Source organism: Phenylobacterium sp., from assembly GCF_036677185.1.
Taxonomy (GTDB): Bacteria; Pseudomonadota; Alphaproteobacteria; order Caulobacterales; family Caulobacteraceae; genus Phenylobacterium.
Window position 1 is genome coordinate 54498 of the sequence record NZ_JAKFEN010000044.1, and the last position, 107210, is coordinate 161707.

Annotated in this window: 123 protein-coding genes, 1 tRNA gene and 1 riboswitch (1 of these 125 only partly in view); of the genes, 59 read left to right on the forward strand and 65 right to left on the reverse strand. The window is 69.2% G+C overall.

Translation table 11 applies throughout. The annotated features are described in order from the left end of the window. From V6M51_RS23200 to V6M51_RS23210, 3 genes are all read right to left on the reverse strand, one after another. Positions 1 to 33: the start of a thioredoxin domain-containing protein gene (locus V6M51_RS23200; protein ID WP_332770601.1), read on the reverse strand. 588 nt of this gene lie to the left of the window's left edge; the window shows 33 of its 621 coding nt (coding positions 1–33); its start codon is at positions 31 to 33; the stop codon falls past the left edge of the window. Between the two features lie 8 nt (positions 34 to 41). Continuing rightward, positions 42 to 653 carry a DsbA family protein gene (locus V6M51_RS23205; RefSeq protein WP_332770602.1) on the reverse strand — a complete coding sequence of 204 codons (612 nt, stop codon included), beginning with the start codon at positions 651 to 653 and terminating at the stop codon, positions 42 to 44. 73 nt (positions 654 to 726) lie between these two features. Beyond that, the gene (locus tag V6M51_RS23210; RefSeq protein WP_332770603.1) at positions 727 to 1269 is read right to left on the reverse strand and encodes a DUF721 domain-containing protein; all 543 of its coding nucleotides are present in this window, start codon (positions 1267 to 1269) and stop codon (positions 727 to 729) included. A 58-nt stretch (positions 1270 to 1327) separates the two neighbouring features. Between V6M51_RS23210 and mutY the strand changes: the two genes are divergently transcribed. Next, a complete protein-coding gene (mutY, locus tag V6M51_RS23215; RefSeq protein WP_332770604.1) occupies positions 1328 to 2374 on the forward strand; it encodes an A/G-specific adenine glycosylase in 1047 nt (348 codons plus the stop codon). A 745-nt stretch (positions 2375 to 3119) separates the two neighbouring features. Here mutY and V6M51_RS23220 read toward each other — a convergent pair. The 4 genes from V6M51_RS23220 to V6M51_RS23235 form a co-directional block, all read right to left on the reverse strand. Continuing rightward, entirely contained in the window at positions 3120 to 4202 is a 1083-nt protein-coding gene (locus V6M51_RS23220) for a site-specific DNA-methyltransferase (protein WP_332770719.1), read from the reverse strand. Positions 4203 to 4296: 94 nt separating this feature from the next. Beyond that, the gene (locus V6M51_RS23225; RefSeq protein WP_332770605.1) at positions 4297 to 5352 is read right to left on the reverse strand and encodes a DUF2332 domain-containing protein; all 1056 of its coding nucleotides are present in this window, start codon (positions 5350 to 5352) and stop codon (positions 4297 to 4299) included. Between the two features lie 50 nt (positions 5353 to 5402). Continuing rightward, the gene (locus V6M51_RS23230) at positions 5403 to 6020 is read right to left on the reverse strand and encodes a ribonuclease HII (RefSeq protein ID WP_332770606.1); all 618 of its coding nucleotides are present in this window, start codon (positions 6018 to 6020) and stop codon (positions 5403 to 5405) included. Next, positions 6020 to 6613, reverse strand: coding sequence for a DNA-3-methyladenine glycosylase I (locus V6M51_RS23235; RefSeq protein WP_332770607.1), 594 nt, complete (start codon positions 6611 to 6613; stop codon positions 6020 to 6022). Before V6M51_RS23235 ends, V6M51_RS23230 begins: the two co-directional genes overlap by 1 nt. Before the next feature lie 52 nt (positions 6614 to 6665). On the opposite strand from V6M51_RS23235, the gene V6M51_RS23240 reads away from it, so the two are divergent. Continuing rightward, positions 6666 to 7535, forward strand: coding sequence for an alpha/beta fold hydrolase (locus tag V6M51_RS23240; protein ID WP_332770608.1), 870 nt, complete (start codon positions 6666 to 6668; stop codon positions 7533 to 7535). A 156-nt stretch (positions 7536 to 7691) separates the two neighbouring features. On the opposite strand, the gene ygfZ is transcribed toward V6M51_RS23240, so the two are convergent. Beyond that, positions 7692 to 8486 (reverse strand): CAF17-like 4Fe-4S cluster assembly/insertion protein YgfZ, encoded by a 795-nt coding sequence (gene ygfZ / locus V6M51_RS23245; RefSeq protein WP_332770609.1) that lies wholly within the window; start codon positions 8484 to 8486, stop codon positions 7692 to 7694. On the opposite strand from ygfZ, the gene V6M51_RS23250 reads away from it, so the two are divergent. The 8 genes from V6M51_RS23250 to V6M51_RS23285 all read left to right on the forward strand — a co-directional run bounded on the left by V6M51_RS23250 (position 8485) and on the right by V6M51_RS23285 (position 17502). Further along, a complete protein-coding gene (locus tag V6M51_RS23250) occupies positions 8485 to 9519 on the forward strand; it encodes a glycosyltransferase family 9 protein (protein ID WP_332770610.1) in 1035 nt (344 codons plus the stop codon). The genes ygfZ and V6M51_RS23250 overlap by 2 nt on opposite strands. A gap of 8 nt (positions 9520 to 9527) precedes the next feature. After that, positions 9528 to 10862: a dihydroorotase gene (locus tag V6M51_RS23255; RefSeq protein ID WP_332770611.1), complete on the forward strand. Its 1335-nt coding sequence runs from the start codon at positions 9528 to 9530 to the stop codon at positions 10860 to 10862. A gap of 38 nt (positions 10863 to 10900) precedes the next feature. Then, positions 10901 to 12679 (forward strand): feruloyl-CoA synthase, encoded by a 1779-nt coding sequence (locus tag V6M51_RS23260; protein WP_332770612.1) that lies wholly within the window; start codon positions 10901 to 10903, stop codon positions 12677 to 12679. A 53-nt stretch (positions 12680 to 12732) separates the two neighbouring features. Beyond that, on the forward strand, positions 12733 to 14271 hold the full coding sequence (locus tag V6M51_RS23265; protein ID WP_332770613.1) for an acyl-CoA synthetase: 1539 nt from the start codon (positions 12733 to 12735) through the stop codon (positions 14269 to 14271). Positions 14272 to 14482: 211 nt separating this feature from the next. Beyond that, complete coding sequence (locus V6M51_RS23270; protein ID WP_332770614.1) at positions 14483 to 16024, forward strand: acetolactate synthase large subunit; 1542 nt, start codon at positions 14483 to 14485, stop codon at positions 16022 to 16024. A gap of 62 nt (positions 16025 to 16086) precedes the next feature. Then, the gene (locus tag V6M51_RS23275) at positions 16087 to 16362 is read left to right on the forward strand and encodes a DUF2277 domain-containing protein (RefSeq protein ID WP_332770615.1); all 276 of its coding nucleotides are present in this window, start codon (positions 16087 to 16089) and stop codon (positions 16360 to 16362) included. A gap of 65 nt (positions 16363 to 16427) precedes the next feature. Continuing rightward, complete coding sequence (locus tag V6M51_RS23280; protein WP_332770616.1) at positions 16428 to 16841, forward strand: helix-turn-helix transcriptional regulator; 414 nt, start codon at positions 16428 to 16430, stop codon at positions 16839 to 16841. 121 nt (positions 16842 to 16962) lie between these two features. After that, positions 16963 to 17502, forward strand: coding sequence for a DUF4199 domain-containing protein (locus tag V6M51_RS23285; RefSeq protein ID WP_332770617.1), 540 nt, complete (start codon positions 16963 to 16965; stop codon positions 17500 to 17502). 285 nt (positions 17503 to 17787) lie between these two features. Here the strand turns inward: V6M51_RS23285 and V6M51_RS23290 are convergent, their stop codons facing one another. Continuing rightward, on the reverse strand, positions 17788 to 19107 hold the full coding sequence (locus tag V6M51_RS23290; RefSeq protein ID WP_332770618.1) for a hypothetical protein: 1320 nt from the start codon (positions 19105 to 19107) through the stop codon (positions 17788 to 17790). A gap of 176 nt (positions 19108 to 19283) precedes the next feature. Between V6M51_RS23290 and V6M51_RS23295 the strand changes: the two genes are divergently transcribed. Genes V6M51_RS23295 through V6M51_RS23310 form a run of 4 tightly spaced genes read left to right on the forward strand, consistent with a single transcriptional unit; the run spans position 19284 to position 22989 of the window. Continuing rightward, a complete protein-coding gene (locus tag V6M51_RS23295) occupies positions 19284 to 20351 on the forward strand; it encodes an MBL fold metallo-hydrolase (protein ID WP_332770619.1) in 1068 nt (355 codons plus the stop codon). Between the two features lie 33 nt (positions 20352 to 20384). Beyond that, the gene (locus V6M51_RS23300; RefSeq protein WP_332770620.1) at positions 20385 to 21176 is read left to right on the forward strand and encodes an enoyl-CoA hydratase-related protein; all 792 of its coding nucleotides are present in this window, start codon (positions 20385 to 20387) and stop codon (positions 21174 to 21176) included. Next, positions 21176 to 22135 (forward strand): oxidoreductase, encoded by a 960-nt coding sequence (locus V6M51_RS23305; protein ID WP_332770621.1) that lies wholly within the window; start codon positions 21176 to 21178, stop codon positions 22133 to 22135. Before V6M51_RS23300 ends, V6M51_RS23305 begins: the two co-directional genes overlap by 1 nt. After that, on the forward strand, positions 22132 to 22989 hold the full coding sequence (locus tag V6M51_RS23310; RefSeq protein ID WP_332770622.1) for an SDR family oxidoreductase: 858 nt from the start codon (positions 22132 to 22134) through the stop codon (positions 22987 to 22989). Before V6M51_RS23305 ends, V6M51_RS23310 begins: the two co-directional genes overlap by 4 nt. Before the next feature lie 130 nt (positions 22990 to 23119). Here V6M51_RS23310 and V6M51_RS23315 read toward each other — a convergent pair whose 3' ends face one another. Further along, on the reverse strand, positions 23120 to 23470 hold the full coding sequence (locus tag V6M51_RS23315) for a TfoX/Sxy family protein (RefSeq protein WP_332770720.1): 351 nt from the start codon (positions 23468 to 23470) through the stop codon (positions 23120 to 23122). A gap of 44 nt (positions 23471 to 23514) precedes the next feature. On the opposite strand from V6M51_RS23315, the gene V6M51_RS23320 reads away from it, so the two are divergent. Then, entirely contained in the window at positions 23515 to 23994 is a 480-nt protein-coding gene (locus V6M51_RS23320) for a GNAT family N-acetyltransferase (protein WP_332770623.1), read from the forward strand. A gap of 9 nt (positions 23995 to 24003) precedes the next feature. Continuing rightward, positions 24004 to 24600: a GNAT family N-acetyltransferase gene (locus V6M51_RS23325; protein WP_332770624.1), complete on the forward strand. Its 597-nt coding sequence runs from the start codon at positions 24004 to 24006 to the stop codon at positions 24598 to 24600. 134 nt (positions 24601 to 24734) lie between these two features. Here the strand turns inward: V6M51_RS23325 and V6M51_RS23330 are convergent, their stop codons facing one another. Next, the gene (locus V6M51_RS23330) at positions 24735 to 25667 is read right to left on the reverse strand and encodes an SDR family NAD(P)-dependent oxidoreductase (RefSeq protein ID WP_332770625.1); all 933 of its coding nucleotides are present in this window, start codon (positions 25665 to 25667) and stop codon (positions 24735 to 24737) included. Between the two features lie 32 nt (positions 25668 to 25699). Continuing rightward, a complete protein-coding gene (locus V6M51_RS23335) occupies positions 25700 to 26962 on the reverse strand; it encodes an MFS transporter (protein ID WP_332770626.1) in 1263 nt (420 codons plus the stop codon). A 400-nt stretch (positions 26963 to 27362) separates the two neighbouring features. On the opposite strand from V6M51_RS23335, the gene V6M51_RS23340 reads away from it, so the two are divergent. The 7 genes from V6M51_RS23340 (at position 27363) to V6M51_RS23370 (ending at position 32270) form a co-directional block, all read left to right on the forward strand. Further along, positions 27363 to 27866 carry a hypothetical protein gene (locus V6M51_RS23340; protein ID WP_332770627.1) on the forward strand — a complete coding sequence of 168 codons (504 nt, stop codon included), beginning with the start codon at positions 27363 to 27365 and terminating at the stop codon, positions 27864 to 27866. Positions 27867 to 28131: 265 nt separating this feature from the next. Further along, the gene (locus V6M51_RS23345) at positions 28132 to 28626 is read left to right on the forward strand and encodes a GNAT family N-acetyltransferase (protein WP_332770628.1); all 495 of its coding nucleotides are present in this window, start codon (positions 28132 to 28134) and stop codon (positions 28624 to 28626) included. Positions 28627 to 28843: 217 nt separating this feature from the next. After that, positions 28844 to 29416 (forward strand): DUF1285 domain-containing protein, encoded by a 573-nt coding sequence (locus V6M51_RS23350; RefSeq protein WP_332770629.1) that lies wholly within the window; start codon positions 28844 to 28846, stop codon positions 29414 to 29416. After that, positions 29413 to 30054, forward strand: a complete 642-nt coding sequence (locus V6M51_RS23355; protein WP_332770630.1) for a CoA pyrophosphatase — start codon at positions 29413 to 29415, stop codon at positions 30052 to 30054. Before V6M51_RS23350 ends, V6M51_RS23355 begins: the two co-directional genes overlap by 4 nt. Beyond that, positions 30047 to 30322 (forward strand): DUF6111 family protein, encoded by a 276-nt coding sequence (locus V6M51_RS23360; protein WP_332770631.1) that lies wholly within the window; start codon positions 30047 to 30049, stop codon positions 30320 to 30322. Before V6M51_RS23355 ends, V6M51_RS23360 begins: the two co-directional genes overlap by 8 nt. A gap of 26 nt (positions 30323 to 30348) precedes the next feature. Further along, a complete protein-coding gene (locus tag V6M51_RS23365; RefSeq protein WP_332770632.1) occupies positions 30349 to 31563 on the forward strand; it encodes a CCA tRNA nucleotidyltransferase in 1215 nt (404 codons plus the stop codon). Next, positions 31560 to 32270 carry a type 1 glutamine amidotransferase gene (locus tag V6M51_RS23370; RefSeq protein WP_332770633.1) on the forward strand — a complete coding sequence of 237 codons (711 nt, stop codon included), beginning with the start codon at positions 31560 to 31562 and terminating at the stop codon, positions 32268 to 32270. Before V6M51_RS23365 ends, V6M51_RS23370 begins: the two co-directional genes overlap by 4 nt. Here V6M51_RS23370 and V6M51_RS23375 read toward each other — a convergent pair. The 4 genes from V6M51_RS23375 to V6M51_RS23390 all read right to left on the reverse strand — a co-directional run bounded on the left by V6M51_RS23375 (position 32267) and on the right by V6M51_RS23390 (position 35158). Then, the gene (locus V6M51_RS23375) at positions 32267 to 32875 is read right to left on the reverse strand and encodes a GNAT family N-acetyltransferase (RefSeq protein ID WP_332770634.1); all 609 of its coding nucleotides are present in this window, start codon (positions 32873 to 32875) and stop codon (positions 32267 to 32269) included. The genes V6M51_RS23370 and V6M51_RS23375 overlap by 4 nt on opposite strands. Before the next feature lies 1 nt (position 32876). Beyond that, positions 32877 to 33710, reverse strand: coding sequence for a ChbG/HpnK family deacetylase (locus tag V6M51_RS23380; RefSeq protein ID WP_332770635.1), 834 nt, complete (start codon positions 33708 to 33710; stop codon positions 32877 to 32879). Positions 33711 to 33821: 111 nt separating this feature from the next. Then, entirely contained in the window at positions 33822 to 34700 is an 879-nt protein-coding gene (gene hemF / locus V6M51_RS23385) for an oxygen-dependent coproporphyrinogen oxidase (RefSeq protein ID WP_332770636.1), read from the reverse strand. A 5-nt stretch (positions 34701 to 34705) separates the two neighbouring features. After that, positions 34706 to 35158: a tRNA (cytidine(34)-2'-O)-methyltransferase gene (locus V6M51_RS23390; protein WP_332770637.1), complete on the reverse strand. Its 453-nt coding sequence runs from the start codon at positions 35156 to 35158 to the stop codon at positions 34706 to 34708. Between the two features lie 231 nt (positions 35159 to 35389). Here V6M51_RS23390 and petA point away from each other — a divergent pair, with 231 nt between their 5' ends. The 3 genes from petA to V6M51_RS23405 are packed head-to-tail and all read left to right on the forward strand — an operon-like array spanning position 35390 to position 38128. Further along, a complete protein-coding gene (petA, locus tag V6M51_RS23395) occupies positions 35390 to 35944 on the forward strand; it encodes a ubiquinol-cytochrome c reductase iron-sulfur subunit (RefSeq protein WP_332770638.1) in 555 nt (184 codons plus the stop codon). Positions 35945 to 35949: 5 nt separating this feature from the next. Beyond that, entirely contained in the window at positions 35950 to 37269 is a 1320-nt protein-coding gene (locus tag V6M51_RS23400; RefSeq protein ID WP_332770639.1) for a cytochrome b, read from the forward strand. A gap of 7 nt (positions 37270 to 37276) precedes the next feature. Continuing rightward, the gene (locus V6M51_RS23405; protein ID WP_332770640.1) at positions 37277 to 38128 is read left to right on the forward strand and encodes a cytochrome c1; all 852 of its coding nucleotides are present in this window, start codon (positions 37277 to 37279) and stop codon (positions 38126 to 38128) included. 51 nt (positions 38129 to 38179) lie between these two features. Here the strand turns inward: V6M51_RS23405 and V6M51_RS23410 are convergent, their stop codons facing one another. Beyond that, on the reverse strand, positions 38180 to 38965 hold the full coding sequence (locus tag V6M51_RS23410; RefSeq protein WP_332770641.1) for a hypothetical protein: 786 nt from the start codon (positions 38963 to 38965) through the stop codon (positions 38180 to 38182). A gap of 133 nt (positions 38966 to 39098) precedes the next feature. Between V6M51_RS23410 and V6M51_RS23415 the strand changes: the two genes are divergently transcribed. Further along, positions 39099 to 39536: a hypothetical protein gene (locus V6M51_RS23415; protein ID WP_332770642.1), complete on the forward strand. Its 438-nt coding sequence runs from the start codon at positions 39099 to 39101 to the stop codon at positions 39534 to 39536. On the opposite strand, the gene V6M51_RS23420 is transcribed toward V6M51_RS23415, so the two are convergent. The 11 genes from V6M51_RS23420 to lgt form a co-directional block, all read right to left on the reverse strand. Beyond that, positions 39533 to 40021, reverse strand: coding sequence for a GNAT family N-acetyltransferase (locus V6M51_RS23420; RefSeq protein ID WP_332770643.1), 489 nt, complete (start codon positions 40019 to 40021; stop codon positions 39533 to 39535). The genes V6M51_RS23415 and V6M51_RS23420 overlap by 4 nt on opposite strands. 1 nt (position 40022) lies before the next feature. Then, positions 40023 to 40703, reverse strand: coding sequence for a dienelactone hydrolase family protein (locus V6M51_RS23425; RefSeq protein WP_332770644.1), 681 nt, complete (start codon positions 40701 to 40703; stop codon positions 40023 to 40025). 2 nt (positions 40704 to 40705) lie between these two features. Beyond that, positions 40706 to 41374 (reverse strand): dienelactone hydrolase family protein, encoded by a 669-nt coding sequence (locus tag V6M51_RS23430; RefSeq protein WP_332770645.1) that lies wholly within the window; start codon positions 41372 to 41374, stop codon positions 40706 to 40708. A gap of 349 nt (positions 41375 to 41723) precedes the next feature. Further along, the gene (ychF, locus tag V6M51_RS23435) at positions 41724 to 42821 is read right to left on the reverse strand and encodes a redox-regulated ATPase YchF (RefSeq protein ID WP_332770646.1); all 1098 of its coding nucleotides are present in this window, start codon (positions 42819 to 42821) and stop codon (positions 41724 to 41726) included. A gap of 62 nt (positions 42822 to 42883) precedes the next feature. Continuing rightward, positions 42884 to 43504 (reverse strand): aminoacyl-tRNA hydrolase, encoded by a 621-nt coding sequence (gene pth, locus V6M51_RS23440; RefSeq protein WP_332770647.1) that lies wholly within the window; start codon positions 43502 to 43504, stop codon positions 42884 to 42886. A 32-nt stretch (positions 43505 to 43536) separates the two neighbouring features. After that, the gene (locus V6M51_RS23445) at positions 43537 to 44160 is read right to left on the reverse strand and encodes a 50S ribosomal protein L25/general stress protein Ctc (protein ID WP_332770648.1); all 624 of its coding nucleotides are present in this window, start codon (positions 44158 to 44160) and stop codon (positions 43537 to 43539) included. A gap of 128 nt (positions 44161 to 44288) precedes the next feature. Continuing rightward, the gene (locus V6M51_RS23450; RefSeq protein ID WP_332770649.1) at positions 44289 to 45320 is read right to left on the reverse strand and encodes a hypothetical protein; all 1032 of its coding nucleotides are present in this window, start codon (positions 45318 to 45320) and stop codon (positions 44289 to 44291) included. 118 nt (positions 45321 to 45438) lie between these two features. Further along, complete coding sequence (locus tag V6M51_RS23455) at positions 45439 to 46374, reverse strand: ribose-phosphate pyrophosphokinase (protein WP_332770650.1); 936 nt, start codon at positions 46372 to 46374, stop codon at positions 45439 to 45441. Positions 46375 to 46445: 71 nt separating this feature from the next. After that, on the reverse strand, positions 46446 to 47213 hold the full coding sequence (gene pgeF, locus V6M51_RS23460) for a peptidoglycan editing factor PgeF (RefSeq protein ID WP_332770651.1): 768 nt from the start codon (positions 47211 to 47213) through the stop codon (positions 46446 to 46448). Beyond that, positions 47210 to 48262 carry a class I SAM-dependent methyltransferase gene (locus V6M51_RS23465; protein WP_332770652.1) on the reverse strand — a complete coding sequence of 351 codons (1053 nt, stop codon included), beginning with the start codon at positions 48260 to 48262 and terminating at the stop codon, positions 47210 to 47212. Before V6M51_RS23465 ends, pgeF begins: the two co-directional genes overlap by 4 nt. Next, positions 48259 to 49125, reverse strand: coding sequence for a prolipoprotein diacylglyceryl transferase (lgt, locus tag V6M51_RS23470; protein ID WP_332770653.1), 867 nt, complete (start codon positions 49123 to 49125; stop codon positions 48259 to 48261). The genes V6M51_RS23465 and lgt overlap by 4 nt, the downstream gene beginning before the upstream one ends. An 82-nt stretch (positions 49126 to 49207) precedes the next feature. Between lgt and V6M51_RS23475 the strand changes: the two genes are divergently transcribed. From V6M51_RS23475 to proC, 3 genes are all read left to right on the forward strand, one after another. Beyond that, positions 49208 to 49453, forward strand: coding sequence for an accessory factor UbiK family protein (locus tag V6M51_RS23475; RefSeq protein WP_305675664.1), 246 nt, complete (start codon positions 49208 to 49210; stop codon positions 49451 to 49453). A 152-nt stretch (positions 49454 to 49605) separates the two neighbouring features. Then, positions 49606 to 50109 carry a YbjN domain-containing protein gene (locus tag V6M51_RS23480; protein WP_332770654.1) on the forward strand — a complete coding sequence of 168 codons (504 nt, stop codon included), beginning with the start codon at positions 49606 to 49608 and terminating at the stop codon, positions 50107 to 50109. Between the two features lie 10 nt (positions 50110 to 50119). Beyond that, complete coding sequence (proC, locus tag V6M51_RS23485; RefSeq protein WP_332770655.1) at positions 50120 to 50914, forward strand: pyrroline-5-carboxylate reductase; 795 nt, start codon at positions 50120 to 50122, stop codon at positions 50912 to 50914. A 25-nt stretch (positions 50915 to 50939) separates the two neighbouring features. Here proC and V6M51_RS23490 read toward each other — a convergent pair whose 3' ends face one another. The 6 genes from V6M51_RS23490 to V6M51_RS23515 form a co-directional block, all read right to left on the reverse strand. Beyond that, on the reverse strand, positions 50940 to 53525 hold the full coding sequence (locus V6M51_RS23490) for a beta strand repeat-containing protein (RefSeq protein ID WP_332770656.1): 2586 nt from the start codon (positions 53523 to 53525) through the stop codon (positions 50940 to 50942). A gap of 80 nt (positions 53526 to 53605) precedes the next feature. Continuing rightward, entirely contained in the window at positions 53606 to 54445 is an 840-nt protein-coding gene (locus V6M51_RS23495; RefSeq protein ID WP_332770657.1) for a PEPxxWA-CTERM sorting domain-containing protein, read from the reverse strand. Between the two features lie 135 nt (positions 54446 to 54580). After that, entirely contained in the window at positions 54581 to 55009 is a 429-nt protein-coding gene (locus tag V6M51_RS23500) for a DUF2147 domain-containing protein (RefSeq protein ID WP_332770658.1), read from the reverse strand. A 62-nt stretch (positions 55010 to 55071) separates the two neighbouring features. Further along, positions 55072 to 56421: an ATP-binding protein gene (locus V6M51_RS23505; protein ID WP_332770659.1), complete on the reverse strand. Its 1350-nt coding sequence runs from the start codon at positions 56419 to 56421 to the stop codon at positions 55072 to 55074. 220 nt (positions 56422 to 56641) lie between these two features. Beyond that, positions 56642 to 57349, reverse strand: a complete 708-nt coding sequence (locus V6M51_RS23510) for a response regulator transcription factor (protein WP_332770660.1) — start codon at positions 57347 to 57349, stop codon at positions 56642 to 56644. Further along, positions 57349 to 57828: a MarR family winged helix-turn-helix transcriptional regulator gene (locus tag V6M51_RS23515; RefSeq protein ID WP_332770721.1), complete on the reverse strand. Its 480-nt coding sequence runs from the start codon at positions 57826 to 57828 to the stop codon at positions 57349 to 57351. Before V6M51_RS23515 ends, V6M51_RS23510 begins: the two co-directional genes overlap by 1 nt. An 80-nt stretch (positions 57829 to 57908) precedes the next feature. Here V6M51_RS23515 and V6M51_RS23520 point away from each other — a divergent pair, with 80 nt between their 5' ends. Further along, positions 57909 to 58796, forward strand: coding sequence for a branched-chain amino acid aminotransferase (locus tag V6M51_RS23520; RefSeq protein ID WP_332770661.1), 888 nt, complete (start codon positions 57909 to 57911; stop codon positions 58794 to 58796). 62 nt (positions 58797 to 58858) lie between these two features. Here V6M51_RS23520 and V6M51_RS23525 read toward each other — a convergent pair whose 3' ends face one another. From V6M51_RS23525 to V6M51_RS23545, 5 genes are all read right to left on the reverse strand, one after another. Further along, entirely contained in the window at positions 58859 to 59257 is a 399-nt protein-coding gene (locus V6M51_RS23525) for a DUF4870 family protein (protein ID WP_332770662.1), read from the reverse strand. A 71-nt stretch (positions 59258 to 59328) separates the two neighbouring features. Next, a complete protein-coding gene (locus tag V6M51_RS23530; RefSeq protein WP_332770663.1) occupies positions 59329 to 59799 on the reverse strand; it encodes a hypothetical protein in 471 nt (156 codons plus the stop codon). Between the two features lie 4 nt (positions 59800 to 59803). Further along, positions 59804 to 60217, reverse strand: coding sequence for a dihydroneopterin aldolase (folB, locus tag V6M51_RS23535; protein ID WP_332770664.1), 414 nt, complete (start codon positions 60215 to 60217; stop codon positions 59804 to 59806). Between the two features lie 11 nt (positions 60218 to 60228). After that, positions 60229 to 60957, reverse strand: coding sequence for an SDR family oxidoreductase (locus V6M51_RS23540; protein ID WP_332770722.1), 729 nt, complete (start codon positions 60955 to 60957; stop codon positions 60229 to 60231). Between the two features lie 27 nt (positions 60958 to 60984). Then, complete coding sequence (locus tag V6M51_RS23545) at positions 60985 to 61185, reverse strand: hypothetical protein (RefSeq protein WP_332770665.1); 201 nt, start codon at positions 61183 to 61185, stop codon at positions 60985 to 60987. A gap of 14 nt (positions 61186 to 61199) precedes the next feature. On the opposite strand from V6M51_RS23545, the gene V6M51_RS23550 reads away from it, so the two are divergent. The 3 genes from V6M51_RS23550 (at position 61200) to V6M51_RS23560 (ending at position 64410) form a co-directional block, all read left to right on the forward strand. Further along, complete coding sequence (locus V6M51_RS23550) at positions 61200 to 61784, forward strand: YdcF family protein (RefSeq protein ID WP_332770666.1); 585 nt, start codon at positions 61200 to 61202, stop codon at positions 61782 to 61784. A gap of 64 nt (positions 61785 to 61848) precedes the next feature. After that, the gene (locus V6M51_RS23555; protein WP_332770667.1) at positions 61849 to 62784 is read left to right on the forward strand and encodes an SMP-30/gluconolactonase/LRE family protein; all 936 of its coding nucleotides are present in this window, start codon (positions 61849 to 61851) and stop codon (positions 62782 to 62784) included. A 186-nt stretch (positions 62785 to 62970) separates the two neighbouring features. Beyond that, positions 62971 to 64410 carry an aldehyde dehydrogenase family protein gene (locus V6M51_RS23560; protein WP_305674013.1) on the forward strand — a complete coding sequence of 480 codons (1440 nt, stop codon included), beginning with the start codon at positions 62971 to 62973 and terminating at the stop codon, positions 64408 to 64410. Between the two features lie 88 nt (positions 64411 to 64498). Here V6M51_RS23560 and V6M51_RS23565 read toward each other — a convergent pair whose 3' ends face one another. Next, entirely contained in the window at positions 64499 to 64954 is a 456-nt protein-coding gene (locus V6M51_RS23565) for a tautomerase family protein (RefSeq protein ID WP_332770668.1), read from the reverse strand. A 96-nt stretch (positions 64955 to 65050) separates the two neighbouring features. Here V6M51_RS23565 and V6M51_RS23570 point away from each other — a divergent pair, with 96 nt between their 5' ends. The 5 genes from V6M51_RS23570 (at position 65051) to V6M51_RS23590 (ending at position 70012) form a co-directional block, all read left to right on the forward strand. Continuing rightward, positions 65051 to 65980 (forward strand): GlxA family transcriptional regulator, encoded by a 930-nt coding sequence (locus V6M51_RS23570; protein WP_332770669.1) that lies wholly within the window; start codon positions 65051 to 65053, stop codon positions 65978 to 65980. A gap of 115 nt (positions 65981 to 66095) precedes the next feature. Then, on the forward strand, positions 66096 to 67649 hold the full coding sequence (locus V6M51_RS23575; RefSeq protein ID WP_332770670.1) for a long-chain-fatty-acid--CoA ligase: 1554 nt from the start codon (positions 66096 to 66098) through the stop codon (positions 67647 to 67649). 25 nt (positions 67650 to 67674) lie between these two features. Beyond that, on the forward strand, positions 67675 to 68610 hold the full coding sequence (locus V6M51_RS23580) for an alpha/beta hydrolase (RefSeq protein WP_332770671.1): 936 nt from the start codon (positions 67675 to 67677) through the stop codon (positions 68608 to 68610). A gap of 17 nt (positions 68611 to 68627) precedes the next feature. Next, on the forward strand, positions 68628 to 69419 hold the full coding sequence (locus V6M51_RS23585; RefSeq protein ID WP_332770672.1) for an AraC family transcriptional regulator: 792 nt from the start codon (positions 68628 to 68630) through the stop codon (positions 69417 to 69419). A gap of 77 nt (positions 69420 to 69496) precedes the next feature. Further along, positions 69497 to 70012, forward strand: a complete 516-nt coding sequence (locus V6M51_RS23590) for a GNAT family N-acetyltransferase (RefSeq protein ID WP_332770673.1) — start codon at positions 69497 to 69499, stop codon at positions 70010 to 70012. On the opposite strand, the gene V6M51_RS23595 is transcribed toward V6M51_RS23590, so the two are convergent. Next, positions 70009 to 71298: an adenosylmethionine--8-amino-7-oxononanoate transaminase gene (locus tag V6M51_RS23595; protein WP_332770674.1), complete on the reverse strand. Its 1290-nt coding sequence runs from the start codon at positions 71296 to 71298 to the stop codon at positions 70009 to 70011. The two genes, V6M51_RS23590 and V6M51_RS23595, sit on opposite strands and share 4 nt — an antisense overlap. Positions 71299 to 71371: 73 nt before the next feature. On the opposite strand from V6M51_RS23595, the gene bioF reads away from it, so the two are divergent. Both bioF and bioD read left to right on the forward strand, forming a co-directional pair. Next, on the forward strand, positions 71372 to 72523 hold the full coding sequence (gene bioF, locus V6M51_RS23600; protein ID WP_332770675.1) for an 8-amino-7-oxononanoate synthase: 1152 nt from the start codon (positions 71372 to 71374) through the stop codon (positions 72521 to 72523). A gap of 2 nt (positions 72524 to 72525) precedes the next feature. Next, complete coding sequence (gene bioD / locus V6M51_RS23605) at positions 72526 to 73182, forward strand: dethiobiotin synthase (RefSeq protein WP_332770676.1); 657 nt, start codon at positions 72526 to 72528, stop codon at positions 73180 to 73182. Here the strand turns inward: bioD and nhaA are convergent. Further along, positions 73179 to 74363: a Na+/H+ antiporter NhaA gene (gene nhaA, locus V6M51_RS23610; protein WP_332770677.1), complete on the reverse strand. Its 1185-nt coding sequence runs from the start codon at positions 74361 to 74363 to the stop codon at positions 73179 to 73181. The genes bioD and nhaA overlap by 4 nt on opposite strands. Positions 74364 to 74488: 125 nt before the next feature. Here nhaA and V6M51_RS23615 point away from each other — a divergent pair, with 125 nt between their 5' ends. Then, the gene (locus tag V6M51_RS23615) at positions 74489 to 75904 is read left to right on the forward strand and encodes a protein adenylyltransferase SelO (RefSeq protein ID WP_332770678.1); all 1416 of its coding nucleotides are present in this window, start codon (positions 74489 to 74491) and stop codon (positions 75902 to 75904) included. Here the strand turns inward: V6M51_RS23615 and V6M51_RS23620 are convergent. Genes V6M51_RS23620 through V6M51_RS23630 form a run of 3 tightly spaced genes read right to left on the reverse strand, consistent with a single transcriptional unit; the run spans position 75901 to position 78271 of the window. After that, entirely contained in the window at positions 75901 to 76800 is a 900-nt protein-coding gene (locus V6M51_RS23620) for a DMT family transporter (protein WP_332770679.1), read from the reverse strand. The genes V6M51_RS23615 and V6M51_RS23620 overlap by 4 nt on opposite strands. Continuing rightward, positions 76793 to 77632 (reverse strand): tRNA glutamyl-Q(34) synthetase GluQRS, encoded by an 840-nt coding sequence (gene gluQRS, locus V6M51_RS23625; RefSeq protein WP_332770680.1) that lies wholly within the window; start codon positions 77630 to 77632, stop codon positions 76793 to 76795. The genes V6M51_RS23620 and gluQRS overlap by 8 nt, the downstream gene beginning before the upstream one ends. A 9-nt stretch (positions 77633 to 77641) precedes the next feature. Continuing rightward, a complete protein-coding gene (locus tag V6M51_RS23630; RefSeq protein ID WP_332770681.1) occupies positions 77642 to 78271 on the reverse strand; it encodes a TetR/AcrR family transcriptional regulator in 630 nt (209 codons plus the stop codon). A gap of 781 nt (positions 78272 to 79052) precedes the next feature. Between V6M51_RS23630 and V6M51_RS23635 the strand changes: the two genes are divergently transcribed. Then, complete coding sequence (locus tag V6M51_RS23635) at positions 79053 to 79613, forward strand: HNH endonuclease (RefSeq protein WP_332770682.1); 561 nt, start codon at positions 79053 to 79055, stop codon at positions 79611 to 79613. On the opposite strand, the gene V6M51_RS23640 is transcribed toward V6M51_RS23635, so the two are convergent. From V6M51_RS23640 to V6M51_RS23660, 5 genes are read right to left on the reverse strand one after another with little or no spacing between them, the layout of a single operon-like run. Further along, positions 79610 to 79876, reverse strand: a complete 267-nt coding sequence (locus V6M51_RS23640; RefSeq protein ID WP_332770683.1) for a DUF1294 domain-containing protein — start codon at positions 79874 to 79876, stop codon at positions 79610 to 79612. The genes V6M51_RS23635 and V6M51_RS23640 overlap by 4 nt on opposite strands. Beyond that, complete coding sequence (locus V6M51_RS23645; protein ID WP_332770684.1) at positions 79873 to 80505, reverse strand: GNAT family N-acetyltransferase; 633 nt, start codon at positions 80503 to 80505, stop codon at positions 79873 to 79875. The genes V6M51_RS23640 and V6M51_RS23645 overlap by 4 nt, the downstream gene beginning before the upstream one ends. Beyond that, positions 80502 to 81065: a demethoxyubiquinone hydroxylase family protein gene (locus tag V6M51_RS23650; RefSeq protein ID WP_332770685.1), complete on the reverse strand. Its 564-nt coding sequence runs from the start codon at positions 81063 to 81065 to the stop codon at positions 80502 to 80504. Before V6M51_RS23650 ends, V6M51_RS23645 begins: the two co-directional genes overlap by 4 nt. Beyond that, positions 81062 to 81577, reverse strand: a complete 516-nt coding sequence (locus tag V6M51_RS23655) for a disulfide bond formation protein B (protein ID WP_332770686.1) — start codon at positions 81575 to 81577, stop codon at positions 81062 to 81064. The genes V6M51_RS23650 and V6M51_RS23655 overlap by 4 nt, the downstream gene beginning before the upstream one ends. Positions 81578 to 81611: 34 nt before the next feature. Continuing rightward, positions 81612 to 82187 carry a YqaA family protein gene (locus tag V6M51_RS23660; protein WP_332770687.1) on the reverse strand — a complete coding sequence of 192 codons (576 nt, stop codon included), beginning with the start codon at positions 82185 to 82187 and terminating at the stop codon, positions 81612 to 81614. Between the two features lie 114 nt (positions 82188 to 82301). Here V6M51_RS23660 and hppD point away from each other — a divergent pair, with 114 nt between their 5' ends. The 7 genes from hppD to V6M51_RS23695 all read left to right on the forward strand — a co-directional run bounded on the left by hppD (position 82302) and on the right by V6M51_RS23695 (position 87851). Continuing rightward, positions 82302 to 83411 (forward strand): 4-hydroxyphenylpyruvate dioxygenase, encoded by a 1110-nt coding sequence (hppD, locus tag V6M51_RS23665; protein WP_332770688.1) that lies wholly within the window; start codon positions 82302 to 82304, stop codon positions 83409 to 83411. A gap of 3 nt (positions 83412 to 83414) precedes the next feature. Continuing rightward, the gene (locus tag V6M51_RS23670; RefSeq protein ID WP_332770689.1) at positions 83415 to 84398 is read left to right on the forward strand and encodes an isoaspartyl peptidase/L-asparaginase family protein; all 984 of its coding nucleotides are present in this window, start codon (positions 83415 to 83417) and stop codon (positions 84396 to 84398) included. Next, positions 84398 to 85531, forward strand: a complete 1134-nt coding sequence (locus V6M51_RS23675) for a homogentisate 1,2-dioxygenase (protein ID WP_332770690.1) — start codon at positions 84398 to 84400, stop codon at positions 85529 to 85531. Before V6M51_RS23670 ends, V6M51_RS23675 begins: the two co-directional genes overlap by 1 nt. A 14-nt stretch (positions 85532 to 85545) precedes the next feature. After that, positions 85546 to 85824 carry a hypothetical protein gene (locus V6M51_RS23680; protein ID WP_332770691.1) on the forward strand — a complete coding sequence of 93 codons (279 nt, stop codon included), beginning with the start codon at positions 85546 to 85548 and terminating at the stop codon, positions 85822 to 85824. A gap of 1 nt (position 85825) precedes the next feature. Continuing rightward, positions 85826 to 86833, forward strand: a complete 1008-nt coding sequence (locus V6M51_RS23685) for a fumarylacetoacetate hydrolase family protein (RefSeq protein WP_332770692.1) — start codon at positions 85826 to 85828, stop codon at positions 86831 to 86833. Further along, positions 86830 to 87321: a MarR family winged helix-turn-helix transcriptional regulator gene (locus V6M51_RS23690; protein ID WP_332770693.1), complete on the forward strand. Its 492-nt coding sequence runs from the start codon at positions 86830 to 86832 to the stop codon at positions 87319 to 87321. The genes V6M51_RS23685 and V6M51_RS23690 overlap by 4 nt, the downstream gene beginning before the upstream one ends. A gap of 206 nt (positions 87322 to 87527) precedes the next feature. Then, positions 87528 to 87851 (forward strand): DUF6968 family protein, encoded by a 324-nt coding sequence (locus tag V6M51_RS23695; RefSeq protein ID WP_332770694.1) that lies wholly within the window; start codon positions 87528 to 87530, stop codon positions 87849 to 87851. Positions 87852 to 88004: 153 nt separating this feature from the next. Here V6M51_RS23695 and V6M51_RS23700 read toward each other — a convergent pair whose 3' ends face one another. The 6 genes from V6M51_RS23700 to V6M51_RS23725 all read right to left on the reverse strand — a co-directional run bounded on the left by V6M51_RS23700 (position 88005) and on the right by V6M51_RS23725 (position 92598). Further along, positions 88005 to 88325: a hypothetical protein gene (locus tag V6M51_RS23700; RefSeq protein ID WP_332770695.1), complete on the reverse strand. Its 321-nt coding sequence runs from the start codon at positions 88323 to 88325 to the stop codon at positions 88005 to 88007. Positions 88326 to 88423: 98 nt separating this feature from the next. Beyond that, positions 88424 to 90301: a ferrous iron transporter B gene (feoB, locus tag V6M51_RS23705; protein WP_332770696.1), complete on the reverse strand. Its 1878-nt coding sequence runs from the start codon at positions 90299 to 90301 to the stop codon at positions 88424 to 88426. Further along, on the reverse strand, positions 90298 to 90624 hold the full coding sequence (locus tag V6M51_RS23710) for a FeoA family protein (RefSeq protein ID WP_332770697.1): 327 nt from the start codon (positions 90622 to 90624) through the stop codon (positions 90298 to 90300). The genes feoB and V6M51_RS23710 overlap by 4 nt, the downstream gene beginning before the upstream one ends. A gap of 102 nt (positions 90625 to 90726) precedes the next feature. Then, the gene (locus tag V6M51_RS23715) at positions 90727 to 91932 is read right to left on the reverse strand and encodes an acyl-CoA dehydrogenase family protein (RefSeq protein WP_332770698.1); all 1206 of its coding nucleotides are present in this window, start codon (positions 91930 to 91932) and stop codon (positions 90727 to 90729) included. A gap of 118 nt (positions 91933 to 92050) precedes the next feature. Then, positions 92051 to 92135: transfer RNA gene (locus V6M51_RS23720), tRNA-Leu, on the reverse strand. 91 nt (positions 92136 to 92226) lie between these two features. Then, positions 92227 to 92598 carry a YciI family protein gene (locus V6M51_RS23725; RefSeq protein ID WP_332770699.1) on the reverse strand — a complete coding sequence of 124 codons (372 nt, stop codon included), beginning with the start codon at positions 92596 to 92598 and terminating at the stop codon, positions 92227 to 92229. A gap of 121 nt (positions 92599 to 92719) precedes the next feature. Here V6M51_RS23725 and V6M51_RS23730 point away from each other — a divergent pair, with 121 nt between their 5' ends. Continuing rightward, a complete protein-coding gene (locus V6M51_RS23730; RefSeq protein WP_332770700.1) occupies positions 92720 to 93436 on the forward strand; it encodes a dienelactone hydrolase family protein in 717 nt (238 codons plus the stop codon). Here V6M51_RS23730 and V6M51_RS23735 read toward each other — a convergent pair whose 3' ends face one another. Both V6M51_RS23735 and V6M51_RS23740 read right to left on the reverse strand, forming a co-directional pair. Next, the gene (locus V6M51_RS23735) at positions 93437 to 93922 is read right to left on the reverse strand and encodes a cytochrome P460 family protein (RefSeq protein WP_332770701.1); all 486 of its coding nucleotides are present in this window, start codon (positions 93920 to 93922) and stop codon (positions 93437 to 93439) included. An 87-nt stretch (positions 93923 to 94009) separates the two neighbouring features. Continuing rightward, positions 94010 to 94768 (reverse strand): AraC family transcriptional regulator, encoded by a 759-nt coding sequence (locus V6M51_RS23740; RefSeq protein ID WP_332770702.1) that lies wholly within the window; start codon positions 94766 to 94768, stop codon positions 94010 to 94012. An 87-nt stretch (positions 94769 to 94855) separates the two neighbouring features. Between V6M51_RS23740 and V6M51_RS23745 the strand changes: the two genes are divergently transcribed. Beyond that, positions 94856 to 95233: a DUF4345 family protein gene (locus V6M51_RS23745; RefSeq protein ID WP_332770703.1), complete on the forward strand. Its 378-nt coding sequence runs from the start codon at positions 94856 to 94858 to the stop codon at positions 95231 to 95233. Next, positions 95233 to 95709: a nuclear transport factor 2 family protein gene (locus V6M51_RS23750; RefSeq protein WP_332770704.1), complete on the forward strand. Its 477-nt coding sequence runs from the start codon at positions 95233 to 95235 to the stop codon at positions 95707 to 95709. The genes V6M51_RS23745 and V6M51_RS23750 overlap by 1 nt, the downstream gene beginning before the upstream one ends. A gap of 148 nt (positions 95710 to 95857) precedes the next feature. On the opposite strand, the gene V6M51_RS23755 is transcribed toward V6M51_RS23750, so the two are convergent. Next, positions 95858 to 96253: an MAPEG family protein gene (locus V6M51_RS23755; protein ID WP_332770705.1), complete on the reverse strand. Its 396-nt coding sequence runs from the start codon at positions 96251 to 96253 to the stop codon at positions 95858 to 95860. 165 nt (positions 96254 to 96418) lie between these two features. On the opposite strand from V6M51_RS23755, the gene V6M51_RS23760 reads away from it, so the two are divergent. From V6M51_RS23760 to ypfJ, 4 genes are all read left to right on the forward strand, one after another. After that, positions 96419 to 97321 (forward strand): DMT family transporter, encoded by a 903-nt coding sequence (locus V6M51_RS23760; protein WP_332770706.1) that lies wholly within the window; start codon positions 96419 to 96421, stop codon positions 97319 to 97321. A 162-nt stretch (positions 97322 to 97483) separates the two neighbouring features. Next, the gene (locus V6M51_RS23765) at positions 97484 to 98041 is read left to right on the forward strand and encodes a tetratricopeptide repeat protein (protein ID WP_332770707.1); all 558 of its coding nucleotides are present in this window, start codon (positions 97484 to 97486) and stop codon (positions 98039 to 98041) included. 33 nt (positions 98042 to 98074) lie between these two features. Beyond that, positions 98075 to 98425, forward strand: coding sequence for a hypothetical protein (locus tag V6M51_RS23770; RefSeq protein ID WP_332770708.1), 351 nt, complete (start codon positions 98075 to 98077; stop codon positions 98423 to 98425). A 73-nt stretch (positions 98426 to 98498) separates the two neighbouring features. Further along, the gene (gene ypfJ, locus V6M51_RS23775; RefSeq protein ID WP_332770709.1) at positions 98499 to 99350 is read left to right on the forward strand and encodes a KPN_02809 family neutral zinc metallopeptidase; all 852 of its coding nucleotides are present in this window, start codon (positions 98499 to 98501) and stop codon (positions 99348 to 99350) included. On the opposite strand, the gene V6M51_RS23780 is transcribed toward ypfJ, so the two are convergent. From V6M51_RS23780 to V6M51_RS23790, 3 genes are all read right to left on the reverse strand, one after another. Next, positions 99347 to 100039 carry an aspartate/glutamate racemase family protein gene (locus tag V6M51_RS23780; RefSeq protein WP_332770710.1) on the reverse strand — a complete coding sequence of 231 codons (693 nt, stop codon included), beginning with the start codon at positions 100037 to 100039 and terminating at the stop codon, positions 99347 to 99349. The two genes, ypfJ and V6M51_RS23780, sit on opposite strands and share 4 nt — an antisense overlap. After that, positions 100036 to 101040, reverse strand: coding sequence for a D-cysteine desulfhydrase (locus tag V6M51_RS23785; RefSeq protein ID WP_332770711.1), 1005 nt, complete (start codon positions 101038 to 101040; stop codon positions 100036 to 100038). Before V6M51_RS23785 ends, V6M51_RS23780 begins: the two co-directional genes overlap by 4 nt. Positions 101041 to 101106: 66 nt before the next feature. Continuing rightward, positions 101107 to 101502 (reverse strand): hypothetical protein, encoded by a 396-nt coding sequence (locus V6M51_RS23790; protein ID WP_332770712.1) that lies wholly within the window; start codon positions 101500 to 101502, stop codon positions 101107 to 101109. A gap of 82 nt (positions 101503 to 101584) precedes the next feature. Then, a riboswitch (TPP riboswitch) is annotated at positions 101585 to 101693 on the forward strand. A 36-nt stretch (positions 101694 to 101729) separates the two neighbouring features. On the opposite strand from V6M51_RS23790, the gene thiC reads away from it, so the two are divergent. Together thiC and V6M51_RS23800 are read left to right on the forward strand one after the other, a co-directional pair. After that, positions 101730 to 103562 carry a phosphomethylpyrimidine synthase ThiC gene (gene thiC, locus V6M51_RS23795; RefSeq protein ID WP_332770713.1) on the forward strand — a complete coding sequence of 611 codons (1833 nt, stop codon included), beginning with the start codon at positions 101730 to 101732 and terminating at the stop codon, positions 103560 to 103562. Positions 103563 to 103635: 73 nt separating this feature from the next. Then, a complete protein-coding gene (locus tag V6M51_RS23800) occupies positions 103636 to 104376 on the forward strand; it encodes a pentapeptide repeat-containing protein (protein WP_332770714.1) in 741 nt (246 codons plus the stop codon). Here V6M51_RS23800 and V6M51_RS23805 read toward each other — a convergent pair whose 3' ends face one another. From V6M51_RS23805 to V6M51_RS23815, 3 genes are all read right to left on the reverse strand, one after another. After that, complete coding sequence (locus V6M51_RS23805) at positions 104377 to 104589, reverse strand: hypothetical protein (RefSeq protein WP_305673948.1); 213 nt, start codon at positions 104587 to 104589, stop codon at positions 104377 to 104379. Positions 104590 to 104685: 96 nt separating this feature from the next. Next, positions 104686 to 106704 (reverse strand): hybrid sensor histidine kinase/response regulator, encoded by a 2019-nt coding sequence (locus tag V6M51_RS23810; protein ID WP_332770715.1) that lies wholly within the window; start codon positions 106702 to 106704, stop codon positions 104686 to 104688. A gap of 187 nt (positions 106705 to 106891) precedes the next feature. Further along, on the reverse strand, positions 106892 to 107210 hold a 319-nt coding region (locus V6M51_RS23815), incomplete at its 5' end, for a ChbG/HpnK family deacetylase (RefSeq protein ID WP_332770716.1).

The window sequence follows — 107210 nt, forward strand, 5'->3', positions numbered from 1 at the left end:
GGCGATCAGGGTGCGGCGGGCGGGCGTGTTCATCCGGGCTCCTACTTCGAGGCCGCCGCGACGGCGGCGTCCAGCTCGGCCAGGCTCATCTCGCCTTCCTTCACCACCTTGCCGTTGACGACGAAGGTGGGGGTGGCGCTGATCTTCTGCTCGCGGGCGGACTTGGTGACCCGGTCGTCCAGGGCCTTCAGCGCCGCCTCGTCCGAGACGCAGGCGTTGAACTGCTGCTCGTTCATGCCGGCCGACTGGGCCACGCGCAGCAGGCTGCCGCGCATGTCGCCGGTGGTGAACATCTCCTGCTGGGCGGCGAACACCGAGTCGACGACGCCGAAATACTTATCCTTGCCGGCGCAGCGGGCCATCAGGAAGCCGGCGGCGGCCACCTCGGCGGGCGGGGTCAGGAACTCCTTGAAGGTGTAGTGGACCTTGCCGGTGTCGATGTACTTCTTCTTGAATTCGGGGAAGACCTCGGCGTTGAACTTGGCGCAGTGGCTGCAGGTCAGGGAAGCGTATTCGACCAGCTTCACCGGGGCCTTGGGATCGCCCAGGGTCATGTCGTCGGTGCTCGCGGTTCCGGCGGGCTTGGAGCAGCCGGCCAGGGCCAGCGCTCCCAGCGCGGCGACGACGAGCAGACGACGGTTCAAGTTCAGCATGAGACCCTCAGAATTCCGAATGAGTGAGTAAAGCGCGATTCCCGCCGGCAGGAACGTTTGCAAGCGTCCAAAGTCAACCGGTGCGACGACGCAGCACGCCGCGACCCAAGCTGAGCAATGCGGCTTTCAGAGGGCCATCGGGAGCCGCGGCGAGGCTGGCGGCCAGCTCGGCCTCCTCGGCGGCGTCCAGCGGGGCCGAGCGGCGGCGGACGGGCTTGCCGGTCTCGGCGGTCGCCCGCAAGGGTCCCTGGACGATCCGCAGCTTGTTCACCGCCGCCTCGCCGAGGAACAGGTTCACCCGCGCTACGATCTCCGGCGCCTGATGCTGGATGAGCGCCGCCGAGGCGCCGGCCACCCGGATCTCCAGGGCGGCTGGGCCGCCGGTGCGCGGCTTGGTCAGCTTCACCGGCTCGGTGCGCCGGGCGATCTCGGCCCCGACGATCTCGCGCCAGCGGGCCTGTAGCGCGCCGGATCCCTGGCCGTACTTGGCGTCCAGTTCCTTCAGCAGCCGGTTCAGGCTGCGGCCGGCCACGGGCGGCGGCCGGCGCTGGGGCCGCGTGCGCTTGCGCGCCAGGATCGCGGCGGCCTCGGCGGCGGTGGGGAGGTCTCGGGCCATCGGCCCGATCCTACATCAAGGCTCCCCCGAGAGGCGAGGATCGGGTAGCGAGGAGGCGATGACCGCCCCGGCCCTCCGATCAGCCCTGCTCGCCTGGTACGACGTGGGCGCCCGCGACCTGGCTTGGCGCGTGGGCCCCTCCGACGGGCGCGAGGGCGTACGGGCCGATCCCTACCGGGTCTGGCTTTCGGAGGTGATGCTGCAGCAGACCACCGTGCCGCACGCCACGCCCTATTTCCTGAAGTTCACCGCCCGCTGGCCGACCGTGTCCGACCTCGCCGCCGAGGAGGACGGGGAGGTGATGGCCGCCTGGGCGGGGCTCGGCTACTACGCCCGCGCTCGCAACCTGCTGGCCTGCGCCAGGGCGGTGGCGCGTGACCATGGCGGGATCTTCCCGGACACCGAGGAGGGGCTGCGGGCCCTGCCGGGGCTCGGGCCCTATACGGCCGCGGCGGTGGCGGCGATCGCCTTCGACCGGCCGACCAACGTGGTGGACGGCAATGTGGAGCGGGTCATGGCGCGGCTGTTCGCCGTCGAGACCCCGCTGCCCGAGGCCAAGCCGGAGCTGAAGCGGCTCGCCGAGGCCCTGGTCCGCGACCACCGCCCCGGCGACTGGGCCCAGGCCCTGATGGACCTCGGCGCGACGGTCTGCCGTCCGAAGGGGCCTCTGTGCGATCGCTGCCCGGTGGCGGCCTTCTGCGCGGGCCTGGCCGGCGGCGAGCCGGAGACCTATCCGCGCCGGGCCGCCAAGGCCGTCCGGCCGCATCGCCACGGGGTGGCCTACATCCTGACCCGCGGGAACGAGGTGGCCCTGGTCCGCCGCCCGCCCAAGGGCCTGCTAGGAGGCATGCTGGCCCTGCCGACCAGCGACTGGCGCGGCGTGGGCTGGAGCGACGAGGAGGCCCGCCACGCCGCCCCGGTCGGCGCCGACTGGCGCGCGGCAGGCGAGGTGGAACACGGCTTCACCCACTTCACCCTGACCCTGCGCCTGCTGCGCGCCGAGGGCGACGCGGAGGGCCTGATCTGGACGCCGCGCTCAGGCTTGGACGCCCTGCCGAGCGTGTTCCTGAAGGCCGCGCGGGCGGGGCTGGGCAACCTGCTGTAGCTGGTCGAGCGCGCAGGTTGTGCGCTTAGCCGACTATGGCGCTAAAGCGGAGGCTTCGACTGTCCGACCTGGGTGGGTGGGAAGCGGCATTAGACTTTGCGCCCGAGAGCGGACCTCCCTCATCCGCCACTGTCCGGACGCAGCCGGCGTCGGCAATGGGTGGGTTGCGAACCTTCGCTTAGCCCAGGAGCCGGGGACCCGTTGCCAGCAGGGGCTGCCATACACGTTCAAGGTCGCCAGCGGCGTCCTCGTTGGTGGCCGAAGCAGCGGAGACCGATGCTTCCAGAGCCTCGACGAACGTCCGTCCGGTGAGTCCGCCGACTGCTCTCCCCTCTCGGGTGAAGTGCCAGACCCAGCCCGCCCCCTTGCTTGAAAGGCGCGCATCGACCCATATCCAGCGATCCTCCCAAATGAAGATGCGTAGTCTGGCGCGCCGCGCGCCGATCTCGCACGCGATCTCAAGCTTCTCACGGTCGGCTGCCGATGCGCGTTCGACGATCTTTTCCGTCGTCAGAGACGGAACTCGGTACCGGATTGCGCGCCGACGCCTTCGCAGCGCCTCGAGAACTCCCAAGAGGAAATCGTCGCGCGGTGGATCGGACAACGTCTGAGGGGGCACGTTGAAGATTGCAGTTGGTTCGCGAATGTCCGCAAGGGTCGAAAGCGGACACTAGCCGTGCGCCCAGGGGAGGATCTCAGGGTCGCTGCGAGCAAGACTCACCCGTCGACCCTAGGGGCCCACCCCCTACGCCGCCGGCATCGCCGAGCGGATCTTGGACCTCAGCACGTCGATGGGGGCCAGGCCCTTGTCCGACTTGAAGTGCCAGTAGGTCCAGCCGTTGCAGGCCGGGGCCGACTGCACCATGGCGCCGACCTTGTGGATCGAGCCCGACAGGTCGCCGATCACCAGGCTGCCGTCGGCGCGCACGCGGGCGACGCGTTCGCCCTTGGGGCAGTACAGGGTGTCGCCGGGGCTGAGCAGGCCCGCCTCCAGCACCTGGCCGAAGGGCACGCGTGGCTCGGACTTCTTGGAGCCGGTGACCTCAAGGTCGCCGGGCGCCATGGGAATGACGCGCGCGATCCGCTCGCGGGCGAGCTTCACGTACGTCTCGTCCTGCTCCAGGCCGATGAACTTGCGGCCCAGGCGGCGCGCCGCCGCGCCGGTGGTGCCGGTGCCGAAGAACGGGTCGAGGATGATGTCGCCGGGCTTGGTCGAGGCCAGGATCACCCGGTGCAGCAGGGCCTCGGGCTTCTGGGTCGGGTGCGCCTTGACCCCGTTCTCGTCCTTCAACCGCTCCTCGCCGGTGCACAGCGGGAAGGTCCAGTCGGAGCGCATCTGCACGTCGTCATTGGCCATCTTCATGGCGTCGTAGTTGAAGGTGTAGCGGCGCGAGCCGCGGCCCTTGGCCGCCCAGATCAGGGTCTCGTGGGCGTTGGTGAAGCGCGTGCCCTTGAAGTTCGGCATCGGGTTGGCCTTGCGCCAGACGATGTCGTTCAGCAGCCAGAAGCCCAGGTCCTGCAGCGTCGCGCCGACCCGGAAGATGTTGTGATAGCTGCCGATCACCCAGAGCGCGCCGTCGTCCTTCAGCACGCGGCGGCACTCGGTCAGCCACTCGCGGGTGAACTTGTCGTAGGCGGCGAAGCTCTCGAACTGGTCCCAATGGTCGTCGACGGCGTCGACCTTGGAATTGTCCGGCCGCAGCAGGTCGCCGCCGAGCTGGAGGTTGTAGGGCGGATCGGCGAACACCAGGTCGACCGACTTCTCGGGCAGCTTCTTCAGCTCCGCGATGCAGTCGCCGTGGATGATGGTGTCGGGAGAAACGCCCATGTCACTGACCTCGATGTCCGGAGTCAGAATCATGAGTCATCGTGGTGAAGGCCGCGTTGAAGAACGTGGTGAACAAACCGTAAATCGTTCGCGGTCAGGCCGACCAGCGCACCCAGGCCCCGTGCGGGTGGACCTCGGCCAGCCGCCTGTCCTCGCCGCCCGGCCAGAGGGTGAGGCGCACTTCCATCCCGGCCGGGTTGTCCGCGGGCGGTTCCATGCGCAGCCAGGCGAAGGGCGCCTCGGAGGTCGCAGCCGCGCCGTGGGCCTCGATGACCTGGCGCAGGGCGGCCTGGCTCTCGGCCGGCATGTATTGCCAGAAGACGGAATGGTAGAGGACCATCGCGGCTCCGGGCCTGGGCGCGGCCACGCGGGCGGTCCAGCCCACCGCGTCAGCGGCCTCGACGGTGACGCCTAGCTCGCGGGCGAGGTCGATGGCCGCGGCGATGCGGTCCAGCCGCTCGAACTGGTCGGGCCAGATATAGGCCAGCAGGCGGCGGCGCTGGACGGGATCGGCGAGATCGCCCGGCCGCCGATCGCAGGCCGCGCGTTCGATCACCTCGATCCTGGCCTCGACCGCCGGAGTGGGACCCGTCCACTCGGTGTCCATCGAGACAGGGCTCTCCGGATCACCCCACGCTGTCGGACCAAATTGGTAGGCGTAGCGGTCCCAGTTCAGGTTGAGGCCCCCGCTCGCAGCCACCTCGAAGGCGCGGATAGGCAAGTTCGTTTGTTCCGCGATCTCCAGGAAGCCCGGCGCCAGGCAGACCGAGCGGCGGACCTCGTTGGTCTGCGGCTCGTGGGTCATGAAAGCGGCCAGGCGGTCCTGGTGGCGGATCATGGCGGCGCGGGCGGCGACCCAGGCGGAGTCCGCGTCGGCTTCACGGCCGCGCTTGGGATAGGTCGCCGCCAGGGCCGGATCGTCGCCGCTCAGCACCAGGTCGTGCAGGGCGCCCAGCAGCCGCAGGGGCACGGCGTCGGCGAAAAGCTCGCGCAGGCCCTTTCCCGCCCAGGGCGCGAGCAGGGCGGCGGTGGGGCCGCCGGCCGCGAGATCGGCGGCGGCCAGGTGGAGCAGGGCGGCGTGGAAAGGCGAGCCCAGCAGGTCGCAGCCGCGGGCCTGGGTGCTGAGGCACTGTGCGAGATTGTCGGTCATGCCTCCGCGATCCCGCGACGGCCGCGAAGCGTCAATCTTGATTCAATCGATCAATCGAGAACGAACTCGCCGCGTTCGATGAGGGCCAGCCGCACCGGCTCCCAGCCGCGGCGGTGGATCTCGCAGGGACCGAGGGTCCGCAGGGCCGTCACGTGGACCTCGGCGTGATAGCCCTTGTGCGAGGCGAAGCCGTAGCCGGGATAGAGCCCGTCCATCTCCACCATCAGCCGGTCGCGGGCGGTCTTGGCCAGGATCGAGGCTGCGGCGATGGAGCAGCTGATGGAGTCGCCCTTGACCACCGTCTTCACCTCGCAAGGCAGCTTGAAGCGATAATTGCCGTCCACCAGGGCGTAGACCGGGGTCACGCTGAGCGCCTCGATGGCGCGGCGCATGGCCAGGCCCGCGGCGTGCAGGATGTTGAGCTCGGCGATCTCCTCGACCGAGGCGAAGCCGACGCCCCAGGCGATGGCGTGCTGCTTGATCTCGATCTCCAGGGCCTCGCGGGCCTTGGCGGTGAGCTTCTTGGAATCGTCCAGGCCTGGAGGCACCCGCGCCGGGTCGAGGATCACGGCGCCAGCCGAAACTGGCCCGGCCCACGGTCCGCGCCCGGCCTCATCGACGCCGCAGACCGGACCCGGACAGGCCATTTCCAGCAGCATGTCCGGCATCAGGAGGGACTCATCCGGCGGACCTGGGCGTGCCGGTGGCAGCAGGTCAGGTGGTCGTTGACGAAGCCGGTGGCCTGCATGAAGGCGTAGACGATCACCGGGCCCACGAACTTGTAGCCCTTGGCCTTCAGCGCCTTGGACATCTCCTCGGCCACCCGGGTTTGGGCGGGAACCTGGTCGATGCGCTCCCAGCTGTTCTGGATCACCGTGCCGTTGGTGAAGCTCCACAGGAACTGGGAGAAGTCCTCGCCCTTGTCGCGCATGTCGAGATAGATCCGCGCGCCGCCGATCGCCGCGTCGATCTTGCCGTTGGAGCGGACGATGCCGGCGTCGGCCATCAGCCGGGCGCGGTCGGCCTCGCCGAACCGGGCGACCTTCTCCGGATCGAAGTCGGCGAAGGCCGCGCGGAAGGCGTCGCGCTTGCGCAGGATGGTGATCCAGGCGAGCCCGGCCTGGAACCCGTCCAGCACCAGCTTTTCCCACAGGGCGCGGGAATCGTATTCCGGCACGCCCCATTCCGTGTCGTGATAGGCCTCATAAAGCGGGTCGCCGGCCATGCCGCGCCAGCCGCATCGAATCGGGTCGGAGGTCATGGCCGCCAGTTTTGGCGGTGGCGGGCCGACCTATCAAGCGGAGCCTGCAGGCATGGCGTTCGAGAGCTTCCAACTGTCGCGGGTGGATGTGGGCGAGGCGACCCTGCGGGTGCGCCGTGGCGGCTCGGGTCCGCCGCTGTTGCTGCTGCACGGCTATCCCGAGACCCACATGATGTGGGGCAAGATCGCTGACGACCTGGCCAAGGATTTCACGGTGGTGGCGCCTGACCTGCGCGGCTATGGCGAGAGCTCCAAACCCGCCGCCAATGACGGCCACGAGAGCTATTCCAAACGCGCCATGGCCCGCGACGCCGTGGCCCTGATGGAGCATTTCGGCTTCGCGCGGTTCGACCTGGCCGGCCACGACCGGGGCGGGCGGGTCGGCTATCGCCTGGCGCTGGACTATCCGCAGGCGGTGCGGAAGCTCTCGATCCTCGACATCATCCCCACCGCCGAGGTCTGGAAGCGCGCCGACAAGCGCTTCGCGCTCGCCTACTGGCACTGGAGCTTCCTGGCCCAGCCGGCGCCGTTTCCCGAGACCCTGATCGGCCACGACCCCGACACCTTCTTCGGCAGCATGTTGCGTGGGGGCAAGGGGCCTTTCGCCGCCGACGCCTATGCCGACTATCGCAAGGCCATCGCCGATCCGGCGGTGATCCACGCCATGTGCGAGGACTACCGCGCCGGCGCGTCCTACGACATCGCCGCCGACGAGGCCGATCGCGGCAAGACCAAGATCGCCGCCCCGGTCCAGGTGCTGTGGGGCGCGCGTGGCGCGCTCGCCGCCTGGTACGACGTGCTCGCGGTCTGGCGGGAATGGGCCCACGACGTCCAGGGCCACGCCATCGACAGCGGGCACTTCATCCCGGAGGAACGGCCCGACGAGACCCTGGCGGCGCTGCGGGGGTTCTTTCTGGGGTAGCGAAAAGCCATCCCAAAGCTGTCATCCCGGTTTGCGAAGCAAGACCGGGACCCATAGACGCCGAGCCCATCCAGATGGCGAAGCGGACCCGCGTCCTGTTCCATCCGGTGTTCATGGGTCCCGGTCTTCGGCTGCGCCGAAACCGGGATGACATTGTTAGAGCGCGAACCACGCCGGCGTCTCGGCTCGCACCTTCCGCCCATCCGCCGTCAGCTCGCCGCCGATGCGGTCGAGGCGCACCAGGGCCATGGCCCGGCCCTGCGCGCCCGATAGCACCTCGCCGGCGCGCAGCTCGCCGTTCAGCACCTCGGAGCCTAAGGCCGGCGCGCCGCCCTCGAAGGCCAGGGGCAGCATGCGGCTCTTGATCTGGCCCCGGCGCTTCATGCGCGAGGTGGTCTCCTGGCCGACGAAACAGCCCTTCTTGAAGTCGATCCCGTTCAGCAGATCGAAATTGGCCTCGATGGGATAGGTGGTCTCGCCCGCCCAGTCGGCCGGGCCGGGCACGCCCAGGGCCAGGCGCTGGGCGTCGTAGGCGGCTTCGTCCGCGTTCGCCGCGGCCTCGACGCCATAGCCGCGCCAACCCAGAGCCGCCAGCCGCGGGTCAGGCAGCCAGCCCGCGCCGGGGTCATCGCCGAAGGCCGCGAAGATCGGGGCTTCGTCCACCTCGATCTTCACCTTGGCCCGCAGGCGGTACATGGAGAGCCGCAGGATCAGGGCCTCGCGCCCAGCCGCCTCCACGTCCAGCCAGGCGCCGTCCGGGCGCCCGACCAGGAACATGTCGTACATCAGCCGGCCCTGCGGGGTGAGCAGGGCGCCGAACCGCAGCTCGCCCGGCGCCAAGCTTTCGACATCCTGGGTGATCAGACCCTGCAGGAAGGTCCGCCAATCCTCGCCCGAGACCGCGATCAGGGCTCGGCTGTTCAAGCGTGCGATGGAGGTTGGTTTCGTCATGGTGTCGCAGTTAGGGGCTCGCCGGGTGGAGCGCCAGCGCCAGGGCCCTTATACAGTCCCGATGCCCAACGGGTCCTTCCCGATTCTGTTCATAACGGCGACGCGCATCGGCGACGCCGTGCTGTCGTCCGGGCTGATCCGCAAGCTGGTGGACGAGGTGCCGCACGCGCGCTTCACCATCGTGGCGGGGCCGGCGGCCGCGCCGCTGTTCCTCGACACCCCGCACCTGGACGAGATCATCGTCTTCGAGAAGTCCAAGAGCGGCGGACACTGGCTGGACCTTTGGAACCGGGTGCGGCGAAGGAAATGGGGCCTGATTGTCGACCTGCGCGGCTCGGCCATCTCCCAACTGCTCAAGCGCGACCGCCGGGCGGTGTTCAAGCGCAGCTTCGGGCCGGTGACGCACAAGGTGGTCGAGGCCTCGCGCCTGCTGAAGATCGAAGACGACCCGGCCGCGCCCTACCTCTTCACCACCGAGGCCACCGAGGCCTATGCCGAGGAGCTGACCGCCGGCCGCGGGCCGATCCTGGCCTTGGCCCCGGCCGCCAATTGGGTGGGCAAGACCTGGCCGGCCGAGCGCTTCGCCCAGGTGGCCAACCAGCTGGTCGGCGGCCATGGCCCGATGGCGGGCGGGCGGCTGATGCTGTTGGGTGGGCCCGACGACGCCCAGGCCGTGGCCGCCCTGCGCCATGTCCTGCCCCGCGAGCGCACCCTGGACCTGGCCGGCAAGGTCGACCTGCTCACCGCCTATGCCTGCCTCAAGCGGGCACGGCTGTTCATCGGCAACGACTCCGGCCTGATGCACCTGGCGGCGGCGGCGGGAATCCCCACGGTCGGCCTGTTCGGGCCATCGGACGAGCGCATGTACGCCCCGTGGGGTCCCGACACCCGGGTGGTCCGCGGGACCCGGAGCTTCGAGCAGATCCGCGCGGTTGACCCTGGCTTTCAGCAGGCGCTCTGTCACATGATGGACCTGCCGGTCAGCGACGTGACCGCCGCCGCCAAGGACCTGTTGGCGCAAACTCAACAATAGGACGTCCCATGCCGCAGACCTTCGACCTCATCGTCAAGGGCGGGGAGGTGGTGAACCACTCCGGCCGCGGTCTGGCCGATGTGGGCGTGCGGGACGGCAAGATCGTCGAGATCGGCGACCTCTCCCAGGCCTCGGCCGGCAAGGTGTTCGACGCCAGGGGCCTGACCGTCCTGCCGGGCGTCATCGACACCCAGGTCCACTTCCGCGAACCCGGCCTGGAGTGGAAGGAAGACCTGGAGAGCGGTTCGCGCGGGGCGGTGCTGGGCGGTGTGGTGGCCGTCTTCGAGATGCCCAATACCGAGCCCACCACCACCGACGCCGATGCGCTGGCCGACAAGCTCGCCCGCGCCAAGGGGCGGATGCATTGCGACCACGCCTTCTATGTGGGCGGAACCCACGAGAACGCCCAGTTCCTGGGGGAGCTGGAGCGGCTGCCGGGCTGCTGCGGGGTCAAGGTGTTCATGGGCGCCTCGACCGGCACCCTGCTGGTGCAGGACGACGAGGGGGTGGAGCAGGTGCTGCGCCACGTGCATCGCCGCGCCGCCTTCCACTCCGAGGACGAGTATCGCCTGGCCGAGCGGCGGCCGCTCGCACGCACCGGCGACTGGACCAGCCACGAGGAGGTGCGCGACGCCGCCTCGGCGCTGGAATCCACCCACCGCCTGGTGCGCATCGCCAAGGCGCTGGGCAAGCGCATCCACGTCCTGCACGTCACCACCGCCGAGGAGATGACGTTCCTTTCGGCCCACAAGGACGTGGCCAGCGTCGAGGTCACCCCCCAGCACCTGACCCTCACGGCGCCGGAGGCCTATGAGCGGCTGAAGGGCTACGCCCAGATGAATCCGCCGATCCGCAACGCCTATCACCAGGCCGGCCTCTGGCACGGGATCGCCGCCGGGGTGGCCGACGTGCTGGGCTCCGACCACGCCCCACACACCAAGGACGAGAAGGCCCGGCCCTATCCCGCCTCGCCGTCGGGCATGCCCGGGGTGCAGACCCTGGTGCCCCTGATGCTGACCCATGTGGCGGAGGGCCGGCTGTCGCTGGAACGCTTCGTCGACTTGACCAGCCACGGCGCCAACCGGCTGTTCGGCATGGCGGACAAGGGGCGGCTGGCGGTGGGCTACGACGCCGACATCACCATCGTCGACCTCAAGGCCCGCCGCGTGATCACCCACGAGATGATGGCCACCCGCGCCGGCTGGACGCCCTTCGACGGCTTCGAGGCCAAGGGCTGGCCGAAAGCCACCATCATCCGCGGCGAGGTGGTCATGCGCGACGACGAGGTGGTCGCCGAGGGCCGCGGCGAGCCGGTGCGCTTCGCCGAGACCCTGATGGGCTAGGGCTGGCGAGCCTCGCCTCGGGCGGCTAAGCCTAGGGGATGGACGCCGCCCTCGACCTTTCCACCGCCCCGTTCCGTGACGCCCGCTATGCGCCGCGGGCCCTTGCCGTGGAGGCTCGGCCGAACGGCGAGCTGATCCTGACCAACCCGACGCCCTACGCCACCGCCTTCACGACCATGACCCAGCCCCTGGAGGCCTGGGCCGCCAAGACCCCGTCTCGGACCTGGCTGGCCGAACGCTCGGGCGAGGGCTGGCGCGAGCTCAGCTACACCGAGGCCGCCCAGTCCGTGGCGGCCCTGGCGGGCGGGCTGCGCGAGCTGGGCGTTGTCGGGACCCGGCCGCTGCTGATCCTGGCGCGCAACGGTATCGACCACGCCCTGATGAAGTACGCCGCCATGAGCCAGGGGATGCCCGTGGCCCCGGTCTCGCCGCAGTACGGCCTGCCAGGCGCGAACCTGGCGCGGCTGGCCCACGCGGTGGAGGTGCTGAACCCGGCCGCGGTCTATGCCGAGGACGCGCTGCTGTTCCGCGAGGCCCTGGAGGCGCCGTTCCTGGCCGGCCTGCCGGTGATCGCGGGCGCCAACCCCCGGCTCGGCGACACCCCCTTCGAGCGGTTGCTGAAATCGGCGCCTGCCGCCGCCAGCGCCCGCCCCGACGACCACGCCAAATACCTGCTGACCTCGGGATCGACCGGCCTGCCGAAGGCGGTGATCTGCCTGCACCGCGGCATCGCCACCAACGCGGCGCAGATCACCGCCTGTTTCGACGACGACGAGCCGCCAGTGATGGTCAACGGCGCGCCCTGGAGCCACAGCCTGGGCGCCAACGCGATCCTGCACATGTCCCTGCATCGCGGCGGGACGGTCTACATCGACGCGGGCCAGCCGACCTCCGGCCGCTTCGGCGAGACGGTGCGGAACCTGAAGGAGATCTCGACCACCTACCAGAACATGGTGCCCGCCGGCTGGATGCTGTTCGCCGGGGAGCTGGAGAGGGACGCCGAACTGGCCGCGACCTTCTTCGCCCGGGTGCGGGTGCTGCAGTACGGCGGCGCGGCGCTCGGCCAGGACTTCTGCGACCGCATCCAGGCGGTCGCCGTGGCCACCGTGGGCGAGAAGATCAGCTTCGCCTCGGGCTATGGCGCGACGGAGACCGGTCCTACCGCCTGCAACGTACATTGGCTGAACGACCGGATGGGGATGATCGGCCTGCCGGTGCCGGGGACCTCGGTGAAGCTGGTTCCGGAGGCCGGCAAGCTGGAGTTCCGGGTCAAGGGGCCGCAGGTCACCGCCGGCTATCTGGGCCGGCCGGAACTGTCTGCCCAGAGCTTCGACGAGGACGGCTTCTACAAGCTGGGCGACGCCGCCCGCTTCGTGGACGACGCCGATCCCACCCGCGGCATGATCTATGACGGCCGGCTGTCGGAGAACTTCAAGCTGGCCAGCGGCACCTTCGTGGGCGTCGGCGAACTGCGGATCTCGGCTGTGGACGCGGTGGGCGACGCGGTCACCGACGCGGTGGTCTGCGGCGAGGGCCGCGAGGGCGTCGGCCTGATGTTCTATCCCAATCCCAACCTTGAGCGCGCGGAGGTCATCGACGCCGTCCGCGCCGGGATCGAGCGGCTCAACGCCCGGGCCAAGGGCGCCGGCGGCAAGATCCGCCGCGCCCTGGTGCTGGACGGTCCGCCGGACGCCGGGGCCGGGGAGATCACCGACAAGGGCTATATCGCCCAGGCCCTGGCCCGTTCGCGTCGGGCCGAGACCGTCGAGGCGCTGTTCGCCGAGTCGCCGGGAGACGGGGTGATGACCTTCCCCTAAGGCCGGACTAGGCTGGCTGGACCGGACGCAGAGCCGGGTTGGGAAGGAACGCCATGGGCGAGATCGTCAGCGGAGAGCGCAGGCTCTCGAGCGAGGCCTTGCGGGATCGGGCGGCGCGGGCGGCGAGCGGCCTGGCGTCCCTGGGCGTCGGGCCCGGTGACCTGGTCGCCATATACCTGCGCAACGACCTGCCGTTCTTCGAGGCGAGCGGCGCGGCCAGCCTGCTGGGCGCCTATCCGACGCCGGTGAACTGGCACTACGCCCCGGCCGAGGCCCAATACCTGTTCGAGAACTCCGGGGCGCGGGCCATCGTCATCCATGCCGATCTGCTCGAGGGGGTCCGCGAGGTCCTGCCGAAGGACACGCCGGTCCTGGTCGTGGCCACCCCGCCGGAGATCGCCCAGGCCTACGGCGTCGATCCCATGTCCGTGCCCCTGGGCATGACCGACTGGAGCGCCTGGCTGGAGGGCTTCGCGCCCTATGACGGCCCGGCCGCCGCCGCGCCGGGCACCATTATCTACACCTCCGGCACCACCGGCCATCCCAAGGGCGTGCGCCGCCGACCGCCCACGCCGGAACAGGCGGCGGTGACCGCCGGAATGCTGGCTGGGGCCTTCGGCTTCGCCGACTGGCTGGACCGTCCGGGCGAGATCGTCACCGTGGTCACGGGCCCGATGTACCACTCCGCGCCCAACGCCTATGGCATGGTCATGGCGGGGCTCGGGGCCAAGGTGGTCCTGGAGGCTCGGTTCGACCCGGAAGAACTGCTGGCCATGATCGAGGCCCACCGGGTGACCCACATCCACATGGTGCCGATCATGTTCAGCCGTCTGCTGAAGCTGCCGGACGAGGTCCGCGGCCGCTACGATCTCAGCTCGCTGAAGTTCGTGGTCCATGCCGCCGCGCCGTGCCCCGCCCCGATCAAGCGGGCGATGATCGAGTGGTGGGGGCCGGTGATCAACGAGTACTACGGCGCCACCGAGACGGGGGCGGTGGTGTTCTGTGACTCCCAGGAATGGCTGGCCCACCCCGGAACGGTCGGCCGCGCCATGCCGGGCTCCGACGTGCGGGTGATCGACGCGGCGGGAAACAGCCTGCCGCCCGGCGAGGTGGGCGAGGTGGTGGCCCGCACCGCCGGTATCGCCGACTTCACCTATCACGGCGACGACGCCAAGCGGGCGGCGTCCGAGAAGGCGGGGCTGATCGCCCCGGGTGACATCGGCTATCTGGACGCCGACGGCTTCCTCTATCTCTGCGACCGGGCCAAGGACATGATCATCTCCGGCGGGGCCAACATCTATCCCGCCGAGATCGAGGCCGAGCTGCACAAGATGCCCGGCGTCGCCGACTGCGGGGTGTTCGGCATTCCCGACGAGGCGTTCGGCGAGGCGGTCTGCGCCGTGGTCCAGCTCTCCCCCGACACGGAACTCACCGAGGGCGAGGTTCGGGCCTATCTGCGCGAGCGGATGGCGGGCTACAAGGTCCCCAAGCGCGTCGATTTCCACGCCGAGCTTCCCCGCGAGGACTCGGGGAAGATCTTCAAGCGGAAGCTGCGCGAGCCGTTCTGGGAAGGCCTCGACCGGCGCATATAAGACGCTTGCACCAGCCTGGTCGCCCTTCTCCCCTTGCGGGAGAAGGTGGCGTCCGGCAGGACGACGGATGAGGGGTCGCACTCCGCTCACCGCGCTTTGGTCGCGGCGCCTGGCCGGAGAGTTCTGAGAGACCCCTCGTCCGACCCTGCTCCGCAGGGCCACCTTCTCCCGCAAGGGGAGAAGGAACGACAGGGCGGGGAGGCCCAGAAGCATGAACGGCGCCGACGCCCTGATCGAGACCCTGGTGGCCAACGAGGTCACCGCCTGCTTCGCCAATCCCGGCACCAGCGAGATGCAGTTCGTCAGCGCCCTCGACCGCCAGCCGGCCATGCGCCCGGTCCTGTGTCTGTTCGAGGGCGTGGCGACCGGAGCGGCGGACGGCTATGGCCGGATGGCGGGCAAGCCCGCCTGCACCCTGCTGCACCTGGGTCCCGGCTACGGCAACGGCCTGGCCAACCTGCACAACGCGCGCCGCGGCTTCACGCCGATCGTCAATGTGATCGGCGACCACGCCACCTATCACCGCCAGTACGACGCGCCGCTCAATTCCGACATCCCGACCATCGTCGGCCCCAACTCGCTCTGGGTGAAGTCGGCCGACAGCCCCGAGACCGTGGCGGCGATCACCGCCGAGGCGGTCGCCGCTAGCTACGGCCCGCCCGGCGGTCCGGTCAGCCTGATCCTGCCGGCCGACTCCGCCTGGCTGGAAACCACCACCAAGCCGGCGAAGGCCCAGATCCCGGTGCGCGCGGCCCCCTCGGCTGACGCCGTCGACACCACCGCCAAGGCGCTGAAGGCCGCGGCCAAGCCGGTGCTGCTGCTGGGCAGCCAGGCCACCAGCGCCGCGGCGCTCACCCAGGCCAGCCGCCTGGCCGCGGCCGGCTATCGCGTGCTCACCGACACCTTCATCGCCCGCCAGCCGCGCGGGGCGGGGATCTTCCAGCCCGGCCGCATGCAGTATTTCGGCGAGGCGGCCCTGGCCGATCTCGCGGGGGTCGACCTGATGATCTATGTGGGCACGGTCATTCCCGTCGCCTTCTTCGCCTATCCCGACCGGCCCAGCGTCCTGGTCCCGGAAGGCTGCGAGACGCTCACCCTCTCCACCCGCCAGGAGGACTCGGTGGCGGCGCTCACCGCCCTGGCCGACGCCCTGGGCGCCCCGGCCTCGGGCCCGGTCCAGCCGCTGAAGGTGGCCGAGGCCTCGCCCACCGGCCAGCTCACCCCGCAGTCGGCCGGCGCCTCCATCGCCCGCCACCTGCCGGAAGGCGCGGTGATCTGCGACGACTCGGTGACTTCCGGCGGCGGCGTCGCCGTACCCTGCGGAACGGCCCAGCCGCACGACGTCCTTGCGCTCACCGGCGGGGCCATCGGCATCGGCATGCCGCTGGCCATCGGCGCCGGCGTGGCCGCGCCGGCCAGCAAGATCGTCTCCCTGAACGGCGACGGGGCCGGCATGTACACGGTCCAGAGCCTCTGGACGATGGCGCGAGAGAACCTGGATGTGACCGTGGTGGTGTTCGCCAACCACAGCTACCGCATCCTCAATATCGAGATGGGCCGCACCGGCGCCGGCAACCCCGGCCCCTCGGCGTCGAAGCTGCTGGACCTCGGAAGTCCGAAGATCGACTGGGTGTCCCTGGCCAAGGGCCTGGGCCTTCCCGCCATGCGCTGCACCACGGCCGAAGAGTTCGACGACGCCTTCGCCCGGGCCATGAACGAGCCAGGCCCGAAGTTCATCGAGGCGGCGATCTAGCGGCGCGCGCTTTCGCGCGAGGGTCCGTGACCTTATCCTGAGGGACCGACGGAGACTGCGACATGTGCCGTAACATCAAGACCCTGTACAATTTCGAGCCCGAGGCGACCGACGACGAGGTCCGCGCGGCCTCGCTGCAGTTCGTGCGCAAGCTGAGCGGGTTCAACACCCCATCCAAGGCCAATGCCGCGGCGTTCGACGCCGCGGTCGAGGAGGTGTTCCTGGCGGGCCGGCGTCTGTTGGACTCCTTGGAGACCAACGCGCCGCCGCGTGATCGCGAGACCGAGGCGGAGAAGGCCCGGCGTCGGTCGGCGGAGCGGTTCGGCGTTCGCGCCTGAGCCTGACGGCCAGGCGATCCGCCGCCGCGGTTGACCTCTCCGCCGGATCACGCATCGATCGGCCGATGACCCGCACCATCATCCTGTGGGCGCTCGTCCTGGCGGCCGGCGCCTTCGTGCTGCAGTGGCTGGAGTACCAGTACCTGGCGCGCGCCTTCCCGCGGGAGGTCTATGTCGGGATCATCGGCGTCGCCTTCGGCGCGGGCGGCGTCTGGGTGGGCTGGAAGCTCACCTCGAGGGCGGCCGCGGGGCCTTTCCAGCGCAACGCCGCGGCCCTGGCCTCGCTCGGTCTCACCGGCCAGGAGGTGAAGGTGCTTGAGCGGCTGGCGGCCGGCCAGTCCAACAAGGAGATCGCCCGCGCCCTCGGCCTCTCGCCGAACACCGTGAAGACCCACATCGCCAACCTGTTCGGCAAGCTGGAGGTCAGCCGCCGCACCCAGGCGGTGAACAAGGCGCGCGACCTGCATCTGATCCCGTAAGGCTCGCCGCCCGCCAAACGGGCGACGCCCACGATCTCACCCTTTCGGGCGATACCGCCGCGCCGCGTGAGGCGCATAGTCTCGCTTGTGTTCGTTCCCGTCCCGCAGAGGAGCCACCGGCATGTCCCGCATCATTCTGACCTACGGCCTGATCTCGGGCCTTGTCATCATCGCCGGCATCATCGGCACCATCGTCGCGGGCGGCGGCGACCATGGCAGCGCCTGGCTGGGCTATCTCATCATGCTCGTGGCGCTCTCTTCCATCCTGGTCGGGGTGAAGCAGCACCGGGACCAGGCGCTGGGCGGGGTCATCACCTTCCGCCGGGCGTTCCTCCTCGGTCTCGGCATCGCAGCCGTCGCCTCGGCCGCCTATATCGCGGTGTGGGAGGTCTATCTCGCGATGACCGGCTACACCTTCATGGACCAGTACGCCGCCCACGTGCTGGAGGCCAAGCGCGCCGCCGGGGTCACGGGAGCCGCCTATGAAAGGGCCGTCTCCGAAATGGACGCCATGCGCCGGTCCTACGCCAATCCCCTGTTCCGCGTACCGATGACCTTGGTGGAGATCTTCCCGGTTGGCCTGCTGATCGCCCTGGTCAGCGCCGCCCTGCTGCGCAATCCGAAGTTCCTGCCGGCGAGGTCGCGCCCGTCCGCCGCCTGACCGCGACGCTCAAGCTATTTTGCATCGCACCATTGATTTTTGCTGCGTCGCACCATAGATCGCGTCCAGCGAAAGGATACGATCATGCTCTTTGTCGATTTCGAGAATGTCGAAGGCCAACTGGCCGCGTCCCGCGCCGTGCGGAACTTCTTCGCCAAGCTGTTCGCGCGCCTGAGCGTCAAGCGCGCCGTCGGGTACGCCTGACGAACCCGGCCGGCGATCGGCGCAAGAAAAAGGCCCGCGGGTTTCCCCGCGGGCCTTTCTCGTTTCAGCGTCGAGAAGCGCCTAGCTGTTGCCGGGCAGCTTGCAGTCCTTCGAGAAGGCGCAGCCGATGACCGAGACCGGCTCGAGCGTCTCGGGTTGGTACTCGAGGATGTAGCCCTTCAGGCCGTCGGCGCAGGCCACTTCGAAATAGGTGGTGCCCTTGGCCGTGCGGCCGATCACGCGGGTGTTGGACACCTCGCACTCGTTCTTGCCCTGCTTCTTCAGGTCGGCCGTGACCAGCTTGTAGCCGGCGTCGGGCTTGGTGAAGCTGCAGCGATAGCCGGCGATCGGCGCGCGGGCGCAGTCGACCACCTGGGACTTGGTCCCCGGACCGAAGATGCCGACGGCGCCGTCGGGACGGTTGGAGCAGGCCAGTTCGACCACGTCCTTGCCTTCACCCGACGGGAACGGGCCGTACTTGGAGACCTCGCAGTCGAACTTCGCGGCCTTGGCGAGCTTGGTGTAGAGGCCGTTCTGCTCGGTGACCGCTTCCTTGGCGTCGGTGAGCGTGCAGCCGCCCATCACCATGGTGGCCTTGGCGCATTCGTAGGCCGTGGTCAGGACGCCCTTGTCGACCTTGTAGAGGTAGCCCTTGCCATCGGTGCAGGAGGCTTCGAAGAACGACGAGCCGCTCTGCGAGACGCCGATATACTTCTTGTCCTTGACGGCGCAGCCGTTCTTGGCGGCGGCGACATAGGTGTCGATCACCGACAGGCGGGCGGTCTTGTCGCGTAGGGTGCACTTAATGTTGCTCTCGGAGTCGTCGTAGAGCATGCAGTCGGTGGCCTCGACGGGCTTGGCCGCGTCGATGGGGGCGCTGGCCTTGATGATGTAGCCCTGAGCCGAACCCTGGCAGGCGACTTCGAGATAGGTGGCCGTGGCGCTCTGGCCGATGCCGCGGACCTGCTCGGGGGTGCACTGCACCTTGGCGGCGGCGAGGACCGGGGCGAGGTCGGACTTCGGATCGGCGTTGCCGGGCAGCATGCAGGGCAGGCTGGAGGGCTTGCCGTCGGGCTGCGGGGTGTTGGCCTCGACGCAGGTGAACACCGTCGGCTTGGCGCCGGCCGGGGCCTGGACGATGAAGCCCAGCCCGGCGTCGCAGTCGACTTCATAATAGCTGGTGGAGGTCTTGGCCTTCTTGTCGTCGGCCTTGCCGATGAAGCGCGCGTCGGTGACCTTGCAGGCGACGCCGGCGGCCTGGGCCAGGGCGGGCGCCTCAGCCATGCCTTGGGTGCGCTGCTTTTCGGTGATTTCCGGGGCTTTCTTGCCCTGGGAGACGGCCGTCGGCGCGAACGCCAGAATAGCCAATACGGCGGCCAGCCCAATTCCGAATGGCCTCATGGTCCTCATACTCCTGGGTGTTTCCCTCTGGGGGCGACATAAACCTTAGGGCCGTCAAAGGGCAAGCGTGGCGTGAACCCGGTGTGAACGCCACGGGCCGGCGCCCGCATTCGGGGTTTGCCCCGGCTGGCCGCACGTCGGAAACTAGGCGCCTTGAGCAGTGGGAGGGCGACGCCGTGCGCGACGGAATTGAAGAGACCATCACCGAGGCGCCCCGGCCGAAGCTGCACTACCCCTTCGAGCACGGCCCCAGGCCGGGCGAGGCCATCGACGTCGCGCCGGGCGTGAAGTGGCTGCGGATGCCGCTGGGCGGCTCCCTGGCCTTCATCAATGTCTGGGCCATCGAGGAAGACGGCGGCTGGGCCATCGTCGACACCGGCATGGGCGGGTCCGACACCCAGCAGGCGTGGCGCAAGGCTTTCGCCGAGTCCCTGGGCGGCCGGCCGGTCACTCGCGTCTTCGTGACGCACATGCATCCCGACCATATCGGCATGGCCGGCTGGCTGACGCGGAAGTTCCAGTGCCGGCTGTGGATCAGCCGGCTGGAGTTCCTAATGTGCCGCTCGCTGGCCGCCGACACCGGCCGCGAGGCCCCGGCCGATGCGCTGACCTTCTACAAGGCCGCCGGCTGGGACGAGGAGGCGTTGGAGAACTACCGCGCCAAGTTCGGCGGCTTCGGCCGCGGCCTGCACGCCCTGCCCGACAGCTTCCAGCGGATGAGCGACGGGGACGAGATCACCGTCGGCGGCCGGCTGTGGAAGGTGGTGGTGGGATCGGGCCATTCGCCGGAGCACGCCTGCCTGTGGTGCCCGGAGCTGAAGCTGTTCATCTCCGGCGACCAGGTGCTGCCGAAGATATCCTCCAACGTCTCGGTCTTCCCGACCGAGCCGGCGGGCGATCCGCTGACCGACTGGCTGACCTCGCTGGCCCGGATCAAGACCCGGGTGCCCGACGACGTCCTGGTGCTGCCGGCCCACAACGATCCGTTCCACGGCCTGCACGCGCGCATCGACCACCTGATCGCCGGCCATGAGCGGGGCCTGGCCCGGCTCTCGGAACTGATCGCCGAACCCAAGCGGGCGGTCGACGTCTTCCACGTGCTGTTCCGCCGCAAGATCGACCAGTGGGTGCTGGGCATGGCCACCGGCGAGAGCATCGCCCACCTCAACTGCCTCCTGTCGCGCGGCCAGGCGACGACAGTGACCGATTCCGACGGCGTCGTCTGGTATCGGGCGGCGGCTTAGGTATACGTTGTAAGTATTAGGGAGCGCAGATTCATGACCAACCACATTCTCATCGAAAAATCCGCGGGCGTTCTGACGCTCACCATGAACCGGCCGGAGAAGAAGAACGCGCTCACCCGCGCCATGTACCAGGCCCTGGGTGACGCCATCGACCAGGCCGAGTTCGATGACGACGTGCGCTGCGTCCTGATCCAGGCCAACGGCGACATGTTCACCGCCGGCAACGATCTCGCGGACTTCGCCGCGGTGAATGCCGGCGACAGCGGCGCCAACGAGGCGCGGCGCGACGGCAATCCGCTGCTGGCCGCCCTGGCCCGGGCCAAGACCCCGCTGGTGGCGGCGGTCAACGGCCGCGCGGTCGGTGTCGGGACCACCATGCTGCTGCATTGCGACCTGGTCTATGTGGCCGAGAACGCCCTGCTGACCACGCCTTTCGTTAACCTGGCCCTGGTGCCCGAGGCGGCCTCCAGCCTGACCCTGCCGAACCGCATCGGCCATGCCCGCGCCTTTTCGATGTTCGTGCTGGGCGAAGCGGTGGACGCCAGGAAGGCCCTCGACTGGGGCATCGCCAATGAGGTGGTTCCCCTGGCCGACCTGCGCGCCAAGGCCCTGGCCGCGGCCCAGGCCGTGGCCGCCCGTCCGCCGGCCGCGGTGGTCATCACCAAGGCCCTGATGCGCGAGGACCTGGGCGTCGCCCAGCGCATGGACGAGGAGGGCTTGCACTTCGCCGCCCAGCTCAAGTCACCGGAAGCCAAGGAGGCCTTTGCCGCCTTCGCCGAGAAGCGCGCGCCCGATTTTTCGCCAAAGATGTCCGGGGTCGCCTGATGATCCGCTCCCGCTTCGGCGCCTTCACCCCCGCCCGTATCGTAGCCGGGGATCACGACCTGTCGGGCCGCAATGTCATCGTCACCGGCGGGGCCAGCGGCATCGGGGTCGAGACCGCCCGGGCGCTCGCCGGGGCGGGGGCTGACGTCATGCTGGCGGTCCGTGACCGGGTGGCGGGCGAGCGGGTGGCCTCCGAGATCAACCAGTCCATCGGCGCCGACCGGGTGCTGGCCGGCACCCTGGACCTGGCCAGCCTGGGCTCGGTGGGCTCCTTCGTCGACGCCTGGGGCGACCAGCCGCTGGACATCCTGATCAACAACGCCGGGGTCATGGCCACGCCGCTGCTGCATACGGCCGAGGATCTGGAGCTGCAGATCGGCACCAACCATTTCGGCCATTTCGTCCTGACCATGGGCCTGACCCGCGCCCTGCTGAACGCCGCCGAGGATGACCGTACCGCCCGCGTGGTGCAGCTCTCGTCCATCGGCCACCGGCGCAGCGACATCCACTGGGACGACCCGCACTACCGCACCCGCCCCTACGACAAGTGGGAGGCCTATGGTCAGTCCAAGACCGCCAACGCGCTCTTCGCCGTCGGCTTCAACGCGCGGTTCGAGGAGCATGGGATCACAGCCAACGCGGTCATGCCGGGTGGGATCATGACGCCCCTGCAGCGCTATCTCCCCAAGGAGGAGATGGTGGCCATGGGCTGGATGGACGCCGAGGGCAATGTCCGCGAGGGCTTCAAGACCACCGAGCAGGGCGCCTCCACCAGCGTCTGGGCCGCGGTCGGCGAGGAGCTGGAGGGGATCGGCGGTCTCTACCTGGAAGACTGCAAGGAGGCCGGCCCCTGGACCAAGGAAGATCCGGTCCACGGCGTCATGCCGCACGCCCTGGATCCCGAGTCGGCCGAACGCCTCTGGGCGCTCTCGGAAGAAACCACCGGAGTGAAGCTATGAGCCTGCAAGGCAAGACCCTGTTCGTCACGGGCGCCAGCCGGGGCATCGGCCTGGCCATCGCCCTGCGCGCCGCCCGTGACGGCGCCAATATCGCCATCGCCGCCAAGACCGCCGAGCCGCACAAGCACCTGCCGGGCACCATCTACACCGCGGCGAAGGAGATCGAGGCCGCCGGCGGCCGGGCGCTTCCCTTGATCGTCGACGTCCGCGACGAGGCCAGCGTCTATGACGCCGTGCAGAAGACCGTCGATCGGTTCGGCGGCATCGACATCTGCGTCAACAACGCCTCGGCGATCTCGCTGACCGGTACGCTCGCCACCGACATGAAGCGCTACGACCTGATGAACCAGGTCAATGCGCGCGGGACCTACCTGACCTCCAAGGCCTGCATCCCGCACCTGAAGAACGCAGCCAATCCGCACGTGCTGATGCTGTCGCCGCCGCTGGACATGTCGCCCCGCTGGTTCGAGGGCCACACGGCCTACACCATGGCCAAGTTCGGGATGAGCATGTGCGTGCTGGGCATGGCCGCCGAATTCAAGGCCGACGGGATCGCCTTCAACGCGCTCTGGCCGCGCACGGGCATCGCCACGGCGGCGATCAAGTTCGCCCTGGCCGGCGAGGAGGGCATGAAGTCCTGCCGCACGCCCGAGATCATGGCCGACGCCGCCCACGCCATCTTCGAAAAGCCCGCCCGAGAATTCACCGGCAACTTCCTGATCGACGACAGCTTCCTCTACGCCGAAGGCGAGCGCGACTTCGACAAGTACCGGGTCGATCCGACCACCCGCCTGATGCCGGACTTCTTCGTCCCAGCTGACAGCGTCCCGCCGCCGGGCGTGGTGGTGGGATAGATCCTCCCCTTTTGGGGGAGGTGGCGCGTCGCCCACTTCGGCGACGTGACGGAGGGGGTTGAAGCCCACAAGCGAGAGTCAAAGTCCCCCTCAGTCAGCTTCGCTGACAGCTCCCCCAGACGGGAACCAACTAGGGTTTCGGCTTTGGCTTTTTCGGCTTCGGCGCCTTGGCCCGCGCCGCTGCGTCGATGGCCTTACCGGCCCACTTGGCCAGGGCCTCGGGATCCTCCAGGGCCTCCAGCGGAGCGGCGCAATAGCTCATCGGCTTGTCGCCGCCGAAGGGCCGGAACGGTTCGCTACCGGCCGCCGCGAATTCCGCGCGGCTCAGGTCGTCGACCTTCAGAAAGAGGGTGTCCTCAGCGATCAGGGCGAAGAACAGGCCATGCCGCGACAGGCCGACCCCGCCGAACATCCGCCGGTGGGTGATCCCGCCCATCGGCTCGAGCTGCTCCAGGACATAGGCGAGATAGTCGGGGGACACGGCCAAGACGTTGCGCTCCGGGGGCTCGTTACGAATATAGGGTCATGACCGTCATCATCCGACCCGCCGTTTCCGCCGACGCCGCCCTGATCCACGGCTTCGTCCGCGCCCTCGCCGACTACGAGAAGCTGCTGCACGAGGTGGAGGCCAGCGAGGCCGACCTGGCCCAGCACCTGTTCGGGGACAATCCGCGCCTCTATTGCGACATCGCCGAGGCCGACGGCAAGCCGGTGGGCTTCGCCATCTGGTTCTACAACTATTCGACCTTCCGGGGCCGGCACGGGATCTATCTGGAGGACCTGTTCGTGGTCCCTGAGGCCCGGGGCCTCGGGGCCGGCAAGGCCCTGCTGCGCCGGCTGGCCCAGCGCTGCGAGGAGCAGGGGCTGGCGCGGTTGGAATGGGCGGTGCTCGACTGGAACGCGCCGTCGATCGCCTTCTATGACAGCCTCGGCGCCACGGCCCAGACGGACTGGATCATCCGCCGGATGACCGGTGAACCGCTGAAGGCTTTGGCCGCAGGCTAGGAGGTCGCCATGAGCGCGCCGCCCAAGACCGTACTCACCGCCACGCCTGAGGAGGCCGCCGCCATCCGCGACGCCGTGCGGGGCGTGTCCGACCGCGTGATCGCCGGCCCGGAACATGTAGAGGGTCTGCTGGCCCTGTTCTCGGATCCGCGGGTGTCGGACCCGATCTATGACCTGCCCCGGCCGTTCACACGTGAGAGCGTGGCCAAATGGGTGGCCGACAGCGAGGCCTTGCGCCAGGAGGGCCGCTGCATTCTCAGCGTGACCCTGGACGAGGCGGGGCAGGTGGCGGGCTATTCGCGGATTTCGATCTGGCCCGAGCGCTCGTCGGCCGAGCTGGCCGGCGCCCGGCGCGCAGACCTGCAGAACACCGGCTCGGGCCGGCAAGGGGTGGCGCAATCCATCGCCTTCATGTTCGAGGCGCTGGGCGTGCGGCTGATCGCGTTGACGGCGGCGCTCGACAATATCCGCTCGGCCAAGGCCATCGACGGGGCGGGCTTCCGGCGGATGGGCGAGGTGGAGAGCGTGCGCCCCGACGGCACCACGCGGCGGTCGATCTACTGGGAGCTGTCGCGCGACGAATGGCTCAGGCGGCACGTGCTGTAGCCAAACATCGAAGTGTCATCCCGGCTGCAGCGAAGCGGAAAGCCGGGACCCATAGACATCGATCCCTCCTGAGAGGTCCGCGCGTATGGGTCCCGGTCTTGCTTCGCAAACCGGGATGACAGCCTAGATGGCGATCAGCTCGCGGTGGCGGGCTTCGGGGCCGTGGCGCCCGGCAGGACCGCGCGGCCCAGGTCGTAGAACTTCGGGGCCATCTTGGGGATGGCTTCCTTGATGATGCTGTCGACGGTCCAACCCTCTTCCTTGGTCACGGTCTCGATGGGCCGCGGCTGCGAATAGAGGATGATGTTCTCGCCCGAGGAGCCGAAGATCTGGCCCGAGACGCTGGCGGCGGCCGGGGAGACCATGGCCACGGAGAAGCGGGCCGGCTGGTCGGCGCGGATCTTCTCGGCCATCACCGCGCGGCGGGCGGCGGCGGCCTCGTCCTTGATCGGCACGGACTGGGTCATGCGGGTCCAGGCGACCGGGGCCACGCAGTTGGAGCGCACATTGTTGCGCGCGCCTTCCATGGCGATGATCCGCGAGAGGCCGGCGATGCCCATCTTGGCCGCGCCGTAATTGGCCTGGCCGATGTTGCCGAACAGACCCGAGGTCGAGGTGAAGAACATATAGGCGCCGTCGTTCTGTTCGCGGAACAGCTCGATGGTGGCGCGGGCCACGTTGAACGAGCCGCGCATGTGGACGGCGATGACGGCGTCCCATTCGGCTTCGGTCATCTTGTGGAACATCACGTCACGCAGGATGCCGGCGGGATTGATCACCGCGTGCAGGCCGCCGAAGCTCTTCTTGGCCTGTTCGACCATGCCGTAGACGGCGTCGAGGTCGGTGACGCTGTCGGAATTGGAGACCGCTTCGCCGCCTGCGGCGCGGATCTCGGCGGCGACCGCCTCGGCGGGGCCTGCCGAACCTTCGTCTTCGCCCTTGAGGCTGCCGCCCAGGTCGTTGACGACGACTTTCGCGCCTTCCTGCGCGGCGATCAGCGCGCAGTCGCGGCCGATACCGTTGCCGCCTCCGGTGACAAGAACAACTTTGCCTGAAAGAGCGCCCATGGATCTATCTCCCTAAAAATAATGCTTGTTTGTTATTCGAGGCGGTCGGCCTTGCGCAAGGCGGGAAAGAGTTTGGCCCAGACGCCGGTGACGATCAACGCGCCGACCCCGCCGAAGATCGCCGCGCCCACCGGGCCGAAGAACCGCGCCACCACGCCGCTCTCGAATTCACCAAGTTCGTTGGAGGCGCCGATGAACAGGGACGAGACCGCCGCCACCCGGCCGCGCATCTGGTCCGGCGTCACGATCTGCACCAGGGTCTGACGGACATAGACGCTGAGCATGTCGGCCCCGCCCAGCACGGCGAGCGCCGCGACGGACAGCGGCAGGGATTTCGAAAGCCCAAACACGATCGTCGCCGCGCCGAACACCGCCACGCCGGCGAACATCGTCGCGCCCGCGAACCGCCGGATGGGGTAGCTGGCCAGGATGAAGGCGACGATCGTCGCGCCGATGGCGGGCCCGGCGCGCAGCAGTCCGAAACCCTCCGGCCCCACATGCAGCACGTCGCGGGCGAAGACCGGCAGGAGGGCCGTGGCGCCGCCCAGCAGGACGGCGAACAGGTCCAGCGATATGGCCCCGAACACGATCTTGTTCCGCCAAGTATAGGCCAGACCCTCCTTGATCAGCGCCCAGCGCGAGCCCGCCTGGACCTCCGGCTGGGCGTTTCCCTTGATCAGGAACACGCAGCCCGCCGCCAGGACGTAGAGCACCGTGGTGACGCTGTAGGAAAGCCCGGTGGAATGGGTCAGCAGCAGGCCGCCGATGGCCGGACCGACGATGGACCCGCCCTGCCAAGCCAGCGAGTTCCAGGCGATGGCGCGCGGCAGCAGGCTGCGCGGCACCAGCATGGGTCCGAGGGCCGTCGAGGCCGGCCCCATGAAGGCGCGGCTGGCGCCGAACAGGGCCGAGAGCAGCAAGAGCAGCGGGATGGTGGCGAAGCCGAAGATCGAGGCGGCCGCCAGGGTGACCGCCGTGGCGATCTCGCCGGAATAGCACCACAGCAGCACCTTGCGCCGATCGTGGCGGTCCGCCGTCTCGCCGGCGATCGGGGAAAGCAGCAACACCGGGATGAAGGCCGCCAGGCCGATCATCCCGACATAGAAGGCCGCCTGCTTCACATCCATGGTCTCGCGGGCCACCGCGTACATCTGCCAGCCCAGGGCGACGGACTGGATCTGCACCCCCAGGGTCGCGGCGACCCGCGCCGTCCAGAAGCGCACAAAATCTCCGCGCCTCAGGAGGTCGCGGATGGCGGTGGGCTGGGCGGGGTCGTCGGGGAGGGCGTCGGTCATGTTCGCTCGGATTGGGGCGGCGCAACTTGGCCGCAGAACCGGCGCGCGGCAATGGCGCGCAAGATCGGGGCAGGTCGGAGCGTTCGAGACTTCCAATCCCATTGGCGCCGCGGACTCGAACTGGAGCGCCGGGATGATGCCCGGCGCCCGGCGGGCCGCGCGTGTCCGATGTATAGATCGTAGATTGCGATGACCACAGGGCTAGATGGTGTGCATTGAAAGGTAATTCCTTCAGTATCCTTGGGTGAACGCCTGCGACATTTTGTCATTTGGGCGGATATTTGATAGTAAATTGACGATTAACTACAAATCTAAACCCTGCCTTATTTGGCTCCAGTCATCTCTCACGTCGAACCAACCCGACCAAATGTCGCTAGATGAAACCTGGAGAATCCAAGAGATGAAGTTCACTGTCCTCGCCGCCGCCTCGGTCCTCGCCGTCCTGATCGCTTCGCCCGCCAGCGCTGCCGACATTCGCGTTTCCAGCGCCCCGACCCCGGTGGTGCGCATCGCGCTCGCCGACAAGTCCGACGTGCAGATCAACGCCGAGATCAAGGCCGCCGCGGCCACGGTGTGCGGCCAGGCCGGCAGCGATTGCGCGACCGCCGCCATCCGTGACGCCAACGCCCAGCTCGCCTCCATCAACCGGGCCCATGCCCGCGCCGCCAACGCCGCGCAGCGGATCGACGTCGTCCGCGACGATCCCAAGTCGGTGCGCGTGCCGGTGACCGGCCGCTCGCTGGTCCAGATCAACACCGACATCGACGCCGCGGCCAAGGCCGTCTGCAAGGGCCAGGCCGGCACGGCGTATCGCAGCTGCGTCACCGGCGCGGTTCGTTCGGCCAAGGCGCAACTGCAGCAGATGGCCCAAACCCCGCGCCCGGCGCAGGTCGCCTCGCGCTGATCGTCTAGGCCAGCCTAGGACAGACGGCCCGCCGGCGACGGCGGGCCGTTTCGCGTTCCGGCGGAGGGCCTCGCGGCGAAAGCGGCGTTGACGCGGGGCTGTCATGGCCTTATGCGCCGCGTCTCTTGAAGTTTCCGGGACCGGTCTCATGCGACGACTGCGACGAACCGGGCGCGCGAGCCGCGCCGTCTAGAGCCACCCGGCGCCGGCGCATGCATTGCGAGGCGGCGGGTTTCCCGCCCACGCCTCACCCAAAAAGTCGCAGATGATCGCCCAGCCCTCCGCCGAACAGGCGCTTCGCTTCAGTTTCGAACAACCGCAGGACGCCGAGGCCATCGAGGCCCTGCTGGACCACGCCTTCGGGCCCGGCCGCTTCACCAAGGTGTCGGAGCGGGTTCGCGAGATCGCCGAGTTCCGCCCCGACCTGTCGGTCTGCGCCTGGGACGGCGCGCGTCTGGTGGGCTCGGTGCGCATGTGGAAGGCCCATGTGGGCGGACAGCCGGTGATCTTCCTGGGTCCGCTGGCGGTGGAGGCCGATGTCCGCAAGCACGGGACCGGCGGCCTGCTGGTCCAGCGCGCCTGCGCAGCCGCTGACGCGGCGGGTTGCCCGGTGGTGTTGCTGGTCGGCGACGAGCCCTATTTCGGCCGCTTCGGCTTCACCGCCGCCCCGGCCAAGGACGTGCGCCTGCCGGGCCCGGTGGACCAGCGCCGCGTGCTGGCGCGCGGCGCGGAAGCGCTCTCGGGCGCGCTCACGGTCTAACAGCCCCTAACAAACGGCCGTCATCCCGGTTTGCGCAGCAAGACCGGGACCCATACGCGCCGGGCAAGCATGGTTTGGCGAGGCCGAGCCGCAATCGGGGCTATCGGGTGTTCATGGGTCCCGGATAGCCGCTTCGCGACTTCCGGGATGACATTGGGAGTGTCACTTCCCCAGCGTCGCTGTTGAGGCGAGGGCCGGGCGCGCCTACCTTCAGGGGATGGCGAACGACAAACCCGGACTGGAAGGCGTGATCGCCGCGGCCAAGGCCCAGGCGCCCGGGCGCGGGTTACCGCCGGTGCACCTGTGGAATCCCGCCCACTGCGGCGAGATCGACATCGTCATCAAGAAGGACGGCCTGTGGTTCCACGAGGGCACGCCCATCGGGCGCGAGGCCCTGGTGCGGCTGTTCTCCACCGTCCTGCGCAAGGATCCCGACGGCTTCCACCTGGTGACTCCGGTGGAGAAGATGAGGATCACCGTCGAGGACGCCCCCTTCATCGCCACCCGGGTGGATCGGGAGGGCGACACCCTGAAGTTCCTGACCAATGTCGGCGACGAGGTCGAGGCCGGGCCGGAGAACGAGATCCGCGTCGAGATGTGCGCCGCCACCGGCGAGCCCAGGCCCTATCTGCACGTCCGCCGCGGGCTGGAGGCGCTGATCGCCCGGCCGGTGTTCTATGAACTGGTCGAGATGGCGCTGGAGCGCGACACCCCCGAGGGACCGCGCCTGGGCGTCGCTTCCAACGGGGCCTGGTTCCCCGTGGGCCCGGCGGGGGCGCACCGGCTGTGAGCCCTCACGCCGCGCCGGGCGAGCTGCGCGCCTGGATCGAACGCCACCTGGACCCGCTGGAGGAACGCGAGGCCGCCCAGGCGACCTCCGACTTCGACCTCACGCCCAACGCCTTCCCGAACGAACCGGTGGAGCTGGTGCCGGCCGCCGTCCTGGTGGGGCTGATCCAGCGTGACCACGGCTTCTCCGTCCTGCTGACCCGGCGCTCGGACACCATGCGCCGCCATACCGGCCAGGTGGCCCTGCCGGGCGGCCGCTGCGATCCGGGGGAGACCGTCTGGCAGACCGCCCTGCGCGAGGCCCACGAGGAGGTGGGACTGCATCCCGATTTCGTGTCGCTGGCCGGGTTGTCGTCGCCCTACCGGACGGGCACCGGCTACCTGGTGACCCCGGTGGTGGGCTTCGTCCGCGCGGGGTTCAGCCTGGTCCCCAATCCCGACGAGGTCGCCGATATCTTCGAGACCCCGTTCGGCTTCCTGATGGATCCGGCAAACTACGAACAGCACGAGCGCGAGGCGCCCGACGGCCAGAAGCGCCGGTTCTACGCCATGACCCACGAGGACCAGTACATCTGGGGCGCCACGGCCGGCATGCTGCGGGCGCTCTACGACCGGCTCTATGGAGCCGCCGTTGCTTAGCCTGGTCCTCTGGCGGCTGCTCCTGGTGGCGACGCCCTTCATCGGGTGGTTCCTGTGGCGCGAGGCCGCGCGGCGCACCGGCCGCGAGATGGGTTCGACTCCCTGGACCTGGCTGATGGCGGCGGCCGGCGTCCTGCTGGGGGTTTCGCTGATGGCCACGGCCGTGTTCCATGGCGACAACCGCGGCCAGACCTATGTTCCCGCCGAGGTCACCGAGGGCGGCCAAATTTCGCCCGGACATTTCGAGCAGAAAGCGCGGCCCAAGTGAGCGATAGCATCGGTGAGAAGCCCTGGATGACAAACGCCGCCCCGGTGCTGGACGCCCTGGAGGCCAAGGGCGGCGCCGGCTGCGCGCGGTTCGTTGGCGGCTGCGTGCGCAACGCCATCCTGGGAACCCCGATCGGCGACCTGGACATCGCCACCGTCCTGACGCCGGACCAGGTGACGCAGGCCCTGGAGGCGGCCGGGATCAAGGCTGTGCCCACCGGCGTCGAGCACGGCACCATCACCGCGGTGAAGGACGGCCAGCCTTTCGAGGTCACCACCCTGCGTCGCGACGTGGCCACCGACGGGCGTCGCGCGGTGGTGGCCTTCACCACCGACTGGGCGGAGGACGCCCGGCGGCGAGACTTCACCCTGAACGCCATCTATGCCGACCGCGACGGGGCGCTCACCGACCCGACGGGGCGGGGGGTCGCCGACGCCAGGGCCGGCCGCATCGTCTTCGTTGGCGATCCCGCGACGCGGATCGCCGAAGATCACTTGCGTATCCTGCGGTTCTTCCGATTCCTGGCCTGGTACGGCAAGGGCGAACCCGACGCCGCGGCCCTGGCCGCTGTCGCCGCGGCCAAGGACAGCGTCACCAACCTGGCGGCCGAGCGGGTCTCCAAGGAGCTGCTGAAGTTGGTCGCCGCCGACGAGCCGCGCCCGGCCATGGCCCTGATGGCGCAGAGCGGCGTGCTCACCACCCTGCTGCCCTCGGCGACCGATCTCAGCGCGTTCAACGGCCTGGTGGAGATCGAGAGCGATCAGCTCTTCATCAACGACCCGGTGTTGCGCCTGGCCACGCTGCTGCCCGACAACGAGGTGGGCGTGGCCCAGGCGGCCGAGGCCCTGCGGCTCTCCAACGAGGTCAGGGACCGGCTGGTGGCGGCCATGGGCCAGACCCCGCGTATCACCTCCTGGATGAGCCCGCGAGAGAGCCGTCGCGCGGTTTACAAGATTGGCGTCCAGGCCTTCAGCGACCGCATCAAGCTCATGTGGTCGAAGGTGACCAAGTTGGCGGCCACCCATCAGTGGCGTGGCCTGCTGGCCCTGGCTGAAAGCTGGACCCCGCCGCCGTTCCCGCTGACCGGCGAGGACGTGCTCAAGTCCGGCGTGCCCAAGGGCCCGATGGTCGGCAAGGTGCTGCGCGAGGTGGAGGACTGGTGGATCGACCACGATTTCATCGACGACAAGTTCTCGGCCATCGAGAAGCTCAAGGCTGTGGCCCAGGGGATGGCCTATTGAGGCTGGGCATCCTCGAGACCGGCGCGCCGCCGGACGGGGTCCGCCAGCGGTTCGGCGACTATCCGTCGATGTTCCGCAGGCTGTTCGGCGAAGACGCCCACGACTACGCGACCTTCGATGTGGCCGCCGGCGCGTTACCCGAGGCCATGGACGCCTGTCAGGCCTATGTGGTCACCGGCTCCTCAGCGGGCGTCTATGACCCGCTGCCCTGGATCGATCCGCTGATGGACCTCCTGCGCGCGGCCAAGGGCCAGATCCCGCTGGTTGGGGTCTGTTTCGGCCATCAGGTCATGGCCCAGGCCTTCGGCGGCAAGGTGATCAAGTCCCCCAAGGGCTGGGGGGTCGGCCTGCACCGCTATCGCCTCACGCAGGCGCGTCCCTGGATGGACGCGGACGAACCCATCGCCGCGCCGGCCTCGCACCAGGACCAGGTAGTGGAGCTTCCGCCGGGCGCGACGGTCCTCGGCGGCAACGACTTCTGCCCGCTGGGGGTGCTGGATTATGGCGAGGCCCGCGCCATCTCGATCCAGCTCCATCCCGAGTTCGAGCCGGCCTACGCCAAGGCCCTGATCGAGAACCGCCGAGGCAGCCGCTACACCGATGTCGAGGCCGACCAGGCGGTGATGAGCTACGAACAGCCCGACGACCGCCTGCGGGTCGGCGGTTGGCTCCAGCGGTTCCTGGAGCAGGCGACGGCGGGCCGCTAGACGATATCCAGGGTCATCCAGACCGTGTTCCGGTCCTCGTCGAACCGCTGGAAGCCGTAGATGTCGTAGAACCGCAGGGCGCGGTGGTTGCTGGTGTCGCATCCCAGATGCACGCGTCGGGCCCCGGCCTCGGCCAGCGCCGCCAGCAGCGTCGCGACCAGGGCCTGGCCCATGCCCTGGCCTTGCAGGCGCGGCAGTAGGTTGATGTGCAGGTGGGCGGGCGCGGCCTCGACCACGGCCCGCGGGACCGTGAAGGGGTGGTGGATCTGGTAGGCGCGCCACTGGTCGCGCGTCCAGGCGCGGCTGGGCGGCCCCGGCGGCTCGGGATGGACAGTCCGCAGCCTCGGCCACCATTCGGCCTCCTGGCGGGCCTCGAAGGCCCGTGTGTCGGGCGTTCCGAGGACATAGGCCGCCACGCCCTGCTCATCCTCCGCCACGAAGGCCAGGTCCGGTTGCAGGACTCCGTAAGGGGCGGCGTAGATCTCGCCGATGATCCTCGGATCGGCATAGAGGTGACTGGCGTCCTGGCCGCTGTCGCCGGTCCTCAGGCAGATGTCGTAGAGCGCCGGGAGATCCTCCGCCCGGAACGGCCGGATGGTCGCCATCTCAGCCTCGCGCCCGCTGCAGGTCGCGCAGGGGCGCGAAGTCGATCAGCATGATCCCAAGCTCCGCGATCCGCGCCTTGAAGGCGGGATCCAGCAGGCACGCCCGGTCGTCGATGCGAATCTGGGAGGCGTGCGGGTCATAGGCGCGCAGTTCCGGCCCGTCCTCGACCGGATGGAGATAGACCTCGGTGACGCCCGGCGGCAGGTCCTCCAGGATCGCCTCGAAGGTGGGCTTGGCGGGCTTGGCCCAGGTGGTCACCAGCTTGTCGGGGAAGATCAGGCCCAGCTCGTCCGCCTTGGCGCGGGCCGACAATCCCAGGCGTTGCTCTACGCTGGCCCCGACCATCCGCACCGGCAGGTCGTAGGCGGCCGCCAGTTCGAGGAACAGGGCCGCATAGCTCGGCTCCAGCTGCATCGTGCCCATGTGGGCGTCCAGATGGGTGACGTCGACGCCCCAGGCATAGGCCTGGTCGATCTGGGCGCGGCATTCGGCGCGGACGGCGTCGAGATCGGCCTTCTCCCAGACCGCCTGCGCCGTGGTTGGCATGTAGCCTTCGTCGTCGTGCAGGCAGGCCGCGCCGGTCAGCGAGCGCCAGCGATAGTCCGGATATTCGCAGGTGAGCGTCAGGTGCACGCCGATACCGCCAGCCTTGCCGCGGCGGACGCCGTCCAGCGCCCAGGGGCAGGGGACCATCAGGGTGGCGCTGGTGGCGAGACCCTCGGTCAGCGCCTGCTCCGTCGCCCGGTTGGCCGAGGCGCTGGAGCCCAGGTCGTCGCAATTGACGATCAGCAGTCTGGCGTCGGGTCCGTATCCCAGGCGTTCGGCGAGGCTCACGGCGTGTTCCCTTGAGGTGGATTCGGCCGACTATAGACACCGGACGCGGCGTCGGGGCGACCGGCGATCATCCTATGCTGCTGCGAGCGGAGATGGTCCGAGCCGCCGCGCTCAGGTCCAGGCCACCATAGGCGGCATCGAGCTGAGGATGGTCTCGATGTTTCCGCCGGCCTTGAGGCCGAACATGGTCCCGCGGTCGTAGAGCAGGTTGAATTCCACGTAGCGCCCGCGGCGGACGAGCTGTTCCTGCCGGTCGGCGTCGGTCCAGGGCTCGCTCATGCGGTGGCGGACGATCTTGGGATAGGCGTCGAGGAAGGCCTCGCCCACCGCGCGGGTGAAGGCGAAGTCCCGCTCGAAGTCCCCGCTGTTGTGGCGGTCGTAGAAGATCCCGCCCACCCCGCGCGTCTCCTTGCGATGGGGCAGGTAGAAATACTCGTCGCACCAGGCCTTGTATTTCGGCCACCACTCGGGATCGAAGGCGTCGCAGGCGTCCCTGAGGGCCGCATGGAACAGCACCGCGTCGTCGGCCTGCTGGCTGCGCTGTTCCTCGATCATGGGCGTCAGGTCCGCCCCGCCGCCGAACCAGCTCTCGGCGGTCGACAGGAACCGGGTGTTCATGTGGACCGTCGGTGTCCGGGGCGAGCGCGGATGGACGATCAGGCTGATGCTGGCCGAGACATAGGTGGGGTCCTTGTCCGCGCCGGGCATGGTGGCGGCCATCTCCGGCGAGAAGCGCGCCAGGGCCGCTGAGGTGTGGACGCCGGCCTTCTCGAACAGCCGCCCCTTCAGATGCCCGCCGATGCCGCCGCCGACGCCGGTCTCCCGCGTCCAGGGGCGCATGTCGAAGCGTCCGGGCTCGCCGGGATAGAGATGTTCGGGGGCCTCGTCCTCGAGCCGCTCCAGGGTCGCGCAGATGCGCGCCTGCAAGGCTTCGAACCATTCCTTGGCGCGGCCGCGCCGGACATCGATCTCGGGGGGCAGGGTCGTCATGGGGCCTAGGCCTTAGGGAATAGGCCGGTCTGGCGCAACGCCTCCGAGAGGCCAATCGCCGCAGAGACCGTCACGTTGAAGGACCGGCGGCCGGGCGTGAGCGGGATGATCACCCGGGCGTCGGCGGCGTCATGCACCTCGTCGGGCACGCCCAGGCTCTCGCGGCCGAACAGCAGGATATCGTCGGTCTCGAAGGCGAAATCGTGCAGGGGCGTGGCGCCCTTGGTGGTGAAGAGAACAACGCGGCCTTGGGTTTGAGCGGCGAAATCGGCCCATCCGGCATGGCGGGTCACCTCGGCCGGATCGCCGTAATCCATGGCCGCGCGCCGGATTGCGCGGTCGGAAAGCGGGAAGCCGCAGGGCTCTATCACGTGCACGGGCACGCCCAGACAGGCCCCGAGGCGAAGGGCCGCGCCAAGGTTTTGCGGAATGTCCGGTTGAAAAAGCGCCAGCAGCATTCTAAGCGATCCAGCCACGGGATTTGCCGGGGCAAGGGGCGAATCACGGAAGGCGGGCTGCGACCTCGGTCGACGAGCATTCCGGTGGTTTCGCCTTGCAACAGCGTTGAAAGTTCCGAGGGCCCCTTACCAGAAGGTCTGGGCGGGGTCGAAGGCGGGATCGCCCTGGGTTTTTCCAGGAACGTCCGAAGGGTCGCGCTTCGCGGCCCCTGATCGAAGGGTAGCTTTAAGGTGGCCGACACCGTCGTGGGCGCAAATCCCGATACTCATGCCGCGGGTGAAGACCCGAACCGGCGCGATTTCATTCACATCGCCGCGGCCGTCGCCGCCGGCGGAGCCGTCGCGGGCCTGGCCTGGCCGTTCATCGACCAGATGAACCCGTCGGCCGACACCCTGGCGCTCGCCTCCATCGAGTTCGACCTGACCAAGGTCGCCGAGGGACAGCAGGTGACGCTGAAGTGGCGCGGCAAGCCGCTGTTCGTCCGCAACCGGACCGGCGCGGAAATCGCCGCGGCGGTGAAGGACGACAACGCCCAACTGCGCGATCCGCAGACGGACGAGGAACGGCACAAGCCCGGCAAGGCCCAGTGGCTGGTGCTGGTCGGGACCTGCACCCATCTGGGCTGCGTTCCCACCTTCGGCGGCGGCGACTACGGCGGCTGGTTCTGCCCCTGCCACGGTTCGCACTACGACACGTCCGGCCGGATCCGTAAGGGTCCCGCGCCGAGGAACCTGGAAGTGCCGGAATACGCGTTCCTTTCCGACACCAAGGTCAAGGTGGGCTGAGACCGATGAGCGGACATTCGAACTACGAACCGAAGACCGGCATCGAGCGTTGGCTCGACACCCGTCTGCCCGTCGTGCGCCTGGCGTATGACAGCATGATCGACTTCCCGACCCCGAAGAACCTGAACTACTGGTGGACCTTCGGCGGCATCCTGGCGGTCTGCCTGGGCATCCAGCTGGTGACCGGCATCATCCTGGCCATGCACTACGTGCCCCACGTGGACCACGCCTTCGCCTCGGTCGAGCACATCATGCGTGACGTCAACTACGGCTGGCTGATCCGCTACATGCACTCCAACGGGGCCTCGATGTTCTTCATCGCGGTCTACATCCACATGTTCCGCGGCCTCTATTACGGGTCCTACAAGGCCCCCCGCGAGGTGCTGTGGATCCTCGGCTGCGTGATCTACCTGCTGATGATGGCCACGGGCTTCCTGGGCTACGTCCTGCCCTGGGGGCAGATGAGCTTCCACGGTGCGGTGGTGATCACCAACCTGTTCGGCACCCTGCCCCTGGTGGGCGAGGCCATCACCACCTGGCTATGGGGCGGCTTCGCGGTGGATAACCCCACCCTGAACCGCTTCTTCTCGCTGCACTATCTGCTGCCGTTCATGATCGCCGGCGTCGTCGGCCTGCACATCTGGGCGCTGCACGTCCCGGGCAACAACAACCCGACCGGCGTGAACGTGAAGTCCAAGGAGGACACCGTTCCCTTCCATCCGTACTACACGGTGAAGGACGGCTTCGCGATCACAGTGTTCCTGCTGATGTTCGCCAGCTTCGTGTTCTACAATCCCAACGCGCTGGGCCATCCGGACAACTATATCCAGGCCAATCCGCTGGTGACCCCGTCCCATATCGTGCCCGAATGGTACTACCTGCCGTTCTACGCGATCCTGCGGGCCGTGCCGGACAAGCTGGGCGGGGTGCTGATGATGTTCGGCTCCATCGGCCTGCTGTTCGTCCTGCCCTGGCTGGACACCTCGAAGGTGCGCTCCATGCGCTACCGCCCGACGGCGCGGATGTACTTCCTCATCTTCGTCCTGACCTGCCTGGTCCTGGGCTATTGCGGCGGTCAGCTTCCCGACGATCACCCGATCCCGGGCCTGACGACCTTCATGCTGCTGGACGCCGACCTGAACAGCTTCGTCTGGCTGTCGCGGATCGCGACCCTGTACTACTTCGCCTACTTCCTGATCGTCCTGCCGGTCCTGGGCCTCACCGAGACCCCGCTGCCGCAGCCGGAATCGATCAGCGAACCTGTGCTTTCGCATCCCGCCAACGCGCCGGCCGGCGCCGCGGCTTCGCCTGAAAAGAGGGGTTGAGCCTAAGATGCTGCGTAAAGGTATCGCGCTCGCGGCGTTTGGGCTGGCTGTCCTGGCTGCGCCCGCCGCCCTCGCCTCGGGCCCCGCGCCCGCCCCGCTGAAGGAAGTCGAGTTCAGCTTCGAAGGCCCGTTCGGCAAGTTCGACCAGGCCCAGCTGCAACGCGGCTACAAGGTCTATCGCGAGGTCTGCTCGGCCTGCCACGCGATGAGCCTGCTGGCCTTCCGCAATCTCGGCGACAAGAACGGCCCGTTCTACGACGAGAAGTACCCGAACTCGAACGACAACCCGTACGTGAAGGCGATCGCCGCCGAGTACCAGATCAACGACATCGACTCCGAGACCGGCGACGTCGTCCAGCGTCCCGGCACCTCGGCCGACCGGTTCCCGAACCCGTTCCCGAACGAGCCGGCGGCCCGGGCGTCGAATGGCGGCGCGCTGCCGCCCGACCTGTCGGTGATCGCCAAGGCCCGTCACCACGGCCCCCACTACATCTATTCGCTGGTCGGCTCGGGCTATGTGAACCCGCCCAAGGGCCTGACCGTCGCGCCCGGCCAGCACTACAACAAGTACTTCCCCGGCGACCTGACCTCGGCCTCGGCCGACCCGCACCACGTGCCGCCGGGCGGTGTGCTGGCCATGGCCCCGCCGCTGGCGCCGGGCAAGGTGACCTTCGACGACGGCTCGCCGTCGACGATGGACCAGCAGGCCAAGGACGTCGCCGCCTTCCTGACCTGGGCCGCCGAGCCCAAGATGCAGGAGCGCAAGGAGTTCGGCCTGGCCGCCATGGCCTATCTGCTGATCTTCACCGGCCTGCTCTACTGGAGCTACCGCCGGGTCTGGAAGAACGTCGCCCACTAGGCGACATTCGATTGAGACGATCGAGGCCCCGGTTTTCCGGGGCCTTTTTCGTTAGGGGCCCGACGCGCCCAGCAGCAGCCGCCGGCGCGGGAAGTCGAACCGCACGCGCCAATGGGCCAGCAGCGGCGCCCCGATCACGCCCAGGCGGGCGCCGTCTCCATCGGCCAGCAAGCCCGCCGGCACATTCTCGAACAGCGCCCCGCCCAGCGACAGGGCCCGCAGGGTCGCGCGGCGCTCGCCATAGGGCAGCAAGGCGTCCGAGGTCCCGGCGGCGACCGCCACCTTCTGGTACATGCGCAAGGGCGCATTGGCGCCGGTCGACACCACCATCTCGCCGGCTGCGGCGTGCGGGCCGTCGGCCACCGCCGCCCGGACCGAGGCGACGCCCGCCGGGCCCATCGGCAGCACCGCCGTCGCCTGGAACCGGCCGGCGTGGCGCGGCCGGCGGATGGCCACCCGGCAGGGGCTGAAGCTGATATCGACCACATAGGGCGCCAGCAGGTCGGCCCCGATCACTCCGGCGATCGGGGTCGGGAAGGCCACGGTCCGGGCGTCCAGGTCGACCACCGCGATGGGCCGGTCGCGCAAGGCCAGGCCCGCCACCAGCACCCGGGCGCGGACCGCGGCCCCGGCGATGCCCGCCATCTGGGCCTTGGTCTCGTGAAGCTGGGTGTCGGGCGAGCCGGTGTCGAGAATGTAGTCGCCGGCCATCCCGGCCACCGAGGCCGGGATCACCACCACGCCGCGCTCATAGATGCAGGCGACCTCGCCGGCGCGGACCCCGGCCGGGGCCAGGGCGATCAGCGTGGCGGCCGTGGCGAGGGCGGCGGGCGTCATGGAGGTCCGAGACTCAGGGGGCTCTCGAGCATAGCCAAGCCGCGCGGTGTGGGAACACGCCTTACGCTGGCCCCATCGAGCCGCTAGGTTTCGGGGGATGGCCTTCATTCGCCCGTGGCGGGATTTCAAGCGTATGCAGGACGTGGCGCTCGCCGCCGCGTCGCTGATCTATGCGGGCGCGGTGGTCAACGCGTTCCAGGTCCTGCCCGGCGGGACGGACCTCATCGCGCAACGCACCCTCGTCTGGCCCGCCGTCTTCCTGATCCCCTCCCTGGTCCTGCCGCTGGTCGTGCCCTGGATGAAACGGATGCTGGCCCGCTATGTCTGGCTGAGCTTCCAGGCGGGCTTCGGCCAGAGCCCGGTCTCGGTGATCACGGGGGTTGGGCTGCTCGCGGGCGCTGCGCTGTTCATCTACTGGCAGGTGGGGGCGGTCGCCCATGGCGGCCGCTATCCGGCCGGAGTCTTTTCCGGCTACGCGGCGGGCATCGGCATCCTGGCGGCCCAGGCGATCCTGGTTCGCGTGCTGGAACTGCAGCCGCAGATCCGCAAGCTGATCGAGGAACCGGCCTAGACCAGCCGCAGCCGCAAGGTCGGCAGGCCGTCCTCGTCGACCTCCATCGCCACGGGTCCGAAGCCCAACTTGTCCAGGACCCGTCGGGAGGCGGCGTTCTCCGGATCTATGGTGGCGTCCACGGGGCGGCCGTCGCGGGTCTCCAGGACCGCGCGAGCGGCCTCGGTGGCATATCCCTGACCCCAGTGTTGCTTGGCGAACCCGTAGATCAGCTCCGGATTCGGTTCGTCGTCGCGGGCGACCATGCCCGCCCAGCCGATCAGTTCGTCGCTGGCGGCCAGCACCACGGCGCGGCTGCCGAGGCCGGTGCGTGGCAGGCTTGCGGCGGCGTTGGCGATCCACTGGGCCGTGGTGGCCCGGTCCAGGGGCTGGCCATCGCCCACATAGCGGATCACTTCCGGGTCGTTGGAGAAGACGTGCAGCACATCGAGATTATCCGGGGCGAGCGGTCGGATTATCAGGCGCGGCGTAACCAGGACCGACATGTCAGACCGAGCTCCGCCCGCCGCCGTTGTTGGCGAACAGGGCCAGCGTCCTTAGCCGCGCCAGCCGGGCGCAATCGGCGTCGTAGTCCGCCCGCCGATCGGAGACGAAGCCATGGCCGGCGTCGTACATGTGGATCGGGATGTCGGGATGGGCCGCGGCGATCTCATCGATCCGCTCCGGCGGAATCGAGGCGTCGGTCTTGCCGAAATGCAGGATGATTGGGACCTTGGGAGTCTCGCTCTTCAGCTCTCTGATCCGCCGCCCGTAGAAGGCCGAGGCCGCCGACAACCCCGTGCAGCGGCAGGCGGCCAGCCAGGTCGCCGCCCCGCCCCAGCAGAAGCCGGTGACGAACACGGGCGGCTTGAGGGCGTCCACAGCCGCCTGCAGGTCGCCGGCCACCTGGTCCCAAGGGGTCTCCTGCGAGTACTTCACCCCCTTGGCGATGGCCTCTTGGCCGTAGTCGGCCTCGAAGCCGCGCTCCAGGCGGTCATAGAGCGAGGGCGCGATCACCTCGTAGCCGTCGTCCGCGAAGCTGTCGGCCAGTTCGCGGATGTGGTCGGTGACCCCGAAGATCTCCTGGACCAGCACCAGTCCGCCGCGCCGGGCGTCCGCCGGCCTGACGCGATAGGCGGCGAGCTCGAAGCCGTCGAAACCGCTCGCGAGCCTGATCGTCTCGCCCATCCTCAGGCGCTTTCGAACAGTTCGCGGGTCCGGGCGCGGGCGAGGTCGGCGGCCTCCTCGGCGTAGCGCTCGGGGCTCTCGTTGTTGAAGCCGTGGCCGGCGCCCTCGTAGATGTAGACCGGCACCTCGGGGTGATGCTCGTGGACGGCCCTCTCGACCTCGTCGGCCTTGATGCCGGGGTCGGTATGGCCGAGGTGGATGATGGTTGGGCAGAGCGGCTTCAGGGCGGCGTTGGCGGCCACCAGGCTGCCGTAATAGCTGGACGCCGCGGCCAGGCCCTCGACCTTGCCCGCCGCCAGCCAGGTGAGCGACCCGCCGTAGCAATAGCCCACCACGCAGACCTTGCCGCGAGCGCTCAGGAAATCGCGGCAGGCGGCGATGTCGGCCAGGGCCTGGGCCAGCGGCGTCGCCCGCGCATGAGCCACGCCCGCGGCGATGCCGTCCGGATCGTGGGCGGAGACGAAGTCGCGCTCCCGGCGGTCGTAGAGGGCCGGGGCGATGGCCTCGTAGCCGGCCTTGGCCCAGCGTTCGACGTCGGCGCGCACATGGCGGTCGATGCCGAAGATCTCCTGGATCACGATCACCCCGCCCTTGCGCGGTGTGAACGGCTGCTCGTGATAGGCGGAAAACTCGAACCCGTCCGCGCCCTTGAGGGTGATGGTCTCGCCCATGCGTCTCTCCCGTTTCAGCTGAGAGCTAAGCAGAGAACTGGGGCCGGCCCAATGGGCGTGAGCCAAAGCCCCCCTCGGTCAGCTTCGCCGACAGATCCCGCATGAGACAGGAGTTAGGTAGGCCGCGAATTGCGACGGCCTTCGGGACCATCTCCTCTCCACCCGTCTTTCGGGGGGAGAGGGTAGGGTGAGGGGGGCGTCTCCGCCGCACTGCGTGGGTGAGCAGGCCGAAGGGCGTCGCTCCGCGCTGCGCCCCCTCACCCTACCCTCTCCCCTTGAAAGGGGAGAGGAAGTGAAGGCCTCAAGCCGGCGTGAAGGCCAGCTCCCCCAGAGGGGGAGCATCGCGATGTCAGACGTTGAAGCGGAAGTTCATCACGTCGCCGTCGTTGACCACGTATTCCTTGCCCTCGGCGCGCAGCTTGCCGGCGTCGCGGGCCCCGGCCTCGCCGTTCAGCCGGACATAGTCGTCAAAGGCGATGGTCTCGGCGCGGATGAAGCCCTTCTCGAAGTCGGTGTGGATCACGCCGGCCGCCTGCGGGGCGGTGTCGCCCTTGTGGATGGTCCAGGCGCGCGCCTCCTTGGGGCCGACCGTGAAATAGGTCTGCAGGCCCAGCAGATGATAGGCCTCGCGGATCAGTTTGTTCAGGCCGGGTTCGGTGAGGCCGAGGGTCTCCAGGAACTCCACCCGTTCGGAGGGATCGAGCATGGCGATCTCGCTTTCGATCTGCGCAGAGATGGCCACGTGGTCGGCCCCGTCGCGCGCCGCGCGCTCGGCGACCAGCTTTGACATCTCGTTGCCGTCGGCGGCGGAGGCCTCGTCGACATTGGAGACGTATAGCGCGGGCTTCGAGGTCAGGAGCTGGAGCATGCGCCAGGCCTTGTCGTCCTCGGCGGCGACCTTGGCCTTGCGGGCGGGCCGACCGGCGTTCAGCTCGGCCAGCGCCAGCTGCACGAGGCGCAGGGTCTGGGCGCTTTCCTTGTCGCCGGCCTTGGCCCGCTTCTCGAGGTTGGCGACCCGCTTCTCCAGGCTCTCCAGGTCGGCCAGCATCAGCTCGGTCTCAATGGTCTCCAGGTCCGACAGCGGATCCACCTTGCCCTCGACGTGGGTGATGTCGTCGTCGATGAAGCAGCGGGCCACGAAGGCCACGGCGTCGCAGTCGCGGATATTGGCCAGGAACTGGTTGCCGAGGCCCTCGCCCTTGGAGGCGCCGCGCACCAGGCCCGCGATGTCCACGAAATTGATCCGCGAGGGGATGATCTCCTTGGACGGGATGACCGCCGCCAGCTGCTCCAGGCGCGGTTCGGGCACGGCCACGTCGCCGGTATTGGGCTCGATGGTGCAGAACGGATAGTTGGCCGCCTGGGCCGCCGCGGTCTGGGTGAGCGCGTTGAACAGGGTCGATTTGCCGACGTTCGGCAGGCCGACGATGGCGACTTTCAGAGCCATGGTAGTCTTCGTTTCCTTTGCGAGGGCGCGACCTAGCACGTCTGACGCCCAACAGGCGAGGCCTAGGTGTCGCGGTTGCGGGACTGGCGGGTGTCGGCCTTGTCGGCGGGGGCCAGGCGCATGACCTCGGTCTGGAACTTCTCGTCCTCGCCGGCGGCCAGCAGGGGGGCGGCGTCGGCGATGGCGGCCAGCAGGTCGGCCACCCAGTTCTGGTCCACCTTGTGGAAGTCCGACAGCACGTGGCCCTGGACCAGTTCGCTTTGGCCCGGGTGGCCGACGCCCAGGCGGGCGCGGCGGAAATCGGGGCCGACATGGGCGGTGACGGAGCGGACTCCGTTATTGCCCGCCGCCCCACCGCCGGTCTTCATCCGGAACCGGCCGGGGGCCAGGTCGATCTCGTCATAGAACAGCACGAGGTCGGCGGGGCTCAGCTTGTAGAACTTCAGCGCCTCGCCGACGCTGCGGCCGCTCTCGTTGTAGAAGGTCTGCGGCTTGAGGATCAGGGCGCGCACGGGGCCGCCCTCGGCGTCGATCTCGCCCTCGCGGATCAGCGCGCCGAACTTCGAGCGCTCGGGCCCGAAGCGCCAGCGGCGCGCGATCGCGTCGACGGCCATGAAGCCGATATTGTGCCGGTTGCCCGCATAGCGGGCTCCCGGATTGCCTTGGCCGGACAGGATCAGCATTCGATCTCCTCGGGACGAAGAGATCGTCTGATCTACTCGGTGGTCGACGCGGCCGAAGCGGCTTCGTCGTCCGCCGCGGCGTCGGCCGAGGCCGAGGCCGAGGAGCCGGCGATGGTGGCCACGACCACGTCGCGATCCATGGCCGCCTGCACGCCCTTGGGCAGTTCGAAGGCCGAGATGCGGATGGTGTCGCCGATGTCCAGGCCGGTCAGGTCGAAGACCAGCTCTTCCGGGATCGCGTCGGCGGCGCAGGAGAGTTCGATCTCGTGGCGCACGACGTTGATCGTGCCGCCCTTCTTGAGGCCCGGCGAGGCCTCGTGGTTCTTGAAGTGGACCGGGACCGCGATCTTGATCTTCTGGTGCTCGTCGACCCGATAGAGGTCGAAGTGCACCGGCTCGTCGGTGACCGGGTGCATGTCGATCGCCTTGGCGATGACCGGCTGGCTTTCCTTGCCGTACTTCAGGGTCACGAGGTGGCCCAGGAGCTTGCCCGTATAAAGCGCCTTGCGGAACTCGTTGGACTTCACGGCGATGGCCACGGGCGCCTTGGAGCCGCCGTACAGCACGCCGGGGACCATGCCCGAGCGACGGGCTTCGCGGGCGCCGCCCGTACCGGTGCGTTCGCGGACTTCAACGTTCAGGATGATCTCGGCCATGGCGCCTTCGCCTCAAAACGAAGCCGCCGCGCGAAACCCGCGCGGCGACGGAACGACCCGTTGGGGCCGAAAGGTGGGCGTAAATACACAAAACTCCCGGCCGTTGCAACGGTGCGGGGTGCGGATTCCTAACGCTTTTTGGTGGAGGTCTTGTAGGGCTTCTTCGCCATCTCCGCCGCCGTGCGCGCCACGGGGACGAACCGGGGCTCGAAGGGCTCGACCTGGCCGGAGGCTTTGATCACGCAGCGGGCGGTGTCCATCATGGCATGCTGGCCCAGGCAGAAGACGTCCTCGTAGTGCGGCTTGGAGACCGCCAGGCACTGGAAGAGGTTCAGCTTGGACATGTTGATGCAGGAGCCGGTGTTGGGCTCCACCATCATGGCGTTGATGATTTCCATGTTGGCGTCGCTGGCGTGGCCGAGCACCGCCAGGGCCGCGATCGCCAGGCTGCGGATCACGGTCGGGGTGTAGGGCGCGCTGGCCGGGGCGGCGGCGACGCCCAGCGGCTGGACGCCGGCGGCGGCCTGCTGCAGCCGCACGGTCTGGGCGACCTCGCCCACCAGCGGCGTGGTCGAGAGCGACTTGGCCTGCAGCAGGCGCACATCGCGATTCGGCACCTCGGCCTTGGACCAGGGCTGCTTCTGGACATCGTAGGCCGACTGCTTCACCGCCTTGCCGGCGGTGTAGAACCTGTTCCCGTCGTCGCCGAGCGCAGCCATGACCAGGCCGGCGGCCGAGTTCGAGCCGGTCAGGGCGACCACATAGGCCGGGTCCTTCATGATCTCGTAGGCGATGTTGCGCCGCGCGTCGGGGGTGGTCCCGTAGCTGCGCACCCCGGCGACGAAGGCCGGATCGCCCAGGGCGACGACCGCGCCATAGGCCGTGGCGCCCTGGATCAATTGCTTGGGCTCGTAGGCGACGCCGATCCGCACGGCGTTGGCGACGGCCGCGCCGTCCGTGAACGCCGGCGAGATCGCCGTGGCGTGGTCGACATAGTAGCGGTAGGCGCTGGCCCGCTCGATCAGCGAGGCCGGCAGCGCCGAGACCACCGGCGGCGGAGGCGGCGGAGGAGGCGGTGCGGGCTCGGAGGAGCAGGCCGCGAGCAGGCTCGCAGCGGTGAGGGCGGCGACCGTCAAGCCCACGCGCAAAGTGGAAGTCATCCTGGGCCTTCCCCGGTGTATTCTTGAGCCAACATAGCACGGCCGAACGGGCGAGAATGTGACCTGACGCCGTTAACGGGCGTTCACCAAGCTTGGCCGCGGGGGCGACCGCCGAGCGCTAGTCGAACAGCTTGGAGACCGATTCCTCGTTGGCGATTCGCCGGATGGCTTCGCCGATCAGCTTGTCGCAGCTCACATAGCGGATCTTGCCGCCCTCGGTGGCGCGTTCCGGCGGCTGGATGGAGTCGGTCATGACCAGCTCCTTCAGGATCGAGGAATTCACCCGCTCCACCGCCGCGCCCGAAAGCACCCCGTGGGTGACGTAGGCCGAGACTTCCAGCGCCCCGCCGTCGACGAGGGCCTGGGCGGCGTTTGTCAGGGTGCCGCCGCCGTCGATCATGTCGTCGAACAGGATGCAGCGGCGGCCGTGGACGTCGCCGATGATGTTGGCGACCTCGCTCTTGCCGGGACCCGAGCGGCGCTTGTCGACGATGGCCAGCTCGGCGTTCAGCCGGGTGGCGACGGCCAGCGCCCGGACCACCCCGCCGACGTCGGGCGAGACGATCATCAGCTCGGCGGTCTTAGCGTGATGTTCCTTGATGTCGGCGGCCAGGATCGGCGCGGACAGCAGGTTGTCGGTGGGGATGTCGAAGAAGCCCTGAATCTGACCGGAGTGCAGATCCATGGTCAGGACCCGGTCGGCGCCGGCGCGGGTGATCAGGTTGGAGACCAGCTTGGCGGAGATCGGGGTGCGGCCCCCGGTCTTCCGGTCCTGCCGGGCGTAGCCGAAATAGGGCATGACCGCCGTGATCCGCTTGGCCGAGGCGCGTTTCAGCGCGTCGATGCAGATCAGCAGCTCCATGAGGTTGTCATTGGCCGGGTAGCTGGTCGATTGGATGATGAAGACATCCTCGCCGCGCACGTTCTCGTCGATGGTGACCCAGACCTCGTTGTCGGCGAAGCGCTTGACCTGGGCCTTGGTCAGCGGAAGGTCGAGATGCGAGGCGACCGCCTCGGCGAGCGTTCGGTTGGAGTTGCCGGCCAGCAGCTTCATCGGACCCCCGAGGAATTTCGTATGCGCGGGCTTGTAGCAGGCCGCGACCGGGGGGCAAGACCCCAGACGGGCTAAGCCAGCGCGATGGCCGACAAAAGGCGGCCGAAGTCGGGCTCGCCGCGCTTGAAGGCCCGGCGGTTGGAGAAGAACAGCGCCTCCTCGGCGCAGGTGTCGCGCCCGATCCATTCGCAGGTCTCCACGCCCGCGCCGCGCAGCCGGTTCAGCACGAAGCCCGGCAGGTCGAACATCCGCTTGTCGGGGCTCTCGCCCACCGCGAAGAACGCGGCGTTGGCGGCGTCTTCGGTGACGAAGCGGTCCAGAAACTCCAGCCCGACCTCGTAGGAGGCCGGGCCGATGCAGGGCCCGATGACCGCGACGATCCGCCGGGCCCCCAGCTCGCGCATCCTGGCCACCGTGGCCTCGGCGATCCCGGTGAGCGCGCCCTTCCAGCCGGCGTGGGCGGCCGCGACGATTCGGGCCTCGGCGTCGGCGAACAGGATCGGGGCGCAGTCGGCGGCCAGCGCTCCGCAGACGATCCCCGGCCGGGCGGTCGCCACCCCGTCGGCCTCGGGACGGGCGTCGCCCCAGGGTTCCTCGGCCACCAGGGCGACCGCCGAATGGATCTGGTAGCAGGTGCTGAGCGCCTGGGCCGAGGCGCCGAAGTGGGCGGCGGCGCGGCGGCGATTCTCGACCACGTCGGCCGGCGCGTCGGCCGAGCCGCGCCCGACGTTCAGACTGTCATAGACGCCCTTGGAGACCCCGCCCTGGCGCGTGAAGAAGGCGTGGCGCACGCCCGCCAGTTCCAGCAGCGGAGAGGTCAGCACCGGCAGGCCGCTCACGCCGGAACCTCGAAGCCGGGTGGCGTGAACCCTTGGGAGTGGATGCAGGCGACCTTGAACAGCTCGCCCATCTGGTCGGGGGAGACTAGCCGCTCCAACTGGCGCTCGATCTCCTCGGCCCTGTCCGGACGCGCCTGGGCCAGGGCCTCGGCGCGCGAGCCGATGCCCAGCCGCACCAGCAGCTCGCCCTGGGTGAGGATGTGAGCGGTCTGGGCGTCTTGGGCGTGGGCGGCGGCCAGGACGGCGGGGAAGTCGGCATGGACGGTGAGGTCGGCCTCGCCGGGCGCCGCCAGGGGGCTTTCCTTTCGGTGGGCGCGCAGGGCCTGCAGGGTGTCGCCGAAACCCGGGACCGCGCGGCCGTAGTCGATCAGCAGGGCCGCCCCGCCGTCGCGGGCGATGCGCTCGCCCAAGGCCGAGCCCAGAGCCTCCTGACCCGGGGAATGTTCCAGGATCGCCCCCAACGGCGCGTCGCGGTTCAACGGCGCGGAGGTCAGGCCGAAGGCGAGCTCGCCGGCCTCATCCAGCCCCACCATCCGCTCGGCCCAGCCGCGCTCGGTGCGGACGAACTGGCGGGCGGCCAAGCAGTCCAGCAGTTCGTTGGCGATGAGCAGCAGAGGCGCCTCGCCCGGGACGTCCTCGAGCGACCGGGCCCAGGAGACCTGGTCGCCCAGAACCTGGCGCTGGCGCATGCGCAGGGGTTCGGAAACCTCCACCAGCCAGATGTCGGCGGCGACCAGGAAGGCGGGGGCCAGTCGGGCGGCGCGCAGCAGGTCGCTCATCAGCGAGCCGTCGCCGGGGCCCATCTCCACCAACCGCACCGGATTGGGGCGGCCCAGCCGCTCCCAGGCCTCGACGGCCCACAGCCCGATCAGTTCGCCGAACATCTGGCTGACCAGGGGCGCGGTGATGAAATCGCCGCGGGCGCCCAGAGCTGGGCGCGTGGCGTAGTAGCCGTCCCGCGGATCGTACAGGCAGGCGGCCATGTACTGGGCCACGGTCATTGGACCACCGGCGCGGATCTGAGCCGCGAGACGGTCGCGCAGGTTCACCGGAGTTTGGCAGGCTCGCCGGCTGCGGGGGCGGCCGGGGCCTCGCTTTGGGCGGTGTCGGGGATCGGTTCCTTCATGCCGCGCCAGATCAGCCAGGCGCCGAACAGGGCCATGGGCGCGCTCAGCATCATCCCCATGGTCAGGCCCAGCGGGAAGTCTGGCAGGTAGGCGTCGGGCTCGCGCACGTTCTCCAGCGCCATGCGGAAGACGGCGTAGGCCAGCATGAAGATTCCGGCGACCACGCCGCGACGGCGCAGCAGCTTGGCGTGGTGGGTCGCCCAACGGAGCAGCAGGAAGAGGACCACCCCTTCCAGCGCCGCCTCGTAGAGCTGGCTGGGATGGCGGGCGAAGACGCCGCCGTTGGGGAAGACCACGGCCCAGGGCACGTCGGTGGGCCGGCCCCACAGCTCGCTATTGATGAAGTTGGCGATGCGTCCGAAGAACAGGCCGAACGGGCTGGCCGCGGCGACGGCGTCGCCCAGGCGCAGCATGTCGATCTTGTTGACCCGCGAGAAGCCGAGGACCGCGACCGCGACCCCGATCGCCCCGCCGTGGAAGCTCATGCCGCCGTTCCAGGTCTGAGGGATCTGCAGCGGATCCTCCCAGATCAGGGAGGGGGTGTAGAACAGCACGTGACCCAGCCGCCCGCCGACGATGATGCCGAGGGTCAGCCAGACGATCAGGTCGTCGACCTGGCCGCCGGTGGCCGGGGCCGGGCGCGGCGCCCACAGCTCCTGGCGCCTCATCAGCGATGCGACATAGCGCCACCCCAGAAGTATGCCCGCCACATAGGCCAGGGCGTACCAACGGATGGCGAAGGGCCCGATCTGGACGAGGACGGGATCGAAGTCCGGGAACGGCAAGGCGGGGGTTCTCCGTGAGGTCTTCGACGGGTTTAGACGAGAACCCCTTCGCTTTCATCCCCCGGCGCGCCATATAGAGACTATGCAGACCCAGAACCCCTTCCTGGACGAATTCGCCAAGCTGACCAACGCCGCCATGGGCCTCGCCCAGACCGCCGGCGAGGAAGCCAAGGCCGCGTTCCGCGCCCAGGCCGATCGTTTCGCCGCCGAGCTCGACCTGATCCGTCGCGACGAGTTCGAGGCCCTGAAGGCCGAGATCGCCGCCCTGCGGACCGAGATCGCTTCGCTCAAGGCGCCCGCCGCCAAGAAGTCGGCCAAGAAGGACTAGGCCGGCGTACGCCTACGCAAACACGCGAATGTGGCTCGCCCGGATGAAGAAGCCGGTGACGCACCCCTCGCGAAGCAGATTAGTTTCGAGATCGCAGGCGATTCGGGGGCCCGCTGGGCCCCTTAGCCCCATGCGAAAGGACCGCCGGTCTTATGGATACGCCTCTGTCTGACGAAGACGTCCTGATCGCCCTCGATCCGCTGGATGTGGTCGAGCACGTTCTGACGGCCGAAAACCTGCAGTTCGACCGCACTGAAGATGGCGACCTCGCCTTCACCCTGGCCGGCGACTGGAAGGACTACGAACTGTGGTTCGCCTGGCGGCCCGAGGCTGACTGCCTGCAGCTCTGCCTCTCCGTCGACCAGCAGGTCACCGCCGCACAGCGACCCGCCGCCTTCGAACTGGTCTCCACGGTCAACCAACGCGTCTGGCTGGGCCACTTCGAGGTGTGGGACGATGGCGAGATCATCTTCCGCCACGCCATGGCCCTGATGACCGGCGAACGCCCGACGCTGGCCCAGGCCGCGGCGATGATCGATGTGGCCATGGAGGCGGCCGACCGGTTCTACCCGGCCTTCGACTTCCTGGTGAAGGGCGCCAAGTCGCCTGCCGACGCCATCGCCGCCTGCATGTTCGAGACGGTCGGCGAGGCCTAAGGACTAGTCCATGACGCCGATCCTGCTGCTGGGCGCGGGCCGCATGGGCGGGGCGCTGATCGAGGGCTGGCGACTGGCCGGGGCCTTCAAGCCCGCGGACCTGATCATTCGCGAGCCGCAGGTGAGCGACGTCGTCCAGGCCCTGGGCGCCGCCGGGGCCCGGCTCAATCCCGCCGATTCGACCCTCTCCGAAGCCAGGACCGTGCTGCTGGCCGTGAAGCCGCAAATCTGGCGTGAGGCCGCCGCCGCCGTCGCGCCGCACCTGGCCCCCGACGCGGTGATCGTCTCGGTGGCGGCGGGCGTGCGGGCCGACGACATTTCCCAGGCCTTCGGCGACCGCGCGGTCGCCCGCGTCATGCCCACCACGGCGGTGGCTATCGGCCAGGGCACGACCAGCATCTATGCGGCGGTCGCATCCGCCAGAGCCCGGGCCCACGCCCTGTTCGCTCCGGTTGGGACGGTGGTGGACCTGGCGGACGAGGAGTTGCTGCACGCGGCGACCGCCGTGTCGGGCTCCGCACCCGCCTATCTCTACGCCTTCGTCGAGGCCCTGGAGGCCGCCGGCGCCCGGGCCGGCCTGCCGCCGGCCGACGCCGCGCGCCTGGCCCGGGCCACCATCGCCGGGGCCGCGGCCCTGATGGCCAAGGGCGGCGAGGAGCCGTCGGAGCTGCGCCGCCAGGTCACCTCGCCGGGCGGCACCACCCAGGCGGCCCTGGACGTCCTGATGGGCGAGGCCGGTCTGGCCCCGCTGCTGCGCGAGGCCGTCGCCGCGGCCGTGCGGCGGTCCAAGGAGCTGGGAAGCTAGTCCCGCCGCCCCGCGCCACCGGCGCCTAGAGCATCGCCCAGCCCACCGCCCCGTCGGCGCCGGCTACGGTGATTGTCACCGTGGTGCTGCTGATCGCGCCGTCATCGTCCTCTACCGTGTAGGTGAAACGATCGACCAGCGTCTCGCCGGCGTTGAGAACGGTGATGGCGGCGGTGTCAGCGTGGTAGGCGAGGCTGTGGGTGGCCGGGTCGAAGCTGACGCGGCCGATCATGCCGGTGGTGTCGATGGCCGAGATGTCGCGTCCTTGGCCCGCATCGGCGTCGAGGTCGTTGGCGAGAAGGCTGTTCCATAGATTGCCAGACGAACCGCCTTCGCCGATTTGCAGAAGGTCTGGCGTGGCCTGGGGCGCGTCGTTGATCCCGGCGATCTCAACCTCGATGGCGCCGGTGTGCAGGTTCCCGCTCGCGGTCCGCACCGTGTAGAGGAACTGGGTGCTCGCGCCATCGTCGCCCCAGAGCGCATCGAGGCTCGGGTGATCGGCGGTATAGACCAGGCTGTCGTCGTCCAGGGTGACGGATCCCAGCGTGCCGGCGGCGTCGATGGAGACCAGGGTCACATCTTCGCCCAATACGAACTCGGCCAGGTCCAGGACGGACTGGTAGAGGTTCTCGCTCGATGCGTCCTCGTCGACGAAGGCCGCGCCGACGAGGGCCGGCTCGGCGACCGGAGAGCCGGTGATGGTCAGGGCGACGGTCGCCGTCGACGCGGCGCCATGGCTGTCGACGATTTGGTAGGTGAAGCTGTCGCTCGCCGTCTGACCGGCTCCGAGGTTCGCGAAGACGGCGCCGGGGTCGTAGGCGACATGGCCCTGGGCGTCGACGATGATCGTCCCGCCCATGGCCGAGACCGACTGGACCGCGCCGAGCGAGATATGGTCGCCCTGGTCCACCTCGATGTCGTTGCCGCGCAGATCGCCCAGCATCGTCACCCCGGACTTGGCGATGGTGAAGCTGTCGGCGGTCGCAATCGGGGCGTCGTTCTCGCCGTGGATGACGACGGAGACCCGAGCGTCGGATGTCGCCCCGGCCTTGTCGCGCACGGTGTATGTGAAGCTGTCCGCAAGGGTCTGGCCCTCGGCGAGCGATTGGGCGAGCGCGCCCGGCGTATAGACGACGCCGCCGTCCGGGGTGACGCGGGCCGTTCCGTGGGCTCCGCTCGTCGCGTGAATCAGGGCGAGCTGGTCGCCCGTGTCGATGTCGTAGTCATTGGCCAGGACGTCGATCGTGGCGCCGTCCTCGCCGAGATCGGCGAAGTTGTCCAAGGCGGTCGGAGCGTCGTTGGCGCCGATGACGGTGAGCGTCACGCCCGCCGTGGCCGTGGCGCCCTGCATGTCGACGACCCTGTAGGTGAAGTGCTCCGTCAGGGCTTCGCCGGCGTTCAACGCCTGGACCGCCGTTGTGGCGGTGTAGAAGATCGTCCCGTCCGATCCGAGGGTGACGCTTCCCAGGACGCCCGCCGTGTCGATCGACGCCACCTTCAGCGCGTCGCCGAGGTCGGGGTCGCTGTCGTTGGCCAGCAGCGACAGGCTGAGGCCGGCGTCCTCGGTGGTGGTCGCCGAGTCGGCCACGGCGACCGGGGCGTGGTTTGGCTCGCCCGTCACCAGTTCGGACAGCGAAACCGTTCGGTCGGCGAAGGCGAAACGTTCAACGCCACGGATGGCGTCGACCCCGTCGCCCCCGGCGCGCAGGTCGGTCACGGACACCTCGCCGTCGGACAGGAGGGTGGCGCGATAGTCGCTTAGCCGGCCGCTGAAGCGGGCCGTGTCGAGGCCCGCGCCGCCGTCGATCGTATCGCCGCCCGCGCCGCCGGTCAGGGTGTCGGCGCCCGCGCCGCCCGAGAGGCCGTCGTCGCCGCCTTCGCCGGCGAGTTGGTCGTCGCCGTCACCTCCGCGCAGGGTGTCGGCGAGCGCACCGCCCGCCAGGTTGTCGGCGCCGGGGCCGGCCGAGAAGTCGATGCTCTCGAGGCCTCGAATGGGTGTCGTGCCGACCTTCACGCTCCCGGCGAGGTTCGCGGCGATCGAGAAGTTGATCGGTGCGCCGGTGGACATGAAGTCGAGCACGCCGTGGTCGCGGCCGCTCCCCCCGTCGACCGAGGCGTCGCCGGTGGTCGCGACGAGCAGATCGTCGCCCGCCCCGCCGATGAGCTGGTCGGAGCCCGCGCCGCCATCCAGGGTGTCGGCGCCGGCCCCGCCGTCGAGAATGTCGTGGCCGCCGCCGCCCAGCAGGCGGTCGTCGCCGCCCTCGCCCTTCAACCAGTCATTGCCGTTCCGGCCGTCGAGCAGGTCGGAGACAGCGCCGCCAGTCAGCCAGTCGCCGGCCGAGCCGCCGACCAGCTCGACACGCTCGAATCCGGAGACCTGGACGCCGGCGAGGGTCTGGACTCCCGTCAGGTTGGCCGCCACGGCGAACCTCAGGCTTCCGCTCGCGCCCGAGAAGTCGAGGCGGCCGAGGTCGGCGCCCGCGCCGCCGGCCAGCAGCGTGTCGCCCAGGCCGCCGGTCACGATGTCGTCGCCGCCCAGGCCGTCGATGATGTCGCTGTCGGCGCCTCCGGTCAGGGTGTCGGCGCCGGTGGTTCCAGTGATCTTGGTCATGGGGTGGTCCTCTTTGGGCATGGGCCGGCGCCCGCCGCCGCGTCTGCGGGGCGTGGGGCCGGTTGTGTTGGGGGGTGGAGTTAGGCGGCGGAGAAGGCGGCGCGGCGCCTGCGCAGCGCGCTGCCGGTCAGGGCGAAGCCGGAGATCATCAGGGCCCAGGTCGCCGGTTCCGGCACGGCTGAGGCGACATCGGTCATGAACACGCCGGAGGCCGACTGTGCGACGACGCCTTCGGGCAGTTCCCAGTTGAAGTGCAGGGTGTTGCCGAAATCGGCCAGGGAGAAGGTGCTGAGCGAGCCGTCGGTGCCCGCGCTCGTCCGCAGCTCGATATAGATGAACATCGGGGCGGCGGTGAGCGGGACGAAGAGGTTGTCGAGGCTCTCGGTCGTTCCATCCGTCAACGAAACCCACTCCAGGGCGTCGACGTCGTAATTGGCGTCATAGCCGTAGTAGCTGCGGTAACTCGCACTGGCGCCATGCCCGGCGAGATGGCCGTCGATCGCGATGGAGACCGGGATCAGCGAGATGCTCTCGATGGGGCCGCCGTCCTTCTGCAGGAAGGTGACCTGGTCCCACATGGCCGCTCTCGAGCTGGCGCCGACGCCGTCGCAGCTCGAGAGCGGGGGGTTTGGCGTGCAGGGGCCGCGCGATGCAAACGACGAGGCGTGGAGCTTGCCGCCGGCCAGGTCGGCGGCCCCGTAGGCGTTGATCGCCGAATAGCCGTTGTCCAGGCTGATGGCCCGCGACGAAGCAAAGCTGCCCGATCCGCCGTCGTCGATGGAGAAGCCAACTCCGGAGACCGCGGCGTAGGACCCGAAGGTCGCCAGGGCGTGCGCAGGCGCCGCCGCCAGCGCGGACAGCCCGAGGGCGAGCGTGGCCACGGCGGTGAGGCCTTGGCGATGAAGGTGGTGTCGGGTCATGGAGCGCCTCGCGATTTGAGCCGCTCAGGGATGGGGCGGCCTCGTGAGGCGCTGTCTAGGGGCCGCCGATCAGCCCCTCATCCTAAATGGTTCCTATTCCCAGACCCCGGTTCCTAAATGAAGCCTAAGCGGCCCTCAGGTTCCCCGCTTCCAGGTCTGGGCCTGGCAAATCACCGCGATGCAGCCCTCGATCTTCAGCGTGCCGTCCGGATTGGCGCTCATCTTGGAGGCGTAGGTCTTGCCGTTGGACGGGTTGTAGATCTTGCCCCCGGTCCATTTTCCGGCCCCGACGGGCTTGAAGTCGCGGATCATCGAGAGCCCCACCAGAGGACGGGCGCGCAGGCTGGCCTCGGGATTGTTGGTGTCCTTGGGCGTCGCGCCGGCGGGCGCCTTCACCCAGGTGATCACGCCGCACATCTTGCTCTTGTCGGCGGCGCAGGGGGCGACCTTGATCTTGGCCGTTCCGCTTTCGACCAGCCACTGGCCTTCCACGGGATCAGCGGCCTGGGCGGCGCCGGCGACGGCGGCGAGCGCCAGGCCCGCGAACAGATGACCGAGCTTCATGCGACTTTCTCCCCAAGATTTGGCGTAGCTGTGCCTTGTGTCCGTGAACTCTCGATGAACGTCTAGCCCGGCAAGCGCACCACCGCGCGCAGGCCTCCCATCGGCGAGCGGTCCAGGGTGACATCGCCGCCGTGGCCGCGCGCCACGTCGCGGGCGATGGCCAGGCCCAACCCCACCCCCTTGTCGTTCTGGTTGCGGGCGTCGTCCAGGCGGTTGAAAGCCTTGAAGGCGTCCTCGTAGCGGTCTTCCGGGATGCCGGGGCCGTCGTCGTCGACGGTGATCTCCACCCCGCCGGCCACCCGGGCGGCGGCCGAGACCTCGATATGCTCGCCATGCACGGCGGCGTTCATCACCAGGTTCGACAAGGCGCGCTTCAAGGCGTTGGGCCGTACGCTGGCGGTAAGCTCCGGATCGGCGGCCACGTGCACCTCGGCGCCGGCGCGCAGGGCGCCCTCGCTCACCTCGTCGATCAGGCCCTTCAGATGGATGGTCTCCATGGCTTCGCCGCCCTCGCCGCGGGCGAAGGCGAGGTACTCGTCGATCATGTGCTCCATCTCGGCCAGGTCGCGCTTCATCTCGGCGTTGCGCGGGCCGGGTTCGGCCAGGGCGAGCTCCAGCTTCAGGCGGGTGAGCGGGGTGCGCAGGTCGTGGCTGACGCTGGCCAGCAGGGCGGTGCGCTGGTCGATATGGCGCTGGATGCGCGACTTCATGGCCAGAAAGGCGTGGGCGGCCTGGCGCACCTCGCGCGCGCCGTGCGGCTTGAAGGCCGGGGCGTCGATCCCCTTGCCGAAATCATCCGCCGCCGAGGCCAGGCGCTCGATGGAGCGGGTCTGGTTGCGGATGAACAGGATGGCGATGGCGGTGAGCAGCAAGGTCGCCACGGTCATCCACAGGACGAAGATGTGGCCCTGTGTGGCGAAGGCCCGGTCGCGGGGCGCCAGGATGCGGATCACCCCTTCGTTCACCTGCACCCGGATGTCGACATAGGCCGGGTAGCGGGTGGTGTCGAACCAGAAGGGCGCGTCCAGCCGCTGGGCCAGCGCCTGCTCCAGCGAACGATCCACCACGGCGAAGGGATTGGCGCGCCGGCCGACCGGTAGGGTGCGGCCGGGCTGCAGGGCCAGCGACAGGCTGAGCGACTTTTCCGCCCGGTCCGACAGGCGGGCCATGGCCGCCGGGCTGGGGTCGTCCTGATAACTCTCCACCGCCCAGGCCACGTCGCCGGCCAGGCCGTCGGAGAGCCGGCTGGTCACCGTCTGCCAGTGGGCGTCGAAGAACACCCAGGTGACCGCGATCTGCATCAGCGCCACGGGCAGGACAATGATCAGCAGCGAGCGGCCGAACAGGGTGGTCGGCAGGCTGCGCTTCACCAGCCGCTGGAAGTGCCGGGGCAAGAACAGCCGGAGGTTCACCGCTTCTTCCCCCACTCCTGAGGCTTCCTCCTCTCCCCCCGTCCTTCGGGGGGAGAGGGTAGGGTGAGGGGGGCGTTTCCGCTGTGTTGAGCCGGCGGAGGGACCGCAGGGCGCCGCTTCGCGCCGCGTCCCCTCACCCTACCCTCTCCCCTTGAAAGGGGAGAGGAGGTGGAGCGCCTGGCGAGCGCCGCCGGTGGCCAGGAAAAGCCGCGAATGTTCATCAGTCCGGCGCCAGCAGGTAGCCCACGCCGCGGACGGTCTGCAGGTAGCGCGGGGTCTTGGGGTCCGCCTCGATCTTGCGGCGCAGGCGGGTGACCTGGACGTCCACCGCCCGGCCGGAGGGGTCGACCGTCTCCCGCGCCAGCTCCAGGCGGTCCACCGGCTCGTGCGGGCTGCGGGCCAGGCGCTTGAGCAGGGCGACCTCGGCCTCGGTGAGGCGGATCGGCGCCCCGGCGCAGCTGAGTTCCCCCCGCTCCAGGTCGAACTGGCAGCGGCCCAGCGAGATCGGGAGGTTGGCGCCGTTCTGCGGCCGGCCCTGGGCGCGGCGCAGGATGGCCTCGATCCGCAGCAGCAGCTCCTCGGGCTCGAAGGGCTTGCCCAAATAGTCGTCGGCGCCGAGCTTGAGGCCCTCGATCCGGTCCTCGGGCAGGCCCTTGGCGGTCAGCATCAGCACCGGGGTGCGGCCGGCCGCGCCCTTGCGCTCGCGCAGCCACTTGGTCAGCGAGAACCCGTCCTCGCCGGGCATCATGACGTCGAACACCGCCAGGTCGAAGTCCAGCGTCTCCATCAGCCGCCGCGCCGCCGCGCCGCCGGGCGCCGCGGTGACCCGGAACCCGTTGCGGGCAAGGTATTCCTTCAACAGGTCGCGGATGCGGTCGTCGTCGTCGACCACCAGCAGGTGGCGGTCGGGGGTGTCGGTCAGGGCCATCAGGCGCCGCCTCCGCTGGTCTTCATCCGCCCGCCGGCCAAGGCCGACAGGATGCGCCGCGCCCCGGCCACGCCGTCCAGGCCGCCGGTCCGGTACGACCGGGCGAGCTGGCCTCGCAGCCGTTCGGCGATGCGGCCCTCGAAGGCCTGACCCGCCGCGGTCAGGCTGGCCGTGCGCCGCCGCGCGTCCAGGTCGCCGGAAACCTTCTCGGCCAGGCCCTTGGCCTCCAGGTCGCTGAGGATGCGGCTGGCGGCCTGCTTGGAGAGGCTGGTGAGGTGGGCGAGCTCCTGGACGCCGACGCCCGGCCGGCGCTTCAGCAGGAAGGCCGCGCGCCAGTGGGAGCGGCCCAGGCCGAGGTCCTCGGCCTGCAGCCCCGCATCGACGCCCGCCCACAACGCGGCCTCGGCCAGCATCATCAGCTCAAGCCCCGCATCCAACTCTTCGTCCCGTAGGATTAGCCTAGGATCGGCGGCGGCCATCAAGCTCAAAGCCCATTTTGTTTGACGGGGACGGCGCGGGAGTCTGTAAGGAGCCGGTATTGAAAGGAGGACTTTCCCTCATGTCTCTCGTTCCCTTCGACGACCGCGATGGATGGATCTGGCTGGACGGGCAGTTCGTGCCCTGGCGCGAGGCGACGGTGCACGTATTGACCCATGGCCTCCATTACGCCTCGTCGGTGTTCGAAGGCGAGCGGATGTACGGGGGAGAGATCTACAAGCTCACGGCCCACACCGAGCGCCTGTTCAAATCGGCCGAGATCCTCGATTTCGAAATCCCCTTCACGGTGGCTGAGATCGATCAGGCCTGCAAGGACACCTGCGCCAAGAACGGCCTGACCGACGCCTATGTCCGGCCCATCGCCTGGCGCGGTTCGGAGATGATCGGCGTCAGCGCCCAGATGACCAAGATCCACGTGGCGATCGCGGTGTGGGACTGGCCGAGCTATTTCAAGCCCGAGGAACGCGCCAAGGGCATCCGCATGTGCTGGGCCAAGTACAAGCGCCCCTCGCCGGAGACCGAGCCGGTCCACGCCAAGGCCGCCGGCCTCTATATGATCTGCACCATCTCCAAGCACGCCGCGGAGAAGGCCGGCTATACAGACGCGATGATGCTCGACTACCGGGGCTACGTCGCCGAGAGCACCGGTTCGAACGTGTTCTTCGTCAAGGACGGGGTGCTGCACACCCCCACCCCCGATTGCTTCCTGAACGGCCTCACCCGTCAGTCCGTGATCGCGCTGGCGAGGGAAAAGGGCATCGAGGTCATCGAGCGTCATATCCGGCCCGAAGAGCTCGCTGAGTTCTCGGAATGCTTCGTGGTCGGCACGGCGGCCGAGGTCACCCCGGTGGCCGAGGTCGGTGAGTACAGCTTCACGCCGGGCGCCCTCTCGCTCGGCCTGATGGACGATTACGCCCGCATGGTCCGCCGCGAGCTCGTGCCCGCCTAGGGCCTGGACGTGACGAATTGGGCCGCCCTTCCGCGAGGAGGGGCGGCCTTTTTCGTGGCGCCCTAGACCAGCCAGGCCTCGGGGCGGGGATAGGCTTCGCCGTTGGACAGGTGGATCAGGCCCACCACGCATCGGACGAAGAACCAGACGCCCAGGGCGCACCAGAGCAGCCCGGCCAGCAGCAGGATGGGAATGCCGATCAGCACGATCGACAACACCACCCCGACCAGCGTCATGGCGCCGAGCACGATGGCGGCGACCAGTCCGATCCAGAAGGTATTGATCAGGAACCGGTGGTGCGTGGCCATCTTCGGCCCCGCATTGTCGCGGTTGGCGTAGGCCAGCACCAGTCCGACCAGAATCGTGAGCCCGTTCACCAGGCCCAGCAGGTACAGACCGTAGATCACAGCCGGAAGCGTGCGGTCTTCGGTTGTGCTGACGGCGGTTTCGGTATGGCTCAATTCGGTCTCCTCGTTGATTGCCTGAGGAAATATGTGGGCCCGTTTCGTTGGCGCGCCACTTTAATTCTTCGTCATCTGTCCCCCCGGTCAAGCCAGGGCAGGACGGCCGCCGCCAGGATCAGGACGAAGACCAGGCGGGCGGCCAGGGCCACGCCGAGCGTCCAGGCGCCGCCGCCGGCCGCGAACGCCAGGAGGGCCGCGGCGCCCAGGGCCATCAGTCCGATGGTCCAATAGATCGGCGCGCGCCCAAATGTCGGGGCCTGACGCGTCGGGACCTGATCGGTCACGGCGGTCATGAAGGCCTCGAAACTGGCCGACCGGTCCCGCGGCCGGAGCCCCTCGTAGCTCAGGGCCGGAACGGTCAGCCGGCGGCGGCCGAACAGCAAAATCGCGCCGCGGTCCGCCCGGCGCACCCCCTTGAGCTCCGCCATCGGGAAGCGCCGCAGATGGCCGCCGCGCCGTTCGACGACGCAGCCGTCCTCAAGGGTCCAGACGGTCTCGGCCTGGATGGGGGAGAGGCGGGCGCTGTGGCGGGCCGCCACGGCCTCAGCCTCGGACGACGGTGATCTCCACGCCGGCGGCCATGGCGTGCGGCGCGAGCGCCAGGGGCTTTTCCACCCGCACCCGGGCGCGCATGACCCGCTGGTCGCTGAGGCAGGCGCGGGCCAGGCGTTCGGCGAAGGCTTCCACGAGCTGGATGTGACCCTCGGCGGCGATGGCGCGGGCGTGCTCGCCGATCATCTCGTAGTTGACGGTCTGCGACAGGCGCTCGACCCCGGCGGCGGGGACATCCAACTCCACGTCCACCACCAGCGGCTGGGCGCGGCCCTTCTCGTGGGCGTAGACGCCGATCTCGGCGTCGATCTTCAAGCCGGTCACGAAGATCTTGGTCATGACCGTACGGCCTTGCGGCGCGGCGATGGGTTCGGCAGGCGTCTCCTGGAGCGGCGAAAGGGCCAAGGTCATATCCTTCAGGTCAGGTGCTGACCGGCGTCGACGGCGATCATCTGGCCGGTCACTGACGTCGCGTCAATCAGGTAGCGCAGGGCCTGGCCGATCTCAGTCGGGTCCGCTGCGTGTCGCAGCAAGGTCGCCTCGACCTCGCGTTGAAAATCCTCGGGCTGCTGGTGGATCGAAGCCAGGACAGGTCCCGGCCCGATACCGTTCACCCGGATGCGGGGCGCCAGGCCCTTGGCCAGCATCTGGGTCGCGGCCCAGAGCGCGCTCTTAGACAACGAATAGCTGAAGAAGTCCGGGCTGGGGCTCAGCACCCGCTGGTCGAGGATATTGACGATCAGGCCGGTGCGGTCGGCGGGCAGGCGCCGGGCGAAGGCCTGGGCCAGGACCATGGGCGCGCGGAGATTGGTCTCCAGGTGGGCGTCCCACGAGGCGCGGTTCATGGAGGTGAAGCTGTCGTCCTCGAACACCGAGGCGCAGTTGACCAGCAGCGTGATGGGGCCGAGCTCGCCCTCGGCCTCGGCCACCAGGGGGGCCGTCGCCGCCTCCTGGCGCAGGTCGCAGGTGTGGATGGAGACCTTGCGTCCGCGCGCGCGCACAGCGGCGGCGGCGGACTGGGCGTCGTCGTCGACGGCCCGGACGTGGATGGCGACGTCGAAGCCGGCGTCGGCGCAGGCCAGGGTCAGCGCCCGGCCAATCCGCCGCGCCCCACCGGTGACCAGGGCCGCGCCGCGCGAAGCCACGGGCACGTCCGGCGCCCCGCCAGCCGCCTAGTCGAGCCGGCCGAACTCGAAATAGTTCAGGGCGCCGATGACGACGAGGAAGGCGAGGATCATCAGGATCGCGGTCATGGCGGGCTCCGGCTGTGGTCGTGCGGCTTTAACGGCGGGTCGGGACGCACGCAATACAGATCGTAACACCAGGTGATTTGCCGCGCCGCCGGCCGATCCGGTCAAATCAACCTGTGTCATGGCGAGGACCTCCGGTGGCCCCCGAAACGGATGAACTGTCGGCCGACTTGGTGGAGACCATCAATCGTCGGCACCTGATCCGCACGCCGCTTGAGCCCGCCGATCTGCTCTTCGTATTCGGCACCCGGCACGGGGTCGCCGAGTTCGTCGCCGCCATCGCCGAGCTCTGGCGTGGCGGATACTTCCGTTGGGCCCTGGTCACCGGCGGGCCGACGCTCGGGGACCCTGAGGACGAGGCGAGCGTCCTGTCCCGCCGGATGGTCCGGGCCGGCGTGCCGCGCGAGGTGATCCTGCTGGAGCGCCAGGCGACGAACACCGGCGAAAACGTGACCTTCTCGCTGCCGATCCTGGAACAGCGCATCGGCCTGGCCAATGTCGGCTCGCTGATTGCGGTGGGCAAGCTGCACACCTCGGCCCGCTACCTCATGACCTTGCAGCGCCACTGGCCGGCGGTGCGCAAGATGCTGGTGGCTGTGAACTATCACGATCATCCCGCCGAGGCCTGGCACGAGCATCCGCAACTGCGGGCCGACGTCCTGCGGGAATGGCGCAAGATCGAGCCGTACAAGGCCGCGGGGTTTATCGTCGACCTTCCCTGACCTTGGCGCTTGTCTTTCGTCGGTCTGGCGGCCCAAGCTGAAAGAAAACCTGGGAAGAAACGCCATGCCGCTCGCGCCCATTCCGCCCAGCGCCTTCGCCAAGATCGCCGTCGGCATCGACCGGCCCGAGGACGTGGTCGTTTCCCGCGACGGCCGGGTGTTCGCCTCCGACCACCAGTGCGCCGTGGCCGAGATATTCCCCGACGGCACATTCAAGCGGCTGGGGCCCAAGGGCGGAGCCCCGAACGGCGTCAACCTGGACCGGCACGGCCGGGTGCTGATCGCCAACTTCGGGATCTACGACAAGGAGGAGGGGCCGCTGGAGCGGTTCGACCCGGCCAGCGGCCTGCGCGAGACCCTGGTCGCCGAGGTGGGCGGCAAGCGGCTGACCAGCGCCAACTATCCGGTGGTCGACCGCGCCGGGAACATCTGGTGCGCCAACTCCACCCATGCCGAGACCTGGCCCCAGGCCCTGGACGGCCGGGCCGACGGCTTCATCTTCGTGCTGCGGCCCGACGGATCGAGCCAGATCGTCGCCGAGGGGCTGAAGTTTCCCAACGGCCTGGCGCTGTCGGCCGACGACGGCTTCCTCTACTGCGCCCAGACCAGCGGCGGCGACGTGATGCGCTTTCCCGTCCTGGCCGGCGGCAGGCTGGGGAAGGGGGAGCGCTATGGTCCGGTGCTGGGAAAACTGCAGGGCCGCGATGAGCCGCCGGTCGCCAAGCCGGACCTCGGCTACACCGACGGGGTCGGCATGGACGTTCTGGGCAATCTCTGGGTCTGCCTGCCCGGCGCCGACAAGGTGGTGGCCATCACACCCTCGGGCGAGGCGGTGACGGTGATCCACGATCCGACGGGCGAGATCGTCAACCATCCGACCAACGTCACCTGGGGCGGTCCGGACCTGATGGACCTCTATATCGGCTCAATCCGCGCCGATTATGTGCTGAAGGCTAGGAGCCCGGTTGCGGGACAGCCGCACGTTCACCAGATGGCATAGGCGATGGACGGTTGCGGCTGTTTATTTATGATGTAAATCATCGGCCCCGCCGGGCGAAATCCGACCTTTCGCGGGGCTTGGCGGGCATTGGGGCTTCCCCAGTGATCGCCGATCACTAAAATGCTTGTTTGAAGCCGGGCGGGGAACCTGCCGGCCACCCCCTAACGAACGATCCGGGAGGACGTCATGCGCGAGTACCTGAAGTTCTATATCGACGGCAAATGGGTCGAGCCCGTCGAGTTGAAGACGCTGGACGTCATCAATCCGGCCACCGAGGAGGTCGCCGGCAAGATCGCCCTCGGCTCCGCCGCCGACGTGGACAAGGCCGTCATGGCCGCGCGCAAGGCCTTCCCGGCCTGGTCGCAGACCAGCCGCGAGGAGCGCCTGGAGGTGCTGGGCCGCATCCTGGCCGAATACCAGAAGCGCTTCGGCGACCTGGCCACCGCCGTGACCGAGGAAATGGGCGCTCCGTCGTCCCTGGCCCAGCGCGCCCAGGTGCCGATCGGCATGGGCCATCTGGCCACCGCCGTGGAAGTGCTGAAAACCTTCAAGTTCGAGGACGACCGTGGCCCGACCATGATCGTCAAGGAACCGATCGGCGTCTGTGGGTTCATCACCCCCTGGAACTGGCCGCTGAACCAGATCGTCTGCAAGGTGGCCCCGGCCATCGCCACGGGCTGCACCATGGTGCTGAAGCCCTCCGAAGTGGCCCCGTTCTCGGGCCAGATCTTCGCCGAGATCATGCATGCGGCCGGCGTCCCGGCCGGCGTGTTCAACCTGGTGCACGGCGACGGCCTCGGTGTCGGCGTCCCGCTGTCCAGCCATCCCGAAGTGGACATGGTCTCGTTCACCGGCTCGACCCGCGCCGGCATCGAGGTGGCCAAGAACGCCGCCCCGACCGTCAAGCGCGTGGCCCAGGAGCTGGGCGGCAAGAGCCCCAACATCATCCTGGACGACGAGGTTCTGTCCAAGGGCGTCGCCCGTGGCGTCGCCACCATGATGGTCAATTCCGGCCAGTCCTGTAACGCGCCCACCCGCATGCTCGTCCCGTCCAAGCGCATGGACGAGGCGATCACGGCGGCCCGCGAGGCGGCCTCGACGGTCACCGTCGGTGATCCGAACGGCAACGCCCAGCTCGGCCCGGTGGTCTCCGAGGTGCAGTTCAACAAGATCCAGAAGCTGATCCAGGCCGGCATCGACGAGGGCGCGACCCTGGTCATCGGCGGGGTCGGCCGTCCGGAAGGCCTGGACAAGGGCTACTATGTGAAGCCCACCGTCTTCGCCAATGTCACCAACGAGATGACCATCGCCAAGGAAGAGATCTTCGGCCCCGTGCTGTCGATCCTCGGCTATGAGACCCTCGACCAGGCCATCGAGGTCGGCAACGATACCGAGTACGGCCTGGCCGCCTACGTCAACGGCGCCGATCTCGCCAAGGCCCGGCAGGTGGCTTCGAAGCTGCGCGCTGGCCAGGTGTCGATCAACGGCGGCGGCGGCGACATGATGGCCCCCTTCGGCGGCTATAAGATGAGCGGCAACGGGCGCGAGTGGGGCGACTACGCCTTCCACGAGTTCCTGGAGACCAAGGCCATGCTCGGCTACGCGCCGAAGATCGCCGCGGAATAGGCCGATCCAAGCTTCTCCCCCGGCGCGGGTCGCGTCGGGGGAGGGCTGGAGTTCGCCTCGATCTGGCTCCCGCGGATCGGGGGCGAGGTCAGGGGGCGATGAGGTGCTGCAGGTGCTTGTAGCCCGCGGCCTTCGCCAGGTCGGGAAGCCGCCAGATTGCTCCGCCACCGCCCCAGGTTCCGTCCGCCACCTCGCGCATGAGGACCGACGTCATGACGGGGCGCGGGTCGCCGACGGGTTTGGCCGCCGAGATCGCCTCCTGCAGGAGGCGCGCGGCGTCCGCCCGCGCGACATCGTCGAGCACTCCAGCGGGATAGTGGAAGAACACGACAATCGGGATCAGCCGCTCGAGCGGATCGGCGCCTCCGGCGAAGAAGGTCCCTGGCTTGAACTCGTCGATTAGCACCCAGGTCAAGGCGGCTTGCTGAGGATCGTCACCGCCCTGTTCGACGGTCTTGGCGACGTCGGTCACCGCCTTGGCGAGCCTGGCTCGGGCCTCGGCGTCGAACACGCCCTCGGGGGTTCTAATGACGATGTTGGGCAAGACCGTTCTCCTCTGAGTGAAGCGAAGGTCCAGATTTGCGTGGCGGGACACTCGGCGCTAGTGTCGGATACGACACGTTTCGGGGGTAATTCGCCAATGACGCGGATCTCGGTCCTGGCGCTGCCGGACGGCATGGCGTCAAGCCTCGCCATCACGCTCGACGCCCTGGAAACCGCGAACCAGGTGAGCCTCCAGGGCGGGAGACGCCCCCCGTTCGAGGTGCGGACAGTGCGGACCGGCGGCGCGACGGCGGCGACCCGTGGAGCGTGCGACCTGCTGATCATCCCCGGCCTGGGGGTCCGCTCGGAGGCCGAACTCATCGCGCGCCTGGCCACGCCGGCCGTCCGCCGGGCGGGGCGGATCGCGGTCGAGGCCCGGGCGGCCGGGGCCGCGGTGGCCGCGTCCTGCGCCAGCACATTCATCCTGGCCCAGGCGGGTCTGTTGTCAGGGCGGCGGGCCACGACCACCTGGTGGCTGGCGCCGGCCTTCCACCGGCTGCATCCCGATGTGGACCTGGACGCCGACCAGATCGTCGTCGCCGACTGGCCGATCGCCACCGCCGGCGCGGCGATGGCGCAGATGGACCTCATGCTGGCGGTGATCGCCAAGTTCGCCAGCCCCGGTCTGTCGGAGGCCTGCGCGCGCTATCTCCTGCTGGATCAACGGCGCTCCCAGGCGCCCTATATGGCGGTGAGCTTCCTGGCGGGTCAGGACGAGCAGGTCGCCCGCGCCGAGGCCTGGATTCGCGCGAACATCGCGCGCGACTTCGGCATGGACGAGGTCGCCGGCGCCATCGGCCTGACGCCGCGAACCTTCGCGCGCCGCCTGGCCTCAGTCTGCGGCCTTTCGCCGGTCAAGTTCGCCCAGCGCATCCGCATGGAGGCGGCCGAGCGCCTGCTGGAGACCACGCGTCTGTCCGTCGACGAAGTGGCCCGCCGGGTCGGCTATGCCGAGCCCTCGACCTTGCGTCGGCTGATCCGACGGGAGTCCAGGCGTTCGCCGGCGGAGCTGAGGCGGACGGCCTAGCGGGGAGCCTTTCTCCAGGCGGCTTGCAAGCCGTCACTCCCATATTGCCAACGCTCCCAGCCAATGCGAATTCCCGTGGCGCGCCGCCCAATGAGCGCGAACCAGGAAGGAAACGATGCCCCAGGACATCCGATGCGTGGCCGATGTGGCGCGCCACCATGCGCGTGTCCGGCCCGACGCCCAGGCCCTGTGGTTCGAGGGCGAGGCGATCAGCTTCGCGCAGTTCGACGCCATGTCCTCCCAGTGCGCCCAGGCTCTGCGGGCGGCGGGCGTCCAGCCTGGCGACCGGGTCGGGACGCTCGGCAAGGGGAACGCCGACTTCTTCGTTCTCTGGTTCGGCTGCCTCAAGCTCCGCGCCTGCCTGACGCCGGTCAACTGGCGGCTGGCTCCGCCGGAGATCGCTTTCATCCTCAAGGACGCCGGCTGCAAGCTGCTGGTGGTCGGCCAGGACTATGCGGAGACGATCGCCGGCCTCGACCTGCCCGACCTCGACGCCGTGATCCAGTTCGAACCGGGCCATCCGGTCTGGCCGGGCTTCCGGGCCTGGATCGGCGCCCAGCCGGCGATCGATCCGGCCTTGGCCGCCCTGCCCGATGACGACGTCATTCAGCTTTACACTTCCGGCACCACCGGCCTGCCCAAGGGCGTCCAGCTGACCGAGACCAACTACAAGGCCTGTTTCGCGGGGGCGACCCAGGTCTGGGGCCGGTTCGGCGCCGATGACGGCGTGCTGGTCGCCATGCCCCTGTTCCATGTGGCCGGCGCCAATCTGGGCATGCTGTCGCTGCTCCAGGGCGCGCGCGCCGTCATCATGCGAGAGGTCGATATCGGCCTGCTGCTCAAGCTGATCGAGACGCACGCGATCAAGCACGCCTTCATGGCGCCTGCGATCATCAACATGGTGCTGCAGCACCCGGCCCAGGCGGACACCGACCTCTCCAGCCTGCGGCACATCTATTATGGCGCCTCGCCGATCTCCGAGGAGGTGCTGACCCGCGCCCAGGCGCGATTCAACGCGGACTTCATGCAGCTCTACGGCCTGACCGAGACCATCGGGGGCGGGACCTACCTGCCGCCGGAGGCCCACGATCCGGCGCTCGGCAAGCTGCGGGCCTGCGGCAAGCCAACCCCGGGTTACGAGATTCGCATCCGGGTCGACGGCCGCGACGCCGCCGTCGGCGAGGTGGGCGAGATCGAGATCCGCTCCAGCGGGATCATGAAGGGCTATTGGAACCGCCCCGACGCCACCGCGGAGGCCATCTGCCCACAGGGCTGGTTCAAGAGCGGCGACGCCGGCTATTTCGACGCCGACGGCTACCTGTTCATCCATGACCGGGTGAAGGACATGATCGTCTCGGGCGGCGAGAACATCTATCCGGCCGAGGTCGAGAACGCCCTGATGGGCCATCCCGACGTGGCCGACGCCGCGGTGATCGGCGTGCCCGACGCGCGCTGGGGCGAGGCGGTCAAGGCCATCGTGGTCCTGCGGCCGGGGGTCCAGGCCGACACCGCCTCGATCATCGAACACTGTCGGGCCCAGATCGCTGGCTACAAGGCGCCCAAGTCCGTGGACTATGTCGCCGTCCTGCCGCGTAATCCGTCCGGCAAGGTCCTGCGCCGCCAGCTGCGCGACCCCTATTGGCAAGGCCGGACCCGCAAGGTCGGCTGAGGCTTCACCAGAGAAGGCATTTCCGATGGACCCACATTTCAAGGCCTTGATCGCCGAGCAGGAAGCCGCCGCGGCGGGGCAGGAGATGCCGCCGCTCGACGCCCTGCCGCCGGAGATGATCCGCGCCGGCTACCGCATGCAGCGCCAGGCCCAGAACCTGAACGCGCCCAAGGACGTGACGGCGACCGACCTCAAGGTCGACGGCGCGGCGGGGCCTATCGGCGCGCGTCTCTACACCCCGGCGGCGGCCGGGGCGACCACGCCGGGCCTGGTCTATTTCCACGGCGGCGGCTTCGCCATCGGTGACCTTGAGACCCATGACGGCCATTGCCGGCGGCTCGCGGCCTATTCCGGCTATCGGGTCCTGGCCATCGATTACCGGCTGGCGCCTGAACATCCGTTCCCGGCGGGCCACGACGACTGCCTGGCGGCCACCAAGTGGGCCTTCGACCACGCCGCGGAGATCGGTTTCGATCGCGAGCGCATCGCGGTGGGCGGCTGCTCGGCCGGCGGCAACCTGGCGGCCTCGATCTCCATCGACCTGAAGAACGATCCCAAGCGAAAGCTGGCCTTCCAGCTGCTGCTCTATCCGGGCATCTGGCCCGACCAGGAGACTCAGTCGCGCAAGGACCTGGACGGACCGATCCTGACCAAGGCGGCCATCGCCTGGTTCGACAAGTGCCTGGCCGCCGCCGGCCATCCGGAGGGCCACCGCGCCAACCTGGGCTCCAAGGCCGACATCGCCGGAACCCCGCCCGCCCTGGTGGTCACGGCCGGCTATGATCCCCTGAAGGACGAGGGCCGCGACTACGCCGCGCGCCTCAACGCCGCCGGAGTGAAGGCCCAGCACGTCGAGTACAAGGACATGGTCCACGACTTCTACAGCATGGGCGACGTCTCCCCCGCCGTGGACGTGGCGACCAAGGAGACGGTGGCGGTCTTGAAGGCGGCGCTGGGCTGAGGCGAAGCGGATCGGGCATGACGAAGGGCCAGTTCAGGGTTCGTCGCTGCGGCCTTGACGGCGTCGAGGCCGTCGAGGCGCGGACACGTCATGCCTTCCCCCGCCACATTCACGAGCAGTTCGGCGTGGGCGTGGTGGACGAGGGCGCCCAGGTCTCGCGGAGCGGACGCGGCATGGTCGAGGCCGTCGCCGGCGACACCATCACGGTCAATCCGGGCGAGGTCCACGACGGCGCGCCGATCGGCGAGGCGGGCCGCGCCTGGCGGATGCTCTATTTCGACCCGTCGCTGATCGCCGCCGCCGCCGATGACATGCGTCCGGGTCGGCGGATGGAATTTCACCTTCCGGTGGTCAGGACACCGCGCGTGGCCCGGCGGTTCAGGGCGCTGTTCGCGGCGATGACGACTGTGGGCGAGGGCGGCGAGGAGCTGTTGCTCATGCTGTTGGCCGACCTGATGCGCGAGCAGGGCGGCCTGGCGCCTCAGGCGTCGGTTCCGCAAGCCCTGGCGATCGCCAGGCGGCGCATCGACGAGGATCCGACCGCCGCCGTCACCCTCTCGGACCTCGCGGCCGAAAGCGGCCTGAGCCGATTCCAGGTGCTGCGGGGCTTCGCCAAGGCGACGGGCCTGACCCCGCACGCCTATCTGGTCCAGCGCCGGATCGCGATGGCCCGCCGGATGATCGCCAGCGGCTCGCGCCTGGCGGACGCGGCGCTGGAGAGCGGCTTCGCCGACCAGAGCCACATGACCCGGACGTTCGTGCGCAACTACGGTCTGTCGCCCGGCGCCTACGCCCAAGCCCTGGCCTGAACGCGGCCGCAATCGCGTTCAAGACGGGGTTCGTCCCATCGTCTTTCCTGCGCCCGGCATCAGGCTGGAGACGACAGATGGACGAAAAGCACCCCTCGCAAGGCGTCATCCGGCCTTGCCGGCCGCAGGACGCCGGCCGGATGCTGGCGATCATCAACGCCGCGGCCGAGGCCTACCGGCCCGTCCTGCCCGCCGATCTCTGGCATGATCCCTACATGCCGCCCGCCGAACTGGAGCGCGAGATCGCCGCCGGGGTGGTGTTCACTGGCTATGAGACGGCCGGAGACCTGGTCGGGATCATGGGGCTACAGGCGGTCGGCGACGTCGAGCTGATCCGGCACGCCTATGTGACGCCCGAGCGTCAGGGGCATGGGGTGGGCGGCGCCCTGCTGGACCATATCCGGCGCGGCGCGGGACCCCTGCTGGTGGGGACCTGGGCGGCGGCGGATTGGGCGATCCGGTTCTACGAACGGCACGGCTTCCGCCTTGTCGATCCGGAGCGCAAGGCCGGGTTGCTGAGGACCTATTGGACGGTCCCCGAACGGCAGATCGAGACCTCGGTGGTGCTGGCGAGCCCTGAGGCGCAGGTCTAGACCCCGCCCATGCCCGCCTCGACGTCGCCGCAGACCACCGTCACGATCGCCCCCGTCAGCCGCGCCAGCTCCTGGTCCGTCGTCACGAAGGGCGGGGTCAGGTAGATGACCTTGCCCATCGGCCGGATCCAGCAGCCCAGTTCGGCGAACTTGGCGCAGAGCGCGCCGACCGCGACCGGTTCGGCGAACTCCACCACACCGATGGCGCCGTAGGTGCGGACATCGACCACGCCTTTCGCGGCCCGGCAGGGTTCCAGGCCCTCGGCCAGGGCCGCGCTGATGCGCGCCACGTCGGCCTTCCAGGCGCCGGTCTCGAACAGGTCGAGACTGGCGTTGGCCGCCGCGCAGGCCAGCGGATTGCCCATATAGGTCGGGCCGTGCATCAGGGCCGCGCCCGGATCGTCCGACCAGAAGGCCTCGAAGACCGTGCGCCGCGCGATGGCCGCCGAGAGGGGCAGGGTTCCGCCGGTCAGGGCCTTGGACAGGGTGACGATATCGGGGATCACGCCGGAGCCTGAGCAGGCGAACAGGTCGCCGGTGCGGCCAAACCCGACAAAGATCTCATCGAAAATCAACAGCACCCCGTGCTTGTCGGCCAGCCGGCGCAGGGTGCGCAGCACCTCGTCGCCGTGGAACAGCATGCCGCCGGCGCCCTGGACGCGGGGCTCGACGAGGATGGCGGCGATCTCCGAGCCTTTCTCCGCCAGCAGGGCGTCCAGCGCGGCTTCCGAGGCTGCATCGGTCGGCAGGGCGGCGATGTGCTGGGCGGGCATGACGCCTGTAAACAGGCCGTGCATCCCCTCCTCGGGGTCGCAGACCGTCATCGTCGCCAGGGTGTCGCCGTGATAGCCGCCGAGGAAGCTCAGGAACCGGGTGCGGCCCGCCACGCCGCGGTTGATCCAGAACTGCAGGGCCATCTTCATGGCGATCTCGACCGCCACCGAGCCGCTCTCGGCGAAGAAGACATGGTCGAGGTCGCCGGGCAGCAGGGCCGCCAGCCGCGCCGCCAGCCGGTAGGCGGGCTCATGCGCAAGGCCGCCGAACATCACATGTGGCGCGCGCTCGAGCTGGGCGATCACCGCCGCGCGGATGTGGGGATGGTTGTAGCCATGGCAGGCGGTCCACCACGAGGCGATGCCGTCCACCAGCTCGCGGCCGTCCTCCAGGATGATCCGCGCGCCTTCCGTCCGCGCGACCGGCAGCGGGGCCGGAGCGGTCTTCATCTGGCAGTAGGGACGCCAGACATGGCCTGCGCCCTCGGTCATCCAGTTCGGCGGCTGCGGCATGGCGATGGTTTCCCCGGAAGCTGACGCAGCGCGCTTTAGCCCAGGGCCATCCTCGTGCATACCGCGTCCCGCCATGACCGACAGCCTCACCGCCTTCGCCCAGGACAAGCTCGCCGCCCTGGAGTCCCGCAGCCTGAAGCGGACCCTGGTCCCCACCCATCGCCTGGACGGCCTCTGGGTCCAGAGGGGCGGGCGGCGCCTGCTCTCCTTCTCTTGCAACGACTATCTGAACCTCTCGCATCATCCGGCGGTGAAGGCCGCCGCGATCCGCGCTGTGGAGGAACACGGCGCCGGGGCCGGGGCGTCGCGACTGGTGACCGGCGACCATCCCCTGCTCGGCGAGCTGGAGGGCCGGCTGGCGGCGCTGAAGGGCTATGAGGCGGCCTGCGTCTTCGGCTCCGGCTACCTGGCCAATAGCGGCATCATCCCGACCATCATGGGCGCGGCCGACCTGATCCTGGTCGACGAGCTGGCCCATTCCTGCATCTGGGCCGGATCGCAGCTCTCCGGGGCGAAGGTCGCCGCCTTCCGCCACAACGACATGGCCGACCTCGCCGCCAAGCTGGCCGAGCACCGGGCCGCGGCGAAGCGGGCCCTGATCGCCACCGACGGGGTCTTCTCCATGGACGGGGACCTGGCGCCGCTGGGTGAGATCAGCGCGCTGGCCAAGGCCCACGACGCCTGGTTGATGGTGGACGACGCCCACGGCCTGGGCGTGGTGGGCGAGGGCAGGGGCGCGGCGGCCATGTTCCCCGAGGCGCGGGTCGACCTGGCCATGGGCACCTTCTCCAAGGCCATCGGCGGCTACGGCGCCTATGTCTGCGCCAGCGCTCCGGTGATCGACCTGCTGAAGACCCGGGCCCGCACCCTGGTCTATACGACCGGCTTGCCGCCGGCGAACGCCGCCGCGGCGCTCGCCGCCCTAGACGTCATCGCCGCCGAGCCCGAGCGAGTCGCCGCCCCCCTGGCCAAGGCGCGACGCTTCACCCGCGCGCTCAACCTGCCGGACGCCGCCAGCGCCGTGGTCCCCATCGTGATCGGCGAGGCCGACGCCGCGCTCGCCGCCGCCGCGGCCCTCGAGGCCCAGGGCTTCCTGGCCATCGCCATCCGGCCGCCGACCGTCCCGGCCGGGACCGCCCGTCTGCGCCTGGCCTTCACCGCCGGCCACCCGGACGCCGAGGTCGACCGTCTCGCGGCCGCGGTGCGCGTCCTGCTGGGAGCCTGATCGTGCGCGGCCTTTCCATCGCCGGAGCCCACACCGATGTGGGCAAGACCTATGTGGCCTGCGCCCTGATTCGCGCCGCCGTGGCCAGGGGTAGGCGGGTGGGCGTGCTGAAGCCGGTGGTCAGCGGTTTCGATCCCGACGACTGGGCCGACAGCGACCCGGGCTGCCTGCTGCGCGCCCTGGGCCTGGCGCCCAACGAGACCCTGCTGGACGCTGTGTCACCCCTGCGGTTCCGCGCGCCCCTGTCGCCGCCCATGGCCGCCCGCGCCGAGGGGCGGAGCCTGGCCTATGCGGAGGTGCTGGACGCCTGCCGCCCATTCCTGGCCGACACCCAGGCCGACCTGAAGATCTTCGAAGGCGCCGGCGGGATCATGTCGCCCATCGCCGAGGATGGGCTCTGCGCCCACCTGCACGCCGACGTCGGGCTGCCGGCGGTGCTGGTCGGCGGCTCCTATCTCGGCGCGATCAGCCACACCCTGACCGCCCTCGCCGCCCTGCAGGGGTTCGGCATCCCCATTCACGCAGTGGTGATCAGCCAGAGCGCCGATCCCGAGGCCCCGGACTTCGACCAGACCGTGGAGGCCGTCGGCCGTTTCGCCAACCTGCCCGTGGTCGCCGCCCGCCGGGGCGACGAGGCCTGGGCCAGACAGTTGCTCTAGCCTTCCGCGTCGCGCCGCCGTTGGGCCAAGCCGAGCACCGCCATGCCCACCACGGTCGACAGCAGCGATCCGGCCACCACGCCGATCCGCACCTCGGTCTGGGCGGCCATGTCGCCGGGGTCGAAGGCCAGGCCGCCGATGAACAGGCTCATGGTGAACCCCACCCCGCACAGCAGCGAGACTCCGTAGAGCTCCAGCCACTTCGTCCCGGTGGGCCGCCGGGCGATCTTCAGGCCGATGGCCAGGGCGCCGATCCCGAACACCCCGATCTGCTTGCCGACGAAGAGACCGAGCGCGATGCCCAGCGGGACAGGCCCCAGCAGGGCGCCGGGCGCCAGGCCGCTGAACGAGAACCCGGCCGCGGTGAAGGCGAACAACGGCAGGATCAGGAAGGCGACATAGGGGTGAATGCTCTCCATGAAGAGCTCCAGCATCCCGGGCTCGCCCGGCCGCCGAGGGTCGATCGGCACGGTGAAGGCTCCGGCCACGGCGGCGAGCGAGGTGTTGACGCCCGACTTCAGGGTGAAGGCCCACAGGAGGATCAGGCCCGCCGCGTAGAAGAGGCGTGGCGCCCGGTCCCATCGCGACATGGCCGCCAGCACCGCGAGCGCGCTCAGGGCGCCGACGACCATGCGAAGATCGAGGTCGTGGGTGAACAATACGCCGATCAGCGATACCGCGATCAGATCGTCGACAATCGCCAAGGTGAGCAGGAAAACACGAAGCGACGGGGGCAGCTTGGGCGCGGCGACGGCCAGGGCCGCCAGGGCGAAGGCGATATCCGTCGCGACAGGGGTCGGCCAGCCCGCGGGGGCCCCGTCCGAGCCCGCGTTCAGCGCGAGATAGACAAGCGCCGGCGCCGCGACGCCGCCGATCGCGGCCATGACCGGCAGGGCCAGCCGCCTGGGATTGGAGAGTTCGCCGCGCAGGATCTCGTTCTTGATCTCCAGTCCGACGACGAAGAAGAAAATCGCCATCAAGCCGTTCTTGATCCACCCATAGGTGGGCATGGTCTCGGCGAATGCGCCGAACTGGACGGTGATCTTGTGATCGATCAGCGCGAAGTAGTGTCCTGAAAGCGGACTGTTGGCCAAGACCAGCGCGCTCGCCGCCGCCACCACCAGCAGCAGGCCAGAACCTGTTTCGGTCTTCAGAAATTCGAGAGTGGATCGGGTGGACATGGCCCCTGCCTAACACAGGCGCCGAGGGGCGAAACCCGGTTTCGGTTCCGCTTGGGATCGCGGGCGATATCCGTCAGAAGAGACGTTTGGGCTCGCGACGCCGCCTTGCAAGCTTCGGAGTGACCATGCCCGTTTCCTCGACCTACCACCCCGAGCCCCATCTGCAGGACCTGGGCCCCGACTTCGCCGACCCGGTGGCGGCGGCGGACTTTCCCATGGCCCTGCTGCGGTTCCGCAACGACCGGGCGGCGGCCAGCGTCGGGCTGGACACCCTGACCGACGATGAATGGATCGCCCATTTCGGACGCTTCCAGCCCTTGCCGGGCAATCTCCAGACCCCGCTGGCGATGCGCTATCACGGCCACCAGTTCCGGGTTTACAACCCCGATCTCGGGGATGGTCGAGGCTTCTCGTTCGCCCAGATGCGCGAGGTCGGGACGGGCCGCCTGCTGGAGCTGGGGACCAAGGGCTCCGGCCAGACCCCCTGGTCGCGGCAGGGCGACGGGCGCCTGACCTTGAAGGGCGGGGTCCGCGAGGTGCTGGCCACCGCCATGCTGGAGGCCCTGGGCGTCCCGACCTCGAAGTCTTTCTCGCTGGTGGAGACCGGCGAGCCGCTGATGCGCGGCGACGAGCCCAGCCCCACCCGCTCCTCGGTCCTGGTGCGGCTCTCCCACAGCCATGTCCGCTTCGGCAGCTTCCAGCGCCACGCCTTCCACCAGAAGCCCGAGCGCATCGGCGCCCTCGTCGACCATGTGATCGCGCTCTACTACCCTGAACTGGGGAACGCCCCGGACCGCGCCGCGGCCCTGCTCACGGCCGTGGTCGGCCGCACGGCGAGCCTGACCGCCAGCTGGATGGCGGCGGGCTTCGTCCACGGGGTGCTCAACACCGACAACATGAACATCACCGGGGAGAGCTTCGACTACGGGCCCTACCGGTTCCTGCCGAGGAACGACCCAAACTTCACCGCCGCCTATTTCGATTCCGCCGGGCTCTATGCCTTTGGCCGCCAGCCGGAGGCGGTGTTCTGGAACCTGCAGCAGCTGGCCGGCTGCCTGTCGCTGGTCAGCGCCCAAGAGCTCCTGGTCGAGGCGCTGAACGGGTTCGGCCCGGCCTATCGCGCCGCCCTGGCCCAGGCGATGCTGGCGCGGCTGGCGCTCAAGGGCCGCTCGCCGGACGAGGATGTGGTCCTGGTCAATTCCGCCTTCCGCGCCATCTCGGTCGGCGGCGAGCGCCTGCGCTGGGAGCCGTTCTTCTTCGACTGGTTCGGCGGCGATGAGGCTCGGGCCCTGGCCGGCCCGCGGGGCGACATCTATGCGGACGAAGGCTTCGCCGAGTTCCGCGAACTGCTGAAGGCCTACGAGCCGGATCGGCCCCAGCGGCTGGACGCGGCCTACTTTGCGAGGCCTGAGCCGGAAGAGCTGCTCTATGACGAGATCGAGGCGATCTGGGCGGCCATCGACGCGCGCGACGACTGGGCGCCGTTCCGCGACAAGCTGGCCGCCCTCGAGGTCGCGCGGCAGGCGTACGGGCTAGGTTAGGCCGCCGCCGCCGCCGTCGGCCGCGAGGCCATCTGGGCCAGGACCACGCCGGCGAGCGCGATACCGGCGCCGAGCGCCTGGACCGGCCCCAGGGCCTCGGCGAACAGCATCCAGCCGAGGATGGCGGCCACCACCGGCTGGACGAGCACCACCACCGAGGCGGTGGCGGCCGGCAGGCGGCCCAGGGCCCAGGCGATGGAGCCTTGGCCGGCCACGTGCATGAGGCCCAGGCCCGCGCAGGCGGCCCAGCCCCCGGCGCTCCTCGGCATCAGGTCCTCGCGCAGCAGGACGGCGGCCAGCAGCAGTAGCGGCGCGCTGGCCACCCCCGACCAGAACATGATCCGCGTGGCGCCCACCGTGCGGCGCGCGGCGCTGATCGTGAGGAAATATAAGGCGTACCAGACCGCGGCCATCAGAGAGAAGGCGTCACCCAGGGGCGGGTTGCCGCCCGGCGCATGGACGCCGCGGCCCACCGCCATCAGCCAGGCCCCGCCGACCGCCAGGGCCACCGCCGCCACGAACAGGTTCCGAGGCCGCTGCTTGAACACCACCCAGGCCATCGCAGTCACCACCACGGGCGTGAGGTTGGTGAGCACCGTGGCGTTGGCCACCGAGGTGAAGGCGATCCCGTAGTGCCAGAAGCTGAGGTCCAGGGCGAAGGCCGCCCCGGCCAATAAGGCCAGGCGCGGCGCGGCGCCGACCCCGCCGTCGGTCTTCTGGGCCATCATGGCGAGCAGGGGCAGGGCGAAGGTCACGCGCCAGAAGCCCACCGCCGCGGGCCCGGCGTCGGCCAGCCGCACCAGGATCGGCGCCAGGCCGATCACCGCGGCGCCGAACACCAGCACGGCCAGGGCCTTCAGATGTCCCCGGTCCATCGTCGCGGCGACCTCAGTCAAAACCCAGCTCCCGTCGCAACGCCTGGGGCGTCATGCCGCCGGCCCGAAGTTCCGCCAAGGTCTCGGCCCGGTCGCGCTTGGCGTAACGCCGACCGTCCGCGCCCAGCAGCAGGCGATGATGCCGATAGACCGGGGCGGGCAGGTCCAGCAAGGCCTGCAGCCTCCGCTGCACGTGGGTCGCCTGGAAGAGGTCGCAACCCCGGATCACGTGGCTGATCCCCTGCAGGGCGTCGTCGACCACCACGGCCAGGTGATAGGCCACGTCCACGTCCTTGCGCGCCAGGACCACGTCGCCGCCCAGGTCCGGATCGACGCGGATGACCCCGTGCTCGCCTAGCGGGCCCTCGCCCTCCTCGACGAAGTCGAGGTCCCCGCCCAGGGCCTGTTCGGCGGCCTCGAGCGACAGCCGCCAGGCGAAGCTCTCCCCGGCCGCCAGGCGCGCGGCCTCCTCGCCTGGGGGCAGGGGCGCGCCACGCCAGGTCTCCATCGCGCCGTGCGGCGCGCGGGCTATGTCCTCGGCGATCTGCTTGCGGGTGCGGAAACAGCGATAGGTCAGGCCCTGTGCGGTCAGGCGCTCCAGGGCGGCCTGGTAGTCCGCCAGGTGCTCGGACTGGCGGCGGACGGGCCGTTCCCAGTCGAGGCCCAGCCAGGCGAGATCCTCATGGATCGCGGCCTCGAACTCGGGCCGGCAGCGGGTGGTGTCTATGTCTTCGATGCGCAGGACGAAGCGACCGCCCGCCTGGCGTGCCGCCGCATGGGCGCTCAGCGCCGAAAAGGCGTGGCCGCGATGCAGCAGGCCGGTGGGGGAGGGGGCGAAACGGGTGGCGAACACCCGTGAGACTTAGCGGCCCCGGGCGATGGCGAAAATGCCCAGGTGTTGGAAGGTGGCGCGGATGAAGGCCTCTTCCCCGCCAAGAGCGACCTTCAGGTGATCGAACATCTTGAAGCTGATCATCTCGGCCATGCCGTGGGCCGCACACCAGGCGGCGTTGGTGGCCAGCTCCAGGTCGATCTCGTTGGTCACATCGGCGCCGCCCTCGACGAAGGTGTCGCGAACCAGGCAGTAGGCGCTGTCATCTTCCATGTGGGCGTGGTCCGGGAGCCCCTCCTTGTCGCGGGAGGCATCGTACATCACCCGATAGAGCGCCGGGTTGGCCTGGGCGAAACGGACATAGGACACACCCAGACCGGTGAGCTTGTCCTGGATCGTGGTCGCCTCCGCCTTGGCCTTGGCCATCTGGGCGTTCAGCATGTCCCAGCCTTCGTGGGCCACGGCGTCCAGCAGTTCGCCCTTGTCCTTGAAGTGGTGATAAGGCGCGGCCGGACTGACTCCGGCCTCCCGGGCGACCGCGCGGAGCGACAGCGCCGTAGGCCCTTCGGACTCCAGCAGGCGACGGGCCGCGTCGATCAGCGCGCGGCGCAGATCGCCGTGGTGATAGGGGCGGTTTTCGGCGGCAGCAGTTTCTCTCATCGCGGGCACTCTAAATCTGAATCTGGACGGCGTAAAGATCATCTTGACGCCGTTCAGATCGCTGCTATCTTAGCATTGTTCAAATAAGAAACGCCCCCGCTCCCCCGGGGTTCAAACTGAAAGGTGTGTGTCATGTCTCTCGCTGGTCTTACCCACTTCGAACGGCTCTTCGACCGGATCGCCCCCGCGTTCCTCCTGGTTCTCGGCCTGGGTGTCGCCGCCGCCACCGCGGCCCTCGGCGCCTAACCTCGAAACCCAACCCCACGACGGGAAGGGGGCCTCCGGGCCCCCTTTTTATTTGTCCTAGATCGCCTGATCTGACCTATACATTTTCTAATAGCTTACGTTGTAAAATGTATCTGTACATTGCTTAGATATGAGGTATCTTAGCGTTGTCCAGATGGACAGGGAGCCGGCGCCGCCGGGGCCCAAACCCAAGAAGGAATGAAACAATGTCTGCTCTCTCGAACATCGGCCGCCTCTTCGACGCCACCGTCGCCGTCGCCTTTGTCCTCATCAGCCTGAGCCTCGCCGGCGCCACCGCGGCCGTCGGCGTCTAGTGTTCCGCGATCCCGCCCCGTCGACGGTCTGATCCTCCCGAACCGTGCGACGGGGTGATGCGCTCCAAGTCATGGAGCTGTCTCGAAAACTGCCCTATAGTTCGTTGGTCACGAGAATCGCCGTCCGGAGATTCGAGGACGACCAGATCGCGAAAGGGGGCCTGTCTTCAGTCTCTACGCGTACGCCATAGGCGCGGGTTCGCGCCGACGGAGGTCCAGCCATGCAGGTGCTTAGCCACCCGCCGTCCGGCTGGCCCTGTCTCGTGCTGAACGCCGACTTCCGGCCCCTCAGCTACTATCCGCTGTCCCTCTGGCCCTGGCAGGAGGTGATCAAGGCGGTGTTCCTCGACCGGGTCGACGTGGTCTCGACCTACGACCACGAGGTCCATTCCCCCTCCTTCGCCATGCGCCTGCCCAGCGTCGTCTCGCTGAAGCACTACGTGCCCCAGGACCGGCCGCCGGCCTTCACCCGCTTCAACCTGTTCCTGCGTGACGCCTTCACCTGCCAGTACTGCCGGGCGGGCGAGGACCTGACCTTCGACCATGTGGTGCCCCGCTCGCGCGGCGGGCGGACGACCTGGGAGAACATCGTCACTGCCTGCGCCCGCTGCAATTTGTACAAGGGCGGGCGCACGCCGCACGAAGCCCACATGCATCCCTTCCACAAGCCCCGGCGGCCCACCGCCCACGAACTGCAGGACCGCGGCCGCAAGTTCCCGCCCCACCACCTGCACCAGAGCTGGCTCGACTATCTCTACTGGGACATCGAGTTGGAGGCCTAGGCAGGCGCCAGAGCCAACCAGGCCGCCGCGGCCAGGACCTGCGCACCGAGTATTCCGAGCAGGAGTGCCCCGAACGGTTGCTTGCGGGTCTTGTGGCGGAAGGCCTGCTGGGCGGCGACGGCGCCGAGGCTTCCGCCGATGGCGGCCAGCATGAGCAGGGTGCGTTCGGGGATGCGCCGTTCGCCGCGCTCGGCGCGGGCCTTGTCCCAGCCCATGGCTACGAAGGCCGCGAGGTTGGCCGCGGCGAGGTAGGGCAGGATCAACGCGGCTCGCGCCACATGGCCCACATGACCGGCGAGTCGGGTCGGGGCTGGATCTCCCGGGTCACCTCGAAGCCGTGGCGGCGATAGAGCGGCACATTGGCCGGGCTGGAACTCTCCAGATAGGCCGGCAGACCCAAGGCGTCGACGCGCGCCAGGCCGGCGGTCAGCAGGCGGCTTCCGACGCCCAGCCCCTGTGCTTCGGGGCGCACGCCAACGAACCACAGATAGACGTGCGGCTCGGTGGGATGGTGCTTGTCCATGGCCGCGCGCATGGCCGACATCCGCGACAGCCGCGCGAACCCGGTGGCGGCCAGGACGGTGGGGATGACCCGCAGTTCCTCGATCAGCGACGAGGGGCCCAGGCTCTCCGACGGCAGCCAGATCGAGGCCGCGCCGCCGCTGGCCGGCCGCAGCACCTCGCCGTCGGCGAGCGCCATGCCGACCAGCCGCTTGAACAGCCGCAGGCGGGCCGCCTCGCGCTTGGCGTCGTCGCGCATGAACCAGTCGAACATCGGGTCGGTGGCGAAGGCGGCGGAGAGGTCTTCCGCCACGCCCTGGAGATCTGCGACTCCCGCCCGGACCGGCGTCTCCGAGCCGCGGCGCAGGGCGATGATCTCGGCCTCGGTCATAGCTTCTCGCTGATCTTGATGGCGGCCCGGCAGCCGGCGCGGATCACCGCCGACAGCACGGCGTAGCCCGGCGCCTCCTTGGCGCCCTCGGCGAGGGCCTGGTCGCGATGGGCCAGCTCCTCGTCGCGGAACTTCGAAAGCTCGGCGGCCAGCTCCGGCTCGCGGCGCTCCAGCTCGGCGATCTGGCCGGCATAGTGCTCCTCGATCACGGTCTCCACGGCCTCGGTGCAGGCGTGGGCGGCCTTGTCGCCCAGCAAGGCCGTGCCGGCGCCCAGCGCGAAGCCCGCCACCCGCCAGAGGGGCGTCATGACCGTGGGCCGCACGCCGCGCTCGGTCAGCAGCTTGTCGAACCGCGCCAGGTGGACGGCCTCGTGGCCCTCCATCTCCTCCAGCTGGCCGGAGATCCGCTCGTGGCCGGGGGCCTGGGAGAGCACCGCGCGCTGGCCGCGATAGATATGGACGGCGCCCAGTTCGCCGGCGTGGTCGACCCGCAGGATCTCGGCCAGCCGGGCGCTCATGGCGCCGACGCCGGGCCGGGGCGGGATGGGCTTGGCGGTCATGGCTTGGCCCGTTCGTGGCGCACGGCCAGCAGGCTGAGGACGGTCAGCTTCAGCGAGACCAGGGCGTTCCATCCGGCCATGGACAGGCCGAGGAACACCCAGGCCGCCTCGTCGCAGGCCGGCGGCTTGAGCTTGGCGCCGTTCAGCAGGGCGGCCATGTCGCCGGCGCTCACCGATGCGCCGGTGCTGGCGCAGGCCGTCGGGCCCGGCCAGAACTTCCACTCCGCCCCGGCGTGATAAACCGCCAGCCCCACGCCGGCGGCGAAGATCAGCGCCAGCAGGGCGTTGAAGGCGACCTTGAAGCGCGCGCCATTCTGCATCCGGACCACCAGCATGCCGGCCAGGGCCACGGCCGCGGCGACCCAATAGACCTCGCGGGCGCGCAGGCAGAGGGTGCAGGGGGCAAGGCCGCCGAAGGTCTCGAAGGCGTGGGCGATCGCCAGCATCAATAGCGACGAGGCGAACGCCGTCAGGCGCCAGCGCTCGAGAAAGGGGGTTATGAAACCGCTCATCGCCGCCGATATGATCCTAAAACGCCGCCCGGCTCTAGAGGAGCTTGAGCGCGATGAAGCCGCCCACCAGCACGACCAGGCCGACCACGGTGTAGAGGGTCAGGCGCTTCTCCACCTCCTCGCGCACCGCGGGTCCGAAATACTTGATCAGGGTGGCGGCCAGGAAGAACCGTGCGCCACGGGTCACGACGGAGGCCCAGACGAAGGTGAAGAATGAGAACTCGGCCAGGCCGGCCGAGATCGTCACCAGCTTGTAGGGGATCGGGGTCAGGCCCTTGATGAGGATCACCCACAGGCCCCATTCCGCGAACCAGGCCTCGAAGGCCGCCTGTCCGCCGGCATTGCCGGTGACCATCAGCAGCCACTCGCCGACTGGGCCCAGGAAATGGCCGATCGTGTAGCCCAGCATGCCGCCCAGCACGGAGGCCACGGTGCAGATCGTGGCGTAGACATAGGCGCGATCGGGCCTGGCCAGCACCATGGGCGCCAGCATCACGTCGGGCGGGATGGGGAAGAACGAGCTCTCGGCGAACGAAACGGCCGCGAGGCCGGCCGGGGCGTGGCGCGAGGCGGCCAGGCCCATGACCCAGTCGTAGGTTTTGCGAAGCATGTCGATCCGAAGGGGCGTTCAAACGTTTGCTACCAGTCGTGGAGGGGCTTGTCTCCCACCGCGGCTTCAGGCATTTAGTTTCATCTGATACTATATCTCGGGAGAGCCGCCGCCATGACCACCCAAGTGAAGTCCGGGACCGCCAAGTCCGGCGACCTGTTCGAGAATCCGCTCGGCACCGACGGCTTCGAGTTCGTGGAGTTCACCTCCCCTGAGCCGGAGCGGCTGAAGGGCCTGTTCGAGATGATGGGCTTCACGGCGGTCTCCAAGCACCGTTCGAAGAACGTGCTGCGCTTCCGCCAGGGGGACATCAACTTCATCCTCAACATGGAGCCGTCCGGCCAGGCCGCGGCGTTCCGTGAGGTCCACGGCCCCTCGGCCAACGCCATGGCCTTCCGCGTCAAGGACGCCGCCAAGGCGCTGAAGCTCGCCGTCGAGCGCGGCGCCAAGGCCGTGCAGGGCCCGGTCGGCCCCATGGAGCTGAACATCCCGGCCATCGAGGGGATCGGCGGCTCGAACCTCTACCTGGTCGATCGCTACGGAGCCCAGGAGATCTACGATGTCGACTTCCTGCCCATCGAGGGCGCGGCCGAGCAGATGGCACGGAACAGCGTCGGCCTGACCTATCTCGATCACCTGACCCACAATGTGGTCCGCGGCGGCATGGCCAAGTGGGCCGACTTCTACGAGAAGATCTTCAATTTCCGCGAGATCCGCTATTTCGACATCGAGGGCTCGCAGACCGGCCTGTTCTCAAAGGCCATGACCAGCCCCTGCGGCAAGATCCGCATCCCGCTGAACGAGAGCCAGGACGATCACAGCCAGATCGAGGAGTTCCTCAAGGACTACGGCGGGGAGGGTATCCAGCACGTGGCGCTGGGGACCGACGACATCTTCGAGACCGTCGAGACCATGCGCGACCGGGGTGTGAAGTTCCAGGACACCATCGACACCTATTTCGACGGCATCGACGCTCGGGTCCCGGGCCATGGCGAGAACGTCAACCGCCTGCGCGCCGACAAGATCCTGCTGGACGGCGCCCCCACCGAGGGCCAGGGCATCCTGCTGCAGATCTTCACCGAGAACATGATCGGCCCGATCTTCTTCGAGATGATCCAGCGCAAGGGCAATGAGGGCTTCGGCGAGGGCAACTTCAAGGCCCTGTTCGAGTCCATCGAGCTGGACCAGATCCGGCGTGGGGTCCTGCCCGCCAAGGAGGGTTGAGGCTTGTCGACGCCCAACTGGGCCATCGCCGTCCACGGCGGCGCGGGAACGATCGAGCGCCGGCAACTGAGGCCTGAGCAGGAGTCCGCCTATCGCGCCGCTCTGGCGCGGGTGGCGGAGGCCGGCGGCGCGGTCCTGCGGGCCGGCGGCTCGGCGCTCGACGCCATCGAGGCCGCCATCCACCTGCTGGAGGACGACCCGCTGTTCAACGCCGGCCGGGGCGCGGTCTTTACCGCCCGGGGCGCCAACGAGTTGGACGCCTCGATCATGGACGGCGCCACCCTGGCGGCCGGGGCGGTGGCCGGCGTCACCCGCACCCGCCACCCGATCTCTCTGGCGCGGGCGGTTATGGAACGGTCCTCCCACGTCCTGCTGGTGGGGGCCGGGGCCGACGCCTTCTCCAAGGCCAATGGCGTGGAACAGGCCGACCCGTCCTATTTCTTCACCGAGCGCCGCTGGCGCAGCCTCGAGAACTTCGCCAAGGCTCACGACTTGCCGGTCCCGCCCCGGCCGGTCGGCGAGCACCGGCCCGACCCGGTCCATGCCCTGGCCCACGACGAGGGCAAGTACGGCACGGTGGGGGTGGTCGCCCTCGACACCTTCGGCAATGTCGCGGCGGGCACCTCGACCGGCGGCACCACCGGCAAGCAGTGGGGCCGGGTGGGGGACTCCCCGGTGATCGGGGCGGGGACCTACGCGTCCAACGCCGCCTGCGCCGTCTCGGCCACCGGGACCGGCGAGTATTTCATCCGCCTGGGCGTCGCCCATGAGATCGCCGCCCTGGTCGAGCACAAGGGGCTTTCCCTCCAGGCGGCGGCCGACATCGTCATCCAGGACAAGCTCACGGCGCTGGGCGGCGACGGCGGGATCATCGCCGTGGCGCCTGACGGCCAGATCGCCTGGAGCTACAACACCTCGGGCATGTACCGAGCGAGCCTGGCCGCCGACCGGCCGCTCGTGGTGAGCATCTACAAGGACGAACCCTGATGGCCCGCAACTGGATCCCGGTCCGCGCCGCCCAAGGCGCCCATTCGCGCCAGGCCCACGCCGACATGCCCGCCGGCACCTATGAGCGGGAGATCTCCAAGGAGGGGTTCTTCGGCCCGGCCGCCTTCATCCACCATCCGCGTCCGCCCACCGGCTGGAGCGATTTCGAGGGCCCGCTGCGTCCGCGCGCCTTCGACCTGGCCCGGCTGAACGAGGCCCAGGGTTCGCCTTGGAACGCCCCGGTGATCCTGCAGAACGCGGCCTGCGAGATGCGCTTCTGGAAGCTCGCCCAGGCCATGGCCGGCCTCGCCCGCAACGCCGACGGCGACCAGCTTCTGTTCGTCCACCAGGGACAGGGCGATCTCTTCTGCGACTACGGCCATATCGCCTATGAGGCCGGGGACTATCTCTATCTGCCGCGCGGGACCATGTGGCGGCTGAGCCCCGCCGAGCCGACCGCCATCCTGATGATCCAGGCGACCAACAGCCACTTCACCCTGCCCGACAAGGGGCTGCTAGGCGGCCACGCCCTGTTCGATCCGGCCATGCTGGACACGCCTGAGCTGAACGAGGCCTTCAAGGCTCACCAGGCCCAGGACGGCAAGACCACGGTGGCGGTGAAGAAGCGCGGCGAGGTCTCCACGGTGACCTATCCGTACAATCCGCTGGACGCGGTGGGCTGGCACGGGGAATTGGCGCCGGTGCGGCTGAACGTGCGCCACATCCGGCCGGTGGTGAGCCATCGCTACCACCTGCCGCCCAGCGTCCATACGACCTTCGTGTCCGACCGGTTCGTGGTCTGCACCTTCGCGCCCAGGCCCTTCGAGACCGATCCGGGCGCGCTGAAGGTCCCGTTCTTCCATAACAACGACGACTTCGACGAGGTGCTGTTCTACCACGCGGGCGACTTCTTCAGCCGCGACCACATCGAGGCCGGGATGATGACCTTCCATCCCTCCGGCTTCACCCACGGGCCGCACCCCAAGGCGTTGAAGAACATGCTGAGCCAGCCCAAGGCGGCCACCGACGAGTACGCCGTGATGATCGACACCCGCGATCCCCTGGACGTGGGCGAGGCGGCCTCTACGGTGGAGAATCCGGACTACGTCAACAGCTGGCGGACGCCGGCTTGAAGGCGAACTAGGCGATGGCGCAAGCCGATCTCGAGGCCGATCTGACGGAAGCCGCGCAGGAGGAGCTGGAACGCGCCTGCTCGCTGCCGCGCCGAGACATGGCCGCCTGCACTCCCTGGGGCGACACCTATGAGGGCTACACCCCGGCCGGCCGCGATGTCTGTTTCGAGCGCAATTACCTGTGGGCCGACGAGGCCGGCGGCGACATCTGCGTCGAGGTCGTGGTCTATTTGCCTGAGGCCTACGAACAAGGCGTGCGCCTGACACGCACCGTCCGCCGGGAGGAAATCTAGTATGAAGCTCGCATCGCTCAAGTGGGGTCGCGACGGCCGCCTCGTGGTGGTTTCCAACGATCTCGCCTGGTGCGTCGAGGCGACCAATGTCGCGCCGACCCTGCAGGCCGCCCTCGACGACTGGGAACGCTGCGAGCCGCTGCTGCGCGGCCTGGCCGAGGGGCTGGAGACGGGTTCTATCCCCCGGGTCCGGTTCCACGAGAAGGACGCCGAGAGCCCCCTGCCGCGCGCCTACCAATGGGCCGACGGCTCGGCCTATGTGAACCACGTGGCCCTGGTGCGGAAGGCCCGCTCGGCGGACATGCCCGACAGCTTCTGGACTGATCCGCTGATGTACCAGGGCGGCTCCGACAACTTCCTGGCGCCGCGCGACCCGATCCCGCTGGCCGACGAGGCCTGGGGTTGCGACCTAGAGGGCGAGGTGGCGGTGATCACCGGCGACGTGCCCCTGGGCGCCAGCCGCGAGGAGGCCCTGGCCGCCGTCCGCCTGGTGCTTCTGGTCAACGACGTCAGCCTGCGGAACCTGATCCCGGCCGAGCTGTCCAAGAACTTCGGCTTTTTCCAGTCCAAGCCGGCCTCGGCCTTTTCACCGGTGGCGGTGACCCCCGACGCGCTGGGCGAGAGCTGGAAGGACGGCAAGCTCCATGGCGCGCTCGAGGTCGAGCTGAACGGCAAGCCCCTGGGCCAGGCCGACGCCGGGGTCGACATGACCTTCGACTTTGGGACCCTGATCGCCCACGCCGCCAAGACCCGCGCGCTCTCGGCGGGGACCATCGTCGGCTCCGGCACGGTGTCGAATCGCGGCCCCGACGGCGGTCCAGGAAAACCTGTCGGTGAAGGTGGTGTCGGCTATTCCTGCCTCGCGGAGTTGCGAACCGTCGAAACCCTTGCCCACGGCGCGCCCAGCACGCCGTTCCTCAAGCCCGGCGACCGGGTGCGGATTGAGATGCGCGATCCCCGCCGTCACACCATCTTCGGCGCCATCGAGCAGGAGGTCCAAGGGTCATGACCGCGCAGCGCCAGCTTTCCGATCCGCCCGCGGGCGAGCTGAAGCTGGACGCCTATCTGCCCTATCGCCTGTCGGTCGCCTCCAACGCCGTCAGCCAGCTGATCGCGCGCGCCTATGAGGACCGTTTCGGGCTCAACATCCCGCAGTGGCGGCTGATCTGCGTCCTGGCCGAGGACGGCGGGCTGACCCAGGGCGCCATCGTCGCGCGAACCGGCATCGACAAGGTCACGGTCAGCCGCGCCGCCCAGGGCCTGGCCAACCGCCGGCTGATCGCGCGCAGCGACCACCATGCCGATGGCCGCTCCCACGTCCTGGCCCTGACCGTCCAGGGCGCGCAGCTGCATGCGGAGGTCGCGCCCCTGGCTCTGGCCTACGAGGCGGCGCTGATCGCGGGGCTGTCGCCCGACGAGGTGGCCCTGTTGAAGCGGCTGCTGGGCCGCCTGCAGGGCGCGGCTGACGCGCTGTCCGGTGGGGCCGTGAAGGGCTGAGGACGGCGCAGGCCGCAAGCACCCAAGTATGTTCATGTTTTGTTCTTGACAAGCTATTCGACCGTGACATGATAAATTTGCGTCGAACACTGCCCCACGCCACCCGCCCATAGGCGGGCAAGGCTCGCAGCACGGGCTTATTGCATCAAGTCGAAAGGCGAGGTGGGATATCCTAGGCTAATCACAGACTAGGATGTGAGACGGAGATGGGACGGATCGCCGAAGCCGTATTCGACCTGTCCCACTCCGAGGAAAAAATGGGCGCCCGAATATACGCGCCCGAGCAGGATCAGGGGTCAGAGGATTGGTCCTGTACGTTTGAAATCGACGCGCCCATCTCCGTGCGACGCACCATTTTTGGCGTGTCCAGCATGCAAGCTCTCGTGCTGGGGCTAAAGACCATGGCTGCCTATCTCTATGGATCCGAGGCATATCAGAATGGGGAATTCGGCCTCCATGGAGCGGTGGGCAGCGACCTCTCCATTCCCGCACCGTCGGAGTTCCTGGACGTTGCCCCATTTCCGTTTTAGCGAGCCGACTTGCGTTACCGTCTCCACAAGCCATTGGCCTGGACCGGGCGTTTCGCAGACCACGAACAGCACGAACGCGCAGCTTCAACGGCAGTCGAGATCGGTTCCGTTCGTGAGGTTCGTGGTTCGAATTCGGCTTCGCCAACCAGGAGCCTAGTGCGCGGTCTCCGGGAGCTTGACGCTCCAGCGGTGCGAGCCTTCGCCGAACTTGAGATAGAAGCCGTGGGCGGCGCGGCGGACCTCGTCACGGACGGTCTCCTCGAAGGAGAGGATGACGGCGGCCTCGAAGTCCTGGGGAATGTTCTTGACGTCGAGACCCGTCTCGCGCGCCACGTTGGCGATCACGTCGCGACGGTGGGCTTCGCCGCCGAACAGCAGCAGGGTTTCGCGAATACGCTCGACCAGATGGTCGCTCGCCGGCTTCGCGGCGGGCTTGGCCGCCGCTTTGCGGCGCTTTTGGGTGGTTACTTGCATCCTGTCGCTCCCCGATCAGGAAACGCTATGGCGTTTAGATTTAGCGATCCCTTAAAGCGCGCAATTAATTTCCCCTAAAAGTTGTTTATGGTGAAGCTTCATCCCCCTCCCAGGGCGACCGCGGTGCGATAGACCACGAAGGCCGCCAGATAGGCGAGCGTGGTCATGTAGACGAACATGATGATCGGCCAGCGCCAGCTGTTGGTCTCGCGCTTCACCACGCCGAGGGTCGCGGCGCACTGCGGAGCGAAGATGTACCAGGCCAGGAATGAGAGGCCCGTGGCCACCGACCAGTGGCCCTTGAGCGTCGAGGCGAGCGTCCCGGTGTTGTTCTCCGCATCGCCCACCGCATAGACGGTGCCGAGCGCGGCCACGGCCACCTCGCGGGCGGCCATGCCGGGCACCAGTGCGATCGACATCTGCCAATTGAAGCCGATGGGGGCGAGCAGGGGCTGGATGGCGTGGCCGATCATCCCGGCGAAGCTGTAGTCGATGGCCGGTCCCACGGCGCCAGCCGGGGCGTAGGGAAAGGTCGAGAGCACCCAGATCAGGATCATCAGCGGCAGGATGATCCGCCCCGCCCGCTCGATGAAGATCTGCGCCCGGAGGAACAGGTTGCGCGCTACATTGGCCGGATCGGGCAGCTTGTAGGTCGGCAGCTCCATCAGGAACGGCTCCACCGCCCCGCGCCAGAACAGCCGCCGGGTCACGAACGAGACGGCGAGCGCGCTGAGGATGCCCGCGGCGTAGAGGCCGAACATCACCAGGCCCTGCAGGCTCATGAAGCCCCACACCTGGGTGTTGGGGATGAAGGCCGCGATGATCAGGGTGTAGACCGGGATCCGCGCCGAGCAGGTCATCAGCGGGGCCACCAGGATGGTGGTCAGCCGGTCGTGTTTGGAGTCGATCACCCGCGTCGACATGATCCCGGGGATGGCGCAGGCGAAAGAGGAGAGCAGGGGGATGAAGGCCCGCCCGTGCAGTCCCGCCCCGCCCATGATCCGATCCATCAGGAAGGCCGCCCGGGCCATGTAGCCGAAGTCCTCGAGCAGGAGGATGAACAGGAACAGGATGAGGATCTGCGGCAGGAAGACCAGCACGCTGCCGACCCCGGCTATGACCCCGTCGGCGATCAGGCTGCGGGCCAGGTCGTTGGTCACCACCTGGCCAACGAGGCCGCCCAGCCAGCCGAAGGCGGCCTCGATGCCGTCCATGGCCGGGGTGGCCCAGGTGAACACCGCCTGGAACATCAGGAACAGCAGGGAGAACAGGATCGCCAGGCCCCAGACCGGGTGCAGCAAGACGGCGTCCACACGGCCCGTCCAGGTGTCGGGATGCTCCGGCGGGCGGACATAGGTGCGCACGATCCGCTGGGCTTCGGCGTGGGCGCGGCGGATCTCGGCGGCGTCGGGTTCGCGCCAGGTGTTCTGGCCGGGCAAGGCGCCGCTGGCGGCCAGGGCGTCGACCTGGGCGACCAGGTCCTCGATGCCGCGCTTGCGGGTGGCCACGGTGGTGACGATCGGGGCGCCGATCTCGCGCGACAGGCCCTCCAGGTCGATCCGCAGGCCCTGCCGCTGGGCGATGTCGTACATGTTGAGCGCCAGCACCATGGGCCGGCCGACGGCCTTCAGCTCCAGGGCCAGGCGCAGCACCAGGCGCAGGTTGGTGGCGTCGGCCACGCAGACCACCACGTCGGGCGGAACCTCGCCCTCCAGCCGGCCCAGGACCGCGTCGCGGGTGACCACCTCGTCGGGGCTGCGGGCGCGCAGGGAATAGGTGCCGGGCAGGTCAAGGATGTGCAGGCTGCGTCCGGAGGGAGTCGTGACCACGCCCTCCTTCCGCTCCACGGTCACCCCTGCGTAGTTGGCGACCTTCTGGCGCGCGCCGGTGAGGGCGTTGAACAGCGCCGTCTTGCCCGAATTGGGATTGCCGACCAGGGCGACCCTGGAGGACGCGAGCGCGGCGGCCTGGCTCATTGCTGCGGCGTGTCGAGCAGGATGAACACGTCCTCGGCGTCGCGGCGACGCAGGGCGACGCGGGTGTCGTCCACCCGCACGGCGATGGGATCGTGGCGGATGGCGCCCTCGTGCAGCACCTCGATGCGGGCGCCCTCCACGAAGCCGAACTCCAGCAGGCGGCGCTGCAGCTCGTGCACATCCACCCCATGGGCCAGCGGCGCGCTCTCGGCGCGGACATCGACGATAACCCCGGCCGCCCCGACCCTGGCCGAACTCAGGCGCACGACCAGGCCCTCGGCGGGAACCGCGTCCAGATCGTGTTGCACCGACAAGTCGTTCATCGCGAGGTCCTTACGCGCCCCATTTGCGAACGATTATCATTCACGACGCGCGCCGTCGAGCCTCCGCTGTAGAAACGGACTTGCGGCCGACGGTCTGGCGCGTCAGCTCGACTGGGTATTGTCCGGCAGGCCCAGGATGCGCTTGGAGATGATGTTGTTCTGGATCTCGAACGAGCCGCCATAGATCGACATGGCCTTGCCGCCCAGCCAGCCGCGCACGGTTTCGATCTCTTCCTGGCTGAAGGCCTCACCCTCCCAGCCCAGGCCCTGATGGCCGAAGATCTCCAGGCTGAGCTCGGCCCGGGTCTGGGCGACATTGGTGGCGGAGTTCTTCAGGATCGAGGCGGTGGTGTTGGCGCCCGAAGCCCCCTTCGACTCGGCGACGATGCGCGCCAGGGTCAGGCCGTGCATCTTGGCGTCCATCAGGTGCTGGGTCAGCCGCGTGCGCAGGTCGCTGTCGGCCAGCCGACCCTGCTCGTCGACCCCGACATAGCGCTTGGCGATGTCCTGCAGCGGCGCCGCCCGGCCTCCTCCTGACGCCCCCGTCTGGCTGGCGCGCTCGTGCTGCAGCAGCCGCTTGCCGACGGTCCAGCCATGGTTCAGCTCGCCCAGCAGGCCGTCCTTCTCCGCGCGGGCCTCGGTGAAGAAGGTCTCGCAGAACGGTGAAGCCCCGGCGATCAAGGCGATCGGCCGCGGGTCGATGGCCGGCTGATGCATGTCGATCAGCATGAAGCTGATGCCGTCGTGCTTCTTGGCTGCGAAGTCGGTGCGCACCAGGGCCCCGCACCAGTCGGAGTACTGGGCCCCTGAGGTCCACGTCTTTTGGCCGGTGATTACATAGTGGTCGCCGGCGTCCTCGCACCGCATCTGCAGGGAGGCCAGGTCGGAGCCGGCGTTGGGTTCGGAATAGCCGACGCACCATTGGACCTCACCGCGGACGATGGGCGGGATGTGCTGGGCCTTCTGGGCCTCCGTGCCGTAGTCGAGGATGGTCGGGCCGATCATGGTCACGCCCATGCCGAACATCAGCGGGTTGAAGGCGCCGAGCTTGGCCATCTCCTGGGCCAGCACCTTGGCCTCCTGGGGCGAGAGCCCGCCGCCGCCGTACTGGGCGGGCCAGGTGGGCGTGCCCCAGCCCTTGGCGCCGACGGCCTTGCGCCAGGCCGCGAGGTCGGGATTAGGCGTCGAGATCTCGGCCGAGGCCAGGGCGCCCTTGCCCGCCAGGGCGGGTGGGAAGTTGGTTTCCAGCCACGCGCGGGCCTCGGCGCGGAAGGCCTCGAGGTTCGGCTCGCCTCCGAAATCCGCCATGTCGGTCCCCTTGATCGTGCGGCAACCGGGTCGGCTGCGTTCAGGGTCCACCCTAGCGCCCGGGGCGGCGGCCACAAGGTTCACGCCAGGGCAAGGCCGCCTTAGCCGCTGCGGCTGATGGTGCGGGCGGTCGGGCTCGAACCGACACTCCTTTCGGAACCGGATTTTGAGTCCGGCGCGTCTACCAGTTCCACCACGCCCGCGCGTCGTTTCGGCGACGGAGGTCCGTCTAGCAGGCGACGGCGCGGAGTTCCAGACCGCGCCGACGGCCTGCAAGGCGCGCTGGCGCCGCGCTCAGGTCTCGGCCAGCGCCATCCCGGGAATATAGAGCGAGATGGGTCGGATCTCGTAGGCGCCGCCCGGGTTGGCGACGGCCAACTGGCGCGCGGCGTCCAGCGCCTCGTCCTTGTCGGCGACGTCGAGGATGTAGAAGCCCAGCAGGGCCTCCTTGGTCTCGGCATAGGGGCCGTCGATCACGTAGTGCGGCTCCTCGTTCTTCATCAGGGTGGTGGCGGCCTTGGTCGGGTTCAGCCGGATAGCGGGGCCGAGCTTGCCGTCCAGGGCCTCGTGAACCACCCGCAGGCGCGCCATGACGGCGTCGTCCTGTTCCTGGGTCCAGGAGCCGACCATCTGTTCGGAGTTGTAGCAGAGGATGGCGTAGAGCATCGGGGGGGCGCTCCTGTCTGGGCTTGAGCTAACGAAACCGGCCTTGGTCCTGGATGCAACCCCAAGCTTGACAGCCGAGGCCCCTGAACGGTGCAATTCGACCGGCCGCGGGAGGGACAGCATGGACATGCAGGCGATCACCTACGAGTTCGGCGGCAAGAGCTTCACCGGCTACCTGGCGGACGGCTCGCGCGGCAGGCCGACGGCCGGGGTGCTGGTGGCCCACGAAGGCGGCGGCATGACCGGCCACCCCAAACAGCGCGCCCAGATGCTGGCCGAGCTGGGCTATGTGGCCTTCGCCATGGACACCTTCGGCTATCCCATCGAGAGCCGGGAGCAGGCCATGGCCACGATCACCGGCCTGATGGGCGACCTGCCGACCCTGCAGGGCCGGGCGCGCGCGGCGCTGGAGGTGCTGCGGGCCCAGCCAAACGTTGACCCGGCGCGGACCGCGGCCATCGGCTTCTGCTTCGGCGGCACGACGGTGCTGGAGCTGGCGCGCAGCGGCGCCGACGTACCCTGCGTCATCGGCTTCCATTCCGGCCTCGGCACCTCGACCCCGGCGGCCAAGGGGGCGATCAAGGGCAAGGTCATGGTCTGCCTGGGGGCGGACGACCCGATCATCAGCGCCGCCGACCGCGAGACCTTCGTGGGCGAGATGAACGCGGCGAGCGCCGATTGGCAGATGCTGCTGCTGGGCGGGGTGGGGCATAGCTTTACGAACCGTGAGGTGGACGCCATGGGCCTGCCGGGCTTCCGCTATGACGAGGCCGCCGATCAACGGACCTGGCGCGCCATGCGGGGCCTGTTCGACGAGACCCTGGGTCCGGTCGGCTGATCAATCCTTGAAGCGGGTGAAGACCGCGTCGCGGCCCGCCTTGGCCAGGTGGCAGGCGTGGCAGCTCGGGGCCTTGTCCTGGGCGAAGCCACGCTCCGTGCGGCTCTCGCCCAGGAACTCGGTGTAGCCCCAACCGCCGGTCGCGGCGTAGCGCTTGCTGTCCTTGACCATGACGTCGATGAACTTGCGCTTGGTGGCGACGGTCGCGCCGCCCTTGTCCACGACCTCGAAGAGATCGAAGACGATGACCGACCCGTCCGGAAAGGCGCCCGAGGACTTGTAGCCCTCGACGGCCTTCGGGTTGGCGTAGATGTTGTGCAGGCCTTCATAGCGGTTGAAGTTGGCGTTCGAGACACCGCTCAGCACGTGGGTCCAGCGGCGGTAGCCCTCGGGATAGGCCGGCTCCTCGACGGCGCTGGCGGCGGTTTGGCCAAGGCCGGTCATGACGGTGAGCGCGGCGAGGCCGGCGAGCAGATTGAGCTTCACGAAGACTCCGCGCGAAGGTGGTCGACGATCGCCTTTCGACCGGCGGCGGCGGCAGATCAAGCGTTCGCCGCAAATGTTCCTCAGGGGTTACGCGGCGAGCCGGCCGCCGGACAGCCGCGAGGGCTCCATGCCGAACATCTCGCGGAAGGCCGCGCTGAAATGGGCCGAGCTTGAGAAGCCGGCGTCGAGCGCCGCGTTGGTCAGGGTCTCGCCAGCGACGATGGCTCGCATGGCCGCGCCCATGGCGATCCACAGCTTGTAGCGGCGCAGCGGCACGCCGGTGGCGGCCTTGAACAGGTGGATGAACCGCGAGGTCGACAGACCCGCCTGACGGGCCAGCGCCTCCAGGGAAGGGCGGGCGGCGGGATCGGCGTGCAACAGGTCCAGGGCCCGGCGCACGCGGGGGTCTTTCGGCCGGGCGCCGAGACCCGACAGCAGGACGTCCAGGCCGGGACGGGTGGCGGCCCAGTCCGCCTCGCCCCGCGCCAGCCCGGCCAGGCGCGCGATCAGCTCGGCCTCGCCGTCCAGGTCGAAGCCGACCCGGGCTCCGGGATCGCGGACCAGACCCTGCAGTCGCGCCAGGTCGGGACTGCGGGCGTCGACGTAGAGGAAGGCCATGGTCCCGGTGGTGGCCGCCAGGTGATGCAGGGTGTTGGGCGGGATCAGCGCGGCGCGGCAGCGGCGATGGCCGGCGGCCGGATCGGCGGGATCGACCGCCACGTCGAAGGGCGCTTCCAGGCCGAGCGCCAGCACGGCCACGGCGTTGCGGTGCGGCGTCAGGCCGAGCGCCTCGCCGAGGAAGAGCGCGCGGGCGCCCCAGGAATAGAGTCGCGCGCTCGGCGCCATAGCCACTTCTCGAAAGCCGGAGCGGGGAAAGACGCGGCAAGCTTGGCCCATGACGCTGCATCCGGCCAGCCCCGCCTCGGAGACCCCATGTTCAAGATCCTGCTGATCCTGCCCTGCGCCGGCTTCTTCGCCTGGCTGGGGGTGATGGCCTTACGTTTTCCCGGCGGCCTGCTGGGCGGCTACGGCATCAAGGTGTCGACGCCCGACGGATTCAACGAGATCCGCGCCGTCTATGGCGGCCTGCCGCTCGTCTGGGCAGGCCTGCTGTTCCTCAGCCTGTTACGGCCGGAGCTGCGCAACCCCGTGGCCCTCGTGGTCGGGGCCGGCTGCGTCGGCATGGTGGCCGGCCGCCTGGTCTCGGTCGGGATCGACCAGGGCCTGGGACGTTTGCCTGGGGTCTTCCTGCTGATCGAGCTGGCGGTGGCCGCGGCCCTGATCGGCTCGGCCTATGTGAAGTCGGCCTAATGCCGCTCGCTCGCCGCGGCCTGCTGGCCGTCGCCCTCGCGGCCATGGCCGCGCCATCCGTCGCCGGAGACCGCCCCATGGAGCCACGCGAAGCCGAGATCCGCGCCACCGTCGAGCGCTACGCCCAGGCCTGGCGCGCCGGCGACCTGGCCGCCATCGCCGGCCTCTATCATGAGAGCTTCACCCTGCACTACGGCGGCGCCCACGCCCTGTCCGGCGACCATGTGGGCAAGGCGGCCTCCCTGGCCACCCTGGCCGAGTTCTCGCGCCGGACGGGCCGCAAGCTCAGCGGCATCGTCGCGGTGCTGTCGGGTCCCGAGCGCGGCGCCATCGTCGCGCGCGAGACCTTCCGCAGGGGCGAGGCCGTCGCGGAGCTGGAGCGCGTGCTGGTCTACGCCGTGCGCGACGGCCAGTTCAGCGAGTGCTGGGTCTATGACGCCGACCCGGCTCTCGTGGCCAAGTTCGTCGGGGACTGACTTTTCCTCCCACATCGCGCAGCGAATGGGGGAGGGGGACCGCGCCGCAGGCGTGGTGGAGGGGGCGAGACCGGGCTCGGCGCTTGAGGCCGCCCCCTCCACCGCCTTCGGCGGTCCCCCCTCCCCCGTAAACGGGGGAGGAAGGTTCCTACGGCAGCAGGATCTGCGAGGCGACCATGACCAGGCCGGCCGTGCTGACCAGCCAGACCAGCGAGCGGACCTGCGGCACCCCGAAGGCGTAGAGCGGCACATAGACCACCCGGCCCCAGAAATAGATCTGCGCGCCCAGGGCGGTGATCTCGTTGGCGCGGCCCGCCACGTGGGCGATCAGCACCGCGCCCAGGAACAGCGGCAGGGTCTCGTAGAGGTTGTCCTGCGCCCGGCGCAGGCGCTCGGCGCGGGTGCTCAGCGGCGGCATCTCGCCATCGCGCGGGCTGGTGTTCCACTTCAGGCCGTACTGGCTGGTCCTGGCGATATCGAAGAGCAGGACTTGCACAAAGGCCAGGACCAGGGTCCAGGCCGCCATCATCAGGTCGATCGTCATGTCGCACCGCCTCCCGTTCGGTTGTACCGGCGGGGAGGGTGAACAGGGTTACGCGGCGTCAGGCGAGAGCCATGGTCCAGCTTGGATGATGCGGCTGTGACAGGGCCGTGAGGGATGGCGCGGACGACGAACGGGCACTATGCCCCGTGGCCGAAGGAGACCGTCTTGCCCGCCGATGCCCCTGCCCACGCCGTGCTGCAAAGAAGCGGCCTGGGAATTCTGCTGCGGGTGATCGCCATGGCCTGCATGGCAGGGCTGGGAGCCCTGGTGAAGGCCTGCGCCGAGCGTGGCGCGCCCGTGCTGGAGATCATCTTCTTCCGCAACGCCTTCGCCTTCGTTCCGGTGCTGCTCTACGTCTGGAAGACCAGCGGCTTCTCGGTGTTGAAGACCACGCGCCCGCTCGGCCACGCCGCCCGCTCGAGCGTCGGTCTGATCGGTATGGTCTGCGGCTTCACGGCGCTTTCCATGCTGCCGCTGACGGAGGCGACGGCGCTGTCCTTCGCGGCCCCTCTGTTCATGACCGCCCTGTCGGTCCCGATCCTCAAGGAGCGGGTGGGCGCGCATCGCTGGGGCGCCGTGATGGTCGGCTTCGTCGGCGTGCTGATCATGATCCGGCCCGATCCGACCCACATGGCGACCCTGGGCACGGTGTTCGGCCTGGCCGGGGCGCTCGGCGCGGCCGGCGCCATGATCGCGGTGCGCGAGATCGGCCGCACCGAGTCCGGTCCGACCATCGTCTTTTACTTCACCCTGGCCGGCACGATGCTGGGCCTGGCGAGCCTGCCGTTCGGCGGCTGGGTGATCCCGGACACGACGACCCTGGTCATGCTGGTCTGCACCGGCCTGCTGGGCGGGACGGGCCAGCTCTTCCTCACCGAGGCCCTGCGCCGCGCTCCGGTCGCGGTGGTGGCGCCCTTCGACTACACCCAGCTGGTGTGGGCCGGCATCATCGGCTTCCTGGTCTGGGACGAGCTGCCCCGCCCGGCCACCCTGGCCGGCGCCTGCGTGGTGGCGGCCAGCGGCGTCTACATCCTGTTCCGCGAGACGCGCCGGTTCCGGGTCCGCTGAGACAACGGCGGTCACGCCGGAATTGTCCTTGAAAACAATATCTTGAACCCGTGAGTCTAGAGAAAAGCTCGCGTTGACAGACCCCTGTTACGGGAAGACTCTGACGTCATACAGCTGGGCCGCGCGCCCCCGGGGCAGGCCTGGCCTCACGGAGACAGCGCCATGTTCAAGGCAGTTGCGGTCGCGGGTCTGGCGGCCATAGGCTTCGCGGCGGCGGGCTCGACCCAGGCCGCGGTGACGGTGATCGGCGGCGGCCTCGCCGAGGCCTGCTCCCAGGCGGCGATCGGCGGTGAGAAGGACGTGAAGTTCCAGGATCTCTGCACCCTGGCCCTGGAAACGGAGTTCCTGAACGCCCGCGACCGGGCCGGCACCTATGTGAACCGTGGTGTCCTGAAGCTGCGCCGGGCGGCCTATCCCGACGCGCGCAAGGATTTCGACAAGGCGGTCAAGATCAAGCCGGACATGGGCGAGGCCTATGTGAACCGCGGCGCGACCTATATCGGCCAGCGCGACTACGCCGCCAGCCTGCCCGACATCAATCGCGGGCTGGAGCTCGGCGTCGATGAACCCGCCAAGGCCTACTACAACAGGGCCCTGGCCTATGAGGGTCTGGAGGACGCCAAGTCGGCCTATTACGACTACCAGAAGGCGGTCGAGATCAATCCGGAGTGGGCGGCCCCGCGCGAGCAGCTCACCCGCTTCAGCGTTTCGCGCCGGTAGGGAGCCCAACGGGAGCAAGCGCGTTTGAAATCCATGCGCCCGCTCCTCGTCGCCCTCGCGATCAGCACGGCCTCGACCTCGCCGGTCCTGGCCCAGGCCGATCCTGCCCAGCTCGCCCGCGAGAACGACCTCTGGGCTCAGCAGCAGCTGCAGAACCAGCGCGCCGTGGCGCTGGAGAACCAGATGAACGCCCTGGACGCCCGGCTCGGCACGGAGGTGCGGCTGCGTGAGCTGCGCGATCAGGCGCGCCGGCCGGCCATCCCGGAACCCCATGTTTCGAAGTCTGGCGCGGCTCTGAACCTGGGGCCGTTCCCGTCGATCCCGGATGAGGCCCTGGCGGCGTCCAACAGGCGCGTGCGTGAGGCCAGCCAAAACAAGCGCTGACAGGAAAGCTGACAGGCCGCATCCTCCGGCAGGGCTCGCGCGTCGAGCCATTCGCAGTTCAGGAGTTACGGGCATGCGCTGGCAGGGCGGTCGCCGCGGCGGCAATATCGAGGATCGTCGCGGCCTGGGCCCGGTGGGGGTCGGCGGCATCGGGGTCGGCGGGGTGATCCTCGCCGCCATCGGCTACTTCGTGTTCGGCATCGACCCGTCGACCACCATGGCGGTCGTCGAAGGCGTGGGCGGTCAGGCCCAGCAGGAGCAGGCCGGCGTTCGGGGCGCGCCCAGCGACGAAGCCGGCCAGTTCGTCGACGTGATCGAGGCCTCGACCACCGATGTCTGGACGCCGATCTTCGCCCAGAGCCGCCTAAGCTACCAGCCGCCCGCCGCGATCGTGATCTACAGCCAGGCCACCGGCACCGGTTGCGGAACCGGCCAGTCGGCGATGGGCCCGTTCTATTGCCCGGCCGACCGCAAGGTCTATCTGGACCTGAGCTTCTGGCAGGAGCTGGAGACCAAGTTCGGCGCCAAGGGCGAGGCGGCGCGCGCCTATGTCCTGGCCCACGAGATCGGCCACCACGTCCAGCACCTCACCGGCCAGACCGACCGCGTCGAGCGCGGCTCGCGCGGCGAGGATAGTTCGGCTGTGCGGCTGGAGCTGCAGGCCGATTGCTATGCGGGGGTCTGGGTCGCTCACGCCGCCGAGACCTCCGGTGGCCAGGTGGCGCTGGATCCCAAGGACATCGAGGACGGGATCCGAGCCGCCTCGGCGGTGGGGGACGACACCTTGCAGCGCCAGACCCAGGGCCGGATCATGCCCGACGCCTTTACCCACGGCACCAGCGAGCAGCGCATGCGCTGGTTCCGCACTGGGGTGCAGACCGGCGATCCGGGCGCCTGCGACACCTTCAAGGCCGCGCGGCTCTAGATCAGTTCCGGCACAGGCTCGAAGCCCAGGCAGACGGCGACGCAGCGCTTGGCCAGCTCGTCGGCGGCGTCGATCAGCGGCGCGCGGACGGCGGCGGGACTCAGCACCAGCGGCACCTCGGTGCAGCCCGCGATCACCGCCTCGGCGCCGTCGGCCACCAGCTCGGCGGCCAGGGCGGCCATCTCCGCCCCGACCTGGGCCGACCGATCGCCCGACTTGATCTGGTAGAGCAGGGCCATGAAGGCCTCCTGCCGCTCCGGGGGCAGGGTGACCAGGCCCATCCCCTGGGCGGCCAGGTATTCGCGATAGAGCTTGATGGCCGGCCGGGTGCCCAGCACCCCGGCCCGATGGGCGCCGGTGTCCCGCGCGGCGGCGGCGGCCGTGCCGATCATGTCGATCAGCGGCAGGCCCGAGGATCGCGAGATCAGGTCCGCGTGGGCGTGGGCGGTGTTGCAGGCGATGGCCAGGACGTCGGCCCCGGCCCCGTGCAGGGCGCCGGCCATCTCGGCCAGGACCGGGCCGGGCTTGGCGAAGGGATCGTTGCGGTCCGGCACCTGGGGATTGATGTCGACGATGGTGCGGATGTGGTCCTGGTCCCGCGCGGCCGGGGTCAGGGCCTGCAGTTTGGCCAGGAAGTCGAGGGTGGCGGCCGGGCCCATGCCGCCGAGCACGCCCAGGACCAAGCTCATGCCAGGGCGCCTTGCATCTCGCCCTGATAGCCGAACAGACCCTGGGCGCCGCCGGTGTGCAGGAACACCACCGTCTCGCCCTCGAACCGTCCGGCGCGGGCGAGGGCGATCAGGCCCTTCATCGCCTTGCCCGTATAGACCGGGTCTAGGATCAGGGCGTCCGTGCGCGCAGCCAGTTTCAGGGCCGCGATCACCTCGTCGTCGATCAGGCCGTAGCCGGCTCCGACATAGTCGCAGTTCGCCACGGTCATCTCGCGCGTGACCCGCTCCGGGTGGCCGAGCAGGGCCGCGGTCTCCACCGCCAGCTTGTGGACATTGGCTTCCTGGGTCTCCTTCGGCGCGCGCACGCCGATGCCCAGAACCGGAATGTCCGCGCCGATCACGGCCAGGCCCGCGACCAGTCCGGCATGGGTGCCGGCGCTGCCGGTGGCCGTGACGATCCGGTCGATCACCAGGCCTCGCGCATTGGCCTGGGCCACCAGCTCGATGGCGCAGTCGACATAGCCCAGTGCGCCCACCGCGTTGGAGCCGCCGCCGGGGATCACATAGGGCTTGCCGCCGCGCGCCCGAGCCGCCTCGGCGCTCCTCGCCAGCTCCGCGTTCATGTCGGTTCCGCCGGGGACGTTGCGGATCTCCGCGCCCATCAGCCGGTCCAGCAACACATTGCCCGAGGCGGTGTAGTCGGTCGCCTTCGAGCCCGTGCGCTCCTCCAGGATGACCTCGCAGGCCAGGCCGTAGCGGGCGGCTGCGGCGGCCGTCTGACGAACGTGGTTGGACTGGACGGCGCCCTGGGTGATCAGGGTGTCGGCGCCTTGGGCCAGGGCTTCGCCCAGCAGGAATTCGAGCTTGCGGGTCTTGTTGCCGCCACCGGCGAGGCCCGTGCAGTCGTCGCGTTTGACCCAGAGATTCAGCCCGCCCAGCTCGGCGCCCAGTCGAGGCAGGGGCTCCAGCGGTGTCGGCAGGTGCGCGAAGCGTTCGCGGGCAAAGCGGGCGAGATGCATGGGAGTCTCCTTGGCCGCGTGACTAGCATGCCGCCAAGGCGTTTTGCGACCCCGCCGCGCGCGGGCCTAGGGCTTCTGTTTGGGCGGCAACGCCGCGACCTCGGCTGGGGTCAGTTTGGTGAAGCTCTTGATGATGCAAGGGCTGAGGATCGGGCCGTGCTTCACCTTCAGATCCAGGTCGATCGGCCGGCAGATCAGATCCGAGCCGCTGCTGGGGCTCATCACCAGCGGGTCGCTGGACGACGATCCAGCCAGGCAGGACCCGTTCATCTCCCAGCGATAGATCGAGCCGTCGCCGGCCTCGATGTTCAGGGTCTTGGCGTCGACCCGCTTATGGCCGCGCAGCTGGCTCATCCGGAAGCAGTCGCGCGATGCCCCGGGCGCCGAGGGGGCCACGGGCTGGGCGGGGGCGGAGGTGGCGACCAGGGCGGCCGCGGCGAAGATGACGAGGATGGCTTTCATGGCGATCTCCTGATCGCGAAGCTTGAACCGTTTTTGGGGCGAGATCGCGGCCTTTTCGAACGGCTCGATCGGGCCTATGGTCGCCTCGTCCTCGGGGGGCCGCGCATGGGCGGCTGAGAGGCGGGCGAGCCCGCGACCCGTAGAACCTGATCCGGGTCATGCCGGCGAAGGGAACGGACCTGTCGTCCGGATTCCGTCGTCGCTGGCCCCCGCATAGGAGTCCGCCGGTGAACATCCAGACGCCCATCAAAGACGCCATCCCCACCGGCGAACGCCCCGGCTCGCGCAAGGTCTACCAGGCGGGCGTGCTGTGGCCCGACATCCGCGTCCCGTTCCGCGAGGTGGCGGTGCACCCGTCCGCCAACGAGCCGGCCCTGACCCTCTACGACCCGTCGGGCCCCTATACCGACCCGACCGCGAAGATCGACATCGACAAGGGCCTGTCGCGCACCCGCGAGCCCTGGGTGGTCTCGCGCGGCGACATCGAGATCGTCGAGACCCCCCGCGAGGTGAAGCCGGAGGACAACGGCTTCGCCAAGGGCGAACACCTGGCGCCGCAGTTCACCGCCCCGCGCCGGGTCTATCGCGCCAAGGGCGGGGCGGCGGTCACCCAGCTGGAATACGCTCGACGCGGGATCATCACGCCGGAGATGGAATACGTCGCCATCCGCGAGAACCTGCGCCGCAAGGAGAGCGATCCTTTCATCCGCGACGGCGAGGATTTCGGCGCCTCGATCCCCGACTTCGTGACCCCGGAATTCGTCCGCGACGAGGTGGCCCGCGGCCGCGCGATCATCCCCGCCAACATCAACCACACCGAACTGGAGCCGATGGCCATCGGCCGCAACTTCCTGGTCAAGATCAACGCCAATATCGGCAATTCCGCAGTGCTCTCCACCGTGGCCGACGAGGTGGACAAGATGGTCTGGGCCATCCGCTGGGGCGGCGACACGGTCATGGACCTGTCGACCGGTCGCAACATCCACAACATCCGCGACTGGATCATCCGCAACTCGCCCGTGCCGATCGGCACCGTGCCGATCTACCAGGCCCTGGAGAAGGTCAACGGCGTCGCCGAGGATCTGAACTGGGAGGTGTTCCGCGACACCCTGATCGAGCAGGCCGAGCAGGGGGTGGACTACTTCACCATCCACGCCGGGGTGCGGCTGGCCTATGTGCCGCTGACCGCCAAGCGGGTGACCGGGATCGTCTCGCGCGGCGGCTCGATCATGGCCAAGTGGTGCCTTTCCCATCACAAGGAGAACTTCCTCTACGAGCACTTCGAGGACATCTGCGAGATCATGCGGGCCTACGACGTGTCGTTCAGCCTGGGCGACGGCCTGCGGCCGGGCTGCATCGCCGACGCCAATGACGCGGCGCAGTTCGCCGAGCTGGAGACCCTGGGCGAGCTGACGCCTATCGCCTGGAAGCATGGCGTTCAGGTGATGATCGAAGGCCCCGGTCACGTGCCGATGCACAAGATCAAGGCCAATATGGACAAGCAGCTGGCCGTCTGCGGCGAGGCGCCGTTCTACACCCTGGGCCCGCTGACCACCGACGTGGCCCCCGGCTACGACCACATCACCAGCGCCATCGGCGCGGCGATGATCGGTTGGTACGGCACCGCCATGCTCTGCTACGTGACGCCGAAGGAGCACCTGGGCCTTCCCGACCGCGAGGACGTCAAGCAAGGGGTGATCGCCTACAAGATCGCCGCCCACGCCGCCGACCTGGCCAAGGGCCATCCGACCGCCCGGGCCTGGGACGACGCGCTCAGCCGCGCGCGGTTCGAGTTCCGCTGGGAGGACCAGTTCAATCTCGGCCTCGATCCGGAGACGGCGCGCGAATATCACGACGAGAGCCTGCCGAAGGAGGCCTTCAAGACCGCCCACTTCTGCTCGATGTGCGGCCCGAAGTTCTGCTCCATGAAGATCAGCCAGGAGATCCGAGACTCGGCGGCCAAGCAGAACGACGTGGCGGAGGCGGGCATGGCGGAGATGAGCGCGAAGTTCCGCGAGGCCGGCGGCGAGATCCAGGTTCCGGTGGCGCCGGCGGAGTAGCCTGCGCCTACGACCGCTTGCGACGCAGGCGTCGCCGACAGTCGATCCCTGGCGGGTGAGCGGAGGGCGGAACATGGCGCAGATCGAGGCCGGGGCGCGGCTGGCGGGGTTGGATCTCTCCAGCCACGACTTCACCGACGCCGATCTCACCGATGCGGTGTTCGAGGACTGCGCCTTCTCCGACGTCCAGTTCCAGGGGGTTTGCCTGCAGGGCGTCCGGTTCAAGGGCTGCCGCATCGTGCGGTCCCGCTTCGCCCATGCCGACCTGCGCGAGGCGGTGTTCGAGGACTGCGTCTGCGCCGACGACCAGGGCCATGTGGGTCCGCAGTTCGCCTTCTCGCGGCTGGAGGAGGCGCGGTTCGCCCGCTGCGACCTTTCCTTCGCCAAGATCGAGCGCTCGGCCCTCTATGGGATCGAGATGGACGCCTGCAACCTGCGCGGCGCGGTGTTCCTCAAGGCCGACTTCGGCCGGGCCTTCGGGCGCAATGTCGTCCGGTGGTCGGCCGCCCTGAAGGGCTGCAACCTGGAACTGGCCGACCTGACCGAGGTGCGGCTGCCCGACTGCGACCTCAACCGCTCAAGCTTTCGCGAGGCCCTGCTGATTGACGCCGACCTGGAGGGTGCGGACCTGCGCGAGTGCGACCTGTTCCAGGCGCTCATCGCCGGCGCCAAGCTCGCCCGCGCCGACCTGCGCGGCGCGGAGGTCAGCGGTCTCAACCTGCTGGAGCTCGCCAGCCGGGACGGAATGAAGGTGACGGTGGACCAGCAGTACAGGCTACTGAACGCCATGGGCGTGGACGTCCACGCCGAATAGTCAGTCCTCGACGCGGACCTTGGCGGCTTCCGGCTTCCAGACGCGCACGGCGACGGCGGCGGTGATCGAGGCCAGGACGGCGGTGATCGCGCCGCACCACTGAAGCGTGTTCATACCCTCGGCGGCGAACCGCCCCACGGCGGCGCTCACGGCGAAGACCAGGGCCGCGGTGCCCCACTCGGCGCCCCAGCTCGAAAACAGCAGCTTCAGCATGTCATCCCTCGGCATTGGCAGATGCGCCGGGGACCTAGCCGGGGAACCGGCCCCCTGGGAATGTGGCATGGGGTCGCCCTGCCGCTTGACGGTTTGTTAAGCCGCCGCCCGGCTGACCGCCTGGCTCTCGGCCACGTGCTGCAGGACGGCGAACAGCTTGGCCGCCTCGATGGGCTTGGGCATGTGCAGGTCGGCGCCTGCGGCGAGGCTGGCGGCCTGGTGCTCGGGCAGGGCGTTGGCGGTGAGCATGACTATGGGGGTGGCGATCCAGTTGCGGGCCCGCTCCCGCGCCCGGATCTCGCGCACGGCGGTCAGGCCGTCCATCACCGGCATCTGCATATCCATCAGCACCAGGTCGAAGCGCTGAGCGGCGAAGGCCTCGCAGGCCTCCTGGCCGTTCTCGGCGCAGACCAGGTCGACGTCGAACTCGGAGAACAACACCTGCACCACCTTGCGGTTGGTCGGGTGATCGTCGGCCAGCAGGATGCGCAGCGGCCGCTCGGGATCGGCGTCGCCCGCGGACTGCAGGGCCGGAGCGGTCGCGCGGCCGGCGGCGTCGGCCAGCGGCAATTCCAGCCGCACGGTGAAGGTGGCGCCCTCGCCCAGGTTGCTGATCGCGTCCAGCTCTCCGCCCATCAGCCCGACCAGCTGCTTGGCGATGGCCAGGCCCAGGCCCGAACCGCCGAACTTTCGGGTCACCGAGCCGTCGGCCTGCTGGAAGCGGTTGAACAGCCGCGCCTTGTCGGCGGGGTCGAAGCCGACGCCGGTGTCCTGCACCTCGATGCGCCAGCGGCCCGGACCCTCGGCCCGGACAGCCACGGCCACATAGCCGTCGGAGGTGAACTTAACGGCGTTGGAGACCAGGTTGGTCAGCACCTGCTTGACCCGCAGCACGTCGCCGGCGACGGCGGTCTCGGCGGCCGGGTCGATGTCGATGATCAGGTCGATGGCCTTGTCCTTGGCCCGCGCGCCCGCCAGGGCCGTGGCTTCGCGGATGGCGTCGGCCAGGTGGAAGGGCGCGTTCTCCATGCTGACCGCGCCGGTCTCGATGCGCGACAGGTCCAGCACGTCCGAAAGCAGGCGCTCAAGGGTCGCGCCCGAACCACGGATGATCCCGACCATCTCGGCCTGGGCCGGGTTGAGCGGCGTGCGCTCCAGGGCCTCGGCGATGGCCGAAACGCCATTGAGCGGGGTGCGGATCTCGTGGCTCATATTGGCCAGGAACTCGCTCTGGGAGCGGTGGCTGGCCAGCAGGTGGGCCGTGGCGCGGCGGGCGCGGACCACCATGACGGCGCCCATGGCCGCGAAGGCCAGGATCACCAGGGTCACGGGCACGATGGCGCGGCGCAGCAGGTCGGCTCCGGGACGCTGCGGCGCCCAGGTGACGACGATGGGTGGGCCCTCGAGGGTCTCCACCACCAGCTTGGCGCGTCCGCGCTCCACGCCCTGGTCGCCGACGCCGGTCTGCAGTTCGGCGAGTTGGAAGCGCTCCTTGAGGCGAGTCAGACCGCCCTTGCTCATGGCCAAGGCCATGACCACGACGGGCGCGCGGGGCCCCTTGGGCGTGACCGTGGCGAAGTCGGGCTGCACGAGGGTGGCGGTGACGAGATAGACCCTGCCGTCGTGGAAGACGAAGTCGCTGGACTGGATCGCGCGGGACACCAGCTTCATGGGCGCGCCCGGCTTATGCGGGGCTATCGGTCCGCGGCGGGCCTCGGCCCGTCGGACATCGGCGACCAGCCGGGCCGCGCCCTCGAAATGTCCGAAGGTGGCCGGCGACGCCGTCTCCCGGTGATGGCGGGCGTAGATGGGTCGATCCGTGGCGTCGAGGACGAAGAGCCGCTCGAAGTCCATGTTCTGGGCGTAATGGTCGTTGAGGTTCTGGGCGGCCCAGGCCGGATCGAACCGATTGTCGAGATTGACAACGGCCTCGTCCCAGTTGGTCTCGGGAACGATCGAGCGCTCGATCTCGGCGATGTTGCCGCTGATTCCCCGACGAACCAGATCCTCTTCGTGGGCGCGAACCCCGCGATCGATCTCGGCGGCCCAGATCATCAGGCTGCCGACGAACACGACCATGGCGGTCACGGCCAGCGCCACCATGGGCGCCAACATGCCTAACTCGGACTCGCGCCGCATATGTCGGGCCCCTACCCCGGATCTCGTGGCGGCCAGGATGTCGCAGGGGAGTTAAGGGAGCGTGTGGTGTCCGCCGCCGCACCGAGAAGGCGATTCAAGGCGTCGGACAAGACGACGGCGGCCCCCCGTCGCCGGGGACCGCCGCGTTCTTGCTAACCCGTCCCTAGAGGGTCGGCGGAATCGTCGGGTCCGGGACCTGCGGCGCCGGGGTCTCACTCGGGGCCGGGGCCGCGGGCTCGGCCGCGATGGGCGGCGCGATGATCGGGGCCGGCGAGGCGCCGGGCGTCTGGCCGGTCGCCGAGTAAGGGACCGGCGCGGTCGGCAAGGTGGCGCTGGCGTCACGCGACCAGGCGCAGGGGACCATGAGGCCGGCGCTCGTCGCGATGCCGTCGCGCAGCGCGTCGTAGACGGCGACGTTGGCCGAGTGGGCCAGCCCGAGGCCGTCACCGCTCACGATCAACACGCGGGCGTCGGGGCCGTAG

Bases quoted from the DNA above. Each gene is read 5' to 3' on its own strand.
- V6M51_RS23410 (WP_332770641.1), bottom strand. From the start codon at position 38,965: ATGACGCCCGCCGCCCTCGCCACGGCCGCCACGCTGATCGCCCTGGCC.
- V6M51_RS23225 (WP_332770605.1), bottom strand. From the start codon at position 5,352: ATGACCGACAATCTCGCACAGTGCCTCAGCACCCAGGCCCGCGGCTGC.
- V6M51_RS23680 (WP_332770691.1), top strand. From the start codon at position 85,546: ATGGCGCAAGCCGATCTCGAGGCCGATCTGACGGAAGCCGCGCAGGAG.
- V6M51_RS23235 (WP_332770607.1), bottom strand. From the start codon at position 6,613: ATGACCTCCGACCCGATTCGATGCGGCTGGCGCGGCATGGCCGGCGAC.
- V6M51_RS23585 (WP_332770672.1), top strand. From the start codon at position 68,628: ATGACGAAGGGCCAGTTCAGGGTTCGTCGCTGCGGCCTTGACGGCGTC.
- ypfJ (WP_332770709.1), top strand. From the start codon at position 98,499: ATGCGCTGGCAGGGCGGTCGCCGCGGCGGCAATATCGAGGATCGTCGC.
- V6M51_RS23375 (WP_332770634.1), bottom strand. From the start codon at position 32,875: ATGGCGACCATCCGGCCGTTCCGGGCGGAGGATCTCCCGGCGCTCTAC.
- V6M51_RS23740 (WP_332770702.1), bottom strand. From the start codon at position 94,768: ATGGCGCCGAGCGCGCGACTCTATTCCTGGGGCGCCCGCGCGCTCTTC.
- V6M51_RS23690 (WP_332770693.1), top strand. From the start codon at position 86,830: ATGACCGCGCAGCGCCAGCTTTCCGATCCGCCCGCGGGCGAGCTGAAG.
- V6M51_RS23405 (WP_332770640.1), top strand. From the start codon at position 37,277: ATGCTGCGTAAAGGTATCGCGCTCGCGGCGTTTGGGCTGGCTGTCCTG.
- V6M51_RS23240 (WP_332770608.1), top strand. From the start codon at position 6,666: ATGGCGTTCGAGAGCTTCCAACTGTCGCGGGTGGATGTGGGCGAGGCG.
- V6M51_RS23660 (WP_332770687.1), bottom strand. From the start codon at position 82,187: ATGCTTCGCAAAACCTACGACTGGGTCATGGGCCTGGCCGCCTCGCGC.
- V6M51_RS23570 (WP_332770669.1), top strand. From the start codon at position 65,051: ATGACGCGGATCTCGGTCCTGGCGCTGCCGGACGGCATGGCGTCAAGC.
- ygfZ (WP_332770609.1), bottom strand. From the start codon at position 8,486: ATGACGAAACCAACCTCCATCGCACGCTTGAACAGCCGAGCCCTGATC.
- V6M51_RS23425 (WP_332770644.1), bottom strand. From the start codon at position 40,703: ATGGGCGAGACGATCAGGCTCGCGAGCGGTTTCGACGGCTTCGAGCTC.
- V6M51_RS23500 (WP_332770658.1), bottom strand. From the start codon at position 55,009: ATGAAGCTCGGTCATCTGTTCGCGGGCCTGGCGCTCGCCGCCGTCGCC.
- V6M51_RS23455 (WP_332770650.1), bottom strand. From the start codon at position 46,374: ATGAAGCTGCTGGCCGGCAACTCCAACCGAACGCTCGCCGAGGCGGTC.
- V6M51_RS23655 (WP_332770686.1), bottom strand. From the start codon at position 81,577: ATGAGCGGTTTCATAACCCCCTTTCTCGAGCGCTGGCGCCTGACGGCG.
- V6M51_RS23780 (WP_332770710.1), bottom strand. From the start codon at position 100,039: ATGAGCTTGGTCCTGGGCGTGCTCGGCGGCATGGGCCCGGCCGCCACC.
- V6M51_RS23725 (WP_332770699.1), bottom strand. From the start codon at position 92,598: ATGCTCTACGCCATCCTCTGCTACAACTCCGAACAGATGGTCGGCTCC.
- V6M51_RS23275 (WP_332770615.1), top strand. From the start codon at position 16,087: ATGTGCCGTAACATCAAGACCCTGTACAATTTCGAGCCCGAGGCGACC.
- V6M51_RS23800 (WP_332770714.1), top strand. From the start codon at position 103,636: ATGGCGCAGATCGAGGCCGGGGCGCGGCTGGCGGGGTTGGATCTCTCC.
- V6M51_RS23305 (WP_332770621.1), top strand. From the start codon at position 21,176: ATGATCCGCTCCCGCTTCGGCGCCTTCACCCCCGCCCGTATCGTAGCC.
- V6M51_RS23635 (WP_332770682.1), top strand. From the start codon at position 79,053: ATGCAGGTGCTTAGCCACCCGCCGTCCGGCTGGCCCTGTCTCGTGCTG.
- V6M51_RS23715 (WP_332770698.1), bottom strand. From the start codon at position 91,932: ATGGCGGATTTCGGAGGCGAGCCGAACCTCGAGGCCTTCCGCGCCGAG.
- V6M51_RS23810 (WP_332770715.1), bottom strand. From the start codon at position 106,704: ATGTTGGCGCCCATGGTGGCGCTGGCCGTGACCGCCATGGTCGTGTTC.
- V6M51_RS23250 (WP_332770610.1), top strand. From the start codon at position 8,485: ATGGTGTCGCAGTTAGGGGCTCGCCGGGTGGAGCGCCAGCGCCAGGGC.
- V6M51_RS23345 (WP_332770628.1), top strand. From the start codon at position 28,132: ATGATCGCCCAGCCCTCCGCCGAACAGGCGCTTCGCTTCAGTTTCGAA.
- V6M51_RS23595 (WP_332770674.1), bottom strand. From the start codon at position 71,298: ATGCCGCAGCCGCCGAACTGGATGACCGAGGGCGCAGGCCATGTCTGG.
- V6M51_RS23745 (WP_332770703.1), top strand. From the start codon at position 94,856: ATGTTCAAGATCCTGCTGATCCTGCCCTGCGCCGGCTTCTTCGCCTGG.
- V6M51_RS23330 (WP_332770625.1), bottom strand. From the start codon at position 25,667: ATGGGCGCTCTTTCAGGCAAAGTTGTTCTTGTCACCGGAGGCGGCAAC.
- proC (WP_332770655.1), top strand. From the start codon at position 50,120: ATGACGCCGATCCTGCTGCTGGGCGCGGGCCGCATGGGCGGGGCGCTG.
- V6M51_RS23285 (WP_332770617.1), top strand. From the start codon at position 16,963: ATGTCCCGCATCATTCTGACCTACGGCCTGATCTCGGGCCTTGTCATC.
- V6M51_RS23310 (WP_332770622.1), top strand. From the start codon at position 22,132: ATGAGCCTGCAAGGCAAGACCCTGTTCGTCACGGGCGCCAGCCGGGGC.
- V6M51_RS23340 (WP_332770627.1), top strand. From the start codon at position 27,363: ATGAAGTTCACTGTCCTCGCCGCCGCCTCGGTCCTCGCCGTCCTGATC.
- V6M51_RS23350 (WP_332770629.1), top strand. From the start codon at position 28,844: ATGGCGAACGACAAACCCGGACTGGAAGGCGTGATCGCCGCGGCCAAG.
- V6M51_RS23615 (WP_332770678.1), top strand. From the start codon at position 74,489: ATGCCCGTTTCCTCGACCTACCACCCCGAGCCCCATCTGCAGGACCTG.
- V6M51_RS23320 (WP_332770623.1), top strand. From the start codon at position 23,515: ATGACCGTCATCATCCGACCCGCCGTTTCCGCCGACGCCGCCCTGATC.
- V6M51_RS23230 (WP_332770606.1), bottom strand. From the start codon at position 6,020: ATGCCGGACATGCTGCTGGAAATGGCCTGTCCGGGTCCGGTCTGCGGC.
- V6M51_RS23685 (WP_332770692.1), top strand. From the start codon at position 85,826: ATGAAGCTCGCATCGCTCAAGTGGGGTCGCGACGGCCGCCTCGTGGTG.
- bioF (WP_332770675.1), top strand. From the start codon at position 71,372: ATGACCGACAGCCTCACCGCCTTCGCCCAGGACAAGCTCGCCGCCCTG.
- V6M51_RS23510 (WP_332770660.1), bottom strand. From the start codon at position 57,349: ATGGCCCTGACCGACACCCCCGACCGCCACCTGCTGGTGGTCGACGAC.
- mutY (WP_332770604.1), top strand. From the start codon at position 1,328: ATGACCGCCCCGGCCCTCCGATCAGCCCTGCTCGCCTGGTACGACGTG.
- pth (WP_332770647.1), bottom strand. From the start codon at position 43,504: ATGCTGATCCTGTCCGGCCAAGGCAATCCGGGAGCCCGCTATGCGGGC.
- V6M51_RS23695 (WP_332770694.1), top strand. From the start codon at position 87,528: ATGGGACGGATCGCCGAAGCCGTATTCGACCTGTCCCACTCCGAGGAA.
- hemF (WP_332770636.1), bottom strand. From the start codon at position 34,700: ATGACGACCCTGCCCCCCGAGATCGATGTCCGGCGCGGCCGCGCCAAG.
- V6M51_RS23545 (WP_332770665.1), bottom strand. From the start codon at position 61,185: ATGACACAGGTTGATTTGACCGGATCGGCCGGCGGCGCGGCAAATCAC.
- V6M51_RS23710 (WP_332770697.1), bottom strand. From the start codon at position 90,624: ATGAACGACTTGTCGGTGCAACACGATCTGGACGCGGTTCCCGCCGAG.
- V6M51_RS23495 (WP_332770657.1), bottom strand. From the start codon at position 54,445: ATGACCCGACACCACCTTCATCGCCAAGGCCTCACCGCCGTGGCCACG.
- V6M51_RS23560 (WP_305674013.1), top strand. From the start codon at position 62,971: ATGCGCGAGTACCTGAAGTTCTATATCGACGGCAAATGGGTCGAGCCC.
- V6M51_RS23770 (WP_332770708.1), top strand. From the start codon at position 98,075: ATGCGCCCGCTCCTCGTCGCCCTCGCGATCAGCACGGCCTCGACCTCG.
- V6M51_RS23475 (WP_305675664.1), top strand. From the start codon at position 49,208: ATGCAGACCCAGAACCCCTTCCTGGACGAATTCGCCAAGCTGACCAAC.
- ychF (WP_332770646.1), bottom strand. From the start codon at position 42,821: ATGGCTCTGAAAGTCGCCATCGTCGGCCTGCCGAACGTCGGCAAATCG.
- V6M51_RS23430 (WP_332770645.1), bottom strand. From the start codon at position 41,374: ATGGGCGAGACCATCACCCTCAAGGGCGCGGACGGGTTCGAGTTTTCC.
- V6M51_RS23210 (WP_332770603.1), bottom strand. From the start codon at position 1,269: ATGGCCCGAGACCTCCCCACCGCCGCCGAGGCCGCCGCGATCCTGGCG.
- V6M51_RS23805 (WP_305673948.1), bottom strand. From the start codon at position 104,589: ATGCTGAAGCTGCTGTTTTCGAGCTGGGGCGCCGAGTGGGGCACCGCG.
- V6M51_RS23630 (WP_332770681.1), bottom strand. From the start codon at position 78,271: ATGAGAGAAACTGCTGCCGCCGAAAACCGCCCCTATCACCACGGCGAT.
- V6M51_RS23420 (WP_332770643.1), bottom strand. From the start codon at position 40,021: ATGTCGGTCCTGGTTACGCCGCGCCTGATAATCCGACCGCTCGCCCCG.
- V6M51_RS23645 (WP_332770684.1), bottom strand. From the start codon at position 80,505: ATGACCGAGGCCGAGATCATCGCCCTGCGCCGCGGCTCGGAGACGCCG.
- V6M51_RS23790 (WP_332770712.1), bottom strand. From the start codon at position 101,502: ATGAAAGCCATCCTCGTCATCTTCGCCGCGGCCGCCCTGGTCGCCACC.
- V6M51_RS23755 (WP_332770705.1), bottom strand. From the start codon at position 96,253: ATGACGATCGACCTGATGATGGCGGCCTGGACCCTGGTCCTGGCCTTT.
- V6M51_RS23785 (WP_332770711.1), bottom strand. From the start codon at position 101,040: ATGCATCTCGCCCGCTTTGCCCGCGAACGCTTCGCGCACCTGCCGACA.
- V6M51_RS23255 (WP_332770611.1), top strand. From the start codon at position 9,528: ATGCCGCAGACCTTCGACCTCATCGTCAAGGGCGGGGAGGTGGTGAAC.
- V6M51_RS23400 (WP_332770639.1), top strand. From the start codon at position 35,950: ATGAGCGGACATTCGAACTACGAACCGAAGACCGGCATCGAGCGTTGG.
- V6M51_RS23590 (WP_332770673.1), top strand. From the start codon at position 69,497: ATGGACGAAAAGCACCCCTCGCAAGGCGTCATCCGGCCTTGCCGGCCG.
- V6M51_RS23520 (WP_332770661.1), top strand. From the start codon at position 57,909: ATGTCTCTCGTTCCCTTCGACGACCGCGATGGATGGATCTGGCTGGAC.
- V6M51_RS23515 (WP_332770721.1), bottom strand. From the start codon at position 57,828: ATGGCCGCCGCCGATCCTAGGCTAATCCTACGGGACGAAGAGTTGGAT.
- V6M51_RS23290 (WP_332770618.1), bottom strand. From the start codon at position 19,107: ATGAGGCCATTCGGAATTGGGCTGGCCGCCGTATTGGCTATTCTGGCG.
- V6M51_RS23675 (WP_332770690.1), top strand. From the start codon at position 84,398: ATGGCCCGCAACTGGATCCCGGTCCGCGCCGCCCAAGGCGCCCATTCG.
- V6M51_RS23415 (WP_332770642.1), top strand. From the start codon at position 39,099: ATGCAGGACGTGGCGCTCGCCGCCGCGTCGCTGATCTATGCGGGCGCG.
- V6M51_RS23580 (WP_332770671.1), top strand. From the start codon at position 67,675: ATGGACCCACATTTCAAGGCCTTGATCGCCGAGCAGGAAGCCGCCGCG.
- V6M51_RS23575 (WP_332770670.1), top strand. From the start codon at position 66,096: ATGCCCCAGGACATCCGATGCGTGGCCGATGTGGCGCGCCACCATGCG.
- V6M51_RS23730 (WP_332770700.1), top strand. From the start codon at position 92,720: ATGGACATGCAGGCGATCACCTACGAGTTCGGCGGCAAGAGCTTCACC.
- nhaA (WP_332770677.1), bottom strand. From the start codon at position 74,363: ATGTCCACCCGATCCACTCTCGAATTTCTGAAGACCGAAACAGGTTCT.
- V6M51_RS23265 (WP_332770613.1), top strand. From the start codon at position 12,733: ATGGGCGAGATCGTCAGCGGAGAGCGCAGGCTCTCGAGCGAGGCCTTG.
- V6M51_RS23650 (WP_332770685.1), bottom strand. From the start codon at position 81,065: ATGACCGCCAAGCCCATCCCGCCCCGGCCCGGCGTCGGCGCCATGAGC.
- V6M51_RS23205 (WP_332770602.1), bottom strand. From the start codon at position 653: ATGCTGAACTTGAACCGTCGTCTGCTCGTCGTCGCCGCGCTGGGAGCG.
- V6M51_RS23450 (WP_332770649.1), bottom strand. From the start codon at position 45,320: ATGACTTCCACTTTGCGCGTGGGCTTGACGGTCGCCGCCCTCACCGCT.
- V6M51_RS23390 (WP_332770637.1), bottom strand. From the start codon at position 35,158: ATGCTGCTGGCGCTTTTTCAACCGGACATTCCGCAAAACCTTGGCGCG.
- V6M51_RS23335 (WP_332770626.1), bottom strand. From the start codon at position 26,962: ATGACCGACGCCCTCCCCGACGACCCCGCCCAGCCCACCGCCATCCGC.
- V6M51_RS23365 (WP_332770632.1), top strand. From the start codon at position 30,349: ATGACAAACGCCGCCCCGGTGCTGGACGCCCTGGAGGCCAAGGGCGGC.
- V6M51_RS23280 (WP_332770616.1), top strand. From the start codon at position 16,428: ATGACCCGCACCATCATCCTGTGGGCGCTCGTCCTGGCGGCCGGCGCC.
- V6M51_RS23325 (WP_332770624.1), top strand. From the start codon at position 24,004: ATGAGCGCGCCGCCCAAGACCGTACTCACCGCCACGCCTGAGGAGGCC.
- V6M51_RS23765 (WP_332770707.1), top strand. From the start codon at position 97,484: ATGTTCAAGGCAGTTGCGGTCGCGGGTCTGGCGGCCATAGGCTTCGCG.
- V6M51_RS23700 (WP_332770695.1), bottom strand. From the start codon at position 88,325: ATGCAAGTAACCACCCAAAAGCGCCGCAAAGCGGCGGCCAAGCCCGCC.
- V6M51_RS23220 (WP_332770719.1), bottom strand. From the start codon at position 4,202: ATGGGCGTTTCTCCCGACACCATCATCCACGGCGACTGCATCGCGGAG.
- V6M51_RS23480 (WP_332770654.1), top strand. From the start codon at position 49,606: ATGGATACGCCTCTGTCTGACGAAGACGTCCTGATCGCCCTCGATCCG.
- V6M51_RS23555 (WP_332770667.1), top strand. From the start codon at position 61,849: ATGCCGCTCGCGCCCATTCCGCCCAGCGCCTTCGCCAAGATCGCCGTC.
- feoB (WP_332770696.1), bottom strand. From the start codon at position 90,301: ATGAGCCAGGCCGCCGCGCTCGCGTCCTCCAGGGTCGCCCTGGTCGGC.
- V6M51_RS23445 (WP_332770648.1), bottom strand. From the start codon at position 44,160: ATGGCCGAGATCATCCTGAACGTTGAAGTCCGCGAACGCACCGGTACG.
- V6M51_RS23300 (WP_332770620.1), top strand. From the start codon at position 20,385: ATGACCAACCACATTCTCATCGAAAAATCCGCGGGCGTTCTGACGCTC.
- hppD (WP_332770688.1), top strand. From the start codon at position 82,302: ATGACCACCCAAGTGAAGTCCGGGACCGCCAAGTCCGGCGACCTGTTC.
- V6M51_RS23260 (WP_332770612.1), top strand. From the start codon at position 10,901: ATGGACGCCGCCCTCGACCTTTCCACCGCCCCGTTCCGTGACGCCCGC.
- V6M51_RS23750 (WP_332770704.1), top strand. From the start codon at position 95,233: ATGCCGCTCGCTCGCCGCGGCCTGCTGGCCGTCGCCCTCGCGGCCATG.
- V6M51_RS23490 (WP_332770656.1), bottom strand. From the start codon at position 53,525: ATGACCAAGATCACTGGAACCACCGGCGCCGACACCCTGACCGGAGGC.
- V6M51_RS23270 (WP_332770614.1), top strand. From the start codon at position 14,483: ATGAACGGCGCCGACGCCCTGATCGAGACCCTGGTGGCCAACGAGGTC.